This window comes from Promicromonospora panici (genome assembly GCF_900608595.1).
In the GTDB taxonomy this organism is placed as follows: domain Bacteria; phylum Actinomycetota; class Actinomycetes; order Actinomycetales; family Cellulomonadaceae; genus Promicromonospora; species Promicromonospora panici.
Genome location: NZ_UWYY01000025.1, coordinates 1 through 95,232, shown reverse-complemented (window position 1 = coordinate 95,232; position 95,232 = coordinate 1). Strand labels below are relative to the sequence as shown.

Below are 95,232 nucleotides of genomic sequence, written 5' to 3'. Positions count from 1 at the left end.
CACCCCGCCGCAGGCGCCTCACCCTCGCCCTCACCCTCACCCTCGCCCTGGCCACGGCCCTGCTGCTCGGACTCTCCGCGGCGCCCGGGCTCGCGCCCCCGGCTGCTGCCGCCGGCGGCAGCTTCGTCGACAACCTCGACTCGCACAACACCGGCCGCTGGAACAAGGCTGACGGCTGGAGCAACGGCGGCATGTTCAACGCCGGCTGGCGCGCCGACCACGTCTGGCACAACGGCGGCGTCATGGGCCTGAACCTGAACAACACCCCGTGCCCGGGCGGCTGCTCGGGCAAGCCGTACGCCTCAGGCGAGTACCGCACCAACGAGCTGTACTCCTACGGGCGATTCGAGACCCGGATGAAGGCGGCGTCCGGGTCCGGGATCGTGAGCTCGTTCTTCACCTACACCGGGCCGAGCGACGGCCAGCCGTGGGACGAGATCGACGTCGAGATCCTCGGCAAGAACACCTGGCAGATGCAGACCAACTACTTCACGAACGGCGTCGGTGGGCATGAGGCCGTCATCAACCTCGGGTTCGACGCCGCGGCCGGTTACCACGACTACGCCATCGAGTGGTGGCGCGGGGGCACCATCAACTGGTTCGTCGACGGCCGCCTCGTCCACCAGGAGAACGGCTCGCGCGGCCCGCTGCCGACGCGTCCGCAGCGCATCATGATGAACCTGTGGCCGGGGACCGGCGTCGACAGCTGGCTCGGGCCGTTCAACTACACCGGGCAGCGGACCGCGACCTACGACTGGGTCCGCTACACGCAGTACTGACCCCAGCCCGCCCTACCCGCCTGGCGCCGAGCCCCGCACGACCAGGCGGGTAGGCAGGATCACCGGGGTCGGCGACTCGCCGTCGATCAGGCGCACCAGCATCGTGGCCATCTCCTGACCGAGACCACGGATCGGCTGGCTGATGGTGGTGAGCGCCGGCTCCGTGTGGCGCGCGATCTCCAGGTCGTCGAAACCGACCACAGCGACGTCATCCGGGACGCGCCGCCCACCCGCCTTGAGGGCGCGCAGAGCGCCGGCGGCCATGTTGTCCGAGGCCGCGAAGACGCCGTCGATATCGGGGTGCGCGGCGAGGAGCCGCTCCATCGCGCGAGCACCGCCCTCGTAGCTGAAGTCGGCGTGCTCGACCAGGTCGGCGGACAGCCGTCCCACCGCCATGGCGTCGGCGAACCCCTGGTACCGGGCGACCGACGCCTCCAGGTCCATCGGACCGGTGATCGTGGCGATGCGCCGGCACCCGGAGCCCAGCAGGTGCTCAGTGGCCAGGCGGGCACCGCCGCGGTTGTCCACGTCGACGTACCACCGGGCCTCCCCGTTCAGCGGCCGGCCGCCGAGCACCACGGGCAGCTCGGTCGCGGCCGCGAGCCGGTTCAGCGGGTCGTCCCCCCGCAGCGCCATGAGCATCACGCCGTCGGAGCGACGGGACCGCAGCAGCCGCTCGAGCCGGGCCTGGCCGCGCTCGGAGGACGCGAGCATGAGCGTCAGGTCCAGCTCCGTCCTGTCGAGCGCCGCGGCCACACCGACGAGCACCTGCGAGAAGAACGGGTCCCCGAACATCGTCGGGTCGTCGTTGGAGACCGCGAGGACCACCGACCCGCCCGTGCTCGTCGCCAGGGCGCGCGCCGTCGCGTTCGGGACATAGCCGAGCTCGTCCGCCGCTCGGGCGACCGCTTCACGCTTCGCCGGGCTCACGTTGCGAACGTTGTTCATCGCACGGGACGCCACGGAACGCGAGACCCCCGCCCGCTTCGCGACCTCCTCGAGCGTGGGCACCTTGGGCACTCCGCCCGGACCCCCTTCGGGCAGCCCTCCAAGCGGTCTCTCGCGACGGTCCACAGGACCAGCCGTCGTGGGGTCTGGCATGCGGCCAAGCGTAGTGCGGCAAGGCCCACCGGGGTTTACTTCCCGACGGGACCCGGGCGCCGGAGGATCACGCTCGACCCGTCCGGCGCCTTCACCTCAGGACGCGGCCCGGCCTCAGGACGCGGTCCAGGGCACCTCCACGTCGAGCACCCAGGTCACGCCGAACCGGCCCCTGACCATGCCGTACAGCGGGGCCCCTACCGCTCGGCCAGCGGGACGACGACGGTCGACCCCTCGGCGAGCCGCTTCCAGTACCGGGGGATCTCCTCGGCGTCGGTGCTCCGGACCGAGACGAACACCGGGATCACGTACGCCATGACCCGGAATCCCTCGTCGGACGCGACCGTGACCCCACATGATCTGGTCGGCCTCGGCGACGAGAACGGCAGGGGTCTCGACGAGACCGGCAGGGCTCAGGAACCAGGCTCAGGAACCTCTCTTGGCGTAGGTGGGGGACATCCCGAAGTCCACGACGACGCACGGCTCATCGCCGACGACCCAGGCGTCGTGCCCCGGTTCGATGCGTACCAGCTGGTTCGGTCCGGCCTCGGCCTCGGTGCCGTCGTCCATCACCACGTGCATCCGCCCGGACATCATGTAGAGGAAGTGCGGCGACTGACAGCTCTCCGTGCCCGCGATGGGCTGCACGTGCTCGGACCACCGCCAGCCGGGCTCGAAGCGGGCCTTGCTCACCATGCTGCCGGCGAGCGTCACCATCTGGGCCTCTCCCTTGTCGGTGAACGGCCGGACCTCATCGGGTTGGTCGAAGCTCTTCGACTCCAGTGCAACCATCGTGGGCCTCCTCGATCGTCGTTGACCGCGTGGTCATCATTGGCCTCGTGGTCATTCCACGGTAAGTCCGCGAGCGGAGAAGGACACCCGGCCGCCCCCACACCGGCGGGTGATCTTGCCGTCGCCGACGCAGTGCCCGACCCAGTGCCCGGCCCAGTGCCCGACTGAGTACCTGGCCCAGTGCCCGACCGAGTCCCCGACCGAGTGCCCCGCCCAGTGCCCCGCCCAGTGCCCCGGCCCAGTGCCCGACGCCTGCTCCGGGCAGCAGTTAGCGTGAGGATATGGGCACCTTGCCTGATTGGCTCGGCTGGTGGTCGAGCGCCGACTACGACGTCGCGCGCACAGTGCTCCAGCGCGGCTTCGGTGCGCTGTACGCGCTCGCGTTCTGGGGTGCGCTGCGCCAGTTCCGGCCGCTGCTCGGGGAGCGTGGCATCGCGCCTGTCCCGAGGTTCGTCGCACGCACCCACTGGCGCGACGGGCCCTCGCTGTTCCGATGGCGCTACCTGCGGTACTCCGACCGGCTGCTCGCGGCGGTCGCGTGGTGCGGCGTCGTGCTGGGGGCGAGCGTCGTCGTCGGGCTGCCGCAGGCCGGGCCCTGGTGGGTACCCACGCTGGTGTTCCTCGCGCTGTGGTGGCTCTACCTGTCGCTGGTCAACGTCGGGCAGACGTTCTACGCCTTCGGCTGGGAGACGCTGCTGTGCGAGGCGGGCTTCGTGATCGCCTTCCTCGGATCCGACGCCGTGGGTGTGCCCCTTCTGACGATCCTCGCCGTGCGCTGGCTGCTCTTCCGCCTGGAGCACGGAGCCGGGCTGATCAAGTGGCGCGGCGACCCGGCCTGGCGCGACCTCACCGCCCTCTACTACCACCACGAGACGCAGCCCATGCCCGGCCCATTCTCGTGGCACGCCCACCACATGCCCCGGTGGTGGCACCGGTTCGAGGTGCTCGGCACCCACGTCAGCCAGCTCGTGGTCCCGTGGTTCCTGTTCCTCCCTCAGCCGTTCCCGTCGATCGCGGGCATCGTGTTCGCCCTCACCCAGGGCTGGCTGGTGCTGACCGGCAACTTCGCCTGGCTCAACTGGGCCACCATCGTCCTGGCGTTCGGCGTGATCAGCGATGGCACATGGGCCTGGCTGGGCCGCCTGGTCGGGCTGCCCGACGGCGCCGCGGCGGCTTCCGCTACCGCCTCACCCCCGGCGCCGCTCGCCTACGTGCTGGTGGTCAGCGCCGTAGCCCTGCTCATCCTCGTGCTGTCCGTGCGCCCCGCGCTGAACCTCGCCTCCCGCCACCAGCGGATGAACGCGAGCTTCGAGCCGTTTCGGCTGGTCAACGCCTACGGCGCGTTCGGCTCGGTCACCCGGCACCGCGACGAGATCACGGTCGAGGGCACCCTCGCGGACGAGCCCGGCCCCGACGACTGGGCCGAGTACGTGTTCCGGGGCAAGCCCGGTCCGACCGGGCGGCGTCCGCCCCTGGTCGCGCCGTACCACCTGCGACTGGACTGGCTGATGTGGTTCCTGCCGCTGGGCCACTCCTCCCGGTGGTTCACGGTGTTCCTGCGCCGGCTGCTCGAGGCCGACCCCCAGGTGCTGCGGCTCCTGCGCACGGACCCGTTCGGCGGGCGGCCGCCCCGTTTCGTGCGCGCCGTCCTGCACCGTTACAGGTACACGACGCCCGAGGAGCGGCGCCGCACGGGCGACTGGTGGGTACGGGAGCGGCTCCACCTCGCGGTCGACCCGGTGCGACTCCCCGACGCGTAACGCCGCTCTTTGTGAGCAGGACCGTTGCGACTATGCGTCCGCTCCAGGTGCAACGATCACGCCCACAACGAAGCACGCCCAGAACGAAGCGCGCCCACGACGAAGATCGTCAGGCGACCGGGCCCGTCGAGCCCCGCCAGATGATCGTGTTCAGCGGTCCCCGGGCCGACGGCGGCAGCGCCCCGGCGTCGCGCAGGCCGAGCACGATGCCCAGGCCGCCGTCGTGCCGAAGGCCGTGCGCAACCCGGTGCAGGGCCTCTGCAGCGACACGGCGAGCCGGCGCGGTACCCAGCTCGGCGACAGGCTCGTGGTGATGGAGTCGGACATCCTCTCCGAGCCCGAGCCGGTGAGCGCCTGGCAACCCGCGCAACCTGACCGTTGAGTGCTGGACATTCGCCCCTTCCGGGGCTCTCAAGGGGCGAATGTTTAGCACTCAACGAGGGCTGGGTTCGATGTCGCGCAGTTTCGGCACCGCGCGCGCAAGGACCGAGAGAGCTTCCGGTGTCCAGGCCTGCGACGCGACCACGGCGAGGTGATCGATCCCGAGCGCGGCCAGCCCTTCGGCCCGGCGGACGAAGTCGTCGCTGGACTCGCCGGGGGCCAGCCGGGTGCCGAGGGTCTTGGTGATCGCCCCGAACAGCCGGCCCTCGTCCGCGCAGTGCCGTTCCAGCACCGCGAGCTTGTGCCGCACCGTCTGCCCGCCGTCGGGGATGTCGAAGAGGTTGCACGCATCGGCGTACCGCGCTACCAGGAGCAGGGTCTTGCGCTCTCCGGTGCCGCCGATCAGGATCGGCGGGTGGGGATCGCTGATCGCCCGCGGGCTACCGACGGGCCCGGTCGGGCGATAGTGGGCGCCCTCGAACGCCGACTCGTCGCCCCGCCACATCCGCAGGGCCAGCTGGATCGCCTCTTCGAGCCGCTCGAACCGGTCCGCGACGGGCGGCATGTCGAGCCCCATCCGGTCGGCCTCGTCGCCGTGGTAGCCCGCCCCGATCCCGAACCAGGCACGGCCACCGGACAGCACGTCGAGAGTGGTGACCGCCTTGATCAGCAGGGCCGGCGGGCGGAACGTGATGCCCGCGACCATCGTGCCCAGCCGGATCCGCTCGGTACGCGCGGCCAGGAAGCCGAGCACCGTGAGCCCCTCCAGCATGTCCGTGTCGGACGGCGGGACGGTCGGGTCCGCCTGGAGCAGGTGGTCCGGCACCCACAGCGTGTCCATGCCGGACTCGTCGGCCACCCCGGCGACCCGCGTCATGTTCTCCCGGAGCCGCGCCGGTCCGCCGGCCCAGGACTGGTTGCTCAGGCTGATGCTCAGCTGCATGCCCGACATGTCTCCTCCTCCCGCGCCGCGGTTCGCACGGCGTCCTCACAAGATTAGGGCAACTCCAATTTTATGGCTACCCAATTTTCTTGCTAGGATCGCGCATCGTGGGACTCCGTGAGCGCAAGAAGCAGCAGACCCGGCACCGGCTGACCGAGACGGCCTGGCGGCTGGCGGCAGACCAGGGCTTCGACCGGGTCACCGTGGCCGAGATCGCCCGCGAGACGGGGGTGTCCGAGGCGACCCTGTTCAACTACTTCCGCACCAAGGAAGACCTCTTCTACGAACCCCTGGAGGCCTTCGGCGACGAGCTCGTCCAGGCCGTGCGCGACCGCCCTGAGGGCACGACGCCGTCGACCGCGGTACGGGACTTCCTGCTGCAGGACCGCGGCATCCTCGCCGTCGGCCCCGACGACGAGGATGCGGCCCAGGCCCAGCTGCGCACACAGATGCGGGTGATCAACGACAGCCCGGCCCTGCTCGCCCGTGAACAGCTCGCTTTCGCCCGCTACACGGAGAGCCTGGCCGGAGCGCTCAGGGCAGAGGACGTCGATCCGATCGCGGCCGCCGTCGTCGCCCACGCCCTCATCGGGGTCCACCGCAGCCTGATCACCTTCGTCCGCGCCGAGGTGCTGTCCGGCACGCCACCGCGCCGGATCGCCGCCCGGACCCGGCGTCACTGCGCCGCGGCCTTCGACCTCCTGGAATCAGGTATCTGAGCCCCCGCTCGGCAACCTGACAGTTGAGTGCTGGGGTCAGCGGGGGCGGGCCACGTACAGGCGGTTACCCTCCGGACCCGTCCATTCCAGGCGGACGACGCCCGGGACCGCCGCCTCGCCGACGCGGGACGGGTCGGACCAGTAGCCCGCGACCGGGTTGCGGAAGAACGTCGCCCAGGGCCTGCCGTGGTGGTCCCGGAAGAAGTTGTTGTGCCCCGCGCCGACGCCGGCGGTCCAGCGCTCCGAGTACGGGCCCTCGAACCGGTCCGCGACGGCGACTATCGCGTCGTACTGGTACTGCACGCGGCCGGGCGCGGGCGGGTCGTAGGCGTTTCGCGTGCTCCCGTCGGCCGACGTCGACGCCCGGTCCCACGCCGCGTGGACCAGGAAGTACTTACCGCCGTGCTTGAACACGTACGCGCCCTCCAGGTACGGCTCGGGCGAGTACGGCACCTGCTGGAACCGCGGCAGGTTCGTGGTCGGGACGATGTCCTCCATGTCGTCCCGGAACCTCGCGTAGAGATCGTTGTGCAGGACCAGCCATGCGTCGTCGCCCTCGGAGTAGAGGCTGCCGTCGATGTGGTGGTAGGCGCCGGGCTCGATGAACGCCGGGCCACCGATGAACGGGTCACCGAAGGGTTTGTCGAGGTTGCCCTCGATCAGCCGGTACGGGCCCTCCGGGCCGCCCTCGCTCACCAGCATGAACGACCCCACCTTGCGGGAGTGGTCCCCCATGCAGGCGACGATGTACCAGGTGCCGCGGAAGTAGTGCACCTCCGGCGCCCAGGCGTTGCCCCGCTTGCCGAACCGGCCGTCGTCGTACCAGTGCTCCTGCCACGGCGCGACGACGGTGCGCCCCGGCCGGTTCTCGCCGACGAACTCGGGCGACCAGACCTTGCCCTTCTCGGCGCCGGGCCGGATGCCCGTGGTGTCGGCGAGCTTCCACGGCCCGCGCAGCGACGGGGCCACCCACAGGAAGATGCCGTCGTTCCACGGGCCGGCCGCGGGCCGGCCGGGCGCGCGGGTGGTTCCCGTGGCGACGTAGACGGGTCGACCGTCCACGACGAAGCAGTTGACGTAGGTGTCGCGGATCCAGACCTGGCCGTGCTCCACGTCCCGCGGGCGCAGCTCCAGCGGCAGGACGAACGAGTTGTCGTCGCGCGGCCACAGTTCCGGCCGGGTGTCCGCGACGCCGTACGGCTCGGTGTCGGGCCAGTTCGCCGGGTAGCGCGCCGACGCCGCCTTGCCCGCTGCCGCACCCACCGCCGGCTCACCCGGGGCAGGGGCCGCCGCCGCGGGCTGAGCCCAGCCCAACGCCAGGGAGCCGGCGAGGCCCGCCGCACCCGCCAGCAGCGCCCGCCGGTCAACAGGGAACTCGTTCGCGAAGCCAGTCATCTGAGACGTCCTCCTTCCGACGCGCGGCGCCGGTGCAGCGCGTCGAGAGGGACGCTAACCAGAGTCATTTCGACGCTCAATACGCGACAGAAAGGTTCGTACACCAGGCACCGGCCAGCGACTTCGGTCCCTTGCACGGTGGCAGAGATGACTTCGGTCAGAGTCACGGGCGCACCCACCCTTAGGGTCGGGACATGGATCACGAGCCCATGCGCCGAGTCGCCGAGTTCCACGAGGTGTTCGACGTGGACACCAAGACCGGACGCCCCGAGCTGGCGGAGCACCGACGCACGCTGCTGAACGAGGAAGCCGGCGAGGCCGCCGAGGCACTCGACACCCTCGCGGAGGTACTGCGAACCGGCGGCGATCCGACCGCCGCATACCGAGCGCTGGCCAAGGAGCTCGCCGACGTCCTCTACGTCACCTATGGCGCAGCCGACGCGCTCGGGATCGACCTACCGGCGGTCTTCGTCGAGGTCCACCGCTCCAACATGAGCAAGCTGGACGCGAACGGTCAGGTCCTGCGCCGTGCCGACGGCAAGGTGCTCAAGGGCCCCGGTTACCGGCCTCCGGTCCTCGACGACGTCGTCGAATGGCCCTCGGACCGCTAGACCTGCCCGTGAACCAGCTGGCCGAGCTCGTGGGCGAAGACCCGTGCCATGCCCCGAACCTGGCCAGCGGGCAGGTCAGCGCCCGCGTGCCGCCCGACGACGACGGCGGGCCTCGGCGGAGCGCTCGACTGCGTCGTCGAGCTCGTCCTCGACGGCGGACAGGTCCGCGCGCGCCTCGTCCGCTGCGTCCCGGGCCTCGTCGAGGGCCTCGCGCACCGTGTCGCGCTCGGCCGTGAGGCGCTCCAGCTCCCGGTCGAGACGTTCCACCTCGCTCTGCCCGCGTTCGATCGCCTGGTCCGCGGTCCGGAGCCGGTCGCGGACGTCGTCGCGCCGGGCCTCCAGCCGGTCGACCTGCGCGGAGGTCTCCTCAACCGCCCGCTCCGCTTCGGCGAGCTCCTCGGCCGCACGGTCCGGTTTCTTGGCGCCGGCAGCGGCAGAACCGCGCTTGTCCGCGCGGGGTCCGGACCTGGGCCGCTCGGCCTTCCGGGTGTCCGCCGCCTCGCCCGCGCCCTTGTCGGCGTCCGCGTCGGCACCCGGGCCGCCCGCGGCGTCACCGTCGCCGTCGGCCTGTGCGGGACGCAGTGCGACCAGGTCGACCTCCTCGCCCTGCTCGTCCACGATCCCGAACCCGACGTGCTGCAGCGCCCGCGAGAGCCGCCCGGCGCGGACGGCCGCCGCCGCGTCCGGGTCCATGACGGCGGCGGTCAGCGTCTCGGTCAGGCGGTCCAGCACCGCGGCCGAGACGGGCCGGCCGCCCACCTCGCCCGCCTCTCGAACGATGCGGACCAGGCCCTCGGTACGCTCCCGCCGCAGGTGGTCGAGCGCCCGGATGCGGCCGCGGTCCCGGTCCGCCGTCGCGGCCCGGAGCTCGTCGCCGAGGTCCGCGAGCGCCGCGACCTCGTCGGGGTGGTCGCGCGCCACGCGGTTGATCACCCAGGCCGCCACCGACGGTTTGGGCAGGCGCTTGATGCGTTCGGCGCCCAGGCGGTCGCCGTCGTCCACGGCTTGCCGGACGGCGGCGTCGCGCGCGGCGATGAACTCGTCGAGCGGGCGGGTGTAGAGCGCGTCGACGGCGGTGTCGAGGTCTGTGGGCTCGTGCGCTGGCACGCTCCTACGGTGGCACGGCGTGCGCGTCGCGCGCGACTGCCACGCGGCGACCGACCTCGCGCACGAAGCCCCGCCGTCCTACAGCGTCGGCACCAGCACCGTCGTCAGCTCGCCCGATCCGAGGTGCACCAGCGCCTTGCCGGGGCTGACCTGGGACGAGACCGCCGAGCGCGGCAGGCTCACGCCGACGAGGTCGCCGTCGAACCGGTCGGCCGGGCTGAGCAACGCCCCGCGCCGGAACTTCTTGGCGTCGACCTGCCAGCCGGAGAACCCGCCGGCGATCTCGGAGGCGTCGCCGCCGAGGATCACGCCGCGCTGGTTGTCGGCGGCCGTGCGCAGGTAGGCGCGCAGCCAGGTCTTGGCGGGTGTGTCGGTGACCTGCTCGCCGTCGTCCACCACGAGGACGACGGGTGTGCCGTCGGGGTCGAGGTGCGGCGCCAGGTCCTCCTCGGTGACCTCGGTGTCGGTGAGCACGGCGCGCACGCCGTCCCGGCCCGCGAGGTCGCGCAGGACGCTCGGCCGCGGCGCCAGCACGACCACCTGGGTGCCGCCGCGCAGCAGGGACTCCGTCATCACGGCGAGCATCGTGGACCGCCCGGACCGGGCCGGCCCAGCCACGAGGAACGCCGGCGCGTCCCCGGCGAGGTCCATGCCGAACGCCGTCAGGTCGTCGCCGCCGACGCCGAGCAGTGCCCACATCGGCCGGGCCGCCTCCCGTCCGACGTACTGGTAGGCGGCGTCCACGGTGATCGTCGAGGGCAGGTCGTCCACCCGGAACGGCCCGGTCCCGGGCGCCACGTGCTCGCGTGCGCCGATCTCGGCGGCGAGCCGGCGGGCGGCGCTCGTCTGGGCGCGTCCGGACGGGTCGTCCCCGAGGATCGCCACCTGCACCTCGAGCCCGCTGCCCGACCGGAAGGCGCGTCCGGGCGGGATCTCCTCGGGCAGCTTCTTGTGGTTGATGCCGGCCATCCCGTAGTCGAACCGGTCGGTCAGGCGCAGCAGGAGCGCGTCGTCGGTCAGCACGCTCATCCGGCTCGACAGGAGCGACCGGTCGCCGGCGATCAGCAGGTGGATGCCGGCGCTCGCGCCGTCGCGCAGCAGCTCCTGGACGATGTCGACCAGCGCGCCGCTGTCGACCTCGCCGTAGCTGCTCATGAAGCTCTCCCAGCGGTCGATCAGCACCAGGATCCGCGGCAGGGCGGTCCCCGGCTCGGCGAGCTCGCGCTGTTCGGTCACGCTGGCGAAGTTCCCGGCGGCGAGGACCTGCTGGCGTCGTCCGAGCTCCGCCTGCAGGCGGGTGAGCAGGCGGCTGGTCCGCTCGGCCTGGCCGCGCTGGACGACGGCGCCCGTGTGCGGCAGCTCGTTCAGCACGGTCAGCGCGCCGTTGCCGCAGTCGATCGCGTAGAGGTGCAGGTCGGCGACGGGCAGGGCGGAGGCGGCCGCGAACGCCGTCGTGCGCAGCGTGGTGGAGCGTCCGCTGCCGGGTGCGCCGACCACGTAGCGGTGGCCGAAGCCGTCCAGGTCGATCACGGCGGGGCCCTGCCGCTGGTCCGCCGGGGAGTCCTCCAGCGCCCACGCGAACGCCGACGCCCCGCCCGCCTGCTCCAGCTCGGCGAGCTGCAGCAGCTCCGGCAGCGCCGGCAGCCACGGCCGCCGCGGCTCCGGCCAGCCGCCCGCCTGCGCGGTCTCGCGCAGGGTCGCGACGAGCGCGGCGAGATCGGTCTCGACGTCCTCACGGCGCTTCGCCTTGGGCCGGCTGGGTGGCAGGGCGCCCAGGTCGGCGACGGCCACGCGCGCGATGTACGGCTCCTCGACCTGCCCGACGTCGGACAGGGACAGGCGCCGACCGCCCACGCGGGCGGACTGGAACGGGATCACCGACGCGTGCCCGAGCCGGGCGTAGGCCCGGCCCGGCTGCGACTTGGCGATCTCCGCGGCCTCGGTGGCGTCGATGACGTCCTTCGACTCGCCCTTGTCCGTCATCCGGAGGGCGACGCGCAGGTTCGTGTTCGCGCGGATCTCGGGCGAGATGACGCCCGAGGGGCGCTGGGTCGCGAGGATCAGGTGGATGCCGAGCGAGCGGCCCCGCTGGGCGATGTTGACCAGGCCGGTGACGAAGTCGGGCAGCTCGCGCGCCATCGAGGCGAACTCGTCGATGACGATCATCAGGCGCGGCAGCGTCGGGCCCACGTGCCCGCGGGTCTGCGCGTCGAGGTAGTCCTCCAGGTCCTTCGCGGCTGCCTCGGCGAGCACGTGCTCCCGGTAGGTGAGCTCGGCGCGCAGCGAGTCGAGGGCCCGCTCCACGAGATGGGAGTCGAGGTCGGTGACCATGCCGACCGTGTGCGGCAGCTGCTCGCACTGGCTGAACGCGGCGCCACCCTTGTAGTCGACCAGCACGAAGTTCATCGTCTCGGGCGTGTTCACCACCGCGAGCGACGCGACGACGGTCTGCAGGAACTCCGACTTGCCCGACCCGGTGGTACCGCCCACCAGGGCGTGCGGCCCGTCCCGCACCATGTCGAGCGCGAACGGCCCGTCCAGGGACACGCCCACGACCGCCGTGGTGCTGCCCTTGGACACCCCACGCCACCGGGCCACCATCTGCTCGGCGTCGACGTCCTCGATGCCGAGCACCTCGACGAGCCGCGCCGAGTCCGGGATCAGGCCCTCGCCCTCGGTGGCGGTCACGTCGTGCACCGCTGCGACGGCGCGCGCGACGGGCTCGTACCAGTCGTCGGCCACCTCGTCGACCAGCACCGATCGCAGGTCGTCGGCGTCCTGCCGGCGCAGAGTCATGCCGCCGTCGACCCGCGCGAGCGCGACGGCCGTGCACTCCTCCGGGAGCAGCTGCTCGTCGCCGTCCAGGCAGACGACGCTCACGCCGACGCCGGGGCCGTCGCGCAGCACGGACACCACGCCGGGCAGCGCGCGCAGGCGCCGGGCACCATCGAGCACGACCACCACCTGCGGGCCGGACAAGACCTTGCCGCCGGCGGCGTCCATCGCGGCCCGCCGCTGGGTGATCAGCGAGGTCAGCTCCGCGACCCGCGCCGCGAGCGTCTCCGTGGTGGTCCCGATCAGGGCCACCGCGCCCTGGCCGAACGACGGGCGCACGTGCGGCAGCCACGCCGCCCACGCCCACTCCTGCACGTGCTCGGAGCTGGTCAGCACGTAGATCTGGACGTCGCGAGGGCTCTGCAGCACACCGAGCTGCCCCACGATCCACCGTGCCCGACGGCGCGGCCAGTCCCCCGGCCCCGCCAGCCCGACCACGCCGGCCTCCCGCAGCGGCACCGTGACCGGCACCGACCGCACCGTCGCGCGGGTCTTGCGGCGGTGCTCGGGCTCCGCGCTGTCCTCCACCTCGACGCGGCTGGTCGCGTCGGCGAGCCCGAGCCGGACGGTCAGGTGGTCGCCGTCCGTGCTGCGACGCTCCCAGAGGCGGCGCGTCGGGGTGGTCGCGATCAGCCGCAGCTCGGCGGCACCCGGGCTGGAGACCCGGCGGCGGTGCTGCTCGCGCCGGACGGCGTCGAGCACCTCCTCCTCCAGCGCGGCCCGCTCCTCCGCGTGCTGCTTGAGGCGCTCCTTGTGCGTGATGAAGCCGTTGCGCTTCGACATCCACCAGGTGCCCAGGCCCATCAGCGGCGAGGCCAGGGCGAACATCAGGTAGTACGGCGACTGGAACACCAGCGCCATCGTGATGCCCAGCACCGCGGGCATGGCCATGGCCAGCCACGGCAGCGGGTTCCGGCTGGGTGGCTGGGGCTCGGCGGGCAGGCGGAAGTGCGTGGCGGGCATGGGCGGCAGCAGCCGCGGCGGCCGGTTGTAGTCCAGGTGGCCCGGCTCGATCGCGGGGCGCAGGTCGGCGTCGGGCCGCGTGGCGGGCTGGACCGTGAGCACGCACCCGCCGATGCGGAGCTGCGTGCCCGCCGCCCACGGCGCCTCGTCCTCGCCGAGCGGCTCCTCCTGCCGGTCCAGGTGGACGAGCTGCCCGGCCGAGCGCGGGTCCGGGACGCGCCGCGCGCGCACCCCGCCGTCCATCGCGACGACGACGGCGATCGCGGCCAGCCCGCCCTCGCGCGGCTCGTCCACCCGGACACGTCCGTCGTGGCCGACCTGCACCAAGGACTCCCCGACGCCGAGCCGCACCACCGCCCCGGCGCTCCTCCCACCCGTGACGCACAGGTCGACCGGGCCGCCGGACGCGCCGTCGGCCCGCCCGGGGTCGGGGGCGAACGTCACGACGGCGCCGTCCCGGACCCCCGTGCCGGCCGCGAGCACCTCGTCGCCCGAGCCGTACCGGGTCGGCACCGGGCGGCCGTCCACGTGCATGGTGCTGCCCCGAGGCGCTCGCACCTCGGCGGCCAGCCGCTCGGCCAGGTCCTGCGCCGTGGTGCGCTCGTCCAGGTCCAGGGACAACATCGTCTCGCGCACCCCGTGGCGCGCGGTGATCAGGGCATACACGTCATTCGCCTCCCCGCCGGACGGCGGTCTGCTCGTCGTAGCGCACGTCGGGCAGGAACCCGCTGCGCAGCCAGCCGTCGTCGCCCGCGGTGAACCGCCACCGCGCCGACGGCGCCGAGCCGAGCACGATCACCACCCATGTGAACTCCGCGCCGGCGAACCGGGCCGCGAGCATGTCCTGCTGCGCCGCCGTCGGCGCCTGGGACAGCACCAGCACGCCGCCCTCGCCCACCTCCAGCTCGGGGACAACCTGCTCGATCCCCGCGAGGTGCTCCACCTGCTCCGGCTGCGGCAGGCCGTTACCCACCATGACCACCCGCGGGTCGTCCGACCACGGGTTGCCCGTCAGCTCGCCGAGCCACCGGCGGAGCACCTCGTGCCGCGCTCGAGTCGGCCCGTCCAGGCTGATCACGCCACGTGCCGCCGCGAAGTCGACCAGCACCCGGCCCGTCTCGCTCATACCCATGTTGACCAGCCGGGCGAACCGCGCCGTCGAGCCGTCCGACGCCGCGCCCGACTGCAGCTTCGCCAGCGCCGCCGCCCAGCTCTGCCCGTCCTCGCTGACCGCCCACGGCTCGGGGGCGGGCGACGCCGGGTTGGTCAGCCGCAGCCGCAGCGAGCTGCCCTCGATGAACACGCCGGTGATGCCGGGCAGCTCCAGCCCGTCCCGCTCGCAGGCCGCCATCAGCACCCGCAGCGACCGGTCGACGGTCCAGGCGGCCGACGTGTCGGTGCGCAGCAGGCTGTCGTCGAACGGCTCGTTGCGCTTGCGGCGCCGCAGGAGCCAGACGCCGAACCAGACCAGCGCGCCCAGCACGAGCGCCGCCCCGACCGCGAACCAGACCGGGCCGACCGGGACGGAGCTGCCCGCCTCGTCGATGCCCGTGACCTCCGTCGGTTCGGCCGACGGCGACGGGGAGGGCGGGTTCTTGCGCGACGGCGGCTCGTATCCTGGCAGCGGGCCGAAGACCAGCTCCTCGCCCGTGGCGTCCCTGGGCATCTTGAGCACCCACCCGGCCCGCAACGTCCGGGGGTCCGTCAGGTACTTGCCGTCGGGCTGCCGGTGCCCCTCGGTCAGCTCGGCGATCTCGGGCCACCGCTCACGGTCGCCCAGGAACTTCTCGGCGATGTCGTTGAGCTTCTCGACCTTCCCGTCCGGCGTCTTGCCGACGACGTGGTACAGGACCGAGCCCGGCGGCCCGGTGCGCTCGGGCACGGGCGCCGACGTCGACGGGGCCGGCGCGGGGGCCACCGGCGTGGATCTCGTCGGCCGCGGATCGGACGCCGTCGGCCGGGGATCCGGCTTCTTGGTCGGCGTCGGCTTGACCGGTTCCGGCTCCGGCTTCGCCTTGGCCTCGCCGAAGATCCGCAGCTCCCAGATCGAGTTTCCCGCCGTGCCGCTCCGGGCCGTGGAGTACATCTGCACGTAGCGGCCCTCGCCCAGGATGTTGATCACGTCCTGGCCGCCGTCGCCCTCGCCGAACCAGTGCGTCTCCCAGGTCTCGCCGTCGTTCGACAGCTGGATCGAATAGTTCGTCGAGTGCTCGACCTCCCAGTCGATCTCGACCCGGTGCACGGTCGTGGACCGCTCCAGGTCGATCCGTATCCACTGCGGGTCGCTGAACCCGCTGGACCATCGGGTCTGCGCGTTGCCGTCCACCGCGTTGCGCGCGGGGAAGTCGGGGTTCTCGAGCGACGACGCCACCGCCGGCTTGCCCCGCGAGAGCAGCACCACCGGCTCCTCCTGCGCCTGCGCCGGCTCCGGTACGACCGGCACGACGGCCCCGACGAGCGCCGTCAGCACCACTGCCACCAGGGCGCGCCGCAGGCCGCGCGTCAGTTGCTCACTCACCGGCCCGTCGCACCGCCGTCTGCTCGGTGTAGCGCACGTCCGGCAGGAAACCGCTGCGCAGCCAGCCGTCCTCGGTGGCCGTGACGCGCCACTTCGCCGACGTCGACTCGCCCAGCACGATGACCACCCAGCCGAACCCCGTGGACGCGAACCGCGCCGCGAGCATCTCCTGCTGCGCCGCCGACGGCGCCTGCGACAGCACCAGCACCCCGCCGTCGGCGGCCTCCAGCTCGGGGATCACCTGCTCGATCGCCGACAGGTGCTCGGCGAGCTCGGGCTGCGGCAGGCCATTGCCGACCATCACGACCCGGGGATCGTTCGACCAGGGATTGCCGGTCAGCTCCCCGAGCCACCGGCGCAGCACCTCGTGCCGTGCCCTGGTGGGACCGTCCAGGCTGATCAGGCCGCGTGCCGAGGCGAAGTCGACGAGCACCCGGCCCGTCTCGCCCACGCCGATGGTCACCAGGCGCGCGAACCGCGCGGTCGAGGCATCGGAGGCGTCCGCCGACTGCAGCCGGGCCAGCGGCGCGGACCAGCTCTGCCCGTCCTCGTTCGCCACCCACGGCGCGGGCGCCGGGGAGACCGGGGTCCCCAGCCGGAGCCGCATCGCCCCGCCCTCGATGAACACGCCGGTGACCGGCGGCACGTCCTGGCCGTCCCGATCGCACGCGGCGATCAGCACCCGCAGCGCCCGGTCGACCATCCACGCCGCCGACGTGTCGGTGCGCAGCAGGCTGTCGTCGAACGGCTCCTCCCGGCCGGCCCGCAGCCGGCGCACCAGGAGCAGCCCGCCGAACGCGGCCGCGGCGGCCAGCACCAGCCCGCCGAGCACGATCAGCACGGGGACCAGCCAGGACGGCGCGCCCGCCGCGCTCTCGCCGGCATCCGCGGCGGACGACGGCGCGGACGACGGCGCAGCCGACGCCGGTGCGCTCACCTCCGGGCTCGGACCAGGGAGCGGGCCGTGCTGCAGGCCCTCCCCCTCGGCGTCCTCGGGCAGCTGCAGCACCCAGCCCACCTCGACCACCTCGGGGTCGGTGAGCACACCCCCGTCCGGCTGGGTGCGGCCCTCGTTCAGGTCGAAGATCTCGGTGTGCCGCTCGCCGTCGCCCAGGAAACGCTCGGCGATCAGGTACAGGTACTCGGTCTCGCCCTCCGGCGTCCGGCCGATCACGTAGTACGGCACCGCGACCGCGGCGTCCGACGGCGCGGCGTCCGACGGTGCGGCGTCCGACGGCGCGGCGTCCGCCGGACCCGTCGGCAGCACGCCGACCTCGATGCCCTCGCCCTCGGCGTCGTCGGGCAGCTGCATGACCCAGCCCGGCAGGACGGAGGTCTCATCGGTCATGACGCCGCCGTCCGGCTGCGTGCGGCCCTTGTTCAGCTCGAAGATCTCCTTGTACCGGTTGCCGTCGCCGAGGAACCGCTGGGCGATGTCGAACAGGAACTCCGGCTCGCCGTTCGGCTTGGTCCGCAGCACGTAGTACTTGACCTGCTCGCCGTCCCCGTCCTGGTTCGCGTCGGTGACGGCGTGGCTGCCCACGAGGGTGCTCGCGGCTGCCGGTCCCGCGGACGCGATGACGAAGGTGGCGGCCGACGCCGTGGACAGGACCGCCGCCGCGAGGGCCCGGGCGGTGCGGTGGACGTGGTGCACGTTGACTCCGTCTTCAGATGTGTCGGTACGTCAGATGTGTCACGCGGAGCCGGGGACCTTCCGCTCCGGCAGGTTCGCGATGTCGGTCCCGGGGCCCGCCCAGCGGAAGGTGCCCATCACCGCGTCGAAGAAGAAGACCAGCGCCTCCGCGAGGCGTTCGGTGTCGTGGCTGTTCCAGATCGTGCTGAAGGACATGGCGAGCCACTCCCCCTCGGCGTCGTCGCGCGAGACCACGTACAGCACCTGGCGGGTGGAGACCACCGGCCAGTCACCCTCCTGCTGCACCTCGTGCGAGGTCGCGACGACGCGGACGCCGGGCCTGCCGTCGACCTCGACCAGGTCGCTCTCCTCGTACCCGTCGGCGAGGATGCTGGTCGCGACGGCCACGGGATCGCGGCCGGGGTCGCTGGTGAACTCCAGCTCGGTGATGGAGGCGGGGATGATCGTGCCGTTCATCGGCTCGGTCGGGAGGTAGACCGATCCGCTTCCCGCGTCGCGCGCGCCGTCGAGGGTCCGGTGCAGCTGGTCGCGCAGCATGTGCCGGTGCGGCTCCGCCGTGTCCCGGGGCAGGTCGCTCGGCAGCGCCCTGGCGACGACCTCCTCGATCGCGTCGTCCAGCTCGCGGGCCCGCCCCTCCCCCGTGGGGAACCGCGCCCACCCGGGTGGCAGCAGCATGACCCAGCTGTCGGTCGGCTTCCCGATCGCGAGGGCGTCGCCCGGCATGCCGTTGCGTGCTTCGCTCATCGTGTTTCGTTCATGGTGCGCTCCGGGTGATCTGCACGGCGGGCAGGAGCTGGTCGAGCAGCTCCACCATCGCCGCGACGAGGAACAGGTCGACGGTGCGCCACACCAGCACGGTGTCGACGACGGCGTCGTGGTGCTCGACGCGCCGGCCGACGGCGACGCTCATCCAGCCGGTCCCGGCTTCGTCGATGTCGAGGCGGACCACCCGCACGCCGTCGCCGTCGGGCAGGTCCAGGTGCTCGACGTTCGGCGGCGCGGCCAGGTTGCCGCCCGTCGCGCCGAGCGCGTCCATGAGGCCGTCGTCCGGGTCGGCCGGATCGCTCACGCCCACGGCGACCAGGACCGGGACGGGCCCGTTCCCCATCACCCCGAGGGCGCTGACGACCCGGTTGCCACCCGGCGCCATGCCGTCGGCGAAGGCCCGGAGGTTCACCACCGAGTCGGCGGCGAGCTGGTCCAGCTCGGCGCGCTCGGCGTCGTCCAGCTCGACCGTCTCGCCGGACTCGTCCGGGCGCGGCTCGACCGACTCACGGACGACCACGGTTGCTTCCTGCTCCCAGCCCGGGATCTCGTCGGGATCGTCGAGCCCGGTCGCCGGGACCACGAGCCAGCCCACGGGCGGCTCGATCCGCCAGGTCCAGCCGGAGATCTCGACGTCGTCGACGCCGCGGGACGTGTTGCTGCTCTGCGTCGTCATAGGCCCAGCTGATCCGAGTAGAGGCCCGCGTAGTCGGCATCGCGCCAGCCGTAGAGGCTCCAGCGCGGGTCGGCGGGATTGAAGTTGGAGGGGTTGAGCAGGCTGAACGGCCGCATGCCCCAGGAGAACGTGTACGAGATGGGCCCGATGTACATCCACGGCTTGATGGCGAAGCCGGTGACGCCGATCTGGCTGAGGGCGGCGCTGATCTTCTGCACGTCCTTGATGTCGCTGATGCCGATGAGGCGGTCCCAGCGGTAGTCGCCGCGCGGCCACATCGTCTTGATGCGGCTGATGTCGTTCTTGAACCACGCGCTCAGCTTGCTGAAGTCGCCCTTGATCCACGCGTTCGGTTTGCCGATCTGCCACCAGCCGGGCGACACGCTGGTCTTGCCGGCGAAGTCCTGCCAGCCACGTAGCTTGGAGCCCAGCGGGCCGATCTTGAAGCTCAGGGCGGAGATCTGGCGTGCGATGTTCGGCGTCGCGCCGATCGTCAGGAGGTTGCGCAACCATTCCCGGTCTCGCATCAGGTTCTGCATCACCTTGGTCTGGTTGCCGAGCGATCCGGCTCCCTTGGTCAGGAGCCCGGCCTGGACGTTCTTGAGCGAGCCGGCCATCTTCGCCGCGACCCCGATCAGGCCGAGGCTGAGCACGCCGATGATGACGCTCAGCCAGCTGCCCTCGCCCTGCACGGCGAGGATGAAGCTGGCGGCGACCGAGATCACCGTGGCGACGACGCTGAGCAGGGTAAGGATGCCCAGGCCCGGGATGAGGATGCTCAGCACGGCGAGCGCCATCCCGATGTACATCAGGATCTCGACGAGCTTCTTGAGGATCTTGTTGAGCTGGTGCAGGAACGCTTCCCAGCCGCTGTGCTTCAGGCCGTCGTCGCCCCAGTTCTCCCGGATCTTGCGGGCCGCCGCGTCGGCGGCGGTGTCGAACGCGCTCATCGCGGCGACGGCTCTGGCCTTCGCCGCCGCGAGGTCCTGCTTCGCGGCCTCGATCTTGCCCGAGCGGTTCGCTGTGGCCTGCCGGTCCGCCTCGGTGAGCGGCGGCGCGTCGTCCGGCCGGTCGTCGTTCACCGGGTCGGGCATGCCCTCCGCCGAGCTCTGGGCGCCCGCGGCGTCCTCGGCGTCCCGGAGGGCGAAGCCGGTCTCGGAGCGTGCGGTCTCCAGCGCGGGCTTGTAGGTGCGCAGCGCGTCGCGGACGTCGGCGTACCGGCCGGCCGCCTTGTTCAGCGCGTCGGCGCTCTCACGGGACCGCTTGCGCATGGCGTCGGCGGCCACACCCTTGAGCAGGGTCTCGTCGCCGTCGCCGATCTTCTTGAGCAGCTTCGCCTGGGTTTCCATCTGCGTCGTGATGCTCTCGTAGTGCCTGATCACCTCATCCAGGCCGGAAGCCTCCGCCGGGACAGGGTCCGAGTCATAGTCGAGCAGATGCCAGTCCCCGCCCCGGACAGCGCTCATCGATCCTCTTCCTGTCGTTGCTGCTCGTCTCGTTGCTGCTCGTCTCGTTACTGCTCGTCGAAGGACTTGGCCAGCTCGACCTCAAGGTTGTTCCACTGCTCGGACGCCTGCTTCATCTTCTTCTGCAGGTCCGAGAGGTTGGTGGTCAGCTTTTCCCGCTTGACCCACCAGCTGTCGATGAAGTCGTCCATGGCGCTCTTCACTGCGTCGTGGCCCCAGAGGGTGCCGTCGCCCCACAGCTTGTCCATGCCCTTGAACTCGTCAACGATCGCCGCCAGCTGCTTCTCGGCATCGTCCAGCGCGATCGACGTGACGACGAGGTCGGACACGGGACTACTTGTTCAGCGCGTTGGCGAGCTCTTCGTCGGTCTTGCGCAGCGCCTCGGCGGCCTGCTTGAGGTACTCGCCGATGCCGGTCAGACCCTCCATGACCTGCTTGCCACCCTTGTCGAGCTCCTTGTAGGACTCGTCGAACCGCTTGGAGGACTTGTCCGTCACGTAGCCGTCCTGCACCAGGTTGTCCACCATCGATCGAAGCTGGTCGAGCTTGCCCTGCATGTCGTCCGACTCCTGCTTCAACCGCTGAGCGGCGTCTTCCATCTCCTGGAAGGTCACCTTGATGTTGGCCATGGCAGAACCTCTCGCTCGTGTGTCGTGGATTCGTGCTTCGCAATCGTTACTAATCGGACCAACCGGACGGCGACAATTGTGTGAACAGCCCGGGAACGGCACGCGGCGTGGCGAAGACGGGCCCGGGCAATGCCCGGACCCGTCGTGATCTCCGCTCAGATGAGCGCCGGAAAGGGCCTCTCATCAGCGCTTTCGCCCTCGGCGCCGGAGGCGATGGGACTCAGCAGACGTGCTCGCCGACGTGCCGCTCCCACTGCGCGCGCTGAGCTGCCGGGACTCCTCGGTAGAGTCCGCCCGACGGCGGTGTGCGCCACGAGCACGCACACCGCCGTCGGGCGGCGGCCCTTGCAGGTGTCGGACCCACGGGTCAGACGACCAGTGGGCCCGACAGGTCAGGACTGGCCGGCGCCCGCGCTCACTATCGACTTGATCTGGGCGGCCGGGTCGAGCGTGTACGAGTAGGGCACGTCGGCCACGGAGCCGCCCTGCTGCCCCTCGCCGGAGTTCTCGAAGTGGTTGTCCCGGGCCACGAGGGTGCCCTCGTCCGAGTCGCCCTCACCGAGGTGGAACGGGTCCTCGGTGTTCTCGAAGTAGTTGCCCTCGACGAGCACGCCTGCCTCCTGGGTGGAGGCGACGCCGTAGCTACCGACGTCCGTGTACAGGTTGTTGAACACGTGCACCGGGTTGCCGAAGCGGACGCGTGGGTTGCGCTGGTTGGTCCCGTCGAACCAGTTGTGGTGGTAGCTCACGCGCAGGTGCCCGCGGTCCTGGGACGCGTTGTCGTCCGAGTGGCCCACGAGCGAGTTCTTGTCCTGCCCGTTGAAGTGGTTCCACGAGATGGTGACGAAGTCGGACCCGCGCTTGGTGTCGACCGCGCCGTCGTAGCCGGTGCCGAACGTGTTGTGGTCGATCAGCACGTTGGTGGACGTCTGGATGTTGATGGCGTCGTCGGCCCAGTCGTCGAACGCGAGGTTCTCGACGATCACGTTCTCGACCTCGACGATGTTCAGGCCGCAGCCGGTGAGCTGCGCGCCGGACGCACCCCGGAGGGTCGTGTTCGAGCCGACGTCGATCATGTCGCCGCACGAGACGTTGCCCGAGACCTCGATGACCTTCGCCGCGTCACCCTCGAGGGCTGCGGTCAGCTCGGACTCCGAGCCCACCGTGACCGGCGATGCTCCCCCGCCGCCCGTGGTGCCACCGTTCTCGGCGGCCCAGCCGATCGCCGTCGCGGCGACCATGGGCGGCGCTGCCGGCGCTTCCGGCGCGGGCTCGGCGCTGGCGAGGCCCGGAACCAGGACGGCGCCCGTGGCGAGCAGTGCGCCCGCCCCCAGCCCGCCGATGACCGTTGCCGCACGTCGTGTTCTAGCCATACAGATCTTCCTCCTCGTTGAGGTCGATCGGGGACAGCCGGGCGCGTCGGCCCGTAGTGCGTGGTGCCGCCCTCGAACGTCGTTGAACTGGCGGATAGTGCCTGCAGGTAGTACACCGAGAAACCGGTTTCTCGGTTGGCCAACAACGAGACTGCAGCATCGGAGGGGGTGAAGTCAAGAGTTTCGGGAAACCGGTTCCTCAGCGCTTTTTCACCCAGTGAATCGTGGGCCCCGGCGGGGGCCCTACCCCTGAGCGGCGCGGAGCCCGGCTCCGGCAGCCGCCCTCGCCTCGGCGCGCTCCACCAGAGAGGCGACGACGGCGGCGAGCGGCACCAGCACCAGGTTGCCCAGCAGCATCGTGCGCAGGAACGGCAGGCCCGCCACGTAGCTCGCGAGCAGGCCGTCCAGCGTGGCCGGGTACATCCCGTCCAGCAGCCAGACGCCGAAGTTGGTCCACGCGAAGAACCACAGCGAGCCGCCGACACCCACACCGAGCGCGGCGGCGTACCGACCGGGGCCGCGCAGGTGCCGCGCGAGGATCGCGCCGGCGCCCACGACCGCCCACGCCGACCACGTGAACCACATGATCTGGGTGTTGCCGAGCACCGCGTCGCTCACGGCGACCACGGCGAACGGCACGACTGCCGCCCACCGGTTGCGCAGCAGCAGCACGGCGAGGAACGTCGCGGCGGTGGCGATCTCGAGGTTGGGCGGCGCGCCCAGGCCAGGCGCGACCAGGCGCCACGCCACGGCGGCGGTCAGCACCAGGACCACGGTGGCGGGGCGCCACCAGCGGTGGGCCAGCTCCCGGGCCGTCAGGTCCCGCCGGTCGGCCCCGGGTGTCAGTAGGTCTCGATCGTCCACGTGATCTCCTGGCCGTCCTCGGTCTCCAGTGTCCCAGCCCCGACCTGGGCCGGCTCGCCGTCCACGGACAGCGACCAGAACTCCTTCTTCGAGTCGTCCGCCACGCGGCCGCCGATGGCGGTCACGAACGCGTTCTCGCCCTCGCCCGTGACCTCGGCCGACGGGTCCGCCTCGAGCAGCAGCTCCAGGGCCGTGGCACCCGTACGCCCGGGGTAGCTGAACGTCTCCGCGCCCGCCGCCGGCGAAGCGCTGTCCGACGGCGACGCGCTGCTGGCTGCGTCCGACGGCGCGCTGAGGGTCGCCGAGACCATGGCCCCGGGCTCGGTGGCGGCTCCGCCGCAGGCCGCGAGCAGGCCGGCAACAAGAAGGGCGGTGGCTGCCGAGCCGAGGGCACGGAGCGGACGTCGAGAAGTCGTGTTCACGCTCGCGAGTCTAGGTCGGCGCGCGCCGCGCGGCGTCGCCGTCTCAGGACGACGACGCCGCAGAGCATCCCGGTAAGCGGCCCCTGTCAGCTGTCGACGGTCCGACGCCTCAGGGTCAGACGTCGATGCGCGAGCGGTCCAGCTCGGCTGCACCCGCGATGAGGAACTCCTTGCGCGGCGCCACGTCGGTGCCCATCAGCAGCTCGAACGCGCGCTCCGCGGCCTCGGCGTGCTCCGCCGTGACGCGGCGCAGCGTGCGGTGCCGCGGGTCCATGGTGGTCTCCGCGAGCTGGTCGGCGTCCATCTCGCCCAGGCCCTTGTACCGCTGGATGTCCGGCTTGTAGCGGCGCCCCGCCTTGTCGAGCTTCCTGAGCGTGGCATTGAGCTCGGCCTCCGAGTACGTGTAGATGTACTCGTTCTTGCGCCGGCCGTTGCCGATCACCTCGAGGCGGTGCAGCGGCGGGACCGCCGCGAACACGCGCCCGGCCTCCACCATCGGCTTCATGTACCGGTAGAAGAGCGTCAGCAGGAGCGTACGGATGTGCGCGCCGTCCACGTCGGCGTCGGTCATCATGATGATCTTGCCGTAGCGGGCTGCCTCGATGTCGAAGGAGCGGCCGGAGCCCGCACCCAGCACCTGGATGATCGCCGCGCACTCCGCGTTGCGGAGCATGTCGCTGATCGACGCCTTCTGGACGTTGAGGATCTTGCCGCGGATCGGCAGCAGCGCCTGGAAGTCGCTGGAACGCGCGAGCTTGGCCGTGCCGAGCGCGCTGTCGCCCTCGACGATGAACAGCTCGGAGCGGTCCACGTCGTTCGAGCGGCAGTCGGCCAGCTTGGCCGGCAGCGAAGAGGTCTCCAGCGCGTTCTTGCGGCGCGAGATCTCCTTCTGCTTGCGGGCCGTGATGCGGGCGCGCATCTCGGCGACGATCTTGTCGAGCAGCAGCGAGGCCTGCGTCTTCTCGTCGCGCTTGGTGGAGGTCAGACGCTCCTGGATCTCCTTCTCGACCACGCGGGAGACGATCTGGCGCACCGGTCCCGTGCCCAGCACCTCCTTGGTCTGCCCCTCGAACTGCGGCTCGGAGAGGCGCACGGTGACCACGGCGGTGAGGCCGGCGAGCACGTCGTCCTTCTCGATGCGCTCGGCGCCGTCCTTGGTGGAGACCTTGAGCTTGCGCGCGTTCGTCTCCACGCCCTTGCGGAGCACCTTGAGCAAGCCCTGCTCGAACCCGGTCAGGTGCGTGCCGCCCTTGGGCGTCGAGATGATGTTGACGAACGAGCGCACCTCGGTCTCGTAGCCCGTGCCCCAGCGCAGCGCGATGTCGACCTCGCAGTCCCGCTGCACCTCGCGCGGCGACATGTGGCCGCGCTCGTCGAGCACCGGGACGGTCTCCTTGAAGGTGCCCGAGCCCCGCAGGACCCACGTCGCCGTGACCGGCGAGTCGGGCGCCAGGAACTCCACGAAGTCGGCGGCGCCGCCGCTGTGCTTGAAGACCTCCTCGTGCGGGCCGTCCTCACCGGGCGTGCCCGGCAGCCCGCGCTCGTCGCGCACGAGGATCTCGAGGCCGGGCACCAGGAACGTGGTCTGCCGGACGCGCGTGACCAGCTCGTCGTAGCTGAAGACGGCGGACTTCGGGAAGATCTGCCGGTCGGCCCAGTAGCGCACGCGCGTGCCCGTGCGGCCGCGCGGTGCCTTGCCGACCACGGCGAGCTCGGAGTGGTCCACAAAGGGCTGGAACGGCGAGTCCGGGCCGGGTCCTGCTGCCGGGTCGGAGAACGTGCCCGGCTCACCACGGTGGAACGTCATGCCGTACGTCTTGCTGCCGCGGTCCACCTCGACGTCGAGCCGTGCCGACAGCGCGTTCACCACGGAGGCGCCGACGCCGTGCAGGCCGCCGGACGCCTGGTAGGAGCCGCCGCCGAACTTGCCGCCGGCGTGCAGCTTGGTGAAGACCACCTCGACGCCGCTCAGGCCGGTCTTGGGCTCGATGTCGATGGGGATGCCGCGGCCGTCGTCGGTCACCGTCACGGACGTGTCGGCGTGCAGCACGATCCCGATCTTCGTGGCGTGCCCGCCCAGGGCCTCGTCGACGGAGTTGTCGATGATCTCCCAGAGGCAGTGCATCAGGCCACGGGAGTCGGTGGTCCCGATGTACATACCGGGACGCTTACGAACCGCCTCGAGGCCCTCGAGGACGGACAGGTGGCGAGCGGTGTACGACTCGGACGTTGCGGTCACGGCGACAGCGTAGACGAGGTCACCGACAACGTCGGTGAGGCGCTCCACACGGGGACGCGTGGTGAACGCGTGGTGGTCGTGTGACACCAGGATTCACCCCATGACGGAAATTACCCTTTCAGCGCAATTGGGGGCGGATGGGGCCCAAGACTGTGAGCCACGCCGCTATGCTCGCAGCGAACCGGCCACCCGGGCTGGCATGAACCGCGCGAGCGAATGGTTGGATGGAGATGTGACGACCTTGACGACCGAACCGCTCACCGCCCTCGACCGCTGCGACCGCTGCGGCGCGCAGGCCTATGTGCGCGTCGTTCTGCCCGTGGGCGAGCTGCTCTTCTGCGGCCACCACGCCCGCGCACACGCGTCCGCCTATGTGGACGTCGCCACCCATGTCCAGGACGAGACCGACCGGCTCCACGCGGAGCACGGCCAGGCCTGAGCACAGGCCGGACACCCACCGGACCCCCTCAAACGTGGACGGCGGTGGGGTCACCTCGCGAGGTGACCCCACCGCCGTCGTCATGCTCAGCCCGCGGCGAGCTCCGCGACCTCGGCGTCGGACAGCGCCCGGTCGAAGACCCGGACGTCGTCGACGTCGCCCCGCATGTGGTCCACCTCGTTGCTGCCGTACTGGCCGCGGCCGATCACGAGGGATCCCTCGGTGGCCGGGGCGGTGCAGACGTCCTTCGTGGCGACCCGTTGGCCGTCCACGTAGAGCGACAGCGTCCCGGCCGCGGCGTCACGCACGCCCGTCAGGTGGTACCACTGGCCCGGCACCGGCTTGGTGGGCGACAGCGCGCGCGTGCCCACGAAGCTCATCGCCCAGCGCTGGTCCTGCCCCGAGTACTGCAGGAAGAACGCGCTGTTGCCGCCGGTGTCCTGGCTGACCACGGTCTGGAAGCCGCCGTCGGCCACGTCCAGCTTCGCCCACGCCGAGACGCTGTAGGAGCCGTCCGTGCGCACCAGGGACTGCCCCGTGTCGGCCTCGCCGGCGCCGTCGAACGACAGGCCACCGCCCGTGACGCCGTCGGTCCAGGTGGTGCCGGTCAGGGTCGCGTCGGCGTCGCCGACGCCGTCCGCCGCCACGGTGCCCGTGCCCTCGTCGAAGGTCCAGGCGTGCACTCCGGTCAGGCCGGGCGTGCCCGGGTCGACCACCGGCGGCTCGCCGCCCGTGCCGTCGGCGCCCTCGATGATCGACTGGTTGACGTCCCGCACCTGACCCAAGTCCATCTTCTCGACCTGGCGGTCGTAGGTGAAGAAGCCGTTCACCTCGTGCTCCACGTCGGTGATCTGCGTGTAGATCGACCCGCTGATGCCGCACTGCTGGGCTGCGGTGAGCACGTCCTCCTGGTTCTCGACGTAGCGGCGGGTGAGTGTGGCGACGTCGGGCGTCATCTCGTACGCGTGGCCGTCCTCGAACCACATATGGCCGTCGACCTCGAGGCCGAAGCCGCCGTGCTCGCCGTCGATCGACGCGCGCGTGGCATCCGGCACCGGCTGGGCCGGGCCCACGTACTGGTGCCAGTCGATGATGTCACCCTCACCGCTGTCCCCGAGCGAGTCGCAGCAGTTCACGCCGGAGTGCGCGTTCACCAGCCGCGTCGGGTCCTGCGCCTTGATCTCCCGGGCGATCCGCCCGGTCGCGTCCCTGGACCACTCGCCCCAGCCCTCGTTGAACGGCACCCAGCCGATCACGGAGGTCCAGCTCGAGTGCTGGTCGATCATCTCGTGCAGCTCGCGCTCGAACCGCTCCTGCGCCTCGACGGGCGGGCGGCCGGTCTTCATCGACGGCATGTCCTGCCACACCAGCAGCCCGAGCCGGTCGGCGTGGTAGAACCAGCGGTCCGGCTCCACCTTGATGTGCTTGCGCACCGTGTTGAAGCCGAGCTCCTTGTGCTTGACCAGGTCGAACGCGAGGGCCTCGTCGGTCGGCGCGGTGTAGATGCCGTCCGGCCAGTAGCCCTGGTCGAGCGTGGACAGCAGGAACAGGATCTCGCCGTTGAGCGTGACGTGGTTGCGCCCGTCCTCGCCCTTGGCGACCCCGATCTCACGCATGCCGAAGTACGAGCCCACGGTGTCCACGACCCGGCCGCGTGCGTCTCGGACGCGTACCTCCAGGTCGTAGAGGTTCGGGTCGTCCGGCGTCCACAGGTGGGCGCGCGGCACCCGCACGGAGATCTCCTCGCCGACGACGCCGGTGGTGCGCGCCACGACACGCCCGGGCCGCGCACGATCGGCGTCGGACGCCGCACTCCCCGAACGCACGACGACGTCGACGGTACGGCCGGCGGCCGCCGCGCTGCCGTCCACGGTGAGGGCCAGGGTGTTCGTGTCGACGTCGGTGGTCATGTCCAGCTGCTCGGCATGGGCGCCGGCGACGGGCTCCATCCAGACCGTCTGCCAGATGCCGGAGGCCCCCTCGTAGAAGATGCCGCGGTCGGGGACGTTGCGCTGCTTGCCGACGGGCTGCCAGGTAGCGTCCGTGCGGTCGGTGACGCCGACCAGCACCTCCTGCGGGCCCGACGCCGTCAGGGCGTCCGTGACGTCCGCGGAGAACCGGCCGTACCCGCCCTCGTGGTGGGCCACCTCCTGCCCGTTGACCCAGACCGTCGCGGTGTGGTCGACGGCGCCGAAGTTGAGCAGCACGCGCTGACCCGAGGTGCGCCAGGTCTGGGGCACCTCGACCGTGCGGCGGTACCACATGTGGTCCTCGTGCCGGTCGATGCCGGACAGCTCGGACTCCGTCGGGTAGGGGACGAGGATGTCCTCGGCGAGGGTCTCGCCGAACGGCGGCGCCTCCCCCTCCGCGGCCCCGGCGAACTCCCACAGCCCGTTGAGGTTCGCCCAGCGGTCGCGGGTCAGCTGCGGACGGGGATACTCCGGCAGCGCGTTGTCCGGCGTGACCTGCTCGGTCCACGGCGTGGGCAGGTGCGCGTCGGTGACCGGCCATGCGGCCTGGTCGCCGTCCGGCCCGGTGGCGGCGGGCGCGGAGGTACCCGGCACGACGGCGAGCACGGCGCCGGTGGCGAGAGCCACGAACGCGGCGCCGAGCCGCCGTCGGGCTATGGGGCGAGACAGGGCTGGAGCGGAACGAGCTGAGGGGTGTCTGCGGTGCGACCTCACTAGCGACATCGGCGTCACCTTCCTGGTCAGAGCACGGTTGGCTGCGTTGCCAGGCATCACCGTAGCGGCGGGCGAGGGCGTCGCCTACCCTCATTCAAGCCATTTCTATTGAGTTATTTCCTCGCGGTCACCGTGTCCGCCCAGGAGCCACGGAATCCGAGCGTGGTCCGCCAGCCCTCGGCCGTCTTGGTCAGCGTGCGAGTGGTGCCCTGGGTCGACACCGCCTGCATGGTCTTGATCTGCCCGCTCGAGTAGCGCGCGGTGACCTTGACCGACTTGACCCAGCTCAGCTGGAAGACGCTCTTCGCCTTCTTCTGCGTGAGCGTGCCCGTCCACGACGTGTTCGGGTTGCTGGGCGCTCGCGCCGAGTAGGGGTCCGCCACATGCCTCAGGTGGGACTGCGCGGCCGTGCCGAACGCGTCCTGGTTGTTGGCGGTACCCGAAGAGGTGCCACCGCGGCCCGACGACGCGAAGTACGGCGTCTCCGCGATGCCGTCCGACGCGTTGCGCACTATCGAGACCGTCGAGGCGCCGTCCTGGCGGGTGGTGTCGACCGCCGCGCGCCATGTCGCGCCCGCCTCGCCGCCCTCCTTCTTCCAGCCGGTGTAGTTCTGGCTGCTGGTGTCGTCGTAGAGGTGGCAGTCGCACGACGCCTTCAGGCCCTCGGTCTTGTCCAGGATGGCGTAGTTGCGGGCGACGATCGCCTGCGCCTGGAGCGCCGCGGCGCCGCCGTAGGCGCTCGTGCCCCACAGCGATGCCATCTCGTCGATGCCGTAGAGGTACTCGTCGTTGATGACCACCTGGTTGACCACGTTGGGCCGCGTGTTGGGGCTGGTGATGCGCAGGCGCCCGTGGCGGTAGGCACCCTGTGCCCCGGAGACCGTCACGGTGCCCGGAGTGCCCGCCCAGTAGTCGGTACCCGTCCACTCCATGTAGAGCGTGGGGCGGGCACCGATCGTCTGCACCACCGTGCCGTTCTCGGTGATCCTCGCGGTGACGCCCGCCGTCGTCCGGGCGATCGAGATCCTGCGCGCCGACGTGCCGGTCGCGAGCTGGGTTTCGCCGCCGTCGAGCAGGCGCCACGACCCGGCAGACAGGCCCAGGGTGGTGGTGGCCGGGTCGCCGTACCTCCCGAGCACCTGGACGTCGATCGACGTCCAGGGGTTGTTCGCGGTGCTCACCGTCGCGCCCGGGTAGTAGTAGCGCAGGATGTCGGACGCCGTGCTGCCGGTGCGCGCCATTTGGTAGGCCCCGTACTGCGACATGCCGACACCGTGGCCGTTGCCCGAGCCCGCGATGCTCCACGAGCCCGGCACCACGGTCACGGTCACGGTCGTGCTCGTCGCGCGGGTCGTCTTGAACCGGTACTTGGTCGTGACGCTGGGGTTCACCGACGTCGTCGCCTTGCCGGTGGAGCCCGTCGTCACGGACCGCACCCGGACCCACGATCCGCCACTGCGCTTCTGCAGCGAGACCCTGGCGTTCGGCCGGGCGACGCCGTTGTACTTGTAGACCACCGAGAGGGTCTTCGCGACGGAAGCGGTGGTCGTCGACGTGCCGGACGCGGTCAGCGTGTAGCCGGCCGCGGCGGCGGGAGCCGCGGTCAGGCCGACCACGAGGAACAGTGCCAGGACGGAAGCGACTGCGCGGCCCAGGAGTGCTCGGGATGCGACGCTGGTCAACGGGAACACATCGGGCACATTTCCATACGACGACGCCGGGCGGGGAGTCTTCCGAGGAAGTTCACCCGCCCGGCGTAAGGGTCGTGCGCCGAGGTCGTGGCTAGTCGAGGTAGTCGCGCAGCACCTGCGACCGCGAGGGGTGGCGCAGCTTCGACATCGTCTTGGACTCGATCTGGCGGATTCGCTCGCGCGTCACGCCGTAGACCTTGCCGATCTCGTCGAGCGTCTTGGGCTGGCCGTCCTGCAGGCCGAACCGCATGGAGACCACGCCGGCCTCGCGCTCCGAGAGTGTGTCGAGAACCTGGTGCAGCTGCTCCTGCAGGAGCGTGAACGACACCGCGTCGGCCGGCACGACGGCCTCGGAGTCCTCGATGAGGTCACCGAACTCGCTGTCGCCGTCCTCGCCGAGCGGGGTGCTCAGCGAGATGGGCTCGCGGCCGTACTTCTGGACCTCGACCACCTTCTCGGGGGTCATGTCCAGCTCCTTGGCCAGCTCCTCCGGCGTGGGCTCGCGGCCCAGGTCCTGGAGCATCTGGCGCTGCACACGGGCCAGCTTGTTGATGACCTCGACCATGTGCACCGGGATACGGATGGTGCGGGCCTGGTCGGCCATGGCGCGAGTGATCGCCTGGCGGATCCACCAGGTGGCGTACGTCGAGAACTTGTAGCCCTTGGTGTAGTCGAACTTCTCGACCGCACGGATCAGACCGAGGTTGCCCTCCTGGATCAGGTCCAGGAACAGCATGCCGCGGCCCGTGTAGCGCTTGGCCAGGGAGACCACGAGGCGGAGGTTCGCCTCCAGCAGGTGGTTCTTGGCGCGCTTGCCGTCGTGCGCGATCCACTTGAGGTCACGCTCGAACCGGCGCTGGTCCTTGTCGTCGCGGTTGAACTCCGTGGTGGCGAGGCGCTCCTCCGCGAACAGGCCGGCCTCGATGCGCTTCGCGAGCTCGACCTCCTGCTCCGCGTTCAGCAGCGCGACCTTGCCGATCTGCTTCAGGTAGTCCTTGACCGGGTCGGCGGTGGCGCCGGCGGTGACGACCTGCTGCGCGGGCTGGTCGTCGTCGTCCGTGTCGGAGACGACGAAACCGGAGTTCTCGTCGCCCTCCTTCGCGGCCTTGCCACCGCGCCCGCGGGTCGCCTTGGTGACGATCTCGGGACCGGCGTCGGTCTCTTCCTCGGGGTCCTCGACGGCGACGCCGTCGGGCTCGATGTTGTCGTACTTCGACTTGCCCCGGGCAGCGGGCTTCTTCGCGGCGGCCTTCGCCGCCGGCTTCTTCCGCGTGCTCGTGGCGTCCTCGTCGAGGTCGTCGACCTCGTTCAGATCGATGTCGTCCACCTCCTCGATCTCGTCGGCGTCCTTCGGCTTCGCCGTGGAGCGCGCCGGAGCCTTCTTGGCGGTCGAGGTCTTCGCGGCCGTCGAGCGAGTGCGGCGCGCGGGCTTCGCGGAAGCCTCGGCGTCGCCGTCCGCGGGCGCCTTCGCGGCGACCGCGGTGGAGCGGGTGGCAGCAGCAGCGGCCACCTTGGTCACGGTGGGCAGGCCGACCTGGACACCGGCGTTGGCCAGCGCACGCAGCACCGCCTTGAGCCGCTTGGCGTCACCGACCTCCGCGGTCTCGCATGCACGCCGGAAGTTCTCGGCGTCGACCGAGCCGTCGGCGGCGCCGCGAGCGAGGAGCTCCTGCAGGGCAGGATGCTCGAACTCACGGGGCAGGTTGTCGCGTGCAGGAACAGGAGCGATGTCCTGGAGGGCTTTCAGCGGAGTGGGCGCCACAAACCGACCTTTCGGCATTCGAGGGGGCGGTGTACCGCCGGCGGGGCCTTCACTGGACCTTCTTCTTCCGCCGGCGAACATATATATTGTACAGTCGGCATCCGTGTACACCGCGACGAACGCGGTGATACGGGCAAAGTCAGTTCGAAGTCACGTCGGGCGGGGCTGCCCCGCGGGTGTATCTGTTTTCGCGTGCCAAGAGTCAACGAACGAGGTGGCCCGACCATTCCCGGTCGCGGCAAGATGCCCGCGACCAAGCCAAGGAACAGGCTCGGAGCACGGCCCGGTCCCGGCCTGATCCGACGGCGGACCAGGCCCGGACGGCCACCCTCTCGGATCAGACCCTCTCGGATCAGACCCTCTCGGATCAGACCCTCTCGGATCAGACCTTGACGGCCAGCACCGGGCAGGGCGCCTCGACGAGGATCCGCTGAGCGCCCGCACCCAGGATCAGCTTGCCGACCGGGCTGCGCTTGCGCAGCCCGATGACGATCAGCCCCGCGCCCGTGCTGGTCGCGGTGCGGATCAGGTCCTCGGCGAGATCGCCGGTGCCCTGCTCGACCCGCACGTCCACCTCGGGGCCGAGCCGGCCGACCAGCTCGTCGGTCTCGGCCTGGCACTCCTCCAGCGGGCGCTTCCCGCTCGTGACGACGACCAGCGGGACCTTGCGCTCCCTGGCCTCGATGACAGCGGTACTGAGAGCCTCTTGGCCCTCGGGCGTGGCGAGGTGGCCGACGACGATCGTCATGTCCACCGACGCTACCCCACACCAGGCCCAGTTAGTGCCTCACACGGCGGCCGCGTCCTCCGGCTCCTGCCCGTCGTGGAAGGCGGCGCGGTCGCGCCGCACCCATCCGGGCGGGACTCCCCCGACGATCGCGCCACGCAGCAGCAGCGCCAGCCGGTAGTCCGGGTCCACCCCGAGTGCGTCCGACACCCGCTCGGCCGCCAGACCGCCGTCACCGTGCCACCACGCGATCAGGGCCAGCAGGAGGTACGCCGGGGCGCGCCGGTTGCGCGGCACGTGCGTGACCACCGCCTCCAGGACCGCGCGGGCCGGCCGGGTGATCTCCTCGTCCGGCGGGACGCCCTGCTCCGGGTCGACGATCCGGGCCATGACGGTCCCCGTGGCGGTGTCCGTGTCGCCGTCCATCTCGCGCCGCGCGGTCCGCAGCGCCGTCTCCTCGGTCCCTGGCGCCAGGCTGAGCAGCACGGCGTCCCGCACCGGCGTGTCCGCGAGCGCCGCGCCGATCTTGCCGAGGTCGACCGGCGAGAGCACCACGGGTTGGCCGGGGCCCGCGCCAGCCGCTCCGCGGACCGTTGTGCGCCATACGCCGAGGCTCTCGGCTCCCCACTCCGCCAGCGCCTGCTGGGCGCGCACGGCCTGCGCCGCTTCGACCGGAACGGCCTCTTCGACCGGCATCGCCTCTTCGACCGGCATCGCCTCTTCGACCGGCGCAGCCCTGTCGTCCGGCACCGCCACCCTGACCTGCACCGCCCGGTCGATGGGCGCGCAGCCGTCCGGGAACCGGGTCCCGTTCAGGAGCCGCCGGTGGGTGTCGCTCCAGCGCGCCGCCGCGCGCCGCGCCCGGGTGCGTGCCACCTCCGGTGCGGGCCGCAGCGCGTACCGCTCCTCGCGGGTCCGGGCCACGGTCCGGCCGTCCAGCACCATGTGGGCGGCGACCCGGCTGCTCTTGAGCGCGCCCAGGGGCCGGCCCCCGAGCGGGCAGCATGCGGGATCGGTGCAGTCGAGCGCCCGGAAGCCCGTGGGGGCGACGAGCCACACCTCGACCCCGGGCAGGCGCCGTTCGAGCCGTGCCCGCAGCACCTCCGCGGCCCGCCGCGGCGGTCCGTACGGCGCCGTCGCGTCGGAGGCCGTGTACAGCACCACCACGGCGCGGTCCGCGCCGTCGGCCACCACGTGGTCGGTGAGCCAGCGCGCGGTGGCCGCGCCGTCGGGCCCGTCCGGTTCGTCGGGCCGGCGCAGGCGGAGGTCGTCGATGTCGACGCGTGCCACGAGCCCGACGCGCTGGCGCGGCCCGGTCAGGCTCACCGCGACAACGGACTCCGCGGGCTCGAAGCCGAGCCGGTAGGGGATGTAGGCGAGCAGATCCTCGGGTCCGGCCACACGGACCACTGTGGCGTTCGGCAGCGCTGTCCGGCGGCCGAGGTTCTTGGAGGTGATGTCCTTGGGGTTCATGTCATCGATCCCAGCCGCCTGGCAGAGCACCTGCGCGCCCAGGCGGGCCGTGTGGACAACGGATCGCCTGTGGTTGACCTCCAAGCGGTGCGCTGTCCTCACGAGGGTCTCTCGGGCTACCGTGTCCGACGTGCCCCACCTCGCCTCCGGCCGCCGCACGGCAGCGCTCGCCGCCGCCGTCGGGCTGGCGCTCGCGACCGCGGGGTGCGGCGCGGGCACGGAGCCACCGGCGTCCGCCACCACCGCGGAGCGCACGCCGGAGCCGCGCACCGTCGCGTCGGACGGGCCCACCGAGCTGCCGACCTTCGACCCCTCGTCGGCGGTCGGCACGTACGCGCAGGGGTTCCCCGCCGACCTGTTCCCGCTGCCGAAGGGCGCAACCATCCTCGCCTCGTCGGCGCAGCCCGTGGCCGCGCCCAAGGATTCGAAGACCAAGAGCACCCCGATGACGCAGGTGACGCTCAACCTGGCGTCCGGTCTCTCGGCGAAGAAGGTCGTCGAGCAGGCCGAGTCGATACTGGTCGGCCAGGGCTTCAAGCAGATCGCGGCGCCGGACTCGAGCGGCCTGACCGAGCAGACCGCGTTCCTGCGGGTGACCCAGACCAAGGCGGGCGAGGTCCAGGAGTCGCTGGTCGTGGGCGTGCTCGACGACGGCGACCGGCGGCTCGCCTCGATCAGTGGCACCGTCCGCACCCCATAGGCTGGGGTCGTGTCCGTCTCACCCGCCCATACCGGTGCCTTGAACCCCGCAGCCCTCCTCGACGCCGAGAACCTTCGTGCCGACGTCGACGCGGCCGTGACCGCCCACCTCGGCCGGCTGGCCGCCGAGGTCAGTGCGATCAGCCCGAGCGCGGAGGCCATGGTCGGCGAGGCGGCGGGGCTGCTCAACGGCGGAAAGCGCCTGCGGGCCGCGTTCTGCTACTGGTCCTTCCGCGCGCACGGCGGCTCCCCGGATCGCCTGGACCCGGCCCGGGTCGCGACGGTTCGTGTGGGTGCGGCGCTCGAGCTCTTCCAGGCGGCGGCGCTGTTGCACGACGACGTGATGGACAACTCCGACACGCGCCGCGGGCGGCCCACGGCGCACCGCGCGTTCGCCGCCCGGCATGCCGAGGCGGGCTGGGCCGGCGAGCCGGCGCGGTTCGGTGACGCCGCCGCGATCCTGCTCGGCGACCTCGTCCTCCTGGCGGCGCAGCGGGAGCTGTCGGCGGCGCTCGCTCCGCTGCCGCCGGACGTCGCCGAGGCTGCCCGCGCCCGCTTCGACGCGATGCAGAGCGAGGTGGTCGTGGGCCAGTACCTCGACGTGCTGGTCCAGGCCGAGCCCTGGGGCGACGACCCGGCTTCCGACGAGGAGCGCGCCCGCAAGGTGCTGCGCGCCAAGTCCGCGAGCTATTCGGTGGCGGCGCCGCTCGCGCTGGGCGCGCTGCTGGCCGGGGCGGGCGCCGAGGCCGCCGCCGGGATCGAGGCGGCGGGCCAGCCCCTCGGCGAGGCGTTCCAGCTGCGGGACGACGTGCTCGGCGTGTTCGGCGACCCGGCGGTGACCGGCAAGCCCGCCGGCGACGACCTCCGCGAGGGCAAGCGCACGGTGGTCGTGGCACGCACGCTGGCGCTGCTGCCCGACGTCGACGGCCCCGAGGCCGCCGCCCTGACCACCGCGCTGGGCGACCCCGGCCTGTCCGACGAGGACGTGGCGCGCGTGCGCGAGGTGATCGTCCGCTCCGGGGCACTGGAGGCCGTCGAGCAGCTCATCGCCGACCTCGCCGTCCGGGCCCACGCGCTGCTGGACCTCGCCGACCTGAGCGAGCCCGGCCGGGGCGTGCTCACGGACCTGGCCCACGCCGCCGTTGACCGGGCCGCCTGAGCCCGGCGCTCACAGAGCCGCCCGCTGTGTCAGGTCAGCAGGGTCAGGTCAGCAGGGTCAGGTCACGACTGAGTCAGGTCACAGCGTCCAGATGGTGACCTTGCCGCCCGGCTTCAGGCGCTCGCCCGCCGCCGGCTCGGTCTCGACGACGCCGTCGGCCAACAGCTCGCCGAAGCCGCGCACCGCCACCGTGTAACCGGCCTCCTTGAGCACAGCCGTGGCGTCCTCGACGGACAGGCCGACGACGTCGGGCACGCTGCCCTCCGGGCCCTTGCTGACGAAGACGGTGACGGTGCTGCCCTGCGCGGCGCCCCTGCCACCGCCGGGCTGGGTCCGGATCACGGTGCCGGCCGGCGTCTCCTTGTTGAAGCGGTCCTCACGCGCCACCTTCAGCCCTTCGGCGCCCAGCGCGCCGATGGCGTCGTCGACCCCCAGGCCGGCGACGTCTGGCACAGTCACGGGCGGCGGCCCGTCGGACACGGTGAGCCGCACGTGCTCGTCCGTCGGGACCATGTCGCCGTCGCGCACCGAGGCCCAGATGACCTCACCGGCCACGGCGTCGTTCGTGTACTCGCGGGAGACCTCGACATCGCTCAGGCCCGCGTCCCTCAGAGCGGTGCGCGCGTCGCGCTCGCGCATGCCGACCAGGCCCGCCGGCACCTCTGCGAGCTCCTCCCCGAGCGAGACCACCAGGCGCACGGGGCGGTCGCGTTCCCAGCGCAGCCCCTCGGCCGGCTCCACCGAGATCACCTCGCCCTCGGGCACCTCGGAGTCGTGCTGCTTCACGCTCGACGGCGTGAACCCCGCCTCGGTCAGCACGTCCTCGGCCTCCTGCGCGGTGACGCCCACGACGCCGTCGGGCACCACCGCGTAGGCGCCGGGGCCTTGTTCCGTGTACCACCAGGCGCCGAGCAGGACCGCCACCACCGCGACCGCCAGCAGGATCCGCCCGCCGCGCCGTCGCCGCGCCGGTGCCGCCTCCGTCTGCACGGGAGGCGCGGGCGGCCGTTGGGCCGCCCACTGCCCGGCGGGCGGCCGCTCCACCACGGCGGTACGCGCTGCCTTCACTGCCGCCGCCGACGGCGGTGGCGCGGCCTTGGCAGGGATGTCCAGCACCTCGTTCGGGATCTGCCGGAACGTGTTACGCAGCGCGTCGAGGGCCACCGAGGCGTCGCGCGGGCGCTGGCCCGGGTCGCGCGCCGTCAGGGCGCGGACCAGCAGGTCCAGCGGGCGGCCCAGGTGGCCGGCGAACGCGCTGACGGGCGGCACGTCGCTGTTGACGTGCGCGAAGGCGACCTGGATGGGCCCCTCCCCCTGGTGCGGCAGACGGCCCGTGAACATCTCGAACGCGAGGATCCCCACCGCGTACACGTCGGCGCGCGCGTCGACGTGCCCGGTCGAGATGGTCTCGGGCGCCAGGTAGGCGACGGTGCCCAGCACGGTGCCCGTGGTCGTGTTCGACACCTCGGAGATCGCGCGGGCCAGGCCGAAGTCGGCCACCTTGGGGCGGCCGGTGCCCTCCTCCAGCAGCACGTTCTCGGGTTTGATGTCGCGGTGCACTATGCCCTTGGTGTGCGCGGCCGCCAGCGCGGACAGCACGACGTCCAGGATCGCGAACGTGCGGCGCAGCGTGAGGTCGCCGTCGCGGATCAGCTGGCGCAGGTTGGTACCCGGCACGTACTCCATGGTCAGGTAGCGCATGTCGCCGTCGGTGCCCTGGTCGTAGACGGCGACGACGCCGTGGTGCTGCAGGCCCGCCGCGGAGCGCGCCTCGCGCTCGAAACGCTGGCGGAAGCTGGCCGCCTGGTCGCCGTCGGCCAGGTGCGGATGCATCACTTTCAGGGCGATCTCGCGGTTCAAGCGCGTGTCCTGCGCGCGGTAGACCGTGGCCATCCCGCCCCGCGCCACGCGCGCGACGATCTCGTACCGCCCGTCGACCAGGCGGCCGATGAGAGAGTCTGCCGTCACCTGAGCCACGTTGGGAGTGTACGGGTGACCACCCACGCGCTGAATGAAACGCCCATAGTGGACCGCGGGCCGTTGCCGGATCGTTGCCGTGCGCCGGCCTCGCGCCCACGCCGTACGCTTTCTACCGTGACAGATCTCGACGCCCTCGTGGGCGAATGGCTGACCCTGCCCGACCTCGCCGAGACCCTCGACATCGAGGTCGGCAAGGCCCGCGGCCTCGTTCGCGACCGGTACGTGGTGGGCATCAAGCGCGGCCCCAACAAGGCCTTCCAGGTGCCCGCGAAGTTCGTGCTGCCGGAGGTCGACGGCCGCCCCGGCGTGATCCCGACCCTGCGCGGCACCGTGATCGTGCTGTCGGACGCCGGGTTCGCCGATGAGGAGATCCTCGAGTGGCTGTTCACGCCGAACGACGAGCTCGGCGAGCTGCCGGTGGACGCACTGATCAACGGCAAGCGCGCCGCGGTGCGCCGGGTGGCGCAGACGCAGCTCTGACGTTTGTTGTGAGCGCAATCGTTGCGACTACCTGCCCGGTTTGGGCGCAACGATCGCGCTCACAACGAAGCGGCTACTGGCGGAGCATCTCCGCCACCTGGAACGCCAGCTCCAGTGACTGCTGGTGGTTCAGGCGCGGGTCCACGAGGGTCTCGTAACGCAGGGCCAGACCGGCGTCGGAGATCTCCTCCGACCCGCCGAGCACCTCGGTGACGTCGTCGCCCGTGAGCTCCATGTGCAGGCCGCCCGGCACGGTGCCCAGCGCCCGGTGCACCTCGAAGAAACCGGCCACCTCGTCGAGCACGTCCGTGAGGCGGCGCGTCTTGTAGCCGCTGTCGGACGTGATCGTGTTGCCGTGCATCGGGTCCGTCACCCACGTGACGTTCGCGCCGGACCAGGTCACGGCCTCGACGATAGCCGGCAGGACGTCCCGGACCTGCCCGGCGCCCATGCGGGTGACGAACGTGAGCCGTCCGGGGACGTTCTCGGGGTTCAGCCGCTCGGTGAGCGCCAGGGCGTCGTGCGGCGTCGTCGTCGGGCCGAGCTTCACGCCGATCGGGTTGGCGATGCGGGCCATGAAGTCGACGTGCGCACCGTCGAGCTGGCGGGTGCGCTCCCCGATCCAGAGGAAGTGCGCGCTGGTGTCGTAGGCGCGGCCCGTGCGCTGGTCGGTGCGGGTCAGTGCGCGCTCGTAGTCGAGCACCAGGGCCTCGTGGCTCAGGAAGAACTCGACGGTGCGCAGGGCGTCGAAGTCGGCGCCGCACGCATGCATGAACCGGATGGCGCGGTCGATCTCGTCCGCCGTCTTCTCGTACCGCGCGTAGGCGGGGTTGCGCATGAAGCCGCGGTTCCACTCGTGCACCTGCCGCAGGTCGGCGAAGCCGCCCTGCGTGAAGGCTCGCACCACGTTCGCCGTCGCCGACGAGATCCGGTAGGCCTGCTCCAGCCGCTCCGGGTCGGGGATACGGTCCTGCGGCGTGAACGGGAAGCCGTTGATCATGTCGCCGCGGTAGGCGGGCAGCGTGACGCCGTCGCGCGTCTCCGTGTCGCTGGAGCGCGGTTTGGCGTACTGGCCCGCCATGCGGCCCATCTTCACCACGGGCGTGCTGGCGCCGTGCGTCAGCACCACCGCCATCTGCAGGATGGTGCGGACCTTGTTGCGGATGCGGTCGGCGTTCGCCTCGGCGAACGTCTCCGCGCAGTCCCCGCCCTGGAGCAGGAACGCCTCACCCCGGCCGGCGGCGGCCAGCCGCTCGGTCAGGGTGTCGGCCTGTGCGGGCACCACGATCGGCGTCGCCTGGGCCAGCCGGCCGGTCGCCGCCGCGAGCGCGTCGGCGTCCGGCCAGGTCGGCTGCTGCCGCGCCTCGAGCGTGCGGTAGTGGTCCAGGCCCGCCGGACCCGCCGATCGCTCGGGGCCCGCCGACCGCTCGGCCGGATCGGTGACGGTACTCATCGGCGTGCCTGGTGCACCGGCCGGTGTGGTGCCCGCACGGTGGTCAGTGCTCCGCCAGAGCGGCCGGCACGAGGGGCTGGCCGATGTCCGCGAGGAGCTCGCCGAACCACTCCTGCGAGACGTCGAACGCCTTGCCGCCGGCGATCCGCGGGAACGCGATCGCCTTGAGGCGGTCGCCGTCCTCCTCGTCGTGGCCGATGACGCCGGACTCGCCGCGCAGCGCGCACTCCACCGCGTAGTCGGTCATCGACTTGATCAGGCGCAGGTCGTCGCTGTTCGCGGCCGCGGCGCGCGAGTAGTAGCCCGACTTCTGCACCATCGTCTTCTCCGCACCCAGCTTCTCCGCGAACTGCTTCGCGAACCACTGGCCCGGGTTGATCGTGTCGAGCTTCACGTGCCCGAACGGGTCGCGCTCGACCGTCTCGCCGGCAGCCTCGAGCTGGGCCACGATCTCGTGCATGCCCGCGCCCTCCGACAGGAAGATGTTGACGTTGCCGATCTCGTCCATGACGCCGCGCAGGCGCTTGGCCTCGGCCTCGAGATCGATCTCCAGCTCGGGCAGGAACACCGCGTGCACGTCCCAGCGCTCGCGGGACAGGCCGAGGGCCGGAGCCCACTCCTGCTCGTCGAGCCACTCGCGGTACTTCCCGGCGGTCGCGGCGGTCAGCCAGCCGCAGTGCCGGCCCATGACCTCGTGCACGATGAGCATGCGCGGGCCCACGCGGTTCTCGCCGATGACGTTGGCCGCGAACTTCGCGCCCTCCTCGGCGGCGGTCCACGCGCCGAGCGACTGCTTGATCGGCACCACGTCGTTGTCGATCGTCTTCGGCAGGCCTACCACGGTGAGCTCGTAGCCGTTCTCGTGCAGGTAGGCCGCGAGATCGGCGGCCGTCGTGTTGGTGTCGTCACCGCCGATCGTGTGCAGGACGTCCACGCCGTCGGCCTTCAGCTGCTCGGCGGCCACGTGCAGCGGGTCCTGGCCTTCCTTGACCAGGCCGCGCTTGACCGCGTCCTTGACGTTGGTCAGCTTCACGCGGGAGTTGCCGATCGGCGAGCCGCCGAACCGGTGCAGGATCGGGGCCTGCTTGCGAGCGTCCTCGTCGATCTCGATCTTGTTGCCGGTCAGCAGGCCGTGGTAGCCGTGCAGGTAGGCAATGATCTCGATCTCGGGGTCGAGCTCGGTGTAACGCTCGATCAGGCCGCCAACCGAGGACGACAGGCAGGGCGCGAAGCCGCCGGCGGTCAGCAGGGCCACACGACGAACAGCCATCGGAGGAGCACCTCTCATCAGGGAAATTTCTGGGGCGCCATGGCCGGCGATCGCCCGCGCGGCACCCTTCGTCGTCATCCTACTGACGCCTGGCACCCCCGCCCGGCACGTCCGGTGAATGAGCACCCTGCCGGACGGCGTCCGCCAGCACCCCGGCACGCCGAACCGCAAGTTGCGCGTGGCACCACCGGCGCCGAACCGCAGGTTGCGGGTCGATGCGAGCGCCGATCGACACGCAACTTTCGGGTCGACGCTGGCGGTGACGTGCACGGTGCGGTTCCACGCCGACGGGTGTGACGCGCAACTTGCGTCTCGACTCCGGTCGGTGGCTCGTGAGAGAATTCTCTTGAGTCTCCCGGTGCCTAGTGGCCCGGGAGACTTTTCGTTATGACGAACTCCCTGCTGACCAACGGCTCCCCGCCCGCACGCCTCACCATCCGCCCGACGGCGCCCGCCGACCACCCGGTCCTGGAGCGGCTCTGGCTCCTGTTCCGGCATGACATGTCCGAGGTCTCGGGAGCCCTGCCCGACCCGAGCGGCCAGTTCCGGCGTGAACGGCTCGACGCCGCGTTCACCGACCCGGCCTGGCGCGGGCTGCTCGCCCACCTGGAGCCCGCCGACGGCGCCCCGGCGTCGCCGGTCGGGTTCGCGCTGGTGCGAGGGCTCGACGGCCCGACCCGCGTGCTCAGCTCGTTCTTCGTGGTGCGCGGGGCGCGCCGGACCGGCGTCGGCCGACAGCTCGCGGCGCAGGTCCTGGCGAGCTTCCCGGGGCGCTGGGAGATCGCGTTCCAGGACGCCAACCAGCCGGCCGTGCACTTCTGGCGGGCGGTGGCGACCGACGCCGTCGGGCAGGCGTGGACCGAGGAGCACCGGGCCGTGCCGGGCCGCCCCGAACTACCGCCGGACACCTGGATCGCCCTCACGACGAGGTAGGGCACGACTGGCGCGGCCGTCGGGACTTCGGTCGGATGCACCGGCCCCGAGATGAGATCGGTCACTGCGCTTCGCATGCAACCGACCGAAGTCGGAACCCGCTGACCGACCAGGCCAGCCGGTCAGGCCCGTCAGCCGATCAGGTGCAGGCTGTCCTTGTTCTTGTCCGCATACAACCGCTCGACGTCCTGGTCGAAGTCCTTCAGGAACACCGCGCGCTTCACGCTCTGCTTCGGCGTGAGGTACCCGTTCTCGATGGTCAGGTCGGTCGGCAGCACGGTGTACTTGCGGATCGACTCGGCCTTCGAGACCGCCTTGTTGGCGCGCTGCACGGCGGCGTCCAGCGCGGCGAGGACGTCGGGGTCCTTCCTGGCCTCGTCGACGGACATGGCGGGCTTGCCGTGCATCTTCAGCCAGCCCGGCAGGCCCTCCTCGTCGAGCGTGACGAGCGCCCCGATGTACGGCTTGGCGTCCCCGACCACCACGCACTGGCTGACCAGGGCGTGCGCCCGGATCCGGTCCTCGAGCAGCGAGGGTGCCACGTTCTTGCCCCCCGCGGTGACGATGATCTCCTTCTTGCGGCCGGTGATCATGAGGAACCCGTCGTCGTCCAGAACGCCCAGGTCGCCGGTGCGGAACCAGCCGTCCTCGGTGAACGACTCCGCGGTGGCGGCTTCGTTGTTGTGGTACCCCCGGAAGATGTTCGAGCCCTTGAGGAGGATCTCGCCGTCCGCCGCGACCTTGACGGCGCAGCCCGGCAGCGGCGGGCCGACCGTGCCGATCTTCGTCGCCGTCGGGCGGGTCACGGTTGCCGGCGCCGTGGACTCCGTGAGGCCGTAGCCCTCAAGCACCGTGAGGCCCAGGCCACGGTAGAAGTGGCCGAGGCGCTCGCCCAGCGGGCCGCCGCCCGAGACCGCGAACTCCGCCTGACCACCCAGCTTGGCCCGCAGCTTCGAGAACACCAGCGCGCTGGCGACCGCGTGCTGCAGCTTCAGGCCGAGGCTCGGGCCCGACGGCGTGTCCAGCGCCCGCGACCACGCGATGCCCGTCGCCGTGGCCCAATGGAAGATCTTCGACTTGCCGCCGGCCGCCGCCGTCTGCTCAGCCGTGTTGTAGACCTTCTCGAACACCCGCGGCACCGCGAGGATGAACGTCGGCTTGAACTCGCCCAGGCCGTCGACCAGCGTCTTGGTGTCACCCCAGTGCCCGGTGACCACACCGCCCGCCACCGCGAGCACGTGGACGTAGCGCGCAAACACGTGCGCCATGGGGATGAACAGGAGGGTGCGTCCGCCCTCCTTGGCGAACACCTCCGGCACGGCCTCGACCGCGTTCACGGCGAGCGACGCGAAGTTGCGGTGGGTCAGCTCGGCGCCCTTCGGGCGGCCCGTGGTACCCGACGTGTAGATGATCGTGGCGAGGTCGTCGAGGTCGTCGAGGCCCCGGCGGCGGGCGATCTCGGCATCGGGCACGTCGGTGCCTTCGGCCACCACCGCGTCCAGCGCGCCGTCGTCGATGACGAGCACGTCGGTCACGTGCGGGCAGGCTGCGCGCACCTCCGCGACCGTGTCGGCGTTGGCAGCGGTCTCGGTGAAGACCAGCTTCACGTCGGCGTCCGACAGGATCCACTCGACCTGCTCGGCCGAGGAGGTCTCGTAGACCGGGACCGGGACGGCGCCGGCGGCCCAGGCCGCGAAGTCCAGCACCGCCCACTCGTACCGCGTGCGGCACATGATGCCGACCCTGTCCCCGGGCTCGATCCCGCGGGCGACGAGGCCCTTCGCCACGGCGACCACCTCGGCGTCGAACTGGCCGGCCGTGACGACCCGCCAGGGCTCACCCTTACCGGTGGGAACCTCCATCATCGGCTTGTCGGCACCGGCGCCGACACGCTCCGCGAGAACATCGTTGAGATTGGAGGTGGGGGGTAGCTCGATAAGAATCGGGCTGAAGATCTCGTCCATTCTGACTCCAGTGGCAGTACTGACCGTGCCTGCAAAGATACCGGGAAACGGACGCCGCGTGTTGCACCTCGAGCGGTCGCTACCCTGGTTGTGCGCACCTACTCGGTGCAACCTCCTTTTCGACGGCCCGCAGGACCGTCGTGCAACGAGAGAACGTGAGGACGAATGCACGCCATCGGGGTCGACATCGGCGGCACGAAGATCGCTGTGGGAGTCGTCGACGAGGAGGGCAAGATCCTCGCCCAGGTGCGCCGGGAGACCGACGCCGACGACGTCGCGCACATCGACAGAGCGATCGCCGACGCCTGCAACGAGCTGGTCAAGGAGCACGAGGTGGGCGCGATCGGGCTCGCCGCCGCCGGCTTCGTCAGTCCGGACCGGACCTCCGTGAACTTCGCCCCCAACATCGCCTGGCGGGAGTACCCGCTGGCCGCGAAGGTCGCCGAGCTGGTGGACGCCGACCTCCCCATCGTGGTGGAGAACGACGCGAACGCCGCCGGCTGGGCCGAGTTCCGGTTCGGCGCGGGCCGGGACGCCACGGACATGCTGATGCTGACCATCGGCACCGGTCTTGGCGGCGCCGTGATCTCCGAGCGGGAGCTCGTGCGCGGCAAGTGGGGCATGGCCGCGGAGGTCGGGCACATGCGAGTGGTTCCGGAAGGGCACTACTGCGGCTGCGGGCACGAGGGCTGCTGGGAGCAGTACGCCTCGGGCAGCGCGCTCGAGCGCGACGCGCAGCACGCCGCCGTCGCGCGTGTGGACCAGGCCGCCCGGCTGCTGGAGCTGGCCGGCGGCGACCCTGAGGAGATCCGGGGCAAGATGGTGACCGAGGCCGCCCAGGAAGGCGATCCGCTGTCGGTCGAGCTGCTCGCGACCCTCGGGCGCTGGATCGGCGAGGGCTCGGCGTCGGTGGCGGCCCTTCTCGACCCGGAGCTGATCGTCATCGGCGGCGGCGTCGGGGCGGCGGGCGACCTGCTGCTCGGCCCGGTGCGCCGGGGATTCGAGGCCCAGCTGTCCGCGATGGGGCACCGTCCCGTGGCGAAGATCGAGCTGGCCGAGCACGGCAACGAGGCCGGCATAGTGGGCGCGGCGGACCTCGCCCGCCGCTGAGACCAGACCCGAGCGCCGAAGTAGAACCAGGGCGAAGTAGAACCAGGGCGAAGTAGAACCAGGGCGAAGTAGAACCAGGGCGAAGTAGAACCGTGGCGAGATCGAACCGCAACCTTCGCTGCGGTTCGATCTCGCCGCAGTCCTATCTCGCCACGGTTCTACTTCGGCGGTCAGACGACGGCGCCAGGGCCGTCGTCGTCCGGGTCCCGCTGGTGCGGCATACGCCAGATCAGCACGGCCAGTCCCGCCACGAACAGGCCGAGGCCGATCTGCCCGACCAGCGGCGGGATCGACAGCGCCGGCACGGCCGCCGAGACGACGACCCCGACCACCGCCAGCACGGGAACTCCCACGACGAAGCTCCAGGCCATGGTGAGCAGCGGGTCGCGGGACAGCAGCGGCGGCGGCTCCGGTGGCGTGAAGTGGGACTCCTCCTCCTCGAGCGCCTCGGCCTCGGGCGACAGCGGCCAGTCTCGCGGGCCCGTCGGCATGATCACGCGCGACTCGGTCTCCGGCTCGTCGGCAGCGGGGTCGGCAGCGGGGTCCGAGGGCCGGCCGGAGGCACGCTCCGAGGCGGGGTCGGCGGCGGCGCTCTCGTCATCGGGCCGCGAAGTCTGAGAGGATTCGGCAGGCTTCGCGGGATCGCCGGCCCGGTCGTCAGCCCGGGAGACGTCGATGTCGCCGAGCGTGGCGACGATGTCGGCCCAGCGCGAGGCCACGTCGTCGTCGCCCAGCTCTCGTGGGGTGTCGCCGGGCACGTCGTCGTCGCGGTCGTCGGTGTTCGATGCGGCCATGGGCACACTCTATTGTCGTCGGGGGGCCCACGGGGCCGGGTCTTGAGGAGGAATTTTGTTCTACTGGGTGATGCGGAACCTGCTGGTGGGCCCGTGGCTGCGCCTGGCGTACCAGCCGTGGGTCATCGGTGCCCGCAACGTGCCGCGCACGGGCCCGGCGATCGTGGCCAGCAACCACCTCGCGGTGATCGACTCGTTCATCCTGCCGCTCGTGATCCCGCGCCGGGTGACCTTCCTCGGCAAGTCCGACTACTTCACGGGCAAGGGCCTCAAGGGCAAGATCGTCGCCTGGTTCATGACGGGCATCGGCGTCATCCCCGTGGACCGCTCCGGCGGAGCCGCCAGCGAGGCGGCGCTGCGCACCGGCCTGCGGGTGCTGCGCGAGGGCAGCCTGTTCGGCATCTACCCCGAGGGCACCCGCAGCCCCGACGGCCGCCTGTACAAGGCGAAGACGGGCGTGGCCCGGATGGCGCTCGAGTCAGGCGCCCCGGTGATCCCCGTCGCCATGGTCGACACCGACGTCGCGCAGCCGCCCGGGAAGGGCCTGCCCACCTTCATGCCGCTCGGCGCGGTGATCGGCGAGCCCCTCGACTTCAGCCGGTACAAGGGCATGGAGACCGACAAGTTCGTGCTGCGCGCAGTCGCCGACGAGATCGAGTACGCGATCCTCGCGCTGTCCGGCCAGGAGTACGTCGACGCGTACGCGGCCAGCGCGAAGGAGCGCACGGCGCGCGGCGAGCCCCCCATCCCCGCGGCGGAGGAGGGCCCGGGCGGCCTCCCGCTCCCGGAGGTGGAGAAGCCCCACCGCCCGAAGCGCTGACCCGCCCAGAGATCTTGGTTGTGAGCGCGACCGTTGCGACTTCGTGTCCGATTGAGGCGCAACGATCCCACAACTAAGAGGGGTCAGGTGGGCGGGGTGGCCGTCGAGGAGCGCTCCACCAGGGTGGTGGCCAGCTCCGTGCGGAGAGTGTGGCCGCTGGCGGTGCGCGCCCGGTGCACGAGGTCGACGGCGGTGGCGCCCATCTCCGCCAGCGGCTGCCGCACGGTGGTGAGCGCCGGGTCGATCCACGGGGCGATGGGCAGGTCGTCGAAGCCGACGAGCGAGACGTCGCGGGGCACCACGAGCCCGGCCTCGCGCAGCGCCCGCAGGGCACCGAGCGCCGTGTCGTCGCTGCTGGCGAAGATGGCGGTGGGCGGATCGTCCAGGGCCATCAGGCGCTGGGCCCCCTCGTAGCCGGAGGTCACTCCGTAGGCGCCGACGTACACGAGCTCGTCGTCGGTGGGCGCCCCCGCCCGGATCATGGCGGCGCGGTAGCCCGCGAGCCGGGCGATGGCGTTGTCCTGCTCGAGCGCCCCGGTGATGGTGGCGATGCGGCGGTGGCCGAGCGACAGGAGGTGCGCGGTGGCCTCCAGCCCGCCCTGGAAGTTGGTCGCCCCCACGCTGAGCATCCCCTCGGGCGGCCGCTGCCGCGGGTCGACGACGACGAGCGGCGTGCCGGTCTTCTCCAGCGCGCGGCGCGCCTCGGCGTCGGGCACCGCGACGATGCTGACCAGGCCGTCGGTGCCGCGCTCCAGCGCGTGCCGCACCCAGGAGCTGCAGTCGTCCGGATCGGGCTCGACCGCGAGGACGACGTCCAGGCCGAACCGCCGCGCGCCGGCGACGGCACCCCGCACCACGGCCTCCGACCAGGTGCCCTCGAAGTCGACGATGCGCACGTCGATCATCCCGGTGGGCTTGGCCGACGGCGGCCGGACGACAAAACCGTGCCGTTCGAGCACCTCGGTGACCCGGGCGCGGGTGGCGCCGGCGACGTCGGGCCGCGTGTTCAGGACCTTGGAGACCGTGGGGACCGAGACGCCTGCCTCCGCCGCGACCACGGCGAGCGGGATGCGGGGCTGGTCCTGCGTCATGGGTCCTCCGTCAGGTTCTCGCGGGATGAGTTCCGAGATCAGTTTCCGAAATCAGGAGCGTAGCCGATCCCACCGCATACGCCGGAATCGCGGCGGCACCAGGTCCCAGCGGCCATTGACAGGCACTGCAGCCACGTCTAACCTCCCCCGGGTCTTTCCGAGACCAGGCTTCGAAATTTCGGAACAGCTGGTCAGCACGGATCAAGAAGCACGGAACAAGCACGGATCAACAAAGGAGTGATCGTGAACAGGACACCTCGCCTCGTCGCAGCGGCGACGGCGTCGACCCTCACGCTGGCCCTCGCCCTCACCGGGTGCGGCCGCAGCGACGAGGCCGGCACCACGGCAGAAGGCTCCGGCGGCAGCACGAACAGCATCCCGGACGGCCCCGCGACCGGCACCATCGAGGTCTGGGCGATGGGCACGGAGGGTGAGCTGCTGCCCGAGCTCGCGGAGCAGTTCGAGGCCGACAACCCCGACGTCACGGTGAACGTCACGCCGGTCCCGTGGGAGTCGTCCACCGAGAAGATCAACACGGCGATCGCCACCGGCGAGGTGCCCGACGTCATGCAGGTGGGCACCACGCTCGTGAGCGGGTTCGTGGAGCTCGGCGGCCTCGCGCCCACCCCTCAGGAGATCGACTCCGCGGCCTTCTTCCCGGGCGCCTGGGACACCACGGTGGTCGACGGGACCTCCTACGGCGTGCCCTGGTACGTGGAGACGCGCGTCCTGTACTACCGCAAGGACCTCGCGGACAAGGAGGGCCTGGCGGCCCCGAAGACCTGGGCCGACCTGACCGCCTTCGCGGCCGGGCTGCAGGACGCCGGTGCCGAGCACGGCATCGCGCTGCAGACACGCGGCAACTCGACGGCCCTCATGTACCTGCCGTTCTACTGGCAGGCCGGCGGCGAGATCATGGATGCCGCCGGCGATTTCACCCTCGACAACGACGCCCAGGTCAAGGCGCTGGAGTACTACTCGTCGTTCATGCGCGACGGGCTCGCGCCGCCGGTGCTCGTCGAAGACGAGAAGGTGCAGAACTTCATCGACGCCGATCTCGGCTCGTTCGTGTCGGGCCCCTGGGAGCGCGCGAACCTGCTGACGACGGCGGGCGACGACTTCGCGGACAAGTTCGGCGTGGCCCCGCTGCCCGAGGACGAGGCGACCGGGTCGTTCATCGGCGGCTCCAACCTCGCCGTCCTTGCCGACGCCGAGAACCCCGACGCCGCCTGGAAGTTCGTCCAGTTCACCACCGACCCGGCCACCCAGGTCGACTGGTTCGGGATCTCCAGCGACCTGCCCGCGGTCCAGACCTCCTGGGACGACCCGGCGCTGGCCGACGACGAGGCGGTCGCCGTCTACCAGGACGTGCTCGAGACCGCGCGCTCGACCCCGGCGATCCCGACGTGGGCCGAGATCGAGCACGAGCTCGACCTGGTCATCGAGCAGGTCATCGCCGGTGACCTCAGCCCCGAGGACGCGGCGAAGCAGATGCAGGACGCCGCGACCTCCATCGGGACGGGTCTGGACTGACCCGTGACCGTCTCCACAGCGCCCGTCCCCTCTGCGCCCGTCCCCTCTGCGCCCGTTCCTTCTGCGGCGGCCCCGATGCGGCGTAGTTCCGCACGCCGCCGCCGCACGGGCCTCACCGCCTGGGGCTTCGCGCTGCCGTTCACCGCGCTGTTCGCCGTCTTCATGCTGCTGCCGGTCGTGTCGTCGCTGTACATGGCGTTCACCGACATGCGGGGCGCCGACCTCCGGACAACGTGGGCCGTGAACTTCGTGGGGTTCGACAACTTCGTCGAGGTCCTCGCGGACCCGAAGTTCCAGCAGGCCGCCGGCAACACGATCTACTTCGTGGGCGTGGCCATGCCGCTGACCCTCGGGATCGCGCTGCTGCTGGCGGTGCTGCTGAACTCGGGCCTGGTGTGGTTCCGGTCGGTGTTCCGCGTCGGCTTCTACGCTCCCGTGGTGACGTCGATCGTCGCGGTGGCGGTCGTGTGGCGGTTCCTGCTGCAGCCCGACTTCGGGCTCGTGAACTCCGCGCTCGGCGTCGTCGGCATCGACGGGCCGCGCTGGCTCACCGACGAGGCCTGGGCCATGCCGTCACTCATCGTGATGGCCACCTGGCGCAACGTCGGGTACTTGATGGTCATCCTGCTGGCCGGCCTGCAGGGCATCCCCCGCGACGTGTACGAGGCGTCCGCCATCGACGGCGCGGGCCCCGTGCGGCAGTTCCGGTCCATCACGGTCCCTCTGCTGCGGCCAACGCTGCTGTTCTGCGCGGTCATCACCGGCATCGGCTACCTGCAGTTCTTCGAGGAACCGTTCGTCATGACGCAGGGCGGGCCGCTCGGCGCCACCAACTCGGTGGCCTACGAGATCTTCAACCAGTTCGGGTTCGGCAACTACGGCCTGTCGGCGGCGATGAGCTACGTGCTGTTCGTCGCCATCGTGATCCTGTCCTACCTCCAGTTCCGCCTGCTCAGGACGGAGAAGTGATGACGTCGCCGGCGACCGACCGCGCCACCGACGCGCCCCGCGTGCGCCGCTTCACCCCGCGCGCGGTCCTCCTCAACGTCGCGCTCCTGATCGGCCTCGCGGCCTCGATCGGGCCACTCGTATGGATGGTCCTCTCGTCGGTCAAGCCCGAGGGCGAGATCCGGCAGTTCCCGCCCACCCTGATCCCCGACCAGGTGACCTGGGCGAACTACACCGAGCTGTTCGCCACGCTGAGCTTCCCGCGCTACTTCCTCAACTCGGTGGTCGTCGCGCTGTTCGTGACCGTCGGGTCGGTCCTGTTCAGCGCCATGGTCGGCTACGCGCTCGCGAAGCTCGACTTCCCGGGCAAACGGATGCTGTTCGCCCTGGTCATGGGCACGCTCATGGTCCCGGGCATGGTCACGTTCGTGCCCCTGTTCGTGCTGGTGGCCAACCTGGACCTGATCAACACCTACGCGGCGCTGATCCTCCCGTTCCTGGCGGCGCCGTTCGGAGTGTTCCTGATGCGGCAGTTCATGCTCGACGTCCCGGACGAGCTGCTCGACGCCGCACGCGTCGACGGCGCGGGCGAGTTCCGCACGTTCTTCCGCATCGTGCTGCCGCAGGCCAGGCCAGCGCTGGCGACGCTCGGCATCCTCACGTTCCTCGGGTCCTGGAACAACTTCCTGTGGCCCCTGGTCGCCGTGCAGTCCGCCGACAGGTACACGCTGCCCGTGGCACTCGCCCTCTACTCGACCGGCCAGAACACCGTGCAGTACGGCCTGCTGGTCGCGGGCGCGACGGTCATCGTGCTGCCCATCCTCATCGTCTTCCTCGTCCTGCAGCGGCACATCGTGCAGGGCATCTCGACCACCGGACTCAAGTAGGAGCTATCCGTGACCGAACAGATCACGCTGCCCACCGCACCCGACTTCCTGTGGGGCGCCTCGACCGCCGCGCACCAGATCGAGGGAGGCAACGTCAACAGCGACTGGTGGGCGAAGGAGCACGTCGCCGGGACGCTGTGCGCGGAGAGCTCCGGCGACGCCGTCGACAGCTACCACCGCTACCCCGAGGACGTTCAACTGCTCGCTGACGCCGGCCTGAACGCGTACCGCTTCTCGATCGAGTGGGCGCGCATCGAGCCCGCCGAGAGCGAGATCTCGCGGGCCCAGCTCGCGCACTACCGGCGCATGATCGACGCGTGCCTGGCCGCGGGCGTGACACCGGTGGTCACGCTCCTGCACTTCACGCTCCCCCGGTGGTTCGCCGAGCGCGGCGGCTGGTTCGCGCCCGACGCCGTCGACACGTTCAGCCGCTACGTCGAGACGGCCACGCAGATCCTGGGCGACGTCGGACACGTGGTCACGATCAACGAGCCCAACATCACCTCGATGATGCTCGGCGCGAGCCGCCGCACCAACCTCGACGCCGCGGGGCTCGCCGCCCCCGACCAGGCGGCGTCCGAGGTCCAGGCCACCGCGCACCGCCGCGCCGTCGAGATCCTGCACGGCCTCGGACACGTCCGGGCCGGCTGGACCATCGCCAACCAGGTGTTCCAGGCGGCGCCCGGGGCCGACGCCGCCCGCGACGCCTACGCCTACCCCCGCGAGGACTTCTTCCTCGAGGTCGCGCGCGGCGACGACTTCGTCGGCGTGCAGAGCTATCTGCGCACCATCATCGGGGCCGACGGCGAACCCCTGCCCGTCGCCGACGACGTCGAGACCACCCTGACCGGCTGGGAGTACTACCCCCAGGCGCTCGGCGAAGCCCTGGAATACACACATCGCATCACCGGTGGGGTCCCGATGATCGTCACCGAGAACGGCATGGCCACCGCCGACGACGCCCGCCGCATCGACTACACCCGGGAGGCGCTCGCTGGCATGGCCCGGGCGATGGCCGGTGGCTGCAGGGTCGAGGGCTACCTGCACTGGTCCCTGCTCGACAACTACGAGTGGATGAGCGGCTTCCGGCCCACGTTCGGGCTGGTCGCCGTCGACCGCACGACGTTCGAACGTACGCCCAAGCCGAGCCTCGCGTGGCTCGGCAAGGTCGCGCGCACGGGCGAGCTGCCCGCGTGAGGCCCGGCCGACGCCGTCCGCCCGTCCACCGACCGCACGACCTGTCACGACTACGACGACGTAGAGGAGACGCATCATGAGGAGCTACCTCAGCAGGCACAGGACGGTGGTCGCGGCGGCCGCCGTCGCCGCCCTGACGTTCACCGCCGTCCCGGCGAGCGGGAGCACAACCGGGAGCACCAGCGCCGTGGAGGCTCCACGCACCTCCGGCGGCGACCGCCGTCAGCTGCACACCTGGGCGGCCGACACGTGGCGTTCCTTCGACGCCCTGGTCGTCGAGGAGACGGGCCTGCCCGACGACAACATCGGCGGCGACCTCGACCCGGGCAGCCGCGGCGGGTACACCTCGCCGACGAACATCGGCGCCTACCTGTGGAGCACGGTCGTGGCCCGCGACGTCGGGCTGATCGGGCGGGCCGAGGCGCGTGAGCGGCTGGCGACCACCCTGGACACCGTCGCCGGGCTGGAGAAGCACGAGCCCAGCGGCATGTTCTACAACTGGTACGACCCGGCCACGGGCGCCAAGCTCACGACGTTCCCGACGAGCGGCGACCCGGTCAAGCCGTTCCTGTCCAGCGTGGACAACGGCTGGCTGGCCACGGGCCTGCTGCTGGCGAGCCGCGCGGAGCCGTCCCTCGCCGGAGCGGCGGACGCCGTCCGCGAGCGGATGGACTTCGGCTGCTACTACGACCCGGCGCAGAACCAGATCCGCGGCGGGTTCTGGGACGCCGACCCGCAGGAGACGGCGCCGGTGCCCGGCGACTACTGCGGGATGGGCGCCGACGTCTGGTACACGGGCCACCACTACGGCGCGTTCAACACCGAGCCGCGGATCGCGTCGTACCTGGGCATCGCCGAGGGGCAGATCCCGGCGAAGCACTACTTCGGCACGTACCGCACGTTCCCCGACAGCTGCGACTGGGACTGGACCGAGACGCGGCCGACGGGCGAGTGGGCGGAGTACCTGGGGGTCGACGTCTTCGAGGGCGCCCTGCCGTACCGGGGCATGCGGGTGGTCCCGACGTGGGGCGGCAGCATGTTCGAGGCGCTGATGGTGCCGCTGTTCGTGCCCGAGGAGATTTGGGGGCCGCGCTCGTGGGGCCGCAACCACCCGTTGTACGTGCGCGGGCAGATCGAGCACGGCATGCGAGAGGCGGGCTACGGATACTGGGGCTTCTCGCCGTCGAACGACCCGGCGGGCGGGTACCGCGAGTACGGCGTCGACCAGCTCGGGCTGGACGGGCCGGGCTACACCTCGGACCAGGAGCGCACCGCCGTCAACCAGCCGTACGAGGGCTGCCGGGACGGCTCCCCCGCACCTACTGAGTACGGCGACGGCGTCGTGACGCCGCACGCGTCGTTCCTCGCGCTGCGGTACGCCCGCGGTGAGTCGATGGCGAACCTGCGGCGCATCGCGCGAGACTTCGACGCCTACGGCCCGGGCGGCTTCTACGACGCCGTGGCGGTGCGCAGCGGCCAGGTCTCGCAGCGGTACCTGGCGCTGGACCAGGGCATGATCATGGCCGCGCTCGGCAACGAGCTGGCCGACGACGCGATGCGCCGCTACGTCGCGCCGGGCGCGCTGGCGGAGAAGGTCCGCCCTCTGATGAAGATGGAGGAATTCTCCGTAGGGTGGGACGGGTGACCGCCGTGGACCTCGCCTCGCGCCTGGGGCGCACCGTGCTCTACCAGATCTACCCGCAGTCGTTCGCGGACGCGAACCGCGACGGCATCGGTGACCTCGCGGGTATCACCGAGCGGCTGGACTACCTCGCGTGGCTGGGTGTGGACGCGATCTGGCTCAGCCCGTGCTTCGTCTCTCCGTTCGCCGACGCCGGGTACGACGTCGCGGACTTCTTCCAGGTCGCGCCCCGCTACGGCACGAACGAGGACATGGCCCGGCTCACCGAGGAGGCCGGGAGCCGTGGCATCTCCGTGCTGCTCGACCTCGTGGCGGGCCACACGTCGGACCAGCACCCGTGGTTCCGGGCGTCCGCCGACGACCCGGAGGACGACCGCTTCGTCTGGAGCGAAGTGCCCGTGGACGGTTTCCAGCCCGGGCTGGGCGCGCGCGGCGGGTACTACCGGCCCAACTTCTTCCCCGTGCAGCCCGCGCTGAACTACGGGTACGCGCGCCCCGACCCGGCCGAGCCGTGGCGTCAGCCGGTCGACGCGCCCGGCCCGCTGGCCAACCGGACGGCGCTGCGCCAGATCATGGCGTACTGGTTCGACCTCGGAGTCGCGGGCTTCCGCGTCGACATGGCGTCGTCGCTGGTCAAGGACGACCCCGGCCACGTGGAGACCAGTCGCCTGTGGCACGAGACGCGTTCCTGGCTGGACGCGACCTACCCGGGCCGCGTGCTGATCAGCGAGTGGGGCGACCCGCGGGTCGCCGTCCCGGCGGGCTTCCACGTGGATTTCTTCCTGCAGTTCGGCGGGGACGACGACGGCCTCCCGTTCCGGTCGCTGTGGAACAACGGCGCCGGGACGGTCAACCCGTCGTGGGGCGATCTGCCTCCTTGGGCGGGTGCGGACGGCGCCGGGGACGCGAGCACGTTCGTCCAGGCGTGGCAGGCCGCGGCGGACGCCATAGCGGCCACCGAGCGCGGCGGGGTGGTGGGTCTGCCGACGTCGAACCACGACTTCACGCGGCTGGTGGCGGGCGCCCGGGACGCGGAGCAAGCCCGGGTCGCCCACGTGCTCACGATGACCTGGCCTGCCCTGCCGTCGGTCTACTACGGCGACGAGATCGGCATGCGGTACGTGCCGGGCACGCCGACACTGGAGGGCTCCCGCCTGAGCCCCACGTACGACCGGGCGGGCTCGCGCACCCCCATGCAGTGGGGTGACCTGCCGGCGGGCACGTTCGGCCCGGGCAGTCCCGCGACCTCCGCGTACCTCCCGCAGGATCCCGACCCGGCCCGGCCCACGGTCGCCGGCCAGCTCGAGGACAGCGGCTCGCTGCTGCACCTGGTGCGGGAGCTCATCGCCCTGCGGCATCACGACGACCGCCTTGACGTCGCCGCGCCCACCGAGGTGCTGGCCACCGCCTACCCCCTGGCCTACCTCCGGGGCGGCACGCTCGCGGTCGTGCTCAACCCGGGCCGGGCCGCCGTCAGCCTCCCGCTCGACGGCGCCGCGAGCGCCCGGCCGGTCGTCGCCCGGGGCTGCAAGGTGGAGGCGGGCGGCGACGGAAACGGCGTCGTGCACCTCGACGGCCACGGGTACGCCGTCCTGGACCTGGCAGCCGGAACGACCATCACATGACCCGGCCGCCGACCCGCGTCCAAGGCCGCCGAACCGAACGTTGCCGGTCGATCAGCCTCCGGATCGACACGTAGCCTTCGGTTCGGCGGCGGCGCGTGTCGGCGGCCGGGTTAGCCTTGGGCCCGTGGAACTGATCCGTAAGGGCAAGGTTCGCGAGGTCTACGCGGACGGCGACGATGTGATCCTGGTGGCTTCCGACCGCGTGTCGGTGTACGACGTCGTACTGCCGACGCCCGTGCCCGACAAGGGCGCGATCCTGACCCAGCTGTCGCTGTGGTGGTTCCGGCAGTTCGCCGACCTGGTGCCCAACCACGTGATCAACGAGGAAGTGCCTGAGGAGTGGGCCGGGCGCGCCATCCGGTGCAAGCGGCTGGAGATCCTGCCGGTCGAGTGCATAGCGCGCGGGTATCTGGCGGGCGGGGGCCTGGACAGCTACCGCCAGACGGGCAGCGTTTCCGGCGTGGCATTCCCGCCCGGCCTGGTGGAGGCCGACCGCCTGCCGCGGCCCGTCTTCACGCCGTCGACCAAGGCGGACCAGGGGCATGACGAGTACGTCTCCATCGAGGAGATCGCCGAGGAGCTGGGCGAGGAGACCACGACCCGCCTGCGCGACCTGACGCTCGCGATCTACGACCGGGGGGCGGAGATCGCCCGCGAGCGTGGCGTCATCATCGCCGACACGAAGTTCGAGTTCGGGGTCGACGCAGACGGCGTCCTCACGCTCGCTGATGAGGTGCTGACGCCGGACTCCTCGCGCTTCTGGAAGGCGAGCGAGTACGAGCCGGGCCGGCAGCAGTGGTCCTACGACAAGCAGTTCGTGCGCGACTGGTCCTCGACCCTCACGGACTGGGACCGCACGTACCCCGGCCCGGCGATCCCGGACGACGTCGTCAAGGAGACCCGCGCCCGCTACGTGGAGATCTACGAACAGCTCACCGGCGAGCGCTGGGCCTCATAGCCGCCTTCCCCGCACGACGGCGCGGCTCGAACAAGCGTGTCAGTGTCTCCGGCTAGCCTCTGCTCCGTGAGCACCACCGCTTCCGCATACCAGGCAACGTTCGAGGAGCTCGGCACGCCGCTGCGGGACGTGACCTTCGTGGTGGTTGACCTGGAGACCACCGGAACCAGCGCCAAAGAGGGCGGCATCACCGAGATCGGCGCCGTCAAGGTGCGCGGCGGCGAGGTGCTGGGCGAGTTCCAGTCGCTGGTGAACCCGGGACAGCCCGTCCCGGCGTTCGTCGCGCGCCTTACGGGCATCACCAACGCGATGGTCGCCACCGCGCCGGACATCGCGCTGGTGCTGCCGAGCTTCCTCGAGTGGGCGCGCGACACGGTGCTGGTGGCGCACAACGCGCCGTTCGACGTGGGTTTCCTGAAGGCCATGTGCGCGCGGCTCGACTACGAGTGGCCCGGGTTCACCGTCGTGGACACGGTGCCCCTGGCCCGGCGCGTGGTTACCCGCGACGAGGCGCCCAACCACAAGCTGTCCACGCTCGCGAACCTGTTCCACGCCAGTGTCTCCCCCGACCACCGGGCTCTGGCCGACGCGCGCGCGACCGTCGACGTCCTGCACGCGCTCTTCGACCGCCTTGCGCCGATGGGGATCACGCACCTCGAGGACCTCGCCACGGCCGCCGACCCGGTGCCGCCCGAGGTGCGCCGCAAGCGGCACCTGGCCGACGACCTGCCCGACGCTCCGGGCGTCTACCTGTTCCGGGGGCCTGGCGACGAGGTGCTGTACGTCGGCACGTCGGTCAACATCCGCAAGCGGGTGCGCTCGTACTTCACCGCCGCCGAGAAGCGGAGGCGGATCTCGGAGATGGTGCGCATCGCCGAGCGGGTCACGCCGGTCGCGTGCGCCACCCCGCTGGAGGCGCAGGTGCGCGAGCTGCGGCTCATCACGGAGCACGCGCCGCGCTACAACCGACGCTCGAAGTTTCCGGAGCGGCACTCGTGGGTGCGGCTGACAGACGAGGCCTACCCGCGCCTGTCGGTCGTGGGCGGCGTCGTGGCGGGCGCCGCGCACATCGGCCCCTTCGGGTCCCGCCGCACGGCGCAGGAGGCCGTGCACGCCCTGCACGACGCCCTGAACCTGCGCCAGTGCACCGCCCGCATCCCGCTGGTCTCCAAGCGGCCCGGCAGCCCGTGCGCCCTGGCGGGCATGGGCCGCTGCTCCGCCCCGTGCGTGGCGACCGAGACACCCGACACGTCCTACGCGGGTGTGGCCGACGCCGCCCGCCGTGCCCTCACCGGTGACCCCGCCCCCGTAGTGCGCGCGCTCTCCGACCGGATAGCCACGCTCGCCCACCAGGAGCGGTACGAGGAGGCGGGCGAGGTCACGCGGCGTCTGCGCGCCTTCGTCTCGGGTGCGCACCGGGCGCAGAAACTGGATCCGCTGGCCCGCTGCGCCGAGCTCGTGGCGGCGCGCCCGTCCGGCATCGGCGACGCTCCGGGCAAGCCCGGGGGCTGGGAGATCGTGGTGATCAAGCACGGCCGGCTCGCCGCCACCGACGTCTCCGCGCCGGGTGCGAACCCGCTCCCCCTCGTCGACGCGCTGCGCACGACGGCGGAGCACGTCGAGCCGCCCGTGGCGCCGGCGCCGGCCGCGCACCCCGAGGAGACCGACCTGCTGCTCGCCTGGCTGGACGCGCCGGGAGTGCGCCTGGTGCACGTCAGCGACACATGGGCCTGCCCGGTGCGCGCGGCCGGCGCCCATGCGGACCTGACGTGGGCGTCGGACCGCGTACGCACCGAGATCGGCGCGGCGCACGATGTTCTTGACGCCGCGCCCGCACCGGAGACCGAGAACCCCCTGCAGGTGGATACGATGACGGCATGCTGACCGCGATCGTCCTCATCGACGCCGAGACGTCCCGCATCCCCGAGGTCGCGCAGGAGGTCGCGAACATCGACGGTGTGAGCGAGGTCTTCTCCGTGACGGGCAAGGCCGACCTCGTCGCCATCGTGCGTGTGCCCGAGCACGAGCAGCTCGCCGGTGTCGTGTCCGACACGGTGAACAAGGTGTCCGGCGTGCAGAACACCGAGACCCTCATCGCCTTCCGCGCCTTCTCCAAGGCGGACCTGGAGCAGGCGTTCGCGCTCGGGCTCGACGACTGACCGGATCCGACGACTGACCTGGCGCTAGCGCTTCCGCCGCCCTCCTGCGGCGCCGGCGCCGGTCGGCTCCTTCGCCTCGATCTCGTCGTGCTGCGCGTGGGAGTGTGCGGCCTCGAGCTCGGCGGGCGTGACGGGCGCGACCCGGTCCTCGTAGAAGAACTGGGACAGCCTCTGCCAGCGCCGGTCGGACTTGTAGCCCTTGCGCCGGACGCCGCGCGCGTCCATGGCGGGCTGGATCTCCAGCGGGACGGGTGAGTCGTAGTTGACGCGCAGCCAGCGCTCCTCCTCCTCGAGCGGAGCGTGCACCTCGATGTACTCGCCGTTCGCGAAGCGCACGATGCGGCCCGACTCGTGCCCGTGCAGCACGAGCTCGCGGTCCTTGCGCTGCAGCCCCAGGCACACACGTTTGGTCACCCAGAACGCGAACACCGGGCCGACGAAGAACAGCACGCGCAACGCCCAGGTGATCACGAAGATGTCGAGCGAGAAGTGGGTGGCGATGAGGTCGTTCGTGGCGGCCAGGGCACAGACGATGAAGGCGACGAGCAGCGCGACACCCACACCCGTGCGCACCGGCCGGTTGCGCGGGCGGTCGAGCACGTGGTGCTCACGGTGGTCCCCGGTGACGCGGGCCTCGAGGAACGGCCACGCGAACAGGAGCGTGAATAGGATGCCCGGCACGATCACCGCCGGGATCAGCAGGTTCATGCTCAGTGTGAACCCACCGATGACCCACTCCCAGCCCGGCCCCGGCATGAGGCGTAGCGCGCCGTCGACGAACAGGATGTACCAGTCCGGCTGCGTGCCCGCCGAGACCGGCGACGGGTCGTACGGCCCGTAGTTCCACACGTTGTTGATCGACATCGTCGCACCCATCAGGGTCAGCACCCCGGCGATGATGAAGAAGTTACCCGTCATCTTGGCGACGTACACCGGCGCCGCCGGGTAGCCCACGACGTTCTTGTCGGTGCGGCCGGCCCCGGGGTACTGGGTGTGCTTCTGCAGCACCATCAGGAACAGGTGCAGCCCGATCAGCAAGATCAGCAGAGCGGGGATCACGAAGATGTGCAGGGTGAACAGCCGCGGGATGATGTGCCCGCCCGGGAACTCAGCGCCGAAGACGATGAACGACATGAACGAGCCGATCACCGGGATCGACTTCACCACGCCGTCGATGATGCGCAGGCCGTTGCCGGACAGGACGTCGTCCGGCAGTGAGTAGCCGGAGAAGCCGGCGGCCAGCGCCAGGATCAGCATGGTCAGGCCGACGATCCAGTTGAGCTCGCGCGGCTTGCGGAACGCGCCCGTGAAGAAGATCCGGAACATGTGCACCACGATCGAGCCGACGAAGATCAGGGCCGACCAGTGGTGGATCTGCCGCATCAGCAGACCACCGCGGACCTCGAACGACATCTCCACGGTCGAGGCGAACGCCGCCGACATCAGCTGGCCATGCATGGACGCCGGGTGCTCGCCCTCGTAACGCACCAGCGCCATCGACGGCTCGAAGAACATCGTCAGGAAGAACCCGGAGGCGACCAGGACGACGAACGAGAACAGGGCGATCTCGCCCAGCATGAAGGACCAGTGGTCCGGGAAGACCTTGCGCGCGAACTCCTTGACCAGCACGCCGATGGAGGTGCGCTGGTCCAGATAGTCGGCGGTCTTGCCGATCGCGGTGGTCGGACGCTGCGGCTTTGCCACGTCATCACCCCTGAGGTAGGAGATACGCGCCTATCGGTCCCTGCCTACCCAGTAGACACCGAGCCGGGCGCTGCTTTCCACCCATGACGACGAAATAGCCGGGCGATCCGTGACACGACAGATCCGGTGCACCCCGGGAATGTTCCCCGCAGTGCACCGGATCCGGTCCGGTGGTCAGCCGGTCGAGCGGTCAGCCGGTCAGGCCGACGGGACGACGAGGCCCGCGGTCTGCGTCTTGGCCCGCCCCAGGCGCTCGGAGACGTTGCTCCAGGACACCAGGTTCCACCACGCCTTGATGTAGTCCGGGCGCACGTTCAGGTAGTCGATGTAGTAGGCGTGCTCCCAGCAGTCCAGCATGAGGACCGGGGTGAGCGCGAAGGGGATGTTGCCCTGCTGGTCGAACAGCTGCACGACGACCAGCTTCTGACCGATCGAGTCCCAGGCCAGGACGGCCCAGCCGGAACCCTGCACACCGGCGGCAACGGCCGTGAAGTGCGCCTTGAACTTATCGAACGAGCCGAAGTGCTCGTCGATCGCCGCGGCGATGTCACCGGTCGGCTCGCCGCCGGCCTCGGGCGCCATGTTCGTCCAGAAGATCGAGTGGTTGATGTGACCGCCGAGGTTGAACGCGAGGTCCTTCTCGATCTTGTTGACGTTTGCCAGGTTGCCCGACTCGCGGGCCTCCTCGAGCTGCTCCAGGGCAGTGTTCGCGCCCTTGACGTACGTCGCGTGGTGCTTGGAGTGGTGCAGCTCCATGATCTTGCCCGAGATGTGCGGCTCGAGCGCGGCGTAGTCGTAGGTGAGGTCAGGGAGCGTGTAAACAGCCATTGCTGAGGTACCTCCAGGATCGGTCCGCACACCGGACGGTGCGCGGGGGAAGACGCCGTCCTGGTCGTGCGCCGGTGTGGTGCCCGCCGGGACGGCAATGGCCCGTGTCCCCGGCCGCAGTCGCGGACCGGGAGACACAGGCCATCGCTTGGTGTCGCAGGTTGCTCAGTGCTCCCGCGAGGTGGATCCGGCACCGGCCTCGACGGCCTGGCGCTCGGATCCGTCGAGCTGGTCGTGCTCGCCGTGCGAGTGCGCGGCCTCGACCTCCGCCGGGCTGACGGGCGCCACACGGTCCTCGTAGAAGAACCGGGACAGGCCCTGCCAGCGCTTGTCGGAGGCGTAACCCTTGCGCTTCACACCGCGGGCATCCGTCTTCGGGGCGATCTCCAGCGGGGCCGGAGCCTCGTAGTTGACCCGCAGCCACCGCTCCTGCTCGTCGAGCGGGGTGTGCACCTCGATGTACTCGCCGTTGGCGAAGCGCACGATGCGGCCCGACTCGTGGCCGTGCAGCACCAGCTCGCGGTCCTTGCGCTGCAGGCCGAGGCAGATCCGCTTGGTGATGTAGTACGCGAACACCGGCCCGACGAAGAACAGGATGCGGAACACCCACGTGATCGAGTTGATCGACAACCCGAAGTGCGTCGCGATGAGGTCGTTCGACCCGGCCAGCGCCAGGATGATGAACGCCGCCAGGAATCCGACGCCCAGGCCGGTGCGTGCCGGCTTGTTGCGCGGCCGGTCCAGCACGTGGTGCTCACGCTTGTCGCCCGTGACCCGCGCCTCGAGGAACGGGTACACGATCAGGAACGTGAACAGGATGCCCGGGATGACCACGGCCGGGACCAGGACGTTCAGCGGCAATGTGTAGCCGAAGATGACCCACTCCGTGCCCTGCCCGGGCATCAGGCGCAGCGAGCCCTCCAGGAACAGCATGTACCAGTCCGGTTGTGCACCGGCGGACACCGGCGACGGGTCGAACGGGCCGTAGTTCCACACGTTGTTGATCGACATCGTGGCGCCCATCAGGGTCAGCACGCCGGCGATGATGAAGAAGTTGCCCGTCATCTTGGCCACGTACACCGGCGCCGCGGGGTAGCCCACCACGTTCTTGTCCGTGCGGCCACCGCCCGGGTACTGGGTGTGCTTCTGCAGCACCATCAGGAACAGGTGCAGCGCGATCAGGGCCAGCAGGAGGCCCGGGATCACGAAGATGTGCAGGGTGAACAGGCGGGGCACGATGTGGTGGCCCGGGAACTCGCCGCCGAAGATGAAGTACGAAAGGGGCGAGCCGATCAGCGGGATCGACTTGACCACGCCGTCGGTGATGCGCAGACCGTTGCCGCTCAGGACGTCGTCGGGCAGCGAGTAGCCGGTGAAGCCGGCCCCCAGGCCCAGGATCATCAGCAGGATGCCGACGATCCAGTTGATCTCACGCGGCTTGCGGAACGCGCCGGTGAAGAACACGCGCATCATGTGCACCACGATCGAGGCCATGAAGATCAGGGCCGACCAGTGGTGGATCTGCCGCATGAGCAGACCGCCGCGCACCTCGAACGACATCTCGAGGGTCGAGGAGAACGCGACGGACATGAGCTGCCCGTGCATGTTGGCCGGGTGCTCACCCTCGTAGGTGGTGAGCGCCATCGACGGCTCGAAGAACATCGTCAGGAAGAAGCCCGAGGCGATCAGGACGACGAACGAGAACAGGGCGATCTCGCCCAGCATGAAGGACCAGTGGTCCGGGAAGACCTTGCGCGCGAACTCCTTGACCAGCACGCCGATGGTCGTGCGCTGGTCGAGGTAGTCGGCCGCCTTGCCGACGGGCGTCGTCGGCTCGGCCGGTGCCTCGCGCTTGGTGTCGTGGGTCGCGGTGCTCACTTCAGGCGCTCCCAGAAGCTCGGGCCGATGGGCTCGGCGAAGTCGTCCTGCGCCACGAGGTAGCCCTCGTCGTCGACCGTGATCGGCAGCTGCGGCAGCCGGCGGTTGGCCGGACCGAAGACGACCTTCGCGCTGTCGGCGATGTCGAACGTCGACTGGTGGCACGGGCACAGGAGGTGGTGGGTCTGCTGCTCGTAGAGCGCCACCGGGCAGCCCACGTGCGTGCAGATCTTCGAGTAGGCGACGATGCCCTCGTGGGACCAGGTCTCGCCCTCGGGCGACTGGTCGGTCCGGAGGTCCTCCGGGTTCAGGCGCACCATCAGGACGACTGCCTTGGACTTCTCCGTGATCCACTCGTGGGTCTCGCGGAACTCCTCGGTGGTCTCCGGGATGACGTGGAACACGGAGCCCACGGTGACGTCGGAGGCCTTGATCGGGCGGCCCGACGGGTCGATCGCGAGGCGCGTGCCGTTCTTCCACATCGTGTGCTTGAACTTCGAGATGTTCCAGTCGCCGCCCACGGAGCCGATCAGCGGCACCGCGATGGCCAGCGGGAAGAGCGCCAGGGCGCCGAAGAACGCACCCTTGAGCACGCCCCGGCGTCCGACGACGCCCGAGTCCTGGAGGCCGTCGTTGAGGTCCCTGACCGCGTCCGCGCGGGTCTCGTCCGACGACGCGAGCGGGTGCCGCTCCTGGACCATCTCGCGGTCACCCATGAGCGACTTGGCCCAGTGGATGCCGGCGACGCCGATGCCGAGCAGCGACACGGCGAGGCCGAGACCGAGCAGCAGGGTCGACAGGCGGACACCCGACGTCGTGCCGTCCGGCGGGACCATGATGTAGGCGACGATCGAGCCGATGGTGCCGAGCACCGACAGGACGAACAGGAACGTCACCGTCCGCTCGGCGCGCTTGGCCGCCCGCGGGTCCGTGTCGGTGAGCCGGTGCTTGTGCTCCGGGACGCCCGGGTCCGTGAACCGCTCGGCGGGCCCGACGACGGTGCCTGCCTCAGGGGCGACCGTCACCTCGCGCGAGGTGTCGGCTGGGGGGTTCTGGTTCTCGCTCACGAGGACTTTGCTCCGATCCACACTGCTGCGCCGATGAGCAGGCCGAGGCCGATCGCGAAGGCCCACAGGCCTTCGGACACCGGGCCGAGGGCGCCGAGCGCGTTACCGCCGGCCGAACCCTCGCGCTGCTCGACGAGGAACGAGACGATGTCGCGCTTCTCGTCCGGCGTGATGTTCGCGTCGTTGAACACCGGCATGGACTGCGGGCCGGTGAGCATCGCCTGGTAGATGTTCCGCGGCGACGTCTCCCACAGGGCGGGGGCGAACTTGCCCTCGGAGAGCGCGCCGCCCGCACCCACGGCGTTGTGGCACATGGCGCAGTTGGTGCGGAACAGGGCCATGCCGTTGGAGGCGTCACCCAGCGCCGGGTCCACCTGCTCGTCCGTGGGGATCGCAGGGCCGGCACCCAGCGAGGCGACGTACCCGGCCAGTGCCGCCGTCTGCTCCTCGTTGAACTGCGCTGGCTTTGCCTGCGCCTGGGGACCGGTCATCTGCATCGGCATACGACCGGTCGACACCTGGAAGTCGACGGCGGCAGCGCCGACGCCCACCAGGGACGGCACGCCGTCGGTACCCTCCGCGTCCGGACCGTGACAGGTCGCGCAGTTGGCCTGGAACAGCTTCTTACCGGTCTCGATGTCCGCGGTGCTGACGGTCTCGGCCTTAGCCGTGCTCGGAGCCAGGGCGGCATAGATGCCGCCCGTGGTCAGCAGCGCCAGCAGCAGGAGCACGACCGGCGCCAACCGGTGGTGCCTGCGGGCGGCGAGTGCCTTCACGAAAATGTCCTCGTCTCGCTGTGAGTGTTTGAGCTTCTGTGTCATGAACCTATGCCACCGCACGTGGCCACGGTGCACGCAGGCCCGGGGGCTTGGGCGCCACGCGTGTCACTGCAGCAGGTAGATCACCGCGAACAGCGCGATCCACACCACGTCGACGAAGTGCCAGTAGTAGGACGTGACGATCGTGGTGGTGGCCTCGTGGTGACCGAAGCGCTTGGCGGCGAACGAGCGGCCGAGCACGAAGAGGAATGCGATCAGGCCGCCGGTCACGTGCAGGCCGTGGAAGCCGGTGGTCATGTAGAAGACCGAGCCGTACGCGCTGGACGAGATCGTCAGGCCCTGGTGGACCAGCTCGGTGTACTCGAAGATCTGGCCGCCGATGAAGAACGCGCCCATCAGGTACGTCATCGTGAGCCACTCGTGCATGCCCCAGGTCCAGAACTGGTAGAGCTTGCCGGAGCGCGCCGGCTTGAACTGCTCCGCCTTGAAGACCGCCCACTGGCAGGTGAAGGAGGACAGCACCAGGACGATCGTGTTGATCGTCGAGAAGGTGATGTTCAGCTTGTCCGCCTGCAGCGCCCACTCCTCGGCAGGCATCGTCTGCCTGACCGTGAAGTACATCGCGAAGAGCGCGGCGAAGAACATGAGCTCGCTCGCGAGCCAGACAATCGTCCCGACCGAGACCGGGTTCGGACGATTGACTGTCACGTGCTGGTGCGTAGGGGTGGCTGCAGCCGTTGCGGTCGACACGAGAGCCATTATGGCCGACGTTCGAGTGTCCCGAACGCCGAAGGGCCGGAGACGCTCGCGTCGAATCTCACAAAGTCCTTTCAACGCCCTACCTGCGGCGTCTCTTGCTGACGCGATTCGGCAGAGTGCCATGAAAAGGCCGCGGACAAATCTGCCGTCCGGGCGGCGACTGTGCCACGATCGGGGCATGACCGGCATGACGACCGATGTGACCAGCGCGGGTGCGAACGGTATGGAGCTTGGTGGAGTGACGTCGAGCCCGCGAGTCCTGCTGTACAGCGACGACCGCACGGTGCGCGAGCAGGTTCGCCTCGCCGTCGGCCCGCGCCTGAGGGCGGGTGCGCCCGACATCGAGTGGACCGAGGCCGCGACCCCCGCCGCCGTGGTGGAGAAGGCCGACAAGGAGACGTGGGACCTGCTCGTCCTCGACGGCGAGGCCGACCAGACCGGCGGCATGGGCCTGTGCCGTCAGCTCAAGAACGAGATCTACGAGTGCCCGCCGGTGCTCATCCTCACGGGTCGCCCCGAGGACACGTGGCTCGCGTCCTGGTCCCTGGCCGACGGCGTGGTCTCCCGCCCGCTCGACGCCATCAAGGTCCAGGAGGCTGTCGCGAAGCTGCTCGCAGCCGGGGCGGGTACCGCGTGAGCCTCGAAGCCCTCACGTGGTCCGGCCTGCTCGCCGGGCTGATGACCGGCACCGACCTGAGCCAGGAGGAAGCCACCTGGGCGATGGACCGGGTGATGACCGGCGAGGTCTCACCCGTGCAGCTCGCCGGATTCCTCGTGGCGCTGCGCGCCAAGGGTGAGACCGTCGACGAGCTCGCCGGCCTCACGGACTCGATGGTCAAGCACGCCACGCACATCGACGTGCCCGGCCCGTCCGTGGACATCGTCGGTACCGGCGGCGACCGCGCCCACACCGTGAACATCTCCACGATGGCGTCGGTGGTCATCGCGGGCACGGGCCTGCGCGTGGTGAAGCACGGCAACCGGGCGGCCTCGTCGTCGTCGGGCAGCGCTGACGTGCTCGAAGAACTCGGCATCCGCCTGGACCACACCCCCGAGCGCGTGGCGCAGATCGCCCGCGAGGCGGGCATCACCTTCTGCTTCGCGATGGTGTTCCACCCGTCGATGCGGCACGCCGGCGTGGCCCGCAAGGAGCTGGGCGTGCCGACGGCGTTCAACTTCCTTGGCCCGCTCACCAACCCGGCCCAGCCGCGCGCGGCCGCCGTCGGCTGTGCCGACGCCCGGATGGCGCCGCTGATGGCGGGCGTGTTCGCCGAGCGCGGCAAGTCCGCGCTCGTGTTCCGCGGCGACGAGGGCCTTGACGAGCTCGCCGCGACCGCGGGCGCCACCGTGTGGGAGGTGGCGGACGGCACGGTCACCGAGCACCGCCTCGATCCCGCCGCCGACCTGGGCCTCACGCGCATCAAGGTCGAGGACCTGCGCGGCCAGGACGCCGCCTACAACGCGCGGGTCGCCCGCGCGGTCTTCGCCGGCGAGGGCGGGCCGGTCCGCGAGACCGTGCTGCTCAACGCGGCGTCGGGCCTCGTGGCCGACGGCACGCTGCCCGGCACCGGAGCTGGCTCCGGGACGCTCGTGGAGCGCCTCACCGCCGGGATCGAGCTCGCGGCGCAGGCCGTGGACTCGGGTGCGGCGCAGGCCACGCTGGACCGCTGGGCCGAGGCCGCGAAGTAGCCGGGCCGTGGCTCCGGTCGGACCGCGGCCCGGTTGGACCGCGGTCCTGCTGAGCCGCGGTCCGACCGAGTCGGGTGGACGTCAGCCGGCGACGTCCGCCATCATCTCGTCCAGGGTGATGAGCTGGTCCCCGGTCGGCGCCGCGACGTCCACGGGCTCGCCCCATCCGGAGAACATGCTGCTCATGACCAGCTCCTCGGCGCCGGAGCCCATCGTGAGCTCCAGCTTGCGCGCCAGGTCGTCCTCGTCCACGTAATAGACGATCTCCATCTCGCCGACCTCCGCGAGAGCGTCCTCCGGGAGGTCATCGACCTGCGGGCCGGTCATCTTCGTCGCGTCCACGAGGATCGTGTAGACGTCGGTCTCCACGCCGTCGACGGCTTCGGTGCCGGTCTTCTCGAAGGACGTAATGGCGCCGTCCATGCCCTGGAGCTGTGCTGCCGGGTCCATGTCCTTGAGGCTGCTCTGCATGACGTCGCCCATCCCCTGGAAGAGAGCCGCCATCGGGTTGTCGCTCTCGCCCGCTTCGGCGAGGCTGAGGAACTTGCCGGAGGTCGACTCGCCCATGCTCATGTAGAAGTCGCCGTCGGCCAGGATCATGTCCGTGGCCTCACCCTCCAGGTCCATCTGCATCGCCATCGCCGGGTTCTCCGGGTCGGAGATGTCGACGTCGGCTTCGAGGGGTGCCCCGGCCAGGCCGGCGGCCTCGGCCCCCTTCCCGGAGTACGTCATGGTCATGTGGACCGTAGCGGCCTCGCTCTGCGCCGCGGCCAGCTCCTCGACGAACGAGGCCTGGGTGAGCTCGACCGGGGCCTCCACCGACGCCGACGCCGAGGCGTCGGACGTCGCGCCGGAATCACCGGAGGTCGCTCCGCAGCTGGTCAGGCCCAGGGCGAGCACGCCCGCCGTCGTCAGAGCTGCCATCTTCGAGTAGCGCACTGTCGCCTTCCTGCCCCCTTCCGGCCGGCGCACACCATGCGCCCGGGGACCGGTCAGCGGACGTTCGATCTCATCACGGACCGGACGTCGAACTCCCTGGTCAGCGGGTGAAACGGCGGGTGAAACGACCGCACCGGACGGACCGCTGAGCAAGATCCGCCGAGGTAGGACTGGGGCCGGAGCGCTGATCAGCGCTCCGGCCACAGTCCTACCTCGCCACAGTCCTACCTCGCCACAGTTCTACCTCGGCGAAAGCGGATCAGTGCGAGTGGATGCCTCGCGAGTACTCGAACACCCAGCCGACCAGCGCGATGACCGCCACGCAGAAGCCGATGTAGAGCACCCACCAGCCCACGGCCAGGCCGAGGAACGAGATCGCGGCCGCGCTCGCGATCGCCAGCGGCCACCAGCTCCAGGGCGCGTAGACGCCCTGGTCGCCGGCGGCGTCCTCGATGTTGCCGTTCGGGTCGTCCTCGGGGCGGGCGTCGATGCGCCGGGCCGTCAGGGCCAGGTACGCGCCGATCATCGCCACCAGCCCGCCGACCAGCGGCATGCCAAGGTAGCCGACGGGCTCGGTCCAGTCCGTCATGAAGCCGTAGACGATGCCGGCCCCGACGAAGATGGGCGTCCCCCAGAGGAACAGCCGGGTCTCGATCTTCACTTGCTGGTCCCCTCGTCCGGCGTGTCCACGATCGTCGTGCTGCTCTGCTCCGGAGCGCCGCCGTCGTCGTCCGCGGCGCGCTTGCGCGCCTGCGTGTCCTGACCGCGCCGGTCGGCCTCACCGTAGATGTTGTCGAGCACACCGCGGTTGTACTCCGGACGCTCCATGGCGACGACCTCGGGGTGGTGCAGGTCGAACGCCGGCGACTCCGAGCGGATCCGCGGGAGCGAGGCGAAGTTGTGCCGGGGCGGCGGGCAGGACGTGGCCCACTCGAGGGAGCGGCCGTAGCCCCACGGGTCGTCGACCGTGACCATGGGCGCCTTGCGCCAGGTGATGTAGACGTTCCAGAGGAACGGCAGGGTGGACGCCGCGAGGATGAACGCGCCGACCGTGGAGACCTGGTTCTCCCAGGTGAAGCCCTCCTGGGGCATGTAGTCCGCGTACCGGCGCGGCATGCCCTCGACACCCAGCCAGTGCTGGATGAGGAACGTGGTGTGGAAGCCGACAAAGAGCATCCAGAAGTGCAGCTTGCCCAGGCGCTCCGACAGCATGCGACCGGTCATCTTCGGCCACCAGAAGTAGAAGCCCGCGAACATCGCGAACACCACGGTGCCGAACACCACGTAGTGGAAGTGCGCCACCACGAAGTATGAGTCGGACAGCTGGAAGTCCAGCGCCGGGCTCGACAGGATGATGCCCGTCAGGCCACCGAAGAGGAACGTCACCAGGAAGCCGATGGACCAGAGCATCGGCGTCTCGAACGTGAGCTTCCCTCGCCACAGGGTGCCTATCCAGTTGAAGAACTTCACACCGGTCGGCACAGCGATCAGCATCGTCATGAACGCGAAGAACGGCAGCATGACCGCGCCGGTCACGTACATGTGGTGCGCCCACACCGTCACCGACAGCGCAGCGATCGCGATGGTCGCGTACACGAGGCCCGTGTAGCCGAAGATCGGCTTGCGGCTGAACACCGGCAGGACCTCGGACACGATGCCGAAGAACGGCAGCGCGATGATGTACACCTCGGGGTGCCCGAAGAACCAGAACAGGTGCTGCCAGAGGATGGCGCCGCCGTTCTCCGGGTTGAAGATCTGCGCGTCGAGGCGCCGGTCCGCGCCCAGCGCGAACAGGGCGGCCGCCAGGGGCGGGAACGCCATGAGGACCAGCAGGCTGGTGATCAGCGTGTTCCACGTGAAGATCGGCATCCGGAACATGGTCATGCCCGGAGCGCGCATAGTGATGATCGTCGTGATGAAGTTGACCGCACCCAGGATCGTGCCGAAACCCGCCAGGGCGAGGCCGAACACCCAGAGGTCTCCACCTAGCCCTGGACTGTAGGTGGTCGTCGACAACGGCGCGTAGGCGAACCAGCCGAACGAGGCGGCGCCCTGCGGGGTCAGGAACCCGGCGGTCGTGATGAGGCCGCCGAACAGGAACAGCCAGTAGGCGAACATGTTCAGGCGGGGGAACGCGACGTCGGGCGCGCCGATCTGCAGCGGCATGATCACGTTCGCGAAGCCGGCGAAGAGCGGGGTCGCGAACAGCAGCAGCATCACGGTGCCGTGCATCGTGAACAGCTGGTTGTACTGCTCCTTGCTCTGCACGAGCTGGATGCCCGGCTCGAAGAGCTCCGCACGGATCAGCAGGGCCATCAGGCCGCCGATGCAGAAGAAGATGAACGACGTGATCAGGTACAGGTACCCGATCGTCTTGTGGTCAGTGGAGGTGATCCACTTGATGACGGTCCGGCCGAGCGTCTGTCGTCCGGGCGCCAGGCCCGGGATCAGCTCGGTCGTGGTTGCTGCGGCCATCAGTGCCCAGCCTCCTCTTCCTCGATCGTCTCGACCACTCCGGGAGTCCGGGCGAGGTCCATGCCCAGCGCGCCGGTCTGGCCCTTGGCGCGGAGGTCTGCCATGTGGGCGTCGTACTCCTCCGCCGAGACGACCTTCACGTTGAAGAGCATGCCGGAGTGGAACTCACCGCAGAGCTCGGCGCACTTGCCGGCGTACGTGCCCTCGCGGGTCGGCGTCACCTGGAACGTGTTGGTCCGCTGCGGGATCATGTCCTGCTTGTACAGGAACGCGGGGATCCAGAAGGAGTGGATGACGTCGCGCGAGTCGAGCGTGAACTCCACGGTCTCGTTCACCGGCAGGTAGAGCGTCGGGAAGGACGTCGAGGTACCGGTGGCGCCGTCGAGCTCGTCCTCCGCCGTCACGCTGCCGGGGTCGGCCTCGTGCTCACCGAAGTCGTAGACGTCGGCGTCGAGGTAGTTGAAGTCCCAGCTCCACTGCTTGCCGACCACCTGGATGTGCTCGGTGGCGGTGCCGTCGACGGTCTGGATCTCGGTCACGTCGCGGTCGGTGTACCAGAACAGCACCAGCACCATGATCAGCGGCACGGCCGTGTACATCAGCTCGAGCGGCAGGTGGTAGCGCGTCTGGACCGGGAGCTGGTGGTCGTCCTTGCGCTTCCGGTACGCCGCGATGCACCACAGGATCAGGCCCCACGTCACGATGCCCACCAGCAGGGCAGCGATCCACGAGCCCACCCAAAGATCGGTGATGCGCGCGGTCTGGTTAGTCACCTCCCCGTCGCTGTAGCCGGGCAGGTATCCGCGCTGGACGGATTCACTTGCGCAGCCGGTGGCCAGCACTGCGACTGCGACGGCAAGAGCCGACGCACGCAGGATGGCCCGCCGGGTGCGGGTAGGTGGCTTCGAGTGCAAGGGAGGCCTTTCACGTCTCGTCCGGCGCGTCGCACCGGTTTCCTCCCGAGCTCCACGCAGAACCTTCGTCCTCGATGGGATGCAGCCTAGCGCGCCCCGGGGCCTGATGATGCCCGGACGGTGCCCCTCGGGACGTGACGCACTCCGCACCTTCGGCAACCGTCGACGCTGTTCAGGACACGTACCCAGGTCGTGTCAGAACGTTCGCGGCAGCGGGTGATGCCCCACGGGTGCGAGGATCAGGAGGAGGACGCCCATAGCACGCCGTACGCCGCCCGCCGAGGCGTGATCGGGCACCGGCCGGGAACGTCGCCGGCCAGGACACAGCACCAGGAGGACGTGTGAGCCACGCCACCCCCGGCACCCCCGACCGGGTGCATCTCGACAACGGCGGGCGTGCCCCATGGCACCCGCTCGCCCGGCAGGCCTTCGAACAGGCCCTGGCCGACGGCTGGGCCGACCCGCGCCGGCTGCACGCCGAGGGCCGCCGCGCCGTCCGGCTGCTCGACGGCGCCCGCGAGGCCGTCGCCGCGGTGCTCGGCGCCCGGACGCAGGAGGTCCACCTCACGCCGAGCCACACGGCATCGCTGCACTCTGCGGTCGCGTCGGCCGCCGCCGCCCGGCGCCGGGCCGGCGGCACCGTCGTCGCGAGCGCCGTCGAACGCGCCGCGGTGCTGCACGCGGCCCGCGCCGCCGGTGAGCTGAGCACCGTCCCGGCCGACCGGCTCGGGCGGGTGGACGCCGACGCGATGGTCTCCGCCGTCCGGGCGCCCGGCGTGGCGCTGGCCGCGCTCCAGCACGCGAACGGCGAGGTGGGCACGGTCCAGCCCGTCGAGGCGGTGCACGAAGCCGCCCGCGCCGCGGGCGTCCCCCTCCTGGTCGACGCCGGGGCGAGCGTCGGCCACGTGGCGGTGCCCCAGGACTGGGACCTCCTGGCGGCCGACCCGGCCGACTGGGGCGGCCCCGCCGGCGTCGGTGTGCTCGCCGTCCGGCAACGGGTCCGCACGGCCGCCGTCGGGCCCGAGGACGAGGACCCTTGGGCGCCCGGCGGCGTGAGCGTCCCGCTCGCGTTCGCCGCCGCCGTGGCGCTGCAGGCGGTCGAGGCGGACCGTGCCGAACAGGAGGCCCGGCGCCGGGCGCTCGTCGACCGGTTGCGCGCGCAAGTGGCGCGCATCCCGGACGTCGAGGTGGTCGGCGACCCGGACGACCGGCTGCCGCACGTCGCGACGTTCTCGTTCCTCTATGTGGATGGCGAGGCTCTCGTGACGGAGCTGGACCGGCACGGGTTCGCCGTCGGGTCGGGCTCGGCATGCACCGCGAGCACGCTGGAGCCCTCGCACGTACTGGCGGCGATGGGCGTGCTCACGCACGGCAACGTGCGGATCGCCCTGGACCGGGCCACGACCGCGGACGAGGTGGACCGGTTCTGCGAGGTGCTGCCCGACGCCGTCGCCCGGGTGCGGGAGATGCTGGGAGTGGGTGGCCTCTGACGTGGCGGAAACACAGGTGGATGCCCGGGGGCTGCGGTGCCCCCTGCCCGTGATCCGGCTCGCGGAGTCCGCCAAGGGCCTGCCTGCCGGCACGGAGCTGACGGTGCTGTCGACCGACCCCGCCGTCAAGCTCGACGTGCCCGCGTGGTGCCGGATGCGCGGGCACGAGCACGTCACGACCCGGGAGCACACGGACGACTGGACCGGCTGGGCAGTCACGGTCCGCCTCGGCTAACCCGAGGCTTGGTTGTGGGCAACCAAGGACAGCGGAAGGGCCGGCCACCCGAAGGTGACCGGCCCGTTCGCCGTGCAGAGAACCTCGATCAGGAGAACGACCCGCCGCAGGCACACGCACTGCCTGCGTTCGGGTTGTCGATCGTGAAGCCCTGCTGCTCGATGGTGTCCTTGAAGTCGATGGTGGCACCCTCGAGGTACGGCACGCTCATCTTGTCCACGACGACCTCGACGCCGTCGTAGTCACGCAGCGCGTCCCCGTCGAGCACACGCTCGTCGAAGTACAGCTGGTAGATCAGCCCGGAGCAGCCGCCAGGCTGCACCGCGACGCGGAGCCGCAGGTCGTCGCGGCCCTCCTGCTCGAGCAGGCTACGGACCTTGCCCGCGGCGACGTCGGTGACGTTGACGCCGTGGGTGGCGATGTCCGTGGTCGTGTCGGTCATGTCATCTCCCGATCGTGTTCGACATACCGGTAGTCGATGTCTCAGCGGTGCCAACCCATCGGCTAGTCCGTCTGTTCCCGTGTGCCGGTCTTTTTCGATCGTACGCCCACGAACCGCGTGGGCAACCACCTGTCCGTTGTCAGCGTGTCCAGGCCGGGGTCCACGTCCGGGCCACGCGTGCGACGTCGCCGTCGGCCACCTCGTGCACGCCGCTGAGGCCCGCCGTCGACCACTCGCGCCTGCTCACCTCGCTGCGCCGGGTCACCACGACCACGGGGACGGCGTGCGGCGCGGCCGCCGCGGCCGCCTCCACCACGACCCCGCGGTGCAGCCCGTCGCCGTCGAGCCGCGTGACGTACGCCACTACGACGTCGGCGCGCTCGGCGGCCGCCGTGAGCGCGGCGCCTTCGGCCCGGGGCAGGGCGGACGGCGCCGGGCCGGGCGCGCTCGGGCCGGGATGGGCGGGCCCCACGTCCTGCGGCCCGACGGCGTCCGGCCGGCCCACCGGGATCGCCGCCCCGGCCAGGAGTACTCCCCCGCCGGCCGTTCCGTGTGCCGGTGCGGTGGCGGCCGGCGACCCGGCCGCCCCGAGCCCTCCTCCGCCGCCCGGCAACCGGACCGCACGCGCCTCGGTGGCCGTGTGCGGCGCGGCGGCGCGCCACGCGGAGGCGAGTCGCTCGGCGTCGGGCAGGGTCTCGGCAAGCAGCAGCACGTGCACCCAGGCATCGTGGCACCGTCCTGACTTCGTGTCACCACCGCGTGTCATGATGGTGACCGTGAGCACCCTGCTGGCTGAAAACCCCGGCTTCTCAGAGCCCGCCTCCTCCCCGCTGCTGCTGCTCGGCCAGGGCCGTGACCTGGCCTCCGAGCGCGGCGTGGAGTGTACGGGCGAGCTGCCGGCACCGAGCGACCCGAACCTCGTCGAACGGGCTCGCGCGGCGCGGGCCGCCCTGGGCAGCCGGGCTTTCGTGCTGGGGCACCACTACCAGCGCGACGAGGTCATCGACTTCGCCGACGTCACCGGCGACTCCTTCAAGCTCGCGCGCGAGGCCGCGGCCCGCCCCGAGGCCGAGTTCATCCTGTTCTGCGGCGTGCACTTCATGGCCGAGAGCGCGGACATCCTCACCTCGGACGAGCAGCAGGTGGTACTGCCCGACCTCGCGGCCGGCTGCTCCATGGCGGACATGGCGGCGATCGGCCAGGTCGAGGAGGCCTGGGCGGTGCTGCAGGACGTCGGCATCGCGGACTCGACCATCCCCGTCACGTACATGAACTCGTCGGCCGCCATCAAGGCGTTCACGGGGCGGCACGGCGGCACCGTGTGCACCTCCTCGAACGCGGAGGTCGCGCTGCGCTGGGCGTTCGACCAGGTGGGTGGCGTCGACGGCACCGGAAAGGTGCTGTTCCTGCCCGACCAGCACCTCGGCCGGAACACCGCGGTGCTCGAGCTCGCGATGTCCCTGGACGAGTGCGTGGTTTTCGACCCCCGTAAGCCCAACGGCGGGCTCACGGACCAGGAGCTGCGTGACGCCCGGATGATCCTGTGGCGCGGCCACTGCTCGGTGCACGGGCGCTTCTCGGAGCAGAACGTCACCGACATCCGCGCCGCGGTGCCGGGCGTCAACGTGATGGTCCACCCCGAGTGCAAGCACGAGGTCGTCACGGCGGCCGACTACGTGGGTTCGACGGAGTACATCATCAAGCAGCTGGACGCGGCCGAGCCCGGGTCCTCGTGGGCGATCGGCACCGAGCTGAACCTCGTGCGCCGGGTCGCCAAGGCGCACCCGGACAAGAACGTGCACTACCTCGACTCGACGGTGTGCTTCTGCTCCACCATGAACCGCATCGACCTGCCCCACCTCGTGTGGGCCATGGAGTCGCTGGTCGAGGGACGCATGGTGAACCGGATAGTCGTGGACGCCGACGACGCCCACTGGGCGCGCGTGGCGCTCGACCAGATGCTCGCCCTGCCAGGCATCTGACCCAGGCTGACCACATGAGCGGCAACGGCGGGCTGCGCATCGGGATCTTCGTCTTCGACGGGGCGGAGGAGCTCGACGTCGTCGGGCCCTTCGAGGTGTTCGCGGAGTGGGGCTCCCACTCGCAGCTGCGGCCGTCGGTGAGCACGTTCTCGTGGGACGGGTCCGGCGTCCGGCTCGCGAAGGGGCTGCGGATCCTGCCCGCGCACGGCGCGGACGACGTCGGGCCGCTGCACGTCCTGGTCTATCCGGGCGGGCTGGGTACCCGGCCCCTGCTCGCCCAGGCCGGCCATCTGGAGTGGCTGCGCCAGATCCGCAAGCAGACCCCGATCATCGCGAGCGTCTGCACGGGCGCCATGCCCCTGGCGGCCGCCGGCCTGCTCGCCGGGCGACCGGCGACCACGCACCACAACCACTACGACGAGCTCGCCGAGCTGGACCCGAGCATCCTCGTGGACACCGAGGCGCGGTACGTCGACGACGGCGACGTGGTCACCTCGGCGGGCGTCGCCGCCGGGATCGACATGGCGCTGCACCTGGTGGAACGGCTGGAGACGCCGGCGGTGGCCCGGTCCGTGCGGTTCGAGATCCAGCACGTGGAAGGCTGATCGCCGGGCCTCCCCGGGCGTCCGGCGGGGCCGCGCGCGCCGTCGGATCGTCGGGTCGACATTGGTACCTGATACTACGGGTCTCGGTATAACCTTCGAGGCATGGCTCGCATGCTCCAGCTCGCAATGTCCGGACTCTTCCCTCGCAAAGCCCGCCCTGGACAGACCCTGCTCGACCCGTCGGTCACCCGGATGCGCGTCGGTCCCCTCGACCTCGACTCGTACCTGCACGTCAACAACGGCACGTACCTGCAGATGATGGACGTTGCCCGGAACAACCAGATCGCCGACCTCGGCATGTTCCCGACCGCCCGCAAGAAGGGATGGGCCCCGGTGGTCGCGGCGTCGACCATGAAGTACCGCCGGTCCCTACAGCTGTTCGACCAGTTCGAGATCACCACCCGGATCCTGGGCTGGGACGAGCGCGTCTTCTACCTGGAGCAGGTGTTCACCCGGGGCGAGAAGCTGTGCGCCCGCGGGATCGTGGCCAGCCGGTTCCTCGACCGCAAGGGCAACCGGATCGCGCCGTCCGACGTGGTCCGGGACGCGACCGGAGAGGACCTTCCCTCCCCCGAGCTCCCCGACGACGTCGCGGCCTGGGCCCGCGCGCTGGACGTAGCCCCGCGCCCGACCCCCGCGTAGCCCACCAGTTTGTTGTGGGCGTGATCGTTGCGAGTACCTGCCCGGTTTAGGCGCAACGATCACGCCCACAACAAGGGAAAGGGTCAGAGGCCCTCGCCGATCTTCGTCAGCAGCAGGGCCTCGGCCAGGACCACCTTCTGCAGCTCGCCCAGGTGCACCGACTCGTTGGCGCCGTGCGCCCGCGAGTCCGGGTCCTCGACGCCGGTCACGAGGATCGCGGCGTCCGGGAAGACCTCGAGCAGGTCGGCGATGAACGGGATGGACCCGCCCACGCCGATGTCGACCGGCGCGGCGCCCCACGCCTCGGTGAACGCCGCGCGCGCCGCCCGCATCGCCGCCGTGTCGCCGGGCGCGAGGAACGCCTTGCCCGCCTCACCGGAGCGCCACGTGACCTGCGCCCCGAACGGCGCGTGCTTCGCCACGTGCGCGGACAGCGCCGCGTCGGCCGCAGCCGGGTCCTGGCCCGGGGCGAGGCGAAGCGAGATCTTCGCGGTGCAGCTCGGCGCGATCGTGTTCGACGCCGCGGCCACGGAGGTCACGTCCATGCCGATCACCGAGAGCGCGGGCTTGGCCCACAGCCGCCCGGAGACGGTGCCAGTTCCGGCGAGCGCCACGCCGTCGAGCAGCGAGGAATCCGCGCGTAGCGCCGCCTCGTCGTAGTCGACCTGCGGCTCGGGCGCGGTGACCAGGCCCTCGATCGCCACGTCGCCCGCCTCGTCGTGGAACGTCGCCACCAGGCGCGACATCAGGGTGACGGCGTCCAGCACCGGGCCGCCGAACTGGCCCGAGTGCACGGCGTGCTCCAGCGCCCGCAGCTCGACCTCGCCGTCGACCAGGCCGCGCAGCGACGTCGTGAGCGCCGGGACGCCCACCTTCCAGTTCGTCGAGTCGGCGACGACGATGACGTCGGCCGCGAGCAGGTCGCGGTGCGCCTCCAGGAATGCGCGGAACGACGGCGACCCCGACTCCTCCTCGCCCTCGAGGAAGACCGTGACGCCGACGGGCAGGTCAGCGCCGTCCGGCAGGCCGAGCGTGCGCAGGGCGCCGAGGTGGGCCACGATGCCCGCCTTGTCGTCGGCCGCGCCACGGCCGAAGAGGCGCTCCCCCACCTGGGTGGGCTCGAACGGGTCGGCGGTGTCCCAGGTCGCCGGGTCGCCCGGCGGCTGCACGTCGTGGTGCGCGTACAGGAGCACGGTCGGCGCGCCCTCGGGCGCGGGCCTGCGCGCGACGACGGCAGGGGCGCCCGATGTGCCGTCGGGTCGCAGGGCGGACAGGATCTGGACGTCGGGCAGGCCGGCGTCGCGCAGGAGCTGTTCGGTGGCTGCCGCGCTGGCCGCGACATGTGCCTGGTCGAACGCGGCGGCCGAGACGCTCGGGATGCGCACCAGCGCTTCGAGGTCGGCCTGCAGGGCGGGGAACAGCTCGGCGACGCGGGCGCGGAGGGCCGCGGTTGTCTCGGTGGTCACCGCACCACGTTAACGGCTCGCAGCAGGGCACCCGCGCGAGCGATTAGGGTAGGGAGGTGTTCTCCCGCAGCAAGACTTCGACACCAGAGGGCGTGACCCCCGTGGGCGACTCTCCCGACGACGTGACGTCCCCGTCCGAGACGACGCCGGTTGGCGCCCCCAAGAAGGGGCGCCCGACGCCCAAGCGCAACGTCGCGCAGGCCGCGAACAAGCGTCCGCTCGTCCCGGACGACCGCAAGGCGGCACGGAAGGCGCAGCGCGAGAAGTCGCGCATCGACCGTGAGCGCGCCTACCAGGCGATGCAGACCGGCGACGAGAAGTACATGCCGGCCAAGGACAAGGGCCCGGTCCGCCGGTACGTGCGCGACTTCGTGGACGCGCGCTGGAACCTCGGCGAGTTCTTCCTGCCGGTCGCGTTCATCTTCCTGTTCGCGACGTTCTTCACGCAGCAGTTCCCGGAGCTCAGCATCGTCGTGATGCTCGGCCTGTACGGGTTCCTGTTCCTGACGATCATCGACGCCTGGCTGATGTGGCGTTCGCTGAAGAAGCGCCTGAACGCGAAGTTCGGCGAGGTCCCCCGCGGCCTGCTCATGTACACGATCACGCGCGCCTACCAGCTGCGCCGGTCGAGGCTGCCGAAGCCGATGAGCAAGAAGCGCGGCAACTACCCGGAGTAACCCCTTTCGCCGAGGTAGGACTGTTGCGAGGTAGAACTGCAGCGAAGTAGAACCCCAGCGTGAGCCAGGGTTCTACTTCGCTGCAGTTCTACCTCGCCACGGGTCTACCTCGCCACAGTCCTACCTCGGCGTGGATCAGGCCGGGCGCTTCTTGGGCATGCCCTCCAGGGTCTTGCCCGGGTTCCGCTCGACGACGCCGTCCAGGGCGGCGTCGATCTGCTTCATCAGCTCCGGCGGGATCGTCACACCCGATGCCTTGACGTTCTCCCCGACCTGCTCGGGACGCGAGGCACCGACGAGCGCCGCGGCCACGTTGTCGTTCTGCAGGACCCACGCGACGGCGAGCTGCGCCATGGACAGGTCCAGCTCAGCGGCGACGGGCTTGAGGTTCTGCACGGCGGCCAGGGTCTCGTCATTCATGAAACGGCTGATCGTCTGCGCCCCGCCCTTCTCGTCCGTGGCACGCGAGCCGGCGGGCGCCGGCTGGCCAGGCAGGTACTTGCCCGACAGCACACCCTGCGCCATCGGCGACCACACGATCTGCGCGATACCGGCCTCCTTCGACGCCGGCACCACGTCGTCCTCGATGACCCGCCACAGCATCGAGTACTGCGGCTGCGAGGAGATGAGCTGGAAGCCGAGCTCCTTGGCGAGCGCGGCGCCCTGGCGGATCTGGTCAGCGGTCCACTCGGAGACGCCGATGTAGAGCGCCTTGCCCTGGCGGACGACGTCGGCGAACGCCTGCATCGTCTCCTCGAGCGGGGTCTCCACGTCGAAGCGGTGAGCCTGGTACAGGTCGACGTAGTCGGTGCCGAGGCGCGTCAGGGAGCCGTTGATCGACTCCATGATGTGCTTACGGGACAGCCCCACGTCGTTGGGACCCTTCGGCCCGGTGGGCCAGTAGACCTTCGTGAAGATCTCCAGGGACTCGCGGCGCTCACCCTTCAGCGCGTCGCCGAGCACCTGCTCCGCGGCAGTGTTGGCGTACGCGTCCGCGGTGTCGAAGGTGCTGATGCCGGCGTCGAGGGCGGCGCGCACGCACGCCGTGGCGACGTCGTTCTCCACCTGCGAAGCGTGGGTGAGCCAGTTTCCGTACGTGATCTCCGAGATCTTGAGACCACTGTTACCGAGGTACCGATAGTTGACCATAGCCGCACCCTATGACAAACCGTCGAATCGAATCGACCCCTTCTGCGCACCGGGACGACCAAGCGCGCGGAGCAGTTGATCCAGGTCACAGCGTCGCCCGCTCATCGCTCGAACCGGGCGCGGTGCAGCGACGCCGTGCCGTCGCCCGCCTCCACCCGCCATGCGACGAGGTCCCCGGCGATCGCGACCGAGGCCACTCCGTCGCCCTGATCCAGGATCTGGGGTCGTCCGTCGCCGAGCGCGTCGGCGACCAGGTACGCGGTGTTCCCGTCGTCGCCCGCCGTGCTCCACACCACGTCGCCGCCTGACACGTCGATCGACGTCACGACATCCCCGGCGGCCCCCGGCTCGGGGGTACGCTCCCGCCCCGTCCTGCGATCCAGCACGTGGACGGCGGCACGATCGTTCCACGCACCGTGACGGCGTCCGGCCACGCCCCGCCACGTGTCGATACGCAGGTTCACCAGGACGCGCCGGGCGTACCCGAGGCTCGCCGTCCCGCACGGTGTCCCAGACGCGGTAGGTGCGCTCGAACGCGGTCTGCACCAGGTCCTCCGCCCGGTGGCGTCGCCGGCCAGGAGGTACGCGGTGCGGTAGAGGTAGGGTCCGGCCGACTCGACGAACGCGACGAAGTCGTCGTCACGCGATCGAGCCACGCGCACGGTGGCACGCTCGGCCTCTTCTTCGGTATCGATGCTCATACCCCCCCACCACGTACAGCGAGGCTCGCAGGTTTATCGGCCGACGGCGAGGGGATCAGTGCCGGCCCGCCAGGCCGGACGGCGCGAGCCACCGCGCCGCCACCTGGACCACGGGGCCGACGCCGAACGCGAACACGACGGTGGCCCACCCGAACGTCCCGCCCAGCACGATGCCGAGCACGACCACCGTGACCTCGATGACGGTCTTGACCCGCCAGACGGGCCAGCCGGTCAGCTGCACCATGCCGGTCATGAGCCCGTCGCGCGGCCCCGGCCCGAGCCGGGCTCCGACGTAGGCGGCGGTGCTCACCCCGTTGAGGACGATCCCGCCCAGGGCGAGCGCCACCGCGGCCGGGAGCGCCGGGTCGGGGGCGAGCCGCCCCAGGGCCCACAGGGCCGGGTCCACGACGAGGCTGATCACGATGATGTTGGCGACCGTGCCGATACCCGGCTTCTGGCGCAGCGGGATCCAGGCCAGCATCACCACCAGCCCGATCCCGAGCACCACCCACCCGTAGGCCAGCCCCGTGCGGTCGACGATGCCCTGGTCCAGCACCGCCCACGGCATGACGCCCTGGCCGGACTGCAGCATCATCGCCATGGAGACGCCGTAGCCGACGAGCCCCAGCAGGAGCTGGACGGTCCGGCGCGCCGGGTGCATCAGGACGGGTGCGGAGGCGGGCGCGGAGCCTTGCGGGTGGGGGGCGTCGGCGGGGTGCGAGGCGTGCTCGGCCGGGCGGCTGGTGGTCGCGGTCATGCACCCATGGTGCGGGCCAATGGCCTTGTTTTCCATGGCCAATCGCGCGAGAGTGGCCCCATGTCCGTTGCGTCTCCGACCGTACTGCGCCAGCTCTCCCCTGTGTCAACCGCCCGGCTGCTCGGCGCGTGGCATGCGGGCGGACCGGCCTACGTGGCTCTGGCCGACGCGTTCCGGGCCGCCGTCCTGTCCGGGACGCTGGCGCCGCACACCCGTCTGCCCAGCGAGCGGGAGCTGGCGGCCGCGCTCAGCGTCTCGCGCACCACCACGTCCGGCGCGTACGCGCGGCTGCGGGAGCTCGGCTTCGCGATCAGCCGCGTCGGCTCGGGCACGGTCACGACCCTGCCCCAGCGGGCCGTCGGGCCAGGGCCGGGACCTGGCCGGTCGGCCGGCGGGGACGCTCCCCCTGCCGACGTCGCCCTGCGCAAGGGCGGGCGACCAGGCACGATGCCCGACGTCGGGCACCTGGACCTGTGGCAGGCGACGCCGCCTGCGCCGCCCGAGCTGCACGAGGCCTTCGCGCGGGCGCTGGAGGGCCTGCCCGCCTACCTCGACTCGGGCGGGTACGAGCCCTACGGCCTCGCGACGCTGCGCGAGGCCGTCGCGGCGCGGTACCGCGAGCGCGGCGTGCCGACCACCGCCGACGAGATCCTGGTCACGACCGGCGCGCAGCAGGCGATCGCACTGCTCGCGCACACCCACCTGCGTCCGGGCGACCGGGCGGTCGTGGAGTCGCCCACCTACTTCCACGCCATGGAGGCCATGCGCGACGCCGGGGGCCGCGTGGTCGGGGTGCCGACGGGACCGCTCGACGTCGACCAGCTCGCCTCCGCCGTGCGCCGCTCCCGGCCGCGGCTCGTCTACCTGGTGCCGGACTACCAGAACCCGACGGGTTTCGTGCTGTCCGCCGACGAGCGCGCGGCGGTGCGCGAGATCGCCGAACGACACGGCGTCACGGTCGCGGGCGACGAGACGCTCGTCGAGCTCGGGCTGTCGGACGACGCGACGCCGCCCGCGTTCGCAGGGGACGGGATGTCGCCGCACGTGGTGTCGGTGGGGTCCGCCTCGAAGGCGTTCTGGGGCGGGCTCCGCGTCGGCTGGGTCCGCGCGCATCCGCAGGTGATCGCCCAGCTCGCGCGGGCACGGCAGTCGGCGGACATCGCGACGGCCGTGCTGGAGCAGCTCGCCGTGACGGAGCTGCTCGGGCGCCGCGCCGAGGTCATGGCGGGCCGACGGCACATGCTGCGCGAGCGCCGCGACCTGCTGGTCGGCAAGCTGCGGGAGTCGTTTCCCTGGGACGTCCCGGAGCCGCGGGGCGGCCTGTTCTGCTGGGTCGACCTGGGGCGGCCGGTCGCGCAGGCCTTCGCCGCCGCGGCCGCGGCGGAGGGCGCCCTGGTCGCCGCGGGCCCTTTGTTCACGCCGGACAACGCCGGCGCCGCCTCGCGCGTGCGGCTCACCTTCACGCGGTCGCCCGCCGAGCTGGCCGACGCCGTGCCGCGCCTGGTCCGGGCGTGGGGGCGGGTGACCAGGCGTCAGCGGTCCGCCAGCTCCCGCACGTAGGCGCTCAGCATCCGCTTGACCTCGGTGATGATCGCCGGCCGGTCCTCCGGCTCGGCGGCGGTGATCGACGGCATCGCCGCCTGGAACACCTGGATCATCAGCCGCGCCGCCAGGTGCAGCTCCACGGACGACCGGCCCGGGAACCGCGCCTCCAGCAGCCCGGTCACCCGCCCCAGCAGCGCCTCGTGGATGGGCCGGGCGGCCGCCACCAGGCCGGGCGGCATGTCGGGCCGCGCGTGCAGCGCCTTGAAGCCCGGGTTTGCCAGGTTGAAGGCGAGGATCGGGTCGACCACGCGGTCGATCGTCTCGCCCGGCGTCAGGAGCGCGACGTCGGTGAGGTCGAACGCGGCCTCGTGGGCCGCACGCAGGCCTTCCGCGTAGGTCGCGGCCAGCTCTGCGGCGATCTCGTCCTTGTTGCGGAAGTACTGGTAGAGGGAGCCCGGCGAGATCCCCGCCTCGGCCGCTATCGCGTTGGTGGTCGTCTTCTCGTAGCCCTGGACGGCCAGGACCCGCGCCGCCGCCGCGAGAATGTCGCTGATCCGCCGCTCACCTCGCGCCTGCCGCTTGCGCGGCACCGCGCGCGTCTCCGCGCCATCGGTCTCCAGCTGGTCTTCCATCGGCCCACCTCAGGTGTTGACAAACACGAGTGATCGCTCGCATTCTTTACGCGAGTCATTGCTCGCATTCATCCTAGCCCCGGGAGCGCACGTGCTCGGTCGCCTCGTCACCCGCCGTCCCTGGCGCGTGCTCGTCACCTCCGTCCTCGTACTGCTGGCGTCGTTCACGGTGGCCGCGACCACCGTCGGATCGCTGTCTCTCAACCGCTACGAGGCACCCGGCTCCGAGTCCGCAGCCGCGCGCGCCGCCCTGGCCGAGCGGTTCGGCACCGGCAGCCCCAACGTCGCGCTCCTGGTCTCGCCGTCCTCCGGCACGGTGGACGACGCCGACGTGGCCGCCCTGGGCGAGGACCTCACCGACGCGGTGGCCGCCTTCCCCGGCGTCGGCGACGCCTGGTCCTACTGGAGCCCCGCCGCTCCCGACACGCTCGCCGGCGAGGACGGCGGCAGGCCCTGGTCCTCGCCTGGGTGCCCGGCGACGCCGACCACGTCCGCGGCGAGGTCCTGCCGTCCCTGACAGCCGACGTGCTCGAGCGCTTCGACAGCGAGGATGTCGAGGTGACGCTCGGGGGTGGCGACGAAATCTTCCGGATCGTCGCGGGCCAGGCCCGCACCGACTTCCTGCGCGCCGAGCTGATAGTCGTCCCCCTGGTGCTCCTGCTCCTGTGGTTCGTCTACCGGCGGTTCGTACCCGCGCTGGCCACCCTCGGGGTCGGCCTGTTCGCCGCGGCCGGCAGCCTCGCCCTGATCCGGCTCGTCGTGACCTTCACCGACGTCTCGACCTTCGCGGCCAACGTCTCGCTCGTGATGGGCATCGGCCTGGGCGTCGACTACAGCCTCTTCATGATCTACCGCTACCGCGAGGAGACCGCCGCGGGCCACGACAACACCGAAGCCGTCCGCCGGACCGTGGCCGGCGCCGGACGCACCGTGCTGTTCAGCGGCCTGACCGTCGCCGCCGCGCTAGCCGTCCTGTTCGTCTTCCCGTTCCCGTTCCTGTCGTCGTTCGCCTACGCGGGCATAGCAGTCGTGCTCTGCGCAGTGCTCGGGGCGACCGTGGCGCTCCCCGCGATCCTGCACCTGGCCGGCCCCCGGATGCTGCGCCCGGCGGCGGCAGGTTCGGCAACGGCAGGGCCGGCAGCGGACGGCTTCTGGTTCCGGGTGTCCTCCACCGTGATGCGGCGTCCCGTGGTGACGGGCGGCTCCGGGCTCCTGGTGCTGGTCCTGCTCGGCGCCCCCGCCCTCGGGCTCACGTTCGGCTCGCCCGACGACCGCGTCCTCAACGACCGCGACCAGCCGGTGCGCGCGATGTACGACACGATCCGCGCCGACTTCGCGGCCGAGGACGCCGACGCGCTCTATGTCGTCGCACCGGATACCGCCGCTGCCGGGTCCGGTTCAGGGACCGACGCCGAGCCGGGTGGCGCCGAGTCGGGTGCCGGCGCCGACAGCCTGCTCCGCGACTACGCGGCGTCCCTGTCGCGGATCCCGGGCGTGGCCCGCGTCGACTCGGCCGCCGGCGCCTTCGCGGGCGGCGAGCGCGTAGGACCCACTGGACCGTTCGGCGCCGACCGGTTCGAGTCCGGCGGCGCCACCCGGCTGTCGGTCCTGCCCACGAGCGAGCGCCTCGCGGACGACCCCGTGGGCCTGGTGCAGGCGGTGCGCGAGGCGGAGGCCCCCTTCGACGTGGTGGTCGGCGGGTACCCGGCGGAGCTCGCCGACTACCGCGACGGCATAGTCGACCGCCTCCCCCTGGTCGCGGGACTCATCCTCGCCGTGACGTTCGTCGTGCTGTTCGTCATGACCGGCAGCGTCGTCGCGCCGCTGACCGCGATCGTGCTGAACCTGCTCTCGCTCTCGGTCATGTTCGGTGTGGTCGTGTGGGGCTTCCAGGACGGCGCCCTGGCCGACGTGCTCGGATTCACCGCGACCGGCCTCGTGGAGCCCAGCATCCTGCTGCTGATGTTCTGCATCGCGTACGGGCTGAGCATGGACTACGAGGTGTTCCTGCTGGCCCGCGTCCAGGAGGAGTACGCGCGCACCGGCGACGTGGTCGGATCCGTGCCTGCCGGGATCGCACGCTCCGCTCCGCTGGTCACCGCCGCCGCCCTGATCCTCGCCGCGTCGTTCGCGGTCTACGCGTCCAGCGAGGTGTCGTTCATGCAGCAGCTCGGCATCGGCATGGCGCTCGCCGTGGCGGTCGACGCGACGCTGATCCGCGGCGTGCTCGTGCCCGCCGCCCTGCGCCTCACTGGCCGCGCGAGCTGGTGGTCACCACGTGCGCTACGCGCCCTGCATGACCGGCTCGGTCTCCGGGAGCTCCCCGTGACGCCACCGACGGTTGCGGCGACGGCGAGCCCCCCTCCCTCGCCACCGGCCGAGCCCGCACCCGCGCCGCACGACTTCGAGAGGACCTCCCGATGAGCACCGTGCGCACGGCCCGTGTTGTTGCCGTTCTCCTCGCCACCGTCATGATCGTCTTCCTCGTGGTCTCGGGTGCGATACGGCCCGACAACGCGTTCCTGGTGCCCGACCTGCTGCTGAGCGTGCTGCTCCTGATCGCGGCCTCCCTCCCCTCCCGCTGGGCGGCCACGGTGCTCCTGTTCGCCTTCGGCCTGGCCGTCGGCGTATGGACGGCTTCCCTGTCGCACTACGCCGTGCGGGGCGAGCTGGTCGACGGCCTCGACCACCTGCCCCTGATCGCGGCGTGCGTGATCCAGTCCCTCTTCCTCGTTCGCCTGATCGGCCGGGAGCGGTCTGGCACGCTGGAGCGGTGACCGGGTTCCCGCGGCTCACCGGCCCGCGGCGCGCGGGGTGCTCACCTCGTCGTGAGCCCGTGAGCCCGTGAGCCCGTGAGCCCGTGAGCCCGCTGGACTCTCGCACTGCCGGAGAGTCCATGCTGATGCCATGGACACGGATCTGCTGCCGATCGGTCAGTTCGCCCGGTTGAGCCGGCTGAGCGTGAAGCAGCTGCGGCACTACGCCGAGCTGGGCCTGCTCGTGCGGCACACGTCGACGCCGGCTCGGGCTACCGCATCTACCTGACTGCCTTCGACGACCCGGCACCGCGCACGCTGCTGCGCCAGCCGGTACGCGCCGCTTGAACGCTCTCCGGGCCGGTCGCCACGCCGCTCTCCGGGCCTGTCACCGGTCGCCTACCGGGCCGGTAGCCGCGTCAGCCGGCCGTCACGGCACGAGGTAGCTCGAGTCCCGGGCGTCCGTGATCGCCATGTGCCCCGGCGCGTGGCCGATCGCGAACGACGGGCGCGACCGCATCACCGCCGCCTGCGGCGTCACGCCGCACGCCCAGAACACGGGGACCTCGCCGTCACGGATCTCCACAGCGTCCCCGAAGTCCGGGGCCGCCAGGTCGGAGATGCCCAGCGCGGCCGGGTCGCCCACGTGTACCGGGGCGCCGTGCACGGCGGGGTACCGCGAGGTGATCCGCACGGCGTCGGCCACCTGGCTCGCCGGGATGGGACGCATCGACACCACGAGCGGGCCCGACAGGGCGCCCGCCGGACGGCATTCCCGGTTCGTGCGGTACATCGGCACGTTGGAGCCGGCCTCGATGTGGCGCACCGGCACGCCCGCCTCCAGCAGCGCGGCCTCGAAGGTGAAGCTGCAGCCCACCAGGAAGGTGACCAGGTCGTCGCGCCAGAGGTCCGCGACGGAGGTGAGCTCCTCGACCAGCTCGCCGTCGCGGTACACGCGGTAGGCAGGCAGGTCGGTGCGGAGGTCGCCCGCGAAGATCGACGCCGACGTCTCGCCCGGCTCCGTCACGTCCAGCACCGGGCACGGCTTGGGGTTCCGTTGCGCGAACAGCAGGAAGTCGTACGCGTCGGCCCGCGGCAGGGCGATCAGGTTGGCCTGCGTCCACCCCGAGGCCCAGCCCGACGTCGGCACGCGCAGGCCGGTGCGGAACCGCGCCCTCGCCTGGTTAGGGGTGAGCTGATCAGGGGTGAGCTGATCGGCGGCCGTCAAGGAACCCGCAGCTCCACGCTCGGTGCGGCCTGAGTGCCGTCGTGCAGCAGCCGCGCCTGCACCGCACCGGCCTCGGCCAGTGCACGCCAGTGCTCGCCGAGCCACTGCTCGGCGTCGTACTGCGCGGTGAAGACGGGCGTGACGGGCTCCTCCAGGCGACGCCCCTCGGCGTCGTCGAGGGCCCATTCCCACTGCGGACGGATCACTCCAGCCTCCCACTTGCTGTCGAGCCTGCCGAGCGGGTCAACGCGCGGTTGATCCGCGACGCCCACAGCGGCCCCTCGTAGACGAATGACGTGTATCCCTGAGTCAGGTCGGCTCCGGCGCGCAGGTAGGCGCGGACGTCGTCGGCCCGGGTGATGCCGCCCACGCCGATGATGACGGGGCCCGTACCGAGCCGCTCGCGCAGCCGCGCGACGACCTCGAGGCCCCGGCCCAGCAGCGGCGGCCCGGACAGCCCGCCGGGGCCGCGGTCGTGGCCGATCGTCGTGTTGACGGCGACCACGCCGTCCAGCCCGAGCTCGAGCACGAGGTCGGCGACGGCGTCGATGTCCTCGCCCGCGAGGTCGGGGGCGATCTTCACCAGGAGCGGCACACGCCGGCCGCCGCCGGTGGACACCGTGGCGTTGGCCTCGTCCGCGGCGGCGCGCACCGCCTGCAGGATGGGCCGCAGCGACTCGGTCGCCTGGAGGTCACGCAGGCCCGGGGTGTTCGGGGAGGAGACGTTGACCACGAGGTAGTCCGCCCACGGAGCCAGCAGCCGAGCCGACGTCGCGTAGTCGGCGGCCGCGTCCTCGGGCGGCGTCACCTTGGTCTTGCCGATGTTGGCGCCGACCACTATCGCGCGGCCGGCTGCGGTGCGCCGGAGCTCGCGCAGCCGGTCGGCGGCGGCCGCCGCGCCCTCGTTGTTGAAGCCCATGCGGTTGCGCACGCCGCGCACGTCGAGCTCGCGCCACATGCGCGGCTTCTCGTTGCCGGGCTGCGGGTGTGCCGTCACGGTGCCGATCTCGACGAACCCGAAGCCGAGCATCGTCAGGCCTCGGACCGCCCGCGCGTTCTTGTCGAACCCGCCGGCCAGGCCGAACGGGGCGGGCACGACCCGGCCGAAGAGACGGACGCTGCCCGGCCCGCCGGCGCGTTGGCCCAGGTACGGGGCGATCGCGCCCTGTACGACGTCGCGCAGGACCGGCACCTTCCCGGCCCGCTCGATCAGCGAGAACGCGAGCTCGTGCGCCCGTTCCGGGTCCATGCCACGGAAGACGCCGTTGAACAACAGCGAGTAAGGCCAGCTCATGCAGTCCTCTCCTCGGACGGGCTGCGCGATGTCCGCCACAGCCACCACAACCCCACGAAGGGCAGGACAAGCGGCACGTAACCGTAGCCCTGGCCGAACCCCGACCAGACCGTCGACTCGCCGAACACCTCGGCGTCGGCGAGCGACAGCGCGCCGACGGTCACCACGCCGACGGCCTCGATACCAACGGTGATCCACGCGGTCACGCGCCAGGCGGGGCTTCCGATCGCGAGGGCGAACGTCGCCACGACGTAGACGACGGCAGCGAGCGTCGACAGCGTGTACGCCACCGGCGCCTCGCCGAACTTCACGACCAGCTCGTACGAGGAGCGGCCGAGCGCGGCGAACGCCAAGATCCCGTAGACGGTCACCAAAACCCGGCCGAAGCCCCGCCCGGTCCGCCGTCCGGCCCCCGCACTCGCCATCATGCCCCCATCCAGATCTGCCACAGGCGCCACTCCAGGAAGGCCACGGTCAGGGATGCCACCAGCAGCACCACAGAGCTCCACTTGGTGCGCTCGGCGAAGGCCCAGGCCGCCGCGATCGGAAGGATCACCAGGGTGGTGGCGAAGTAGCCCCAGAACAGCAGCGGGTCGTCAGCGCCGGCACCGGTGGCGCCCTGCACTATCGCGACCACGCCCTGGATCAGGACGACGCCCTCGATGACGGCGCCGCCCCAGAGCTGGTTCAGGATGACCGCACGGTCGCGGGCCACGAACCAGCCGGCCCACCCGGCCAGGACCACACAGAGCGCGACCACGAGGAGCAGGAGGGCAAGGATCACGTCCCGCAGACTACCGGGCGGCACCTGAGGAGCGGCAATCGGATCGTGCGTGACCTGCGCCTCCATCCGGGGTCCTGGGCCGCGGCGATCTGGCCGTGGCCGCCGCCGTCCGTGGCCCGACGGGGTGTCAGGGGCGCGGGTTACGATCGGCCCCGTGACCGACGTGACCCTCTCCAGCAAGAATCCCACCGCCGTGAAGGCCGAAGCACTAGTTGTGGCGACCGCCCAGACGTCGGACGGCGTAGCCGTCGTGTCCGACCAGCTCCCCACGGACCTGCTGACCCAGCTCGAGTCGCTCGCGCCGCAGCTCGGCGTGACCGGCGCGCGTGACGAGGTCCGCAAGATCCCGGCCGGCCCACAGCTGGCCGCCGAGGTGCTGGTCCTGACCGGCCTGGGCGAGCGCGCCGAGGACGGCACCTTCGCCACCGAGACCCTGCGCCGTGCCGCGGGCGCCGCGACGCGCGAGCTGGCGGGCCTGAAGTCCGCCGCGATCGCGCTTCCGGCGTCCGACGACGACGAGATCACCGCCGTCACGGAGGGCGCGCTGCTGGGCGCCTACGCGTTCAACCGCTACCGGACCGGCAAGGACTCGGCCAAGGACACCAAGGACGCCGCAAAGGGCGCGAAGAACGGCAAGGACCCGGTCGCCGCGATCGAGATCCTCACGCCGCTGCACAAGAACGCGAAGGCGAAGGTCGCCGCCGAGCGCGCCCAGGTCGTCGCCGCGGCCGTGCACGCCGCCCGCGACCTGGTCAACACGGCACCCAACGACCTGTACCCGGCCACGTTCGCCGACGCCGCGAAGGCCGCCGCCAAGGACGTGCGGCACGTCAAGGTGACGGTCCTGGACGACAAGCAGCTCGCGTCGGGCGGCTACGGCGGCCTCACCGCAGTCGGGCAGGGCTCCTCGCGCGGGCCGCGACTCGTCAAGGTCGCCTACACGCCGGCCAAGCCGGCCGCGAAGGTGGCCCTGGTGGGCAAGGGCATCACGTTCGACTCCGGCGGCATCTCCATCAAGCCGGCCGCCGGCATGGAGGCCATGAAGTCGGACATGGCCGGCGCCGCCGCCGTCCTGTCCACGGTGGTCGCCGCCGCGAAGCTGAACCTGCCCGTCGCGGTCACGGGCTACCTCTGCCTCGCCGAGAACATGCCGGGCGGAAACGCGCAGCGCCCCGCCGACGTCATCACCATCTACGGCGGCAAGACCGTCGAGGTGCTGAACACGGACGCCGAGGGCCGCATCGTCATGGCCGACGGCCTCGTGTCCGCCGTCGAGGACGGCCACGACGTCGTGCTCGACATCGCCACCCTCACGGGCGCCCAGATGGTCGCGCTCGGCAACCGCACCTCCGCCGTCATGGGCACCGACGACGTGCGCGACGAGGTCAAGGCCGCCGCGGACGCGTCGGGCGAGCTGTTCTGGCCGATGCCGCTCCCGGAGGAGCTCAAGTCGAACATCAAGTCCAAGGTGGCCGACGTCGCGAACTCGGGGCCGCGCTGGGGCGGCATGCTCAACGCGGGCCTGTTCCTGCAGACCTTCGTGGGCGACCACCCGTGGGCCCACCTGGACATCGCGGGCCCCGCCTTCAACGACGGCGGCTCGCACGGCTACACGTCCGGGGGTGGCACCGGCGTCGGCGTCCGCACCCTCCTGGCCTTCCTGGAGGCCCGCGCCACCACAGCGAAGTAGCGGTTACTTCGACCGGCGCTGGGCGCTGTTCCAGTCGCGCATCCGCTGGGGGTAGCCGGTGAACCGGACGTTGTACACCGGCACCCCGAGCTGGTTCGCGATGTCGAAGGCGGTGCGCTCGTCCGGCACGCGGCGTCGCGTCCACTCACCCGTGCTCGCCACGAGCAGGATCGTGCTGGGGATGTCCGTGGTCGGCGGCTCCACGTACGCCTCGACGCCGACGCGCGACCCGATGAACTCACCGAGGTGGGCCATGGTCTGACGGCGCGCGTCGTTGCCGCTGGGGCGCGATCCGCTGCCGGACGAGGAGCGTCGCTGGAAGAATCGCGCGAGCGAGCTACGAGACTGGCGGGGCATGGAACGAGAGTACTAGCGACATCCGCACCGGCCTAGGCAACTCGACGCAGATCCAGGGAATGCCACATTCCTGTTACAGGCCGCCCACCAGCCGTCACAGAGTCGTGCAACCGCGCTGCCCCTGTTCCTGGGCGGGCCCTCGTGCCCGGCACAGCCCCCGCTCACCCGTCAATGTCGCCACGGTCACACCCGCCGAGCCGGGTTCACGATTGGGGCCACGCCCGCTGAAGTGTCAAGATGGCATGCGGTGCTCACTATCCACCCGATGTGCGCACCCACAGTGCCATCAGCCTGTCAATGAGGAGCCAGCACGTGCCTACGCCTGACAATCCGGTCACGTTCGATGTCGTGGTGCTCGGTGGGGGTAGCGGCGGTTATGCCACCGCGCTCCGGGCGGCACAGCTGGGCCTGCGAGTGGCCCTCGTCGAGGAGGGCAAGCTCGGCGGCACCTGCCTCCACGTCGGATGCGTTCCCACCAAGGCGCTCCTGCACGCGGCCGAGGTCGCCGACGCCGCCGCGCACGGCGCGCAGTTCGGCATCCGCTCGTCGCTGGACGGCGTCGACATGCCGGGCGTGCTCGCCTACAAGGACTCCGTGGTCGACGGCCTGTACAAGGGCCTGCAGGGGCTGATCGCATCGCGGAAGATCACCGTCGTAGAGGGGCACGGCAGGCTCGCCGCCCCCGACGTCGTCGAGGTCACCGCCGTGGACGGCACGACCGCCCGCTACACCGGCACCCACGTGGTGCTCGCCACCGGTTCGTACGCCCGGTCCCTGCCGGGCCTGGAGCTCGGCGCCCGCGTCATCACCTCCGACGATGCCGTCACGCTGGAGACGGTGCCGAAGTCGGTGGTCGTGCTCGGCGGCGGCGTGATCGGCGTCGAGTTCGCATCCGTCTGGAGGTCCTTCGGCGCCGACGTGCAGATCGTCGAGGCGCTGCCGCACCTCGTCCCGAACGAGGACGTCGCCCTCTCGAAGGCGCTGGAGCGCGCGTTCCGCAAGCGCGGCATCAAGTTCTCGCTGGGCGAGCGCTTCTCCCAGGTCAAGCAGTCGGACGACGGCGTCCAGGTCGAGCTGGAGTCGGGCACCACGTTCGACGCCGAGCTGCTGCTCGTCGCCGTCGGCCGCGGCCCGCGGACTGCAGACCTCGGCTACGAGGCGGCCGGCGTGCGCGTCGACCGCGGCTTCGTCCTGACCGACGAGCTCCTGCGTACGGGCGTCGCCACCCCGGCGGGCGGCCAGGTCTGGGCCGTCGGTGACATCGTGCCCGGCCTGCAGCTGGCCCACCGCGGGTTCGCGCAGGGCATCTTCGTCGCCGAGCAGATCGCGGGCCTGGCGCCCGTGCCGATCGACGAGGCCACCATCCCGCGCGTCACCTACTGCGAGCCGGAGGTGGCGTCCGTCGGCGTCACCGAGGCGCGGGCCGCCGAGCTGTACGGTTCGGACCAGGTCGAGACCATCGAGTACAACCTCGCGGGCAACGGCAAGAGCAAGATCCTGGGTACCCAGGGTTTCGCCAAGCTGGTGCGCCGCAAGGAAGGACCGGTGGTCGGTATGCACCTGATCGGCTCGCGTGTGGGCGAGCTGATCGGCGAGGGCCAGCTCATCGTCGGCTGGGAGGCGTTCCCCGAGGACGTCGCCTCGCTCGTCCACGCACATCCCACCCAGAACGAGGCACTCGGAGAGGCACACATGGCTCTGGCCGGCAAGCCTCTGCACGCCCACAACTGACCAGAAACGATAAAGGAGACCCCACAGGTCATGTCTGAGAACGTGCAGCTGCCGGCCCTCGGCGAATCCGTTACCGAGGGCACTGTCACCCGCTGGCTCAAGGCTGTCGGCGACGAGGTCGCCGTCGACGAGCCGCTGCTCGAGGTGTCGACCGACAAGGTGGACACCGAGATCCCGTCGCCCATCGCCGGTGTCCTCGAGCAGATTCTCGTCCAGGAGGACGACACCGTGGAGGTCGGCGCCACTCTCGCCGTCATCGGCTCCGGTTCCGGTGCCGCGCCCGCCGCCCCGGCGGCCGAGCCATCCGCCGCTGAGGCCCCGGCCCCCGAGCCGACGCCGGAGGAGGCCGCGCCTGCCGAGGCCGCCTCCGCCGAGGCGCCCGCCGCCGAGTCCCCCGCGCCCGCCCCCGCCGAGGCGCCCGCCCCGGCCGAGGCCCCGGCTCCCGCCGGCGGTGGTACCGAGGTCCCGCTGCCCGCCCTGGGCGAGTCGGTCACCGAGGGCACCGTGACGCGCTGGCTCAAGGAGGTCGGTGACGACGTCGCCGTCGACGAGCCGCTCCTCGAGGT

General features: G+C 71.2%; 88 protein-coding genes. 36 read left to right on the top strand and 52 right to left on the bottom strand.

What is annotated here, in order from left to right; genetic code table 11:
• Positions 1-779, top strand: a 779-nt coding sequence (gene bglS, locus EW117_RS24990; RefSeq protein ID WP_207212034.1) for a beta-glucanase, incomplete at its 5' end; no start/stop codon positions are given.
• A 12-nt stretch (positions 780-791) separates the two neighbouring features.
• Here the strand turns inward: bglS and EW117_RS24985 are convergent.
• Complete coding sequence (locus tag EW117_RS24985; RefSeq protein WP_242504548.1) at positions 792-1,790, bottom strand: LacI family DNA-binding transcriptional regulator; 999 nt, start codon at positions 1,788-1,790, stop codon at positions 792-794.
• Between the two features lie 516 nt (positions 1,791-2,306).
• Entirely contained in the window at positions 2,307-2,672 is a 366-nt protein-coding gene (locus tag EW117_RS24975; RefSeq protein WP_129789438.1) for a cupin domain-containing protein, read from the bottom strand.
• A gap of 281 nt (positions 2,673-2,953) precedes the next feature.
• Here EW117_RS24975 and EW117_RS24970 point away from each other — a divergent pair, with 281 nt between their 5' ends.
• Positions 2,954-4,432, top strand: a complete 1,479-nt coding sequence (locus EW117_RS24970; protein WP_129789437.1) for a lipase maturation factor family protein — start codon at positions 2,954-2,956, stop codon at positions 4,430-4,432.
• A gap of 109 nt (positions 4,433-4,541) precedes the next feature.
• On the opposite strand, the gene EW117_RS24965 is transcribed toward EW117_RS24970, so the two are convergent.
• Positions 4,542-4,793 (bottom strand): hypothetical protein, encoded by a 252-nt coding sequence (locus tag EW117_RS24965; protein ID WP_129789436.1) that lies wholly within the window; start codon positions 4,791-4,793, stop codon positions 4,542-4,544.
• 72 nt (positions 4,794-4,865) lie between these two features.
• The gene (locus tag EW117_RS24960; protein WP_242504547.1) at positions 4,866-5,765 is read right to left on the bottom strand and encodes a TIGR03560 family F420-dependent LLM class oxidoreductase; all 900 of its coding nucleotides are present in this window, start codon (positions 5,763-5,765) and stop codon (positions 4,866-4,868) included.
• Positions 5,766-5,863: 98 nt separating this feature from the next.
• On the opposite strand from EW117_RS24960, the gene EW117_RS24955 reads away from it, so the two are divergent.
• Positions 5,864-6,475 carry a TetR/AcrR family transcriptional regulator gene (locus tag EW117_RS24955; RefSeq protein ID WP_207212033.1) on the top strand — a complete coding sequence of 204 codons (612 nt, stop codon included), beginning with the start codon at positions 5,864-5,866 and terminating at the stop codon, positions 6,473-6,475.
• A 36-nt stretch (positions 6,476-6,511) separates the two neighbouring features.
• Here EW117_RS24955 and EW117_RS24950 read toward each other — a convergent pair whose 3' ends face one another.
• A complete protein-coding gene (locus tag EW117_RS24950) occupies positions 6,512-7,870 on the bottom strand; it encodes a family 43 glycosylhydrolase (RefSeq protein WP_129789435.1) in 1,359 nt (452 codons plus the stop codon).
• Between the two features lie 194 nt (positions 7,871-8,064).
• Here EW117_RS24950 and EW117_RS24945 point away from each other — a divergent pair, with 194 nt between their 5' ends.
• A complete protein-coding gene (locus tag EW117_RS24945; RefSeq protein WP_129789434.1) occupies positions 8,065-8,481 on the top strand; it encodes a pyrophosphohydrolase domain-containing protein in 417 nt (138 codons plus the stop codon).
• A 75-nt stretch (positions 8,482-8,556) separates the two neighbouring features.
• On the opposite strand, the gene EW117_RS24940 is transcribed toward EW117_RS24945, so the two are convergent.
• From EW117_RS24940 to EW117_RS24880, 13 genes are all read right to left on the bottom strand, one after another.
• Positions 8,557-9,588 (bottom strand): hypothetical protein, encoded by a 1,032-nt coding sequence (locus tag EW117_RS24940; RefSeq protein ID WP_129789433.1) that lies wholly within the window; start codon positions 9,586-9,588, stop codon positions 8,557-8,559.
• Between the two features lie 78 nt (positions 9,589-9,666).
• Entirely contained in the window at positions 9,667-14,052 is a 4,386-nt protein-coding gene (locus tag EW117_RS24935; protein WP_129789432.1) for an FtsK/SpoIIIE domain-containing protein, read from the bottom strand.
• 1 nt (position 14,053) lies between these two features.
• Complete coding sequence (locus tag EW117_RS24930; protein ID WP_242504546.1) at positions 14,054-15,904, bottom strand: discoidin domain-containing protein; 1,851 nt, start codon at positions 15,902-15,904, stop codon at positions 14,054-14,056.
• Positions 15,897-17,558, bottom strand: a complete 1,662-nt coding sequence (locus EW117_RS24925) for a hypothetical protein (protein WP_129789431.1) — start codon at positions 17,556-17,558, stop codon at positions 15,897-15,899. The genes EW117_RS24930 and EW117_RS24925 overlap by 8 nt, the downstream gene beginning before the upstream one ends.
• A gap of 39 nt (positions 17,559-17,597) precedes the next feature.
• The gene (locus EW117_RS24920) at positions 17,598-18,302 is read right to left on the bottom strand and encodes a hypothetical protein (protein WP_129789430.1); all 705 of its coding nucleotides are present in this window, start codon (positions 18,300-18,302) and stop codon (positions 17,598-17,600) included.
• A 10-nt stretch (positions 18,303-18,312) separates the two neighbouring features.
• Positions 18,313-18,999, bottom strand: coding sequence for a hypothetical protein (locus EW117_RS24915; RefSeq protein ID WP_129789429.1), 687 nt, complete (start codon positions 18,997-18,999; stop codon positions 18,313-18,315).
• Positions 18,996-20,465: a hypothetical protein gene (locus EW117_RS24910; RefSeq protein WP_129789428.1), complete on the bottom strand. Its 1,470-nt coding sequence runs from the start codon at positions 20,463-20,465 to the stop codon at positions 18,996-18,998. Before EW117_RS24910 ends, EW117_RS24915 begins: the two co-directional genes overlap by 4 nt.
• A 47-nt stretch (positions 20,466-20,512) precedes the next feature.
• Positions 20,513-20,794, bottom strand: a complete 282-nt coding sequence (locus EW117_RS24905; RefSeq protein WP_129789427.1) for a hypothetical protein — start codon at positions 20,792-20,794, stop codon at positions 20,513-20,515.
• Between the two features lie 4 nt (positions 20,795-20,798).
• Entirely contained in the window at positions 20,799-21,095 is a 297-nt protein-coding gene (locus EW117_RS24900) for a WXG100 family type VII secretion target (RefSeq protein ID WP_129789426.1), read from the bottom strand.
• 392 nt (positions 21,096-21,487) lie between these two features.
• Entirely contained in the window at positions 21,488-22,468 is a 981-nt protein-coding gene (locus EW117_RS24895; protein ID WP_129789425.1) for a pectate lyase family protein, read from the bottom strand.
• A 243-nt stretch (positions 22,469-22,711) separates the two neighbouring features.
• The gene (locus EW117_RS24890; protein ID WP_242504544.1) at positions 22,712-23,332 is read right to left on the bottom strand and encodes a DUF6580 family putative transport protein; all 621 of its coding nucleotides are present in this window, start codon (positions 23,330-23,332) and stop codon (positions 22,712-22,714) included.
• Entirely contained in the window at positions 23,311-23,754 is a 444-nt protein-coding gene (locus tag EW117_RS24885) for a DUF4430 domain-containing protein (protein WP_129789424.1), read from the bottom strand. Before EW117_RS24885 ends, EW117_RS24890 begins: the two co-directional genes overlap by 22 nt.
• A gap of 115 nt (positions 23,755-23,869) precedes the next feature.
• Positions 23,870-25,993 carry a DNA gyrase/topoisomerase IV subunit B gene (locus EW117_RS24880; protein ID WP_129789423.1) on the bottom strand — a complete coding sequence of 708 codons (2,124 nt, stop codon included), beginning with the start codon at positions 25,991-25,993 and terminating at the stop codon, positions 23,870-23,872.
• A gap of 199 nt (positions 25,994-26,192) precedes the next feature.
• Here EW117_RS24880 and EW117_RS24875 point away from each other — a divergent pair, with 199 nt between their 5' ends.
• On the top strand, positions 26,193-26,432 hold the full coding sequence (locus EW117_RS24875) for a DUF7455 domain-containing protein (RefSeq protein WP_129789447.1): 240 nt from the start codon (positions 26,193-26,195) through the stop codon (positions 26,430-26,432).
• An 86-nt stretch (positions 26,433-26,518) separates the two neighbouring features.
• On the opposite strand, the gene EW117_RS24870 is transcribed toward EW117_RS24875, so the two are convergent.
• The 5 genes from EW117_RS24870 to EW117_RS24850 all read right to left on the bottom strand — a co-directional run bounded on the left by EW117_RS24870 (position 26,519) and on the right by EW117_RS24850 (position 34,769).
• Positions 26,519-29,029, bottom strand: coding sequence for a LamG-like jellyroll fold domain-containing protein (locus EW117_RS24870; protein WP_242504542.1), 2,511 nt, complete (start codon positions 29,027-29,029; stop codon positions 26,519-26,521).
• A gap of 200 nt (positions 29,030-29,229) precedes the next feature.
• Complete coding sequence (locus EW117_RS24865; protein ID WP_129789421.1) at positions 29,230-30,798, bottom strand: SpoIID/LytB domain-containing protein; 1,569 nt, start codon at positions 30,796-30,798, stop codon at positions 29,230-29,232.
• A gap of 100 nt (positions 30,799-30,898) precedes the next feature.
• Positions 30,899-32,587: an RNA polymerase sigma factor gene (locus EW117_RS30345; RefSeq protein WP_242504541.1), complete on the bottom strand. Its 1,689-nt coding sequence runs from the start codon at positions 32,585-32,587 to the stop codon at positions 30,899-30,901.
• Between the two features lie 364 nt (positions 32,588-32,951).
• Positions 32,952-33,317 carry a universal stress protein gene (locus tag EW117_RS24855; protein WP_129789420.1) on the bottom strand — a complete coding sequence of 122 codons (366 nt, stop codon included), beginning with the start codon at positions 33,315-33,317 and terminating at the stop codon, positions 32,952-32,954.
• 39 nt (positions 33,318-33,356) lie between these two features.
• Positions 33,357-34,769 (bottom strand): DUF4192 domain-containing protein, encoded by a 1,413-nt coding sequence (locus EW117_RS24850; protein WP_129789419.1) that lies wholly within the window; start codon positions 34,767-34,769, stop codon positions 33,357-33,359.
• A gap of 130 nt (positions 34,770-34,899) precedes the next feature.
• Between EW117_RS24850 and EW117_RS24845 the strand changes: the two genes are divergently transcribed.
• A complete protein-coding gene (locus tag EW117_RS24845) occupies positions 34,900-35,469 on the top strand; it encodes a hypothetical protein (protein WP_129789418.1) in 570 nt (189 codons plus the stop codon).
• A 9-nt stretch (positions 35,470-35,478) separates the two neighbouring features.
• Positions 35,479-36,627, top strand: a complete 1,149-nt coding sequence (locus EW117_RS24840; protein WP_129789417.1) for a polyprenyl synthetase family protein — start codon at positions 35,479-35,481, stop codon at positions 36,625-36,627.
• Positions 36,628-36,705: 78 nt separating this feature from the next.
• On the opposite strand, the gene pknB is transcribed toward EW117_RS24840, so the two are convergent.
• Complete coding sequence (gene pknB / locus EW117_RS24835; RefSeq protein ID WP_165362856.1) at positions 36,706-38,604, bottom strand: Stk1 family PASTA domain-containing Ser/Thr kinase; 1,899 nt, start codon at positions 38,602-38,604, stop codon at positions 36,706-36,708.
• Positions 38,605-38,721: 117 nt separating this feature from the next.
• Here pknB and EW117_RS29550 point away from each other — a divergent pair, with 117 nt between their 5' ends.
• Positions 38,722-39,087 (top strand): Rv2175c family DNA-binding protein, encoded by a 366-nt coding sequence (locus tag EW117_RS29550; RefSeq protein ID WP_242504540.1) that lies wholly within the window; start codon positions 38,722-38,724, stop codon positions 39,085-39,087.
• Positions 39,088-39,160: 73 nt separating this feature from the next.
• On the opposite strand, the gene EW117_RS24830 is transcribed toward EW117_RS29550, so the two are convergent.
• Both EW117_RS24830 and EW117_RS24825 read right to left on the bottom strand, forming a co-directional pair.
• Entirely contained in the window at positions 39,161-40,540 is a 1,380-nt protein-coding gene (locus EW117_RS24830; RefSeq protein WP_129789415.1) for a class II 3-deoxy-7-phosphoheptulonate synthase, read from the bottom strand.
• A 43-nt stretch (positions 40,541-40,583) separates the two neighbouring features.
• Positions 40,584-41,810: a pyrophosphate--fructose-6-phosphate 1-phosphotransferase gene (locus EW117_RS24825; protein ID WP_129789414.1), complete on the bottom strand. Its 1,227-nt coding sequence runs from the start codon at positions 41,808-41,810 to the stop codon at positions 40,584-40,586.
• Positions 41,811-42,197: 387 nt separating this feature from the next.
• Here EW117_RS24825 and EW117_RS24820 point away from each other — a divergent pair, with 387 nt between their 5' ends.
• Entirely contained in the window at positions 42,198-42,743 is a 546-nt protein-coding gene (locus EW117_RS24820) for a GNAT family N-acetyltransferase (RefSeq protein WP_129789413.1), read from the top strand.
• 131 nt (positions 42,744-42,874) lie between these two features.
• On the opposite strand, the gene EW117_RS24815 is transcribed toward EW117_RS24820, so the two are convergent.
• Positions 42,875-44,707, bottom strand: coding sequence for an AMP-dependent synthetase/ligase (locus tag EW117_RS24815; protein WP_129789412.1), 1,833 nt, complete (start codon positions 44,705-44,707; stop codon positions 42,875-42,877).
• Positions 44,708-44,872: 165 nt separating this feature from the next.
• Between EW117_RS24815 and EW117_RS24810 the strand changes: the two genes are divergently transcribed.
• Positions 44,873-45,817, top strand: a complete 945-nt coding sequence (locus EW117_RS24810; RefSeq protein ID WP_129789411.1) for an ROK family glucokinase — start codon at positions 44,873-44,875, stop codon at positions 45,815-45,817.
• Positions 45,818-45,987: 170 nt separating this feature from the next.
• Here EW117_RS24810 and EW117_RS24805 read toward each other — a convergent pair whose 3' ends face one another.
• A complete protein-coding gene (locus tag EW117_RS24805; RefSeq protein ID WP_129789410.1) occupies positions 45,988-46,611 on the bottom strand; it encodes a hypothetical protein in 624 nt (207 codons plus the stop codon).
• A gap of 55 nt (positions 46,612-46,666) precedes the next feature.
• On the opposite strand from EW117_RS24805, the gene EW117_RS24800 reads away from it, so the two are divergent.
• Positions 46,667-47,431 carry a lysophospholipid acyltransferase family protein gene (locus EW117_RS24800; RefSeq protein ID WP_129789409.1) on the top strand — a complete coding sequence of 255 codons (765 nt, stop codon included), beginning with the start codon at positions 46,667-46,669 and terminating at the stop codon, positions 47,429-47,431.
• Between the two features lie 83 nt (positions 47,432-47,514).
• Here EW117_RS24800 and EW117_RS24795 read toward each other — a convergent pair whose 3' ends face one another.
• Positions 47,515-48,522 (bottom strand): LacI family DNA-binding transcriptional regulator, encoded by a 1,008-nt coding sequence (locus EW117_RS24795; protein ID WP_129789408.1) that lies wholly within the window; start codon positions 48,520-48,522, stop codon positions 47,515-47,517.
• Between the two features lie 243 nt (positions 48,523-48,765).
• On the opposite strand from EW117_RS24795, the gene EW117_RS24790 reads away from it, so the two are divergent.
• From EW117_RS24790 to EW117_RS24750, 9 genes are all read left to right on the top strand, one after another.
• Complete coding sequence (locus EW117_RS24790; RefSeq protein ID WP_242504538.1) at positions 48,766-50,055, top strand: extracellular solute-binding protein; 1,290 nt, start codon at positions 48,766-48,768, stop codon at positions 50,053-50,055.
• Between the two features lie 75 nt (positions 50,056-50,130).
• Positions 50,131-51,024, top strand: a complete 894-nt coding sequence (locus EW117_RS24785; RefSeq protein WP_129789406.1) for a carbohydrate ABC transporter permease — start codon at positions 50,131-50,133, stop codon at positions 51,022-51,024.
• Complete coding sequence (locus EW117_RS24780; RefSeq protein ID WP_129789405.1) at positions 51,024-51,890, top strand: carbohydrate ABC transporter permease; 867 nt, start codon at positions 51,024-51,026, stop codon at positions 51,888-51,890. The genes EW117_RS24785 and EW117_RS24780 overlap by 1 nt, the downstream gene beginning before the upstream one ends.
• A 9-nt stretch (positions 51,891-51,899) precedes the next feature.
• A complete protein-coding gene (locus tag EW117_RS24775; protein ID WP_207212032.1) occupies positions 51,900-53,087 on the top strand; it encodes a glycoside hydrolase family 1 protein in 1,188 nt (395 codons plus the stop codon).
• A 76-nt stretch (positions 53,088-53,163) separates the two neighbouring features.
• Positions 53,164-54,732 (top strand): glucoamylase family protein, encoded by a 1,569-nt coding sequence (locus EW117_RS24770; RefSeq protein WP_129789404.1) that lies wholly within the window; start codon positions 53,164-53,166, stop codon positions 54,730-54,732.
• On the top strand, positions 54,729-56,354 hold the full coding sequence (locus EW117_RS24765; protein WP_129789403.1) for an alpha-amylase family glycosyl hydrolase: 1,626 nt from the start codon (positions 54,729-54,731) through the stop codon (positions 56,352-56,354). The genes EW117_RS24770 and EW117_RS24765 overlap by 4 nt, the downstream gene beginning before the upstream one ends.
• 124 nt (positions 56,355-56,478) lie before the next feature.
• Entirely contained in the window at positions 56,479-57,312 is an 834-nt protein-coding gene (locus tag EW117_RS24760) for a phosphoribosylaminoimidazolesuccinocarboxamide synthase (protein WP_129789402.1), read from the top strand.
• Positions 57,313-57,378: 66 nt separating this feature from the next.
• The gene (locus EW117_RS24755) at positions 57,379-59,196 is read left to right on the top strand and encodes a DEDD exonuclease domain-containing protein (protein ID WP_242504533.1); all 1,818 of its coding nucleotides are present in this window, start codon (positions 57,379-57,381) and stop codon (positions 59,194-59,196) included.
• Positions 59,190-59,471 carry an Lrp/AsnC family transcriptional regulator gene (locus EW117_RS24750; protein ID WP_129789400.1) on the top strand — a complete coding sequence of 94 codons (282 nt, stop codon included), beginning with the start codon at positions 59,190-59,192 and terminating at the stop codon, positions 59,469-59,471. Before EW117_RS24755 ends, EW117_RS24750 begins: the two co-directional genes overlap by 7 nt.
• Before the next feature lie 24 nt (positions 59,472-59,495).
• On the opposite strand, the gene qcrB (EW117_RS24745) is transcribed toward EW117_RS24750, so the two are convergent.
• The 6 genes from qcrB (EW117_RS24745) to ctaE all read right to left on the bottom strand — a co-directional run bounded on the left by qcrB (EW117_RS24745) (position 59,496) and on the right by ctaE (position 66,486).
• Complete coding sequence (qcrB, locus tag EW117_RS24745; RefSeq protein ID WP_129789399.1) at positions 59,496-61,175, bottom strand: cytochrome bc1 complex cytochrome b subunit; 1,680 nt, start codon at positions 61,173-61,175, stop codon at positions 59,496-59,498.
• Between the two features lie 198 nt (positions 61,176-61,373).
• Positions 61,374-62,003, bottom strand: coding sequence for a superoxide dismutase (locus EW117_RS24740; protein ID WP_129789398.1), 630 nt, complete (start codon positions 62,001-62,003; stop codon positions 61,374-61,376).
• Between the two features lie 165 nt (positions 62,004-62,168).
• On the bottom strand, positions 62,169-63,881 hold the full coding sequence (gene qcrB / locus EW117_RS24735; RefSeq protein ID WP_129789397.1) for a cytochrome bc1 complex cytochrome b subunit: 1,713 nt from the start codon (positions 63,879-63,881) through the stop codon (positions 62,169-62,171).
• On the bottom strand, positions 63,878-64,948 hold the full coding sequence (gene qcrA, locus EW117_RS24730) for a cytochrome bc1 complex Rieske iron-sulfur subunit (protein WP_129789396.1): 1,071 nt from the start codon (positions 64,946-64,948) through the stop codon (positions 63,878-63,880). The genes qcrB (EW117_RS24735) and qcrA overlap by 4 nt, the downstream gene beginning before the upstream one ends.
• Positions 64,945-65,724 (bottom strand): cytochrome bc1 complex diheme cytochrome c subunit, encoded by a 780-nt coding sequence (gene qcrC / locus EW117_RS24725; RefSeq protein ID WP_129789395.1) that lies wholly within the window; start codon positions 65,722-65,724, stop codon positions 64,945-64,947. The genes qcrA and qcrC overlap by 4 nt, the downstream gene beginning before the upstream one ends.
• Before the next feature lie 108 nt (positions 65,725-65,832).
• Entirely contained in the window at positions 65,833-66,486 is a 654-nt protein-coding gene (gene ctaE / locus EW117_RS24720) for an aa3-type cytochrome oxidase subunit III (protein ID WP_129789394.1), read from the bottom strand.
• Positions 66,487-66,673: 187 nt separating this feature from the next.
• Between ctaE and EW117_RS24715 the strand changes: the two genes are divergently transcribed.
• Both EW117_RS24715 and trpD read left to right on the top strand, forming a co-directional pair.
• Positions 66,674-67,123 (top strand): response regulator, encoded by a 450-nt coding sequence (locus tag EW117_RS24715; RefSeq protein ID WP_422891554.1) that lies wholly within the window; start codon positions 66,674-66,676, stop codon positions 67,121-67,123.
• Positions 67,120-68,175 carry an anthranilate phosphoribosyltransferase gene (gene trpD, locus EW117_RS24710; RefSeq protein ID WP_129789392.1) on the top strand — a complete coding sequence of 352 codons (1,056 nt, stop codon included), beginning with the start codon at positions 67,120-67,122 and terminating at the stop codon, positions 68,173-68,175. The genes EW117_RS24715 and trpD overlap by 4 nt, the downstream gene beginning before the upstream one ends.
• An 81-nt stretch (positions 68,176-68,256) precedes the next feature.
• Here the strand turns inward: trpD and EW117_RS24705 are convergent, their stop codons facing one another.
• The 4 genes from EW117_RS24705 to ctaC all read right to left on the bottom strand — a co-directional run bounded on the left by EW117_RS24705 (position 68,257) and on the right by ctaC (position 72,503).
• On the bottom strand, positions 68,257-69,099 hold the full coding sequence (locus tag EW117_RS24705) for an SCO4651 family lipoprotein (protein ID WP_165362855.1): 843 nt from the start codon (positions 69,097-69,099) through the stop codon (positions 68,257-68,259).
• A gap of 274 nt (positions 69,100-69,373) precedes the next feature.
• On the bottom strand, positions 69,374-69,775 hold the full coding sequence (locus EW117_RS24700; protein ID WP_129789390.1) for a cytochrome c oxidase subunit 4: 402 nt from the start codon (positions 69,773-69,775) through the stop codon (positions 69,374-69,376).
• Complete coding sequence (ctaD, locus tag EW117_RS24695; RefSeq protein WP_129789389.1) at positions 69,772-71,589, bottom strand: aa3-type cytochrome oxidase subunit I; 1,818 nt, start codon at positions 71,587-71,589, stop codon at positions 69,772-69,774. Before ctaD ends, EW117_RS24700 begins: the two co-directional genes overlap by 4 nt.
• Complete coding sequence (ctaC, locus tag EW117_RS24690) at positions 71,589-72,503, bottom strand: aa3-type cytochrome oxidase subunit II (protein ID WP_165362854.1); 915 nt, start codon at positions 72,501-72,503, stop codon at positions 71,589-71,591. The genes ctaD and ctaC overlap by 1 nt, the downstream gene beginning before the upstream one ends.
• Positions 72,504-72,844: 341 nt before the next feature.
• Between ctaC and EW117_RS24685 the strand changes: the two genes are divergently transcribed.
• Positions 72,845-73,993 (top strand): cysteine desulfurase family protein, encoded by a 1,149-nt coding sequence (locus tag EW117_RS24685; protein ID WP_242504532.1) that lies wholly within the window; start codon positions 72,845-72,847, stop codon positions 73,991-73,993.
• 1 nt (position 73,994) lies between these two features.
• Positions 73,995-74,228, top strand: coding sequence for a sulfurtransferase TusA family protein (locus tag EW117_RS24680; protein ID WP_129789387.1), 234 nt, complete (start codon positions 73,995-73,997; stop codon positions 74,226-74,228).
• 88 nt (positions 74,229-74,316) lie between these two features.
• Here EW117_RS24680 and erpA read toward each other — a convergent pair whose 3' ends face one another.
• On the bottom strand, positions 74,317-74,670 hold the full coding sequence (gene erpA / locus EW117_RS24675) for an iron-sulfur cluster insertion protein ErpA (RefSeq protein WP_020014294.1): 354 nt from the start codon (positions 74,668-74,670) through the stop codon (positions 74,317-74,319).
• A 139-nt stretch (positions 74,671-74,809) separates the two neighbouring features.
• Positions 74,810-75,388, bottom strand: coding sequence for a hypothetical protein (locus tag EW117_RS24670; protein ID WP_129789386.1), 579 nt, complete (start codon positions 75,386-75,388; stop codon positions 74,810-74,812).
• Positions 75,389-75,437: 49 nt separating this feature from the next.
• Here EW117_RS24670 and nadA point away from each other — a divergent pair, with 49 nt between their 5' ends.
• The 3 genes from nadA (at position 75,438) to EW117_RS24655 (ending at position 77,899) form a co-directional block, all read left to right on the top strand.
• Complete coding sequence (gene nadA, locus EW117_RS24665) at positions 75,438-76,652, top strand: quinolinate synthase NadA (RefSeq protein ID WP_207212035.1); 1,215 nt, start codon at positions 75,438-75,440, stop codon at positions 76,650-76,652.
• A gap of 14 nt (positions 76,653-76,666) precedes the next feature.
• Positions 76,667-77,257, top strand: a complete 591-nt coding sequence (locus EW117_RS24660; protein WP_129789385.1) for a DJ-1/PfpI family protein — start codon at positions 76,667-76,669, stop codon at positions 77,255-77,257.
• Between the two features lie 102 nt (positions 77,258-77,359).
• Complete coding sequence (locus EW117_RS24655) at positions 77,360-77,899, top strand: acyl-CoA thioesterase (protein ID WP_165362853.1); 540 nt, start codon at positions 77,360-77,362, stop codon at positions 77,897-77,899.
• Between the two features lie 83 nt (positions 77,900-77,982).
• Here the strand turns inward: EW117_RS24655 and EW117_RS24650 are convergent, their stop codons facing one another.
• Positions 77,983-79,365 carry a dipeptidase gene (locus EW117_RS24650; RefSeq protein WP_129789384.1) on the bottom strand — a complete coding sequence of 461 codons (1,383 nt, stop codon included), beginning with the start codon at positions 79,363-79,365 and terminating at the stop codon, positions 77,983-77,985.
• A gap of 56 nt (positions 79,366-79,421) precedes the next feature.
• Here EW117_RS24650 and EW117_RS24645 point away from each other — a divergent pair, with 56 nt between their 5' ends.
• A complete protein-coding gene (locus EW117_RS24645) occupies positions 79,422-80,042 on the top strand; it encodes a DUF3043 domain-containing protein (protein ID WP_242504531.1) in 621 nt (206 codons plus the stop codon).
• Between the two features lie 135 nt (positions 80,043-80,177).
• Here EW117_RS24645 and EW117_RS24640 read toward each other — a convergent pair whose 3' ends face one another.
• The 3 genes from EW117_RS24640 to yczE all read right to left on the bottom strand — a co-directional run bounded on the left by EW117_RS24640 (position 80,178) and on the right by yczE (position 82,649).
• Complete coding sequence (locus EW117_RS24640) at positions 80,178-81,191, bottom strand: aldo/keto reductase family protein (protein WP_129789383.1); 1,014 nt, start codon at positions 81,189-81,191, stop codon at positions 80,178-80,180.
• 101 nt (positions 81,192-81,292) lie between these two features.
• The gene (locus tag EW117_RS24635) at positions 81,293-81,892 is read right to left on the bottom strand and encodes a SigE family RNA polymerase sigma factor (protein ID WP_129789382.1); all 600 of its coding nucleotides are present in this window, start codon (positions 81,890-81,892) and stop codon (positions 81,293-81,295) included.
• A gap of 55 nt (positions 81,893-81,947) precedes the next feature.
• Positions 81,948-82,649 carry a membrane protein YczE gene (gene yczE / locus EW117_RS24630; protein ID WP_129789381.1) on the bottom strand — a complete coding sequence of 234 codons (702 nt, stop codon included), beginning with the start codon at positions 82,647-82,649 and terminating at the stop codon, positions 81,948-81,950.
• Between the two features lie 60 nt (positions 82,650-82,709).
• On the opposite strand from yczE, the gene yczR reads away from it, so the two are divergent.
• Positions 82,710-84,209 carry a MocR-like transcription factor YczR gene (gene yczR / locus EW117_RS24625; protein ID WP_129789380.1) on the top strand — a complete coding sequence of 500 codons (1,500 nt, stop codon included), beginning with the start codon at positions 82,710-82,712 and terminating at the stop codon, positions 84,207-84,209.
• Here the strand turns inward: yczR and EW117_RS24620 are convergent.
• Entirely contained in the window at positions 84,182-84,826 is a 645-nt protein-coding gene (locus EW117_RS24620) for a TetR/AcrR family transcriptional regulator (protein ID WP_129789379.1), read from the bottom strand. The genes yczR and EW117_RS24620 overlap by 28 nt on opposite strands.
• Positions 84,827-84,917: 91 nt before the next feature.
• Here EW117_RS24620 and EW117_RS29845 point away from each other — a divergent pair, with 91 nt between their 5' ends.
• From EW117_RS29845 to EW117_RS24605, 4 genes are all read left to right on the top strand, one after another.
• Entirely contained in the window at positions 84,918-85,343 is a 426-nt protein-coding gene (locus EW117_RS29845) for a hypothetical protein (RefSeq protein WP_207212031.1), read from the top strand.
• Positions 85,295-87,250: an MMPL family transporter gene (locus tag EW117_RS24615; RefSeq protein ID WP_207212030.1), complete on the top strand. Its 1,956-nt coding sequence runs from the start codon at positions 85,295-85,297 to the stop codon at positions 87,248-87,250. Before EW117_RS29845 ends, EW117_RS24615 begins: the two co-directional genes overlap by 49 nt.
• The gene (locus tag EW117_RS24610) at positions 87,247-87,603 is read left to right on the top strand and encodes a hypothetical protein (RefSeq protein WP_129789378.1); all 357 of its coding nucleotides are present in this window, start codon (positions 87,247-87,249) and stop codon (positions 87,601-87,603) included. The genes EW117_RS24615 and EW117_RS24610 overlap by 4 nt, the downstream gene beginning before the upstream one ends.
• Before the next feature lie 130 nt (positions 87,604-87,733).
• On the top strand, positions 87,734-87,871 hold the full coding sequence (locus EW117_RS24605) for a MerR family DNA-binding transcriptional regulator (protein WP_129789377.1): 138 nt from the start codon (positions 87,734-87,736) through the stop codon (positions 87,869-87,871).
• A 141-nt stretch (positions 87,872-88,012) separates the two neighbouring features.
• On the opposite strand, the gene EW117_RS24600 is transcribed toward EW117_RS24605, so the two are convergent.
• From EW117_RS24600 to EW117_RS24580, 5 genes are read right to left on the bottom strand one after another with little or no spacing between them, the layout of a single operon-like run.
• Positions 88,013-88,810: a putative hydro-lyase gene (locus tag EW117_RS24600; protein ID WP_129789376.1), complete on the bottom strand. Its 798-nt coding sequence runs from the start codon at positions 88,808-88,810 to the stop codon at positions 88,013-88,015.
• Positions 88,807-89,016 carry a hypothetical protein gene (locus EW117_RS24595; RefSeq protein WP_129789375.1) on the bottom strand — a complete coding sequence of 70 codons (210 nt, stop codon included), beginning with the start codon at positions 89,014-89,016 and terminating at the stop codon, positions 88,807-88,809. Before EW117_RS24595 ends, EW117_RS24600 begins: the two co-directional genes overlap by 4 nt.
• Positions 89,013-90,104, bottom strand: a complete 1,092-nt coding sequence (locus tag EW117_RS24590; protein WP_129789374.1) for a quinone-dependent dihydroorotate dehydrogenase — start codon at positions 90,102-90,104, stop codon at positions 89,013-89,015. Before EW117_RS24590 ends, EW117_RS24595 begins: the two co-directional genes overlap by 4 nt.
• A complete protein-coding gene (locus EW117_RS24585; RefSeq protein WP_129789440.1) occupies positions 90,101-90,529 on the bottom strand; it encodes a hypothetical protein in 429 nt (142 codons plus the stop codon). Before EW117_RS24585 ends, EW117_RS24590 begins: the two co-directional genes overlap by 4 nt.
• Positions 90,529-90,888, bottom strand: coding sequence for a hypothetical protein (locus EW117_RS24580; protein WP_129789373.1), 360 nt, complete (start codon positions 90,886-90,888; stop codon positions 90,529-90,531). The genes EW117_RS24585 and EW117_RS24580 overlap by 1 nt, the downstream gene beginning before the upstream one ends.
• A 154-nt stretch (positions 90,889-91,042) precedes the next feature.
• Here EW117_RS24580 and EW117_RS24575 point away from each other — a divergent pair, with 154 nt between their 5' ends.
• Complete coding sequence (locus EW117_RS24575) at positions 91,043-92,578, top strand: leucyl aminopeptidase (protein WP_129789372.1); 1,536 nt, start codon at positions 91,043-91,045, stop codon at positions 92,576-92,578.
• 3 nt (positions 92,579-92,581) lie between these two features.
• Here the strand turns inward: EW117_RS24575 and EW117_RS24570 are convergent, their stop codons facing one another.
• Positions 92,582-92,935, bottom strand: coding sequence for an oxidoreductase (locus EW117_RS24570; protein WP_129789371.1), 354 nt, complete (start codon positions 92,933-92,935; stop codon positions 92,582-92,584).
• Positions 92,936-93,247: 312 nt separating this feature from the next.
• Between EW117_RS24570 and lpdA the strand changes: the two genes are divergently transcribed.
• On the top strand, positions 93,248-94,666 hold the full coding sequence (gene lpdA, locus EW117_RS24565; protein ID WP_242504526.1) for a dihydrolipoyl dehydrogenase: 1,419 nt from the start codon (positions 93,248-93,250) through the stop codon (positions 94,664-94,666).
• Positions 94,667-94,696: 30 nt separating this feature from the next.
• Positions 94,697-95,232 (top strand): biotin/lipoyl-containing protein (locus EW117_RS24560; protein WP_340641114.1); only part of this gene is annotated, 536 nt, incomplete at its 3' end.

Coding starts and splice junctions, on each gene's coding strand:
- EW117_RS24975 (WP_129789438.1), bottom strand. CDS start 2,672: ATGGTTGCACTGGAGTCGAAGAGCTTCGACCAACCCGATGAGGTCCGG.
- EW117_RS24970 (WP_129789437.1), top strand. CDS start 2,954: ATGGGCACCTTGCCTGATTGGCTCGGCTGGTGGTCGAGCGCCGACTAC.
- EW117_RS24960 (WP_242504547.1), bottom strand. CDS start 5,765: ATGTCGGGCATGCAGCTGAGCATCAGCCTGAGCAACCAGTCCTGGGCC.
- EW117_RS24950 (WP_129789435.1), bottom strand. CDS start 7,870: ATGACTGGCTTCGCGAACGAGTTCCCTGTTGACCGGCGGGCGCTGCTG.
- EW117_RS24945 (WP_129789434.1), top strand. CDS start 8,065: ATGGATCACGAGCCCATGCGCCGAGTCGCCGAGTTCCACGAGGTGTTC.
- EW117_RS24920 (WP_129789430.1), bottom strand. CDS start 18,302: ATGAGCGAAGCACGCAACGGCATGCCGGGCGACGCCCTCGCGATCGGG.
- EW117_RS24915 (WP_129789429.1), bottom strand. CDS start 18,999: ATGACGACGCAGAGCAGCAACACGTCCCGCGGCGTCGACGACGTCGAG.
- EW117_RS24910 (WP_129789428.1), bottom strand. CDS start 20,465: ATGAGCGCTGTCCGGGGCGGGGACTGGCATCTGCTCGACTATGACTCG.
- EW117_RS24900 (WP_129789426.1), bottom strand. CDS start 21,095: ATGGCCAACATCAAGGTGACCTTCCAGGAGATGGAAGACGCCGCTCAG.
- EW117_RS24895 (WP_129789425.1), bottom strand. CDS start 22,468: ATGGCTAGAACACGACGTGCGGCAACGGTCATCGGCGGGCTGGGGGCG.
- EW117_RS24875 (WP_129789447.1), top strand. CDS start 26,193: ATGAACCGCGCGAGCGAATGGTTGGATGGAGATGTGACGACCTTGACG.
- EW117_RS30345 (WP_242504541.1), bottom strand. CDS start 32,587: ATGCCGAAAGGTCGGTTTGTGGCGCCCACTCCGCTGAAAGCCCTCCAG.
- EW117_RS24855 (WP_129789420.1), bottom strand. CDS start 33,317: ATGACGATCGTCGTCGGCCACCTCGCCACGCCCGAGGGCCAAGAGGCT.
- EW117_RS24850 (WP_129789419.1), bottom strand. CDS start 34,769: ATGAACCCCAAGGACATCACCTCCAAGAACCTCGGCCGCCGGACAGCG.
- EW117_RS24830 (WP_129789415.1), bottom strand. CDS start 40,540: ATGAGTACCGTCACCGATCCGGCCGAGCGGTCGGCGGGCCCCGAGCGA.
- EW117_RS24825 (WP_129789414.1), bottom strand. CDS start 41,810: ATGGCTGTTCGTCGTGTGGCCCTGCTGACCGCCGGCGGCTTCGCGCCC.
- EW117_RS24820 (WP_129789413.1), top strand. CDS start 42,198: ATGACGAACTCCCTGCTGACCAACGGCTCCCCGCCCGCACGCCTCACC.
- EW117_RS24815 (WP_129789412.1), bottom strand. CDS start 44,707: ATGGACGAGATCTTCAGCCCGATTCTTATCGAGCTACCCCCCACCTCC.
- EW117_RS24810 (WP_129789411.1), top strand. CDS start 44,873: ATGCACGCCATCGGGGTCGACATCGGCGGCACGAAGATCGCTGTGGGA.
- EW117_RS24805 (WP_129789410.1), bottom strand. CDS start 46,611: ATGGCCGCATCGAACACCGACGACCGCGACGACGACGTGCCCGGCGAC.
- EW117_RS24795 (WP_129789408.1), bottom strand. CDS start 48,522: ATGACGCAGGACCAGCCCCGCATCCCGCTCGCCGTGGTCGCGGCGGAG.
- EW117_RS24785 (WP_129789406.1), top strand. CDS start 50,131: ATGCGGCGTAGTTCCGCACGCCGCCGCCGCACGGGCCTCACCGCCTGG.
- EW117_RS24780 (WP_129789405.1), top strand. CDS start 51,024: ATGACGTCGCCGGCGACCGACCGCGCCACCGACGCGCCCCGCGTGCGC.
- EW117_RS24770 (WP_129789404.1), top strand. CDS start 53,164: ATGAGGAGCTACCTCAGCAGGCACAGGACGGTGGTCGCGGCGGCCGCC.
- EW117_RS24750 (WP_129789400.1), top strand. CDS start 59,190: ATGCTGACCGCGATCGTCCTCATCGACGCCGAGACGTCCCGCATCCCC.
- EW117_RS24740 (WP_129789398.1), bottom strand. CDS start 62,003: ATGGCTGTTTACACGCTCCCTGACCTCACCTACGACTACGCCGCGCTC.
- ctaE (WP_129789394.1), bottom strand. CDS start 66,486: ATGGCTCTCGTGTCGACCGCAACGGCTGCAGCCACCCCTACGCACCAG.
- EW117_RS24715 (WP_422891554.1), top strand. CDS start 66,674: ATGACGACCGATGTGACCAGCGCGGGTGCGAACGGTATGGAGCTTGGT.
- EW117_RS24705 (WP_165362855.1), bottom strand. CDS start 69,099: ATGGCAGCTCTGACGACGGCGGGCGTGCTCGCCCTGGGCCTGACCAGC.
- ctaD (WP_129789389.1), bottom strand. CDS start 71,589: ATGGCCGCAGCAACCACGACCGAGCTGATCCCGGGCCTGGCGCCCGGA.
- erpA (WP_020014294.1), bottom strand. CDS start 74,670: ATGACCGACACGACCACGGACATCGCCACCCACGGCGTCAACGTCACC.
- nadA (WP_207212035.1), top strand. CDS start 75,438: ATGGTGACCGTGAGCACCCTGCTGGCTGAAAACCCCGGCTTCTCAGAG.
- EW117_RS24660 (WP_129789385.1), top strand. CDS start 76,667: ATGAGCGGCAACGGCGGGCTGCGCATCGGGATCTTCGTCTTCGACGGG.
- EW117_RS24655 (WP_165362853.1), top strand. CDS start 77,360: ATGGCTCGCATGCTCCAGCTCGCAATGTCCGGACTCTTCCCTCGCAAA.
- EW117_RS24640 (WP_129789383.1), bottom strand. CDS start 81,191: ATGGTCAACTATCGGTACCTCGGTAACAGTGGTCTCAAGATCTCGGAG.
- EW117_RS24635 (WP_129789382.1), bottom strand. CDS start 81,892: ATGAGCATCGATACCGAAGAAGAGGCCGAGCGTGCCACCGTGCGCGTG.
- yczE (WP_129789381.1), bottom strand. CDS start 82,649: ATGACCGCGACCACCAGCCGCCCGGCCGAGCACGCCTCGCACCCCGCC.
- yczR (WP_129789380.1), top strand. CDS start 82,710: ATGTCCGTTGCGTCTCCGACCGTACTGCGCCAGCTCTCCCCTGTGTCA.
- EW117_RS24620 (WP_129789379.1), bottom strand. CDS start 84,826: ATGGAAGACCAGCTGGAGACCGATGGCGCGGAGACGCGCGCGGTGCCG.
- EW117_RS24610 (WP_129789378.1), top strand. CDS start 87,247: ATGAGCACCGTGCGCACGGCCCGTGTTGTTGCCGTTCTCCTCGCCACC.
- EW117_RS24605 (WP_129789377.1), top strand. CDS start 87,734: ATGGACACGGATCTGCTGCCGATCGGTCAGTTCGCCCGGTTGAGCCGG.
- EW117_RS24590 (WP_129789374.1), bottom strand. CDS start 90,104: ATGAGCTGGCCTTACTCGCTGTTGTTCAACGGCGTCTTCCGTGGCATG.
- EW117_RS24585 (WP_129789440.1), bottom strand. CDS start 90,529: ATGGCGAGTGCGGGGGCCGGACGGCGGACCGGGCGGGGCTTCGGCCGG.
- EW117_RS24570 (WP_129789371.1), bottom strand. CDS start 92,935: ATGCCCCGCCAGTCTCGTAGCTCGCTCGCGCGATTCTTCCAGCGACGC.